Source organism: Streptomyces sp. NPDC059256, assembly GCF_042753785.1.
Classification (GTDB): domain Bacteria; phylum Actinomycetota; class Actinomycetes; order Streptomycetales; family Streptomycetaceae; genus Streptomyces.
In genome coordinates this window covers 1-115,343 of record NZ_JBHYZO010000017.1, presented here as the reverse complement: position 1 = coordinate 115,343, position 115,343 = coordinate 1, and the positions used below count along the sequence as shown (strand labels likewise).

47 protein-coding genes (1 of these 47 running past the window's edge) are annotated in these 115,343 nt (G+C 68.3%); 21 read left to right on the top strand and 26 right to left on the bottom strand.

Annotated features, from left to right (window positions below; genetic code table 11):
* From ACFXJL_RS27100 to ACFXJL_RS27080, 5 genes are all read left to right on the top strand, one after another.
* Window positions 1-8,788, top strand: the 3' portion of a protein-coding gene (locus tag ACFXJL_RS27100) for an amino acid adenylation domain-containing protein (protein ID WP_384696611.1). The gene continues 800 nt to the left of window position 1, outside the view; only the last 8,788 of its 9,588 coding nucleotides appear in the window; its start codon lies beyond the left edge, outside the window; it ends in the stop codon at window positions 8,786-8,788.
* Window positions 8,778-10,481 (top strand): phytoene desaturase family protein, encoded by a 1,704-nt coding sequence (locus tag ACFXJL_RS27095; protein WP_384696608.1) that lies wholly within the window; start codon window positions 8,778-8,780, stop codon window positions 10,479-10,481. Before ACFXJL_RS27100 ends, ACFXJL_RS27095 begins: the two co-directional genes overlap by 11 nt.
* A gap of 71 nt (window positions 10,482-10,552) precedes the next feature.
* On the top strand, window positions 10,553-12,280 hold the full coding sequence (locus ACFXJL_RS27090) for a phytoene desaturase family protein (protein WP_384641139.1): 1,728 nt from the start codon (window positions 10,553-10,555) through the stop codon (window positions 12,278-12,280).
* A gap of 22 nt (window positions 12,281-12,302) precedes the next feature.
* Window positions 12,303-13,358: an MDR family NADP-dependent oxidoreductase gene (locus ACFXJL_RS27085; protein ID WP_384696605.1), complete on the top strand. Its 1,056-nt coding sequence runs from the start codon at window positions 12,303-12,305 to the stop codon at window positions 13,356-13,358.
* Between the two features lie 184 nt (window positions 13,359-13,542).
* On the top strand, window positions 13,543-14,748 hold the full coding sequence (locus ACFXJL_RS27080; protein WP_384696602.1) for a cytochrome P450: 1,206 nt from the start codon (window positions 13,543-13,545) through the stop codon (window positions 14,746-14,748).
* Window positions 14,749-14,843: 95 nt separating this feature from the next.
* On the opposite strand, the gene entS is transcribed toward ACFXJL_RS27080, so the two are convergent.
* Complete coding sequence (gene entS, locus ACFXJL_RS27075) at window positions 14,844-16,067, bottom strand: enterobactin transporter EntS (protein ID WP_384696599.1); 1,224 nt, start codon at window positions 16,065-16,067, stop codon at window positions 14,844-14,846.
* A 262-nt stretch (window positions 16,068-16,329) separates the two neighbouring features.
* Between entS and ACFXJL_RS27070 the strand changes: the two genes are divergently transcribed.
* Window positions 16,330-16,983, top strand: coding sequence for a hypothetical protein (locus ACFXJL_RS27070; RefSeq protein ID WP_384696596.1), 654 nt, complete (start codon window positions 16,330-16,332; stop codon window positions 16,981-16,983).
* Between the two features lie 101 nt (window positions 16,984-17,084).
* On the opposite strand, the gene ACFXJL_RS27065 is transcribed toward ACFXJL_RS27070, so the two are convergent.
* The 9 genes from ACFXJL_RS27065 to ACFXJL_RS27025 are packed head-to-tail and all read right to left on the bottom strand — an operon-like array spanning window position 17,085 to window position 34,714.
* Window positions 17,085-18,266 (bottom strand): acyl-CoA dehydrogenase family protein, encoded by a 1,182-nt coding sequence (locus ACFXJL_RS27065; RefSeq protein ID WP_358880411.1) that lies wholly within the window; start codon window positions 18,264-18,266, stop codon window positions 17,085-17,087.
* 25 nt (window positions 18,267-18,291) lie between these two features.
* Window positions 18,292-19,434, bottom strand: a complete 1,143-nt coding sequence (locus ACFXJL_RS27060; RefSeq protein ID WP_358880412.1) for an acyl-CoA dehydrogenase — start codon at window positions 19,432-19,434, stop codon at window positions 18,292-18,294.
* Window positions 19,431-19,742 (bottom strand): phosphopantetheine-binding protein, encoded by a 312-nt coding sequence (locus ACFXJL_RS27055; protein ID WP_329026692.1) that lies wholly within the window; start codon window positions 19,740-19,742, stop codon window positions 19,431-19,433. Before ACFXJL_RS27055 ends, ACFXJL_RS27060 begins: the two co-directional genes overlap by 4 nt.
* Window positions 19,743-19,764: 22 nt before the next feature.
* The gene (locus ACFXJL_RS27050) at window positions 19,765-21,339 is read right to left on the bottom strand and encodes an amino acid adenylation domain-containing protein (RefSeq protein ID WP_384696592.1); all 1,575 of its coding nucleotides are present in this window, start codon (window positions 21,337-21,339) and stop codon (window positions 19,765-19,767) included.
* Window positions 21,336-22,214, bottom strand: coding sequence for an alpha/beta fold hydrolase (locus ACFXJL_RS27045; protein ID WP_384696589.1), 879 nt, complete (start codon window positions 22,212-22,214; stop codon window positions 21,336-21,338). Before ACFXJL_RS27045 ends, ACFXJL_RS27050 begins: the two co-directional genes overlap by 4 nt.
* Complete coding sequence (locus tag ACFXJL_RS27040; RefSeq protein ID WP_384696586.1) at window positions 22,211-29,455, bottom strand: amino acid adenylation domain-containing protein; 7,245 nt, start codon at window positions 29,453-29,455, stop codon at window positions 22,211-22,213. Before ACFXJL_RS27040 ends, ACFXJL_RS27045 begins: the two co-directional genes overlap by 4 nt.
* Window positions 29,452-29,736, bottom strand: coding sequence for a hypothetical protein (locus ACFXJL_RS27035; protein ID WP_384696583.1), 285 nt, complete (start codon window positions 29,734-29,736; stop codon window positions 29,452-29,454). The genes ACFXJL_RS27040 and ACFXJL_RS27035 overlap by 4 nt, the downstream gene beginning before the upstream one ends.
* 44 nt (window positions 29,737-29,780) lie before the next feature.
* Complete coding sequence (locus ACFXJL_RS27030) at window positions 29,781-31,217, bottom strand: condensation domain-containing protein (protein ID WP_384641051.1); 1,437 nt, start codon at window positions 31,215-31,217, stop codon at window positions 29,781-29,783.
* Window positions 31,214-34,714: an amino acid adenylation domain-containing protein gene (locus ACFXJL_RS27025; protein ID WP_384696580.1), complete on the bottom strand. Its 3,501-nt coding sequence runs from the start codon at window positions 34,712-34,714 to the stop codon at window positions 31,214-31,216. The genes ACFXJL_RS27030 and ACFXJL_RS27025 overlap by 4 nt, the downstream gene beginning before the upstream one ends.
* Window positions 34,715-34,887: 173 nt before the next feature.
* Here ACFXJL_RS27025 and ACFXJL_RS27020 point away from each other — a divergent pair, with 173 nt between their 5' ends.
* Both ACFXJL_RS27020 and ACFXJL_RS27015 read left to right on the top strand, forming a co-directional pair.
* Window positions 34,888-36,645, top strand: a complete 1,758-nt coding sequence (locus ACFXJL_RS27020; RefSeq protein ID WP_384696577.1) for an ABC transporter ATP-binding protein — start codon at window positions 34,888-34,890, stop codon at window positions 36,643-36,645.
* A complete protein-coding gene (locus ACFXJL_RS27015; RefSeq protein WP_384696574.1) occupies window positions 36,645-38,402 on the top strand; it encodes an ABC transporter ATP-binding protein in 1,758 nt (585 codons plus the stop codon). The genes ACFXJL_RS27020 and ACFXJL_RS27015 overlap by 1 nt, the downstream gene beginning before the upstream one ends.
* 253 nt (window positions 38,403-38,655) lie before the next feature.
* On the opposite strand, the gene ACFXJL_RS27010 is transcribed toward ACFXJL_RS27015, so the two are convergent.
* The 4 genes from ACFXJL_RS27010 to ACFXJL_RS26995 are packed head-to-tail and all read right to left on the bottom strand — an operon-like array spanning window position 38,656 to window position 48,000.
* Window positions 38,656-42,951, bottom strand: a complete 4,296-nt coding sequence (locus ACFXJL_RS27010) for an amino acid adenylation domain-containing protein (protein WP_384696571.1) — start codon at window positions 42,949-42,951, stop codon at window positions 38,656-38,658.
* Window positions 42,948-43,706: a thioesterase II family protein gene (locus ACFXJL_RS27005; RefSeq protein WP_384696568.1), complete on the bottom strand. Its 759-nt coding sequence runs from the start codon at window positions 43,704-43,706 to the stop codon at window positions 42,948-42,950. Before ACFXJL_RS27005 ends, ACFXJL_RS27010 begins: the two co-directional genes overlap by 4 nt.
* Window positions 43,703-44,488 carry an alpha/beta fold hydrolase gene (locus tag ACFXJL_RS27000; protein WP_384696565.1) on the bottom strand — a complete coding sequence of 262 codons (786 nt, stop codon included), beginning with the start codon at window positions 44,486-44,488 and terminating at the stop codon, window positions 43,703-43,705. Before ACFXJL_RS27000 ends, ACFXJL_RS27005 begins: the two co-directional genes overlap by 4 nt.
* Window positions 44,488-48,000: an amino acid adenylation domain-containing protein gene (locus ACFXJL_RS26995; protein WP_384696562.1), complete on the bottom strand. Its 3,513-nt coding sequence runs from the start codon at window positions 47,998-48,000 to the stop codon at window positions 44,488-44,490. The genes ACFXJL_RS27000 and ACFXJL_RS26995 overlap by 1 nt, the downstream gene beginning before the upstream one ends.
* 126 nt (window positions 48,001-48,126) lie before the next feature.
* Between ACFXJL_RS26995 and ACFXJL_RS26990 the strand changes: the two genes are divergently transcribed.
* Together ACFXJL_RS26990 and ACFXJL_RS26985 are read left to right on the top strand one after the other, a co-directional pair.
* Window positions 48,127-49,749 (top strand): (2,3-dihydroxybenzoyl)adenylate synthase, encoded by a 1,623-nt coding sequence (locus tag ACFXJL_RS26990; RefSeq protein ID WP_384641030.1) that lies wholly within the window; start codon window positions 48,127-48,129, stop codon window positions 49,747-49,749.
* Window positions 49,750-50,085: 336 nt separating this feature from the next.
* Window positions 50,086-51,300, top strand: coding sequence for a hypothetical protein (locus ACFXJL_RS26985; protein WP_384696559.1), 1,215 nt, complete (start codon window positions 50,086-50,088; stop codon window positions 51,298-51,300).
* A gap of 60 nt (window positions 51,301-51,360) precedes the next feature.
* Here ACFXJL_RS26985 and ACFXJL_RS26980 read toward each other — a convergent pair whose 3' ends face one another.
* From ACFXJL_RS26980 to ACFXJL_RS26970, 3 genes are all read right to left on the bottom strand, one after another.
* Window positions 51,361-52,014 carry a class I SAM-dependent methyltransferase gene (locus tag ACFXJL_RS26980; RefSeq protein ID WP_384696556.1) on the bottom strand — a complete coding sequence of 218 codons (654 nt, stop codon included), beginning with the start codon at window positions 52,012-52,014 and terminating at the stop codon, window positions 51,361-51,363.
* 237 nt (window positions 52,015-52,251) lie between these two features.
* Complete coding sequence (locus ACFXJL_RS26975; RefSeq protein ID WP_384641021.1) at window positions 52,252-53,064, bottom strand: glycoprotein; 813 nt, start codon at window positions 53,062-53,064, stop codon at window positions 52,252-52,254.
* Window positions 53,061-53,624 carry a sigma-70 family RNA polymerase sigma factor gene (locus tag ACFXJL_RS26970; RefSeq protein WP_358880429.1) on the bottom strand — a complete coding sequence of 188 codons (564 nt, stop codon included), beginning with the start codon at window positions 53,622-53,624 and terminating at the stop codon, window positions 53,061-53,063. The genes ACFXJL_RS26975 and ACFXJL_RS26970 overlap by 4 nt, the downstream gene beginning before the upstream one ends.
* Before the next feature lie 516 nt (window positions 53,625-54,140).
* Here ACFXJL_RS26970 and ACFXJL_RS26965 point away from each other — a divergent pair.
* The 7 genes from ACFXJL_RS26965 to ACFXJL_RS26935 all read left to right on the top strand — a co-directional run bounded on the left by ACFXJL_RS26965 (window position 54,141) and on the right by ACFXJL_RS26935 (window position 60,864).
* Complete coding sequence (locus ACFXJL_RS26965; RefSeq protein WP_384696551.1) at window positions 54,141-54,950, top strand: SAM-dependent methyltransferase; 810 nt, start codon at window positions 54,141-54,143, stop codon at window positions 54,948-54,950.
* 217 nt (window positions 54,951-55,167) lie between these two features.
* Window positions 55,168-55,971, top strand: a complete 804-nt coding sequence (locus ACFXJL_RS26960) for a nucleotidyltransferase domain-containing protein (protein WP_384696548.1) — start codon at window positions 55,168-55,170, stop codon at window positions 55,969-55,971.
* A gap of 154 nt (window positions 55,972-56,125) precedes the next feature.
* Window positions 56,126-56,617 (top strand): DUF5709 domain-containing protein, encoded by a 492-nt coding sequence (locus ACFXJL_RS26955; protein ID WP_384641134.1) that lies wholly within the window; start codon window positions 56,126-56,128, stop codon window positions 56,615-56,617.
* Between the two features lie 511 nt (window positions 56,618-57,128).
* Window positions 57,129-57,668 carry a hypothetical protein gene (locus tag ACFXJL_RS26950; RefSeq protein ID WP_384696545.1) on the top strand — a complete coding sequence of 180 codons (540 nt, stop codon included), beginning with the start codon at window positions 57,129-57,131 and terminating at the stop codon, window positions 57,666-57,668.
* Window positions 57,665-59,527, top strand: a complete 1,863-nt coding sequence (locus ACFXJL_RS26945) for a GMC family oxidoreductase (RefSeq protein WP_384696542.1) — start codon at window positions 57,665-57,667, stop codon at window positions 59,525-59,527. Before ACFXJL_RS26950 ends, ACFXJL_RS26945 begins: the two co-directional genes overlap by 4 nt.
* Window positions 59,524-60,393 (top strand): hypothetical protein, encoded by an 870-nt coding sequence (locus ACFXJL_RS26940; protein ID WP_384696539.1) that lies wholly within the window; start codon window positions 59,524-59,526, stop codon window positions 60,391-60,393. Before ACFXJL_RS26945 ends, ACFXJL_RS26940 begins: the two co-directional genes overlap by 4 nt.
* Before the next feature lie 141 nt (window positions 60,394-60,534).
* A complete protein-coding gene (locus ACFXJL_RS26935; protein WP_384641004.1) occupies window positions 60,535-60,864 on the top strand; it encodes a DUF427 domain-containing protein in 330 nt (109 codons plus the stop codon).
* 77 nt (window positions 60,865-60,941) lie between these two features.
* On the opposite strand, the gene ACFXJL_RS26930 is transcribed toward ACFXJL_RS26935, so the two are convergent.
* From ACFXJL_RS26930 to ACFXJL_RS26915, 4 genes are all read right to left on the bottom strand, one after another.
* Window positions 60,942-62,789 carry a PhoX family protein gene (locus tag ACFXJL_RS26930; protein WP_384696536.1) on the bottom strand — a complete coding sequence of 616 codons (1,848 nt, stop codon included), beginning with the start codon at window positions 62,787-62,789 and terminating at the stop codon, window positions 60,942-60,944.
* Window positions 62,790-64,919 carry a peptidoglycan-binding protein gene (locus ACFXJL_RS26925; protein ID WP_384640998.1) on the bottom strand — a complete coding sequence of 710 codons (2,130 nt, stop codon included), beginning with the start codon at window positions 64,917-64,919 and terminating at the stop codon, window positions 62,790-62,792. It lies immediately after the preceding gene.
* Window positions 64,920-65,820: 901 nt separating this feature from the next.
* Window positions 65,821-66,996, bottom strand: a complete 1,176-nt coding sequence (locus tag ACFXJL_RS26920) for a DUF418 domain-containing protein (RefSeq protein ID WP_384696533.1) — start codon at window positions 66,994-66,996, stop codon at window positions 65,821-65,823.
* A 214-nt stretch (window positions 66,997-67,210) separates the two neighbouring features.
* Complete coding sequence (locus tag ACFXJL_RS26915; protein ID WP_384696530.1) at window positions 67,211-68,002, bottom strand: SAM-dependent methyltransferase; 792 nt, start codon at window positions 68,000-68,002, stop codon at window positions 67,211-67,213.
* 275 nt (window positions 68,003-68,277) lie between these two features.
* Between ACFXJL_RS26915 and ligA the strand changes: the two genes are divergently transcribed.
* The 4 genes from ligA (at window position 68,278) to ACFXJL_RS26895 (ending at window position 72,907) form a co-directional block, all read left to right on the top strand.
* Window positions 68,278-70,338: an NAD-dependent DNA ligase LigA gene (ligA, locus tag ACFXJL_RS26910; RefSeq protein ID WP_384696527.1), complete on the top strand. Its 2,061-nt coding sequence runs from the start codon at window positions 68,278-68,280 to the stop codon at window positions 70,336-70,338.
* A gap of 144 nt (window positions 70,339-70,482) precedes the next feature.
* The gene (locus ACFXJL_RS26905) at window positions 70,483-71,292 is read left to right on the top strand and encodes an alpha/beta hydrolase (protein ID WP_358880441.1); all 810 of its coding nucleotides are present in this window, start codon (window positions 70,483-70,485) and stop codon (window positions 71,290-71,292) included.
* Window positions 71,292-72,554 carry a SpoIIE family protein phosphatase gene (locus ACFXJL_RS26900; RefSeq protein WP_358880442.1) on the top strand — a complete coding sequence of 421 codons (1,263 nt, stop codon included), beginning with the start codon at window positions 71,292-71,294 and terminating at the stop codon, window positions 72,552-72,554. The genes ACFXJL_RS26905 and ACFXJL_RS26900 overlap by 1 nt, the downstream gene beginning before the upstream one ends.
* Entirely contained in the window at window positions 72,551-72,907 is a 357-nt protein-coding gene (locus tag ACFXJL_RS26895; protein ID WP_384696523.1) for an STAS domain-containing protein, read from the top strand. The genes ACFXJL_RS26900 and ACFXJL_RS26895 overlap by 4 nt, the downstream gene beginning before the upstream one ends.
* 137 nt (window positions 72,908-73,044) lie before the next feature.
* Here the strand turns inward: ACFXJL_RS26895 and ACFXJL_RS26890 are convergent, their stop codons facing one another.
* The 5 genes from ACFXJL_RS26890 to ACFXJL_RS26870 form a co-directional block, all read right to left on the bottom strand.
* Window positions 73,045-73,821, bottom strand: a complete 777-nt coding sequence (locus tag ACFXJL_RS26890; protein ID WP_384640980.1) for a thioesterase II family protein — start codon at window positions 73,819-73,821, stop codon at window positions 73,045-73,047.
* Window positions 73,822-73,954: 133 nt separating this feature from the next.
* Complete coding sequence (locus ACFXJL_RS26885; protein ID WP_384696520.1) at window positions 73,955-84,052, bottom strand: type I polyketide synthase; 10,098 nt, start codon at window positions 84,050-84,052, stop codon at window positions 73,955-73,957.
* 83 nt (window positions 84,053-84,135) lie between these two features.
* Window positions 84,136-95,484, bottom strand: coding sequence for a type I polyketide synthase (locus ACFXJL_RS26880; RefSeq protein WP_384696517.1), 11,349 nt, complete (start codon window positions 95,482-95,484; stop codon window positions 84,136-84,138).
* Between the two features lie 25 nt (window positions 95,485-95,509).
* Window positions 95,510-110,728 carry a type I polyketide synthase gene (locus tag ACFXJL_RS26875; RefSeq protein WP_384696514.1) on the bottom strand — a complete coding sequence of 5,073 codons (15,219 nt, stop codon included), beginning with the start codon at window positions 110,726-110,728 and terminating at the stop codon, window positions 95,510-95,512.
* Between the two features lie 43 nt (window positions 110,729-110,771).
* The gene (locus ACFXJL_RS26870) at window positions 110,772-115,316 is read right to left on the bottom strand and encodes an SDR family NAD(P)-dependent oxidoreductase (protein WP_384696636.1); all 4,545 of its coding nucleotides are present in this window, start codon (window positions 115,314-115,316) and stop codon (window positions 110,772-110,774) included.
* Between the last annotated feature and the right edge of the window lie 27 nt (window positions 115,317-115,343).

Here is a 115,343-nt window from a genome sequence, read left to right as displayed (position 1 = left end):
CCCCATCCACGCGGTGATCGTCGGCAGCGGGGTCAACCAGGACGGCCGTACCAACGGCATCACCGTGCCCAATCCTGATGCGCAGGTCTCCCTCATCGAACGCGTCTGCGCCGAAGCAGGCGTCACCCCGGGCGACTTGCAGTACATGGAGGCCCACGGCACCTCCACCCCCCTCGGCGACCCGATCGAGGCCAATGCGTTGGGTCGGGCACTGTCCATCGGACGGGCACCGGACGCGAAGTGCTACGTCGGATCGGTCAAGACCAACATCGGCCACACCGAGTCCGCCGCCGGTATCGCCGGACTGATCAAGACCGCACTGTGCGTGCGCCACCGGCGCATCCCCCCGCACATCAATCTGGAACACCTCAACCCGGCGATCGACCTGGCCTCCCTGCCCTATGAGATCCCCACGTCAGCCGTCGACTGGCCCGAACACCGCGGCCCCGCACGAGCAGGTGTCAACTCCTTCGGCTTCGGCGGCACCAACGCCCATGTCGTACTGGAGGAACCACCGCCGCGACAGGAGGACCAGACCTCGATCGCACCATCGCAGCGCACCTGGAACATCCTCCCGTTGACCGCTCGCAGCGCCGATGCACTCCCCCAGGTCGCCGCGGGCCTCCAGGGCGAACTCGCCGGGGTCCACGGCCCCGCCGCATCGCTGACCGACATCGGTCACACCCTGGCCCACCGCCGCCAGCACCTGGAGTCGCGCCTCTCGCTCGTCCACTCCTCCCGGGCATCGCTGGACGAGGCCCTCGCGGCGTACCTACGAGGCGAACCCCACCCGGGCGTGGTGCAGGGCCGGCTGCTCGACGAGGCGGATCGACGCCTGGTGTGGGTCTTCACGGGGATGGGACCCCAGTGGTGGGGCATGGGCCGCGAACTCCTCGCGACCGAGCCGGCCTTCCGCCAGGCGCTCCTGCGCTGCGACCACGAGATCCGCGCACTCACCGACTGGTCGCTGATCGAGGAGATGACCGCGGACGAGGCCGAGTCCCGCATGGGTGAGACCTGGCTCGCCCAACCCGCCAACTTCGCTCTCCAGATCGGGCTCGCGGCGCTCTGGCGTGCACACGGGGTGCAGCCGGATGCCATCGTGGGTCACAGCACCGGCGAGATCGCCGCCTTCTACGAGGCCGGGGTGTACAGCCTGCGGGACGCGGTGCGCATCGCCGTGCACCGAAGCCGCCTCCAGCAGAAACTGTCGGGCTCCGGCACCATGCTCGCCGTCAGCCTCTGTGAGGAGGAGGCCGACCGTCGTGTCCTGCCCTACGGGGACCGGGTGTCGATCGCGGCGGTCAACAGCCCCACAGCCGTCACCCTCGCAGGTGAGGAGGACGCACTCGCCGAGCTCGCGGACACACTCCACAACGAGCAGGTCTTCACCAAGTTCCTCGCCGTGCGCGTGCCCTACCACAGCGCCGGCATGGAGTTGATCAAGGACGAGCTGCTGACCTCGCTGGCCGGGCTCGAACCCCGATCCGCCCGGGTGCCGCTCTACACCACGGCCTATGAAGGCGTCGCCGAAGGGCCGGAGTTGGATGCGCGGTACTGGTGGCGCAATGTACGAGAGCGGGTCCGCTTCCGTGCCGCCGTCGACCGACTCGCGGACGACGGACACCGACTGTTCCTGGAGATCGGCCCCCATCCGGTGCTGGGCCACTCCATCCGCGAGTCCCTCGAACAGCGGGATCTGACCGGTTACGTCGTGCCGTCGATCCGCCGCCAGGAGCAGGAAGTCGACCGCTTCGCCGCGTCCCTGGCCACGCTCCACAACGCCGGCGTCCCCATCGCCTGGGACGTCCTCCACCCCACGGGCTCACCCGTGCCCCTGCCGCGCTACCCCTGGAAGCGCGACCGGCACTGGACGGAACCGGCGCCGGTCGCACAGGTGCGACTCGGCCAGAACGACCACCCGCTCCTCGGTCGCCGCGCCGACCATCCCGATCCGACCTGGCAGGCCGAGATCGACAGCGAGGCGCTCCCCTACCTCGCCGACCACCGGATGCAGGACGCCGTCGTCTTCCCCGCGGCGGGCTATCTGGCGATGGCCGCTGAGGCCGTCCGTACGCTCACGGACGGCCAACACGTGGTCCTCGCGGACATCGAGTTGCGCAGAGCGCTCTTCCTGCCCGAAGGGGAACGGAGGGCCGTGACGCTCTGCCTCTCAGCCGAGAGCGCAGCATTCACCGTCGCCTCAACACCCGGTGGTGGAGGGCGCACGAGCGACGAACCGACCGTTCACACCACCGGTGTGGTCCGTACGGGACAGCGCCGGTCCTTCGGTGCCGCCCTTGCGCCGGCCGCCGTCCGCGCCCGGAGTCTGCGCAGGCTCGACGGCGACGAGTGTTACCGCGCCCTCGCAGCACTGGGTTACCACTACGGTCCGGCCTTCCAGGCCATCGAGGAAGTGTGGATCGGCCCGGGTGAGGCCCTGGCACGCCTGCGCGCACCCGCACAGATCGACGGGGACACCGCCCGCCACCACATCCATCCCGTCCTGCTGGACGCCTGCTTCCAAACGCTCCTCGCCCCACAACTGCTGCCCTCGGCGGCCCCGGCTTCGGACAGTGGAATCCGACTGCCGCTCTCCATCGACGAGGTGGGCATCGCTCCCATCGGGGACCAGCCCCTGTGGGTGCACGCCACCGTGAGCCGCACGGACGGGATCGAACTCGTGGGCGACCTCGCCCTCCATGCCGAGGACGGTACGGCGCTCGGCCTGATCACGGGGTTCCGGGTGGCCGATGTGGAGGCGGCCTCCACCACGGTCGGTCTGGGGACGATCGACTCCTGGCTCACCGAGACGGTGTGGATCGAACGACCCCTCACCCCCGCCACGGAAGAGGCGAGCGCCGGCGCACAGGCTTTCGGCGTCGAGGCGATCACTCCCGTCGCGGCTGCCGACCGGGGCGACTGGCTCGTGTTCGCCGACTCCGGGGGCGTCGGTGCGGCACTGGCCGCGCTGGCCGCCGAACGGGGGGTGCGCTGCCATCTCGTACGTCCGGGCGCCTCCTACCGGGCCGACGTCGAGCCTCTGGGGCGACCCCGTTCCGCAGGCGGCGACTTCACGGTCGTTCCCGGGTCGACCGAGCAGTTGGAACGGCTCTTCTGCGAGCTCAGGATGGGCGGTGAGAGCGCCTTCGGCGCGGTGGTCCATCTGTGGAATCTGGATCTTCCGGCACTCGGCACGGCCACGGACCTGACGCTGCACGGCAACACCGGCAGCTACTCGCTCGTCGCACTGGCCCGTGCCCTGCTGTCCTCCGGCGTCAGCGGTCGGCTGCACATCGTCACCCAGGGCGCGCAGTCCGTGCTGCCCGGCGAGCCGGTCGAACCGTTGGGCGCTCCCGCGTGGGGGGTCGGGCGGGTGTTGTGGCAGCAGGAACTGACCGGGCACCGCGGCAAGCTGATCGATCTCGACCCCGCCGATCTCCACGACGTCCTCGGTGGGGACGGTGACCCCCGGCGGACGGAGATCGCCGACCGACGGGCACGCGCCCTGCTGCATGAGATCACCACCCCGGACGAGCAGGAGATCGCGCTCCGCGGCGCACACCGCCTCACCAGCAGGATTCGCCAGGCGACCGATCTGACCCAGCCGCTCCCGCTGCGGTTGCGACCGGACGGCAGCTATCTGGTGACCGGGGCGTTCGGGGCGTTGGGACGGCTGTTGTGCCGCACCCTCGTCAAACGCGGTGCCCGTCGGCTGATCCTGCTCGGACGCACCCGGTTGCCCGACCGCGACCGCTGGCGTCTCATCGATCCGACCACTCCCGAAGGTCGGGCGATCGCCTTCCTCAAGGAGTTGGAGGCGCTGGGGGCGCAGCCGATCACCGCCAGGGTCGACATCACCGACGAACAGGCCCTCACCACGTGGCTCGACGAGCACCGGCGCGGCGATCCACCTCCGATCCGGGGAGTGTTCCATCTGGCAGCCCAGGTGCGGGACGCTCTCGTACCGGAGATGGACCGGGAGACCTTCGATGCGGTGCACGGCCCCAAGGCCATCGGGGCGCACCTCCTCCATCGCCATCTGCGGGACGAGCCGCTGGAGCACTTCGTGCTCTTCTCCTCGATCGCCTCCCTGTTGACGACGGCGGGGCAGACCAACTACGCATCGGCCAACGCCTTCCTGGACGCGCTCGCACAGCATCGCAGGGCGCAGGGTCTGCCGGCCCTCAGCATCAACTGGGGCCCGTGGGCCACCGGGATGATCGAGGAACTGGGCCTGGTCGACCACTACCTCAACAACCGGGGCATGAGCTCGCTGGCACCGGACGTGGGCATGGCCGTGCTGGAACGCATCATCGGTCAGGACCGGGCACAACTGCTCGTGGCGACCGTGGTCGACTGGCCGGTGTTCATCTCCTGGTACGGCACGGCTCCTGATCTGGTGGCCGAATTGGCTGCCGCGGCACCTTCGAGCCGGCTGAGCGCCGGACACGACCTGATCGACTCGTTCCGGGCCGCCGATACGGAGGAGGAGCGCCGTTCGCTGGTGTCCGAACGCTTCACGGCTTTGGCGGCGTCCGTGCTGCGCACCGCGCCCGAGCAGATCGAGGCGGCGGCAGGGCTCGGGGTACTCGGTCTGGACTCGCTGTTGGCGATGGAGTTGCGGGGCCGCATCCAGGCCGACTTCGGGATCGCGCTGCCGGTGGTCGCGCTGCTCAGCGGCACACCGGTGGCGGACCTCACCGCCCAGGTGCACGAAGCGCTGGTGGCTCTGGTGGCGAGCGAGAGCGAGTCGAGGGCCCCGGTCGCGTGGGAGGTCTTCGAGAACGAGCACGAGTACCCCCTGACGCAGAACCAGCAGGCGTTGTGGTTCCTGAAGCAGCTCAATCCCGACGGCTACGCCTACAACATCGGCGGGGCCGTGGAGATCGGGGTGGAACTCGATCCGGATCTGATGTTCGAAGCAGTGCGGCGTACGGTCGCCAGGCATCCGGCGCTGCGGACCAACTTCCTCCTCGTCGACGGGCAGGCCGTCCAGCGGGTCCACGAGGACGCAACCGCGGACGTGCGGCTGTTCGACGTACAGGGCCAGGCGTGGGAGGACGTCCACCGCACGATCGTCAGCGAGTACCGCAAGCCGTATGACCTCGCTCATGACCCGCTGTTTCGTTTTCGACTGTTCAAACGGGCTCCGGACCGCTGGGTGATGATGAAGGCGGTCCACCACATCGTCTCGGACGCCATCTCGACCTTCACCTTCATCGAGGAACTGCTCGCCGTCTACGAGGGCCTGCGGCGCGACGCCGAACCGCAGCTACCGGCTGTGTCCGCCCGCTACCTCGACTTCCTCAACGACCAGAACCGTTTCCTGGCCGGCCCGGAGGCCGGTCGGATGCTCGACTACTGGCGTTCGCACCTGCCGGAGAGGGTGCCGCTCCTCGACCTTCCCGTCGACAAGCCCCGGCCCGCCGTGCAGACCCACAACGGTGCATCGGAGTTCTTCGTCCTGGACACCGAGCTCAGTGCACGCGTGCATGAGTTGGCGCGTGCCCACCAGGTGACGCCGTTCGTGGTGCTGCTGAGCGCCTACTACGTCCTGTTGCACCGGTACTCGGGACAGGACCACCTCATCGTCGGCAGTCCGGTGACCGGCCGCACCCGGCAGGAGTTCTCCTCCGTGTACGGCTACTTCGTCAATCCGCTCCCCCTCCATGCGGATCTGTCGGGGGAACCGTCGGTCGCAGCACTCCTGGAACAGGTCCGGCGCACCGTGCTGGGCGGGCTGGACAACCAGGAGTACCCGTTCGTCCTGCTGGTCGACAAGCTCGGCCTCCAGCACGACCCCAGCCGGTCCGCGGTCTTCCAGGCCATGTTCATCCTGCTCACCCACAAGGTGGCGACGGAGAAGTACGGATACCGTCTGAAGTACATCGAACTCCCCGAGGAGGAGGGCCAGTTCGATCTGACGCTCTCCGTCTACGAGGACGAGGCGGAACACCGCTTCCACTGTGTGTTCAAGTACAACACCGATCTCTTCCTGCCGGAGACGATGGAGCGGATGGCGTCGCACTATGTCCATCTCCTCGACCAGTTGACCCGGGCTGCCACCGATGTGCCCGTCACCGAGTTGGAGATGCTGGGGAGCGCGGAACACCATCGGCTGGCACATGAGTGGAGTGGTGCACAACGCCTCGCCCTCACGACGGGCGGTGCCGCGAAATCCGAGCCCTGGGTGGCCGTGCACGAGCGCATCCGGGAACGGGCGGCGGAGCGCCCCGACACGATCGCCGTACGCGTCCCCGCGGCACCCGGAAGCGACGGCAGGCAGCTGACGTACGCCGAACTGGACCATCGGTCCGACCTGCTGGCCGTGCGGCTGGCCGCCCTGGGGGTCGCCCCGGGCGAGGTGGTCGCCCTCTGCCTCGACAAGTCACCGGAGCTGATCGTCGCCCTGGTGGGGGTGTTGAAGGCGGGTGGAGCCTATCTGCCGATCCAGCCCGACCATCCGGTGGAACGGATCACCCAGATGGTGCACGCATCGAACGCCGTGTTGCTGGTCGTGGGAGACATCACGGGCCGGGCCGGGCTGCCGGGCCTGCCCGTCGAGACGCTCACACTGGCCGAGCTGGGGTTGCCCGCACCTGGTCAGTCCGGTCCGCTCATCCCATCGCCGGACACCCCCCTCTCCACCCCGGTGGTCCCCGCGCACAGCGCCGAGGACCTCTCGGGCCCGGTCGGATCCGTGGCTCCGGACTCGCCCGCGTACCTCATCCACACCTCGGGTTCCACCGGCCGCCCCAAAGCGGTGCAGGTCAGCCACCGCAACCTCGCCTCCGCGTACAGCGCCTGGCACGACGAGTACGGGCTGGCCGACCTCGGTGTCCACCTGCAGATGGCGGCTCCCTCCTTTGACGTGTTCACGGGGGATGTGGTGCGGGCGCTGTGTTCCGGCGGCCGTTTGGTGTTGGTCGACCGTGATCTCCTCTTCGACACCGCGCGGCTGTACCGCACGATGCGGGAGGAGGGCGTCGACTGCGCCGAGTTCGTCCCGGCGGTGGTGCGCGGTCTGATGGACCACTGTGAGGCCGATGCGGTGGGACTGGACTTCATGCGGCTGCTGATCGTGGGTTCCGACGCCTGGAAGGTGGAGGAGTACCAGCGGTTGCGGGCCCTGGCCGGTCCGCTCACCCGGGTGGTCAACTCCTACGGCGTCACCGAGGCCACCATCGACAGTGCCTACTTCGAGGGTCCGGTCGACGATCTGGAGCCCGGCCGGATGGTGCCGGTCGGCGAGCCACTCGCCAACAGCACCCTCCACATCCTCGACCGGCACGGCGAGCCGGTACCGCCCGGAGTCCCCGGTGAGCTGTGGATCGGTGGCGCGGGAGTGGCGACCGGGTACGTCGGCGACCCGGACCAGACGGCGGAGCGGTTCGTCACCCGGCGGCTGAGCCGCCGGCCCGACGCCGAACCCGTCCGGCTGTACCGAAGCGGCGACCTCGCCCGCTGGGACGCGCGGGGGCGCATCCACCTGCTGGGCAGGGCCGACACCCAGATCAAGCTGCACGGACATCGGATGGAGATCGAGGAGATCGAATCCCGACTGGCCCAGTGGCCAGGGTTGGCACGCACGGTGGTCGTGGTGCGCCCGGACGCCCGGGGCGAAGCAGCGCTCTGCGCCTACTGCGTCCCCGAGGTGGGGGCCACCGTGGACCCGCGCGCACTGCGCCGCCATCTCGCCGGCTTCCTCCCCACGTACATGATCCCCTCCTACTTCATCGAACTGCCCGCGCTACCGCTGACCGCGCACGGCAAGGTGGACACCGCCGCACTTCCCGCGCCGCCGACCGCGCACGGAGTCGACACCGAAGCGGAGTCGGAGTACGAGGCGCCCGCCACCCCGTACGAGGAGAGGGTCGCGCACCACTGGAGGGCCCTGCTGGGCCGGGAGTCGATCGGGCTGGAGCACGACTTCTTCGAATGTGGCGGCAGTTCGATCAAGCTGATCGAACTGATCCACCACCTCCAGGGCGAGTTCGGCATCACCATCCCCGTCAGCAGGTTGTACCGGGTCACCACCCTGCACGGCATGGCCGCAGCGGTGGAGGAGCTCGTCGAACGGGGACCCGCAGACCACACTCCCTACATCGGTTTCAACACCGGCCCGGGTGAGCGCGTCTTCTGCTTCCCGCCGGCGGGCGGCCACGGTCTCGTCTACCGGGGGTTCGCCGGGCATCTGCCGCAGTACCGGTTCGTCGCCTTCAACTACCTACCGGGCGGCGACAAGGTCACCCGGTACGCCGATCTGGTCGAGAACGTCCAACCCCGGGGCCGCTGCCTCCTGCTCGGCTACTCACTCGGCGGCAACCTCGCCTTCGAGACCGCCAAGGAGTTGGAGCGCAGGGGGCGTGAGGTGGCGCATGTGATCATCCTTGACTCCCATCGCATCCAGGAGCCGTACATCGCAGGTCAAGAGCACATCGACGCCTTCGAAGGCGAGCTCCGAGAACATCTGCGCAAACACACGGGATCGGACATCGTCGCCCGGGAGACGCTGGAGCACGCCGCGGAGTACCTGGCCTTCTGCGGTCGCACCCCCAACCTCGGAGAGGTCGCGGCCACGGTCAGCGTCATCACGGACGAGGAGAAGGCGGAGCTCTACGCAGCCGGCGCTTACGGCACCTGGGAGGGCAGTTCCACCACCGCACACACCGTGCTCCGCGGCTCGGGCATCCATGCCGACATGCTCGATCCGGGGCATCTCGCCCGCAACACCGAACTCGTGCACCGGGTGTTGTCGACGCAAGGAACCGCCCATGCCCGATGAAGGCGCGTCCGACTGGACCATCCGCCGGCCCACCACACCCGTGCGGAAGCGCACGCCCACCACCAAACCCCGGGTGATCGTCATCGGTGCCGGTGTGGCGGGGATGTCGACCGGCTGCTACGCCCAGATGAGTGGCATGCAGACCCTGATCCTGGAGAAGCACGTCCTTCCCGGAGGCTGCTGCACGGCCTGGGCCCGTGACGGATACGTCTTCGACTACTGCATCGAGTGGCTGATCGGCACGGCGCCCGGGAACGAGGCGCACCAGGTGTGGCGTGAACTCGGGGCACTCGACGGGAAGTCGATCACCCACTTCGACATGTTCAACCGGGTCGTCGACGAGGACGGCCGCTCGGTCACGTTCTACAACGATCCCCGGCGCCTTGAACAGCATCTGCTGGAGCTGTCACCGGCCGACGCACGACTGATCGAGTCCTTCTGCCGGGACCTGCGCAGATTCTGCTCCATCGAGCTCTACCCCTTCCTGACCGCACCGGCGCTACGGACCGTCCGGGAGCGGGCGGCGATCCTCAGGACCGTGCTCCCCGCGTTCCGGCTGTTCTGGCGGACCGCGGCGACACCGATGCACGACTTCGCGGACCGATTCCAGGACCCGCTGTTGCGCAGGGCCTTCCGCAACATCTTCTTCCAGGACCCCGAGGGCTTCCCCCTGCTGCCCTACCTGTTCAACATGGCGGGCGCCCATCACCGCAACGCCGGATTTCCGCAGGGCGGATCGCTCGGTCTGGCCCGGTCGATCGAGGAGCGCTACACCTCGCTGGGCGGCTCGATCAGCTATCGGGCCCGTGTCGCCCGGGTCCTGGTGGAGGACGACCGCGCGGTGGGAGTGCAGCTGACCAACGGCAAGCGGTACTACGCCGACCATGTCGTCTCGGCCTGCGACGGCCACACCACCATCTATTCACTCCTCGGCGGACGGTACACCGGACCGCGGATCGAGAAGCTCTACGACGAGTTGTTGAACGCCCCCGGCACCCTCTTCCCCGCCGTGGTCTCCGCCTTCGTCGGTGTGGAAGGAGACCTCGGCGACGACCGGACGCACAGCACCACCTACCTCCTCTCACCCGAAGACGCCGAACGGCTGCCCGGCGCCCTGCAACAGAGCCTCGTGGTGCAACTGCGCTCCCGCTACTCCGACGGGTTCGCACCACCGGGGAAGTCGGTGATCCACTGCACCTACTTCAGCGACTACACCTACTGGAAGAAGCTGCGTTCCAGCGACCGCAAGGAGTACTGGGCGCAGAAGCGCCGTGTGGCGGCGTTCGTCCGTGAGTTCCTTGAGCGGCACCGCCCCGGCATCGCCGACCGGATCGAACTGGTCGACGTGGCATCACCGGCCACCACCAAGCGGTACACCGGGAACTTCGACGGCAGCATCCTGGCCTGGAAGGCGTTCTCGGAAGCGGACGACGTGGCCGCAAAACTCGTCGGCAAGGACCGCATGCGGTTGCCGGGGCTGCGTGACTTCTCCATGGCTGGCCAGTGGGTCGGCCTCGGCGGGCTGATCCGCGCCGCATCGACCGGCCGATTCGTCACCCAGTACCTCTGCGAGGAGTGGGGGCTGCCCTTCACCGCGTGGGAGAGCACACCGACCGAGCCTTGGCATCGCGACAAGCTCGGGCACCTGCCGCAGTTGGATCGACGGCCTGGTCGGGACGGTTCCGGTTCATGACGACGAGTCCCCGGGCGTCCGGCACGGGAGAAGGGGAATCCGTGGCGCAATCGACGCGCGAGCGAGAAACGATGATCGTCATCGGAGCGGGGCTCGGTGGACTGTCCACCGGGTGCTACGCCCAGATGAACGGCTATCGGACTCACATCCTGGAGATGCACGAGATCCCGGGAGGTTGTTGTACCTCCTGGGAGCGCGGCGACTTCACCCTGGACTGCTGCATCAGCTGGCTGTTGGGGAGCGGTCCTGGCAATGAGATGCACCAGATCTGGTTGGAGTTGGGTGCCCTCCAGGGCAAGGAGATACGCCACTTCGACGTGTTCAACATCGTCCGTGACCGCGAGGGCCGGTCCGTGCATTTCTACTCGGACCCCGACCGGCTCCAGGCCCACCTCATCGAGATCTCCCCCGCCGACGCCCCCTTGATCCGGAAGTTCTGCAACCAACTGCGGGCGTTTCGCCGGTGCCTCGCGGTCTACCCCTTCCTCAAACCGGTCGGTCTCATGGGCAGGGCCGAACGCTGGCGCATGCTGGCCTCGTTCCTGCCGTACTTCAACGTCATCCGCACCTCCATCACCGTACTGATGACCCAGTACTCCGCACGGTTCAAGGACCCGCTGCTGCGCGAGGCATTCAACTTCATCCTCTACGAGAAGCACTCCGCGTTCCCGGTGCTGCCGTTCCACTTCCAGTTGGCATCGCACGCCAATCTCAGCGCGGGCGTTCCCGAGGGCGGATCGTTGGGTCTTGCCACCTCCATCGAGCAGCGCTTTCGCCGGCTCGGTGGTGAGGTGACGTACAACGCGAAGGTGGACGAGGTACTCGTCGAGGGCGACCGCGCGGTGGGCGTCCGGCTGACCGACGGTCGGGTGTACCGGGCGGACATCGTGGTCTCCGCCTGTGATGGTCACACCACCATGATGAAGCTGCTCAAGGGCCGCTACCTCAACGATGCCTACCGTCGGTTGTACACGGAGACGATCCTCGAACCGGGCATGGTCTTCCCCGGCTACTTCACCCTGTTCCTCGGTCTCAGACGTCCGTTTCCCGAAGGGGAGCCGTGCACGACGCACCTCCTGGACGACTCCTTGGCGGCGCAACTCACCGGTATCCGCCATCCGAGCATCAATGTGCAGTTCCGCAGCCTGCACTACCCGGAGCTGTCCCCCCATGACACCACGGTCGTCTACGCCACCTACTTCAGTGACATCGAGCCGTGGCGGGCCCTCGACGAAGGCCCCGAGCAGGCCAGTCGGCGGCGCGGCGGCCAGGAGTTGCACACCCTGCCGGTACGGCACGGACGGGGGTACTACGCGGCCAAACGACAGGCGCGCAACGCGATCGTGGGGTTCCTGGAGGACCTCTACCCGGGCATCGAGGACGCGATTGCGGTGCGCGACGTGTCGAGTCCGCTCACCCAGGTCCGCTACACGGGCAACTACGACGGAACGGTCCTCGGCTGGCAACCCTTCGTGGAGAGCGGGGAGACCCTGGAGGAGTTGGTCAAGAAGCACGGGCCCGGGGTGCCGGGGTTGGCGAACTTCTACCAGTCCGGGGTGTGGGCCACCACGGGTGGACTCATCAGGGCCGCGGCGGCAGGACGTCACGTCATGCAGTTCGTCTGCCGCGACGATCAGCGTCCTTTCACCGCGTCGGTGGACGAGAGCGGCCCCCCTCCGACCCATGTCGTCATCCCCGTGGGAATCCGCAGCGCCGCGCAGAACGGCGCCTCGGGTCCCCACGAAGCGTCGGGGCGGACGGAGCACACACGGGAGGCAGTGCCGAGGGGTGCGGAATGAGCCATGCGATCGAGGAGCCGCAATGAAGACCCAGAAATGGGTGGTCCGGGAACACATGGAGGGCGTTCCCGATGTGGAGCGTGTCTACGAGAAGGTGGTCGAGGACCTGGTGGTGGATCTCGCCCCCGATGAGATGCTGCTGCGGACGCTGTACGTCTCGGTCGACCCCTATCTCCAGGGCATCGCTCTGGACACTCCGCTCGGGGACCACATGGGGGCGGACTCCATCATGGAAGTGGTGGAAGCCGGCCCACGGGCCGCGCACGGGGTCGGTGACCTGGTGCAGGGCTTCGGCGGCTGGCGTACGCATCTGATCAGCACCGGAGCGGCCTCCCCCTGGCAGACGGGTCGCTTCCCGATGGTGTTTCCCGCGTACCGCAGGCTGGATCCGCGGTGGTACGACGATGCCCTGCCGCTGGCCACAGCGTTGAGCGCCCTGGGCGGACCGGGCATGACAGCCTGGGGGACACTGACCAAGTTCATGACGGTGAGACCCGGTGAGACGGTGGTGGTCAGCGGGGCATCGGGACAGGTCGGCTCGCTGGTGGGGCAACTGGCGAAGCGTGCGGGCGCACGGGTGGTGGGGTCCACCGGATCCGCTTGGAAGGCGGAGCGGCTTCTTGAGTTGGGTTTCGACGACGTCATCGAGTACCGCAGCGGCGACAGTGCCGACCGGGTGGCCGCGGCGCTGCGCCGCACCGCGCGGGACGGTGTGGACAAGTACTTCGACAATCTGGGCGGTGCCTTCACTGATGCCGTGTTCGCCCGGCTCAATGTCGGCAGTCAGGTCGCCGTCTGTTGGCAGTGGGCGACCCAGGTGGGGCGGGAGGACACGGGTCCGCGTCTGCTGCCCTACATCATGTTCCCTCGTGCGACGATCCGCGGGATCTTCTCGCTCGAATGGTTCACCGCCGCGAACTGGCAGGCGCTCCACACCGATCTGGGCAACAGGATCAGACGCGGTGAGGTGCGGTGCGACCACACCTTCCACCACGGTTTCGAGAGCATCCCGGGTGCGTACGCCAGCCTCTACCAGGACCAGCGCAAGCGGATGGGAAAGGTGCTGGTGGAGCTCTGACGGCACCTCCCCGCAACCGCTGCGGAGCAGGGCGGGTCCCTTCCAGACCGCGCGTCCATGCCGCTGCCCCGTCAGCCCGGGGCCACTCGCCCCTTCGCCTCCATCCGCCCGGGTGGTTCGCCGCCGTCCGCGCTGTGCAGACCGACCGCTGTTGCCCACCTCATCGTTGGGGCCAGGAGGAACCATGTCCACCGTTTCGAACGCCGACTCATGTCCCCACCGCTCCACCAAGCCGCCGATGCACCGCATCGACTTCGGTGAGGTGGGACCGCCCCGGCCCACCCGGCTTCCCGACGGCACACCGGCGTGGCTGGCCAGCCGGTATCCGGACGTACGCCAGGTGCTTTCCGACGCCCGGTTCACCCGTTCTCCCCTGTACGCGGCGGACGCACCGGCCCTGGCCGCCGCACCCGATCTCGTGAGCAACCCCGATCTGATGTTCAATCAGGACGGTGAGGACCATCTGCGACTGCGGGCCATCCTGCGCTGTGCGTTCACCCCGAGGGCGGTCGCCCGCTGGCAGCCCTGGATCGCGGCGATGGTCGAGGGCTGCCTCGATGCGCTGGCCGAGAAGCGACCACCGGTGGACGTGGTGGCCGAGTACGCCCTTCCCCTGCCCGTGATGGTGATCAGTAGGTTGATGGGACTCGATGACTCGGTGCGTCCCCAGTTGCGCCACTGGGCCGAGCACGCCTTCTCGGACGGCTCGCACGACGAGAAGGAAGTGTCGGACGTGTTGGCGGAGTTCTCCGCTTTCGGTGCCGAGTTGCTCGACCGTCGACGTCATCAGCCCGGGGACGATCTGGTGAGCAGTCTGGTCACCGCCGCCGACCAGGAGGGCGGCATCCCGGAGGTGCAACTGGTCCAGTTGGTGTGCGGACTGGTGGTCGGAGGTCACGACAGCACCATGACCATGCTGAGCAACACCCTGCTGTATCTGTTGGGAGAACGCCCGGAGGTCTGGCGGAGACTGGGGTCCGACGAAGGGGCGGCGGAGGTGCTGGCGGACCGGCTCCTGCATCTGGTGCCGCTCGGCGACGACCGGGGCAGTGCCCGTCACGCCACGGAGGACGTCGAGGTCGGAGGTGTCCTGATTCCCGCCGGATCCGTGGTGCTGGCCGACTGCTCCCTGGCCAATCGGGACCCGGACGTCTATCCACCCCGTCCCTTCGACGATCTCTTCGCACCACTGGAGCGGCCCACGCTCGCCTTCGGTGCCGGTCCGCACTACTGCCTGGGGGCGTGGCTCGCACGGCTGGAACTCCGGCTGGGTCTGCATCGCATCGCCGCCCGCTTCCCGACCCTACGGCTCGACGAGCCGGCCGACGCGGTGGAGTGGCGGCTGGGCTCCACCTCGCGCGGCCCCCGCAGTCTTCAGGTGAGCTGGTAGCACATCGATCGGCTTCCATCACCGGGACGGGTGGGCGCCGATGCCCCAACTCGGCTCAGCCCAGCTCAGAGCGACACCGCTCAGCTCAGCGCAACTCACAACGATCGCACCAACCTGCGCAGGGTGGGCAGGGTCATGGCCGCAACCAGGGTGCTCACCACTCCGATCGCCGCGTAGAGCACAAAGGTGTCACGGGGGGAGGCGACGGTGGAGATGCCACCGGCGACCGCGGCTCCCAGGGCGATCCCGGTGGTCACCTGTGCGGTCCACAGACCGGCGACCCTGCCGCGGAACTGGTCAGGCGTGTTCTCCTGCACGATCGTGAACCGCAGGACATCACCGGCGAGCCGGCCGATGCCGAACACGGCGAGCCCGACCAGGGCCCAGATGAGCCCTCCCCCGAGCCCCGTGGTGGCGAGTCCCACGGCCGACACCAGCACCGCGCCGATCGCCAGGGCTCCGGTTCGACGTACTGTGCCGGTCCAACCGCTGGTCAGGGAGCCGATCAGGGCACCGATAGCGGGGGCCGCGTAGAGCAGTCCCAGTCCTTCGGGCCCGACCTTGAGGACGTGCTCCCCGTACTCCGGCAGCAGAACGCTCCAACCCGACAGCACCATGGCGATCACACCGACGAGCAGCGCGGGACCCACGATGCGGTCGCGGGAGACGAAACGGATGCCCGCCCCGAGTGACTGGAGCACGGTTTCGCTCCGGGCGGCCTCGGTCGCAGGCATCGACGGCAGCCGGGTGAGACAGCTCACGGTGATCACCCCGGCGCCGGCGCAGACCGCGTAGTTCACCCAGAAGTCCGTGGCGGTGACGAGCAGTCCACCGAGGGCGGGGGCCGTTGCGGAGCCGAGGTCGGCCATGAGCGCGAGCAGGGCACCGGCTGCGGGGAGTTTGTCATGGGCCACCAGACCGGGCGTCGCGGCCATCAACGCCGTGCCCGACACACCGTCGGCGATGCCCTCGACCATCCCGCAGAGGTAGATCACCCACAGGTGCTGCTCGGGGAGGGCGGCGTTCACCGCGAGTACGGCGAAGGCCAGGCCGGCCGCGGAACGTGCGACGAGGATGACCCGCCGACGGTCCGCCCGGTCGGCCAACACCCCGCCGAGCAGGGTGCCCACGAAGGCTGCGACGCCCACTGCCACGCTGACCGACGCCACACCGACCGTGGAACCGGTGAGGGAATAGACCTGAAGCGGTACGGCGACCATGGCGAACCCCAGGCCGAACACGGCGACGGTACGGGCGATGAACACGTACCGGAACGCACGGCCCCGAAGCGGTGTCACATCCAGAACGAGACGTCCCACGTCAACGCACCGTCCGTCGGGGGCATGCGAGCGGCAGGGGCCGGTCCTCTGTCGCAGCGCCCGGTGTGTGTGCGCCCGTGCGGGTGCCGTGTTCGGCCGTGGGCACGGCGGCGCCGGCATCGAACGGCATTCTCTGCATGCCACCCCTCCTCGATGAAGTCAGAAGCACCCTACTTAATTGCGAATCCGATTCGCAATTATCGGGCGAGGTCAGAGCCCTGGTGAGAACCGGCCAGGCAGCGTGGACCACTACGCTGTCCCCGTGGTTCCCAAGACAAATCCCGTATCCCGCCGGCGCCCCGGACCGAAGCCCCGACTGAGCCGCGAAAGGATCGTCGACGCCGCTCTGGGGCTGGGCATCGAGCAGGTCTCGATCAACGCCGTCGCCAGCGCCCTGGGTGCGGCCCCTGCCAGCCTGTACCGCTATATCGACAGCCTCGACGACCTCCTGCTCTCAGCGTTGGAGAAAGCCTTCGCCAACGCCCCTCTCCCCGGTGGTGAGCAGGGGTGGCGGAACTATCTGGAGACCGAGGCCAGGACCCGTTTCGAGCTGCTCACCCGCTATGCCGGATTGCTGACGGACGGTGCAGCGGGGCTGGAAACGGCCGCTGTCAGACGGTTCGAGCAGTTGGTCCAGGGGCTGGTGCCGTTGGGGTTCGGCATCGATGACGCGGTGCTGGCCGTCGATGCCGTCCTCGATCTGATCCATGACGGGGCCGCGCAGATCGCGCATCTGCGCGCCCGTGGTCATCAGGAACCGGACGCCCAGCCCTTCGAAGCTCCTGAGGTCCGCGCGGCATTCCGACGTGTCCAGGACGCGCCGCACGAGCACCTCTGGCGCAAGCTGACGATCGTCCTCGACGGACTGGCGGTCCGGCAGGCGGGCGGGAACCCCTTGGCGCTCCCATCTCCCTGAGCCCACAACATGGCTCCGAGCGGCCCCGGGTCGTGTTGTCAGTGTCCCGCCTGTCTGTCCTGCGCGGAGGGGGCGCCGCCCCTCCCGGGGCGGCTGCTGGATCACCACTCAACGGTGTGCGCGTGGAACATGTTGAATCCGAGGGTCGCCTTGCCGATGTATTCGAGACACTCGTTCGGCTTCGCCGGCATCACCGCGCAGAAGGCGGATTCACGCAACAGTCGGCCCAGCGGCGCGCCCTGGCGCATGCCCGCGGATCCACAGATGCGCGCGGCACTGACCGCGAGCCGGGGGGCCACCTCTCCGAGCAGGTACTTGGCGGCGTGCACGGCGGTGTTGGCAGCCAAGGTGCCCCGTTGCTCGTCGACGAGCCCGGCAGCCGTGTAGGTCAGGGACCGCACGGCTGCCAGTTGGACCACCAGCTCGGCCAGCTCGGCCCGGACGACCGCGGAGTCGCGCCGTCCGGGCGCAGCCGCGACGAACTCGGTGGTGTAGCGGACAATGGCGCCGGCGATTCCGAGATAGGCGCCGAGATATCCGGCCACCATCCAGTGCGGCTCGCGCACGAGTTTGAACAGGGACACGCCGTCCACTCCGAGGAAGAGCCGTTCCTCCCCGAGGGCCACCTTGTTGAGGGTCATCGAGGCCGTCTCGGTACCGCGCAGGGCTATCCCGTCCCAGACGTCCCCGAAGGTGACGCCCGGGTCGTCCTTGGCCACCACGAAGTGGGACACCTCGTCGTGTCCGTCGGCGCCCTCCGGCACCGCGGCGACCACGTAGTAGTCGGCCACCCCCGCGAGCGAGACGAAGGACTTCCGTCCGTGCAGGACATAGCCGTCGCCGACCCGCTCGTACGTCGTGCTCAATCCGCGCAGTTTGGCACCCGAACCCGGCTCCGACGTGGCCGATGCGAACATCCTGCCGTTGCGGGCGACCTCCTCGAAGGTCCAGTCGCGAAAGCGCCGTGCCGGTTTCGGCAGATCCGCGTCGGCCGCCTCGCACAGCGAGCCGATGGCCACGTTGTGCATGTTGAACCCGAGCGCTGCCGCGCCGTCGCCGAGAGCCAACTCCTCCAGCACCTTGGTGTACTGGGTGAAGGACAGTGCGTTGCCGCCCGCCGATCGGGGCAGCAGCACGCTCAGCAGCCCGGAATCCTTGATGATCTGGTAGCTGGGGCGGGGGTCCGCGCCCGTGTCCACCGCGGCGGCGTGTTCTGCCAGCTGTTCGGCCGTGCGCCGGGCGAGGTCCAGGACCGAGGGCTCGGACGTCGTGCTGGTGTTCATGGCTCTCCCTGCTCGAAGGGGAAGGTCAGTTCAGGACGGGCAGGCCCAGGTCCCGAGCGACACCGATGCGCAGCAGGTCGTTGGGGCCGGCGTAGGTGGCGCTCGCCATCGGACCGAAGAGATCGGCGGTCAGACCGGTTTCCTCGACGAAGGACCGGACACCGCCCAACGCGGTGGCGTGCCGGGTGAATTCGGCGTAGTCCTGCGAGATGGAGATCTTGGTGAGTGCGGCATCGGTGGCCAGTCGTCTGGGCCTTTCGCCCGCGTCGAGCCGTCGAGCCATGCCGTAGAGGAGTTGACGGGACCGGAACAGGGCCAGGGCCATGTCCGAGATCCGTGCGGCGACCAGATGGCTGGCGCCCATCGGCCGGCCGAAGTGCACCCGGCCACGGGCCCAGTCGATCGTGCGGTCGAGGACGCGCTGCATGGGGCCGAGCGCGTACGCGAGGAGGAGGGCCCGCTCCCATGCCGTGGTGGTGGCGAGCAGCGCAAGGCCCGAGCCCTCTTCGCCGACCCGCTGGTCGCCGGGGACCAGGACGTCGTCGAAGTCGATCGCGCCCATGGGCACGTCGGGAAGGGGCAGCTTGGCGAACGGGGCGCTGCGCGTGACTCCCTCGGCGTGGAGGTCCACCAGGAAGGGGGTGAGTGCGAAGGGGTGTCGGCCCTCGTCGGTGCGCGCGAAGATCAGGGCCCGGTCGGCGACGGGTGCGGCAGTGATGAACGCCTTGCGGCCGGTGATGCGGTAGTCGCCGCCGGCTTCGCGCACGGCGCGCGTGGTCATCGACAGCGGATCGCTGCCCCCGCCGTCCTCGGTCAGCGCATGGCACAGCACCACATCGCCGGTGAGTGCGCCGCCGAGCCGCTTCCAGGCCGCTTCGTCGAGTACGGCGCGCAGGGGGAGTTGGATGCCGAAGATCTGTGAGGTGACCGCGTAGCAGATGCCCGGGGCGACCCCTGCCCTGCCGAGCCCTTCGATGTCGGCCACGGTGGCGGCCATGGGGTCGCTGGCGGCGGTGTCCATGGGGGTGGCGAGGAGCCCGAGGTCGGCCAGGGTCTTCCACTGGGTGCGGAAGTCGGCGCCCTGGAGGGCGTCCGTGACCCCTTCGACCCGTCGTTGTGTCGACTGCACCCGCTCGGCCCAGTCTCCGTCGAGTCCCAGGGCGCTCATCCGCGCACTCCGATGGAGCCGTCCTGGGTGTGCGCTTCGGCCTGGATCGCTCGCCACAGTGTCTGGGGGGTGCGGAAGTTGGCCGCGACGATCGCCCGTTCGGCGAGGGCTATGCCGTAGGCGCTCTCGACCACGGTGACGATCTTCATGATGGTGAGTGAGTCGAGCAGGCCGGACAGGAGGAGTTCCGTCTCGGGAGTGGTGTCGGGCGGTGCTTCACCGGTCGCCTCCCGCAGGACGTGGTCGACCAGTGCGCATACGCCTTCGACGCTGTCGGCGTACGCCTCTTCGGCAGTGGCGTCGTTCATGGGTTTCTCCTCGCTCGTTCGTTCAGGGCCGGGCGGCGAGTGCTGTCCGGTCCACTTTTCCGCGGTTGTTGAGCGGTAGTTCGGGGACGACCCTCACCTCGTGCGGCATCATGCGGCGTGGCAGCGCCAACGTCAGTGCGGCTCTGAGGCGTTGGTCGTCGAGGTCGTCGGTGACGGCGTACAGCAGAAGACGCGCGCCGTCCGCGTCCTCGGGGCCCAGGACTGCGGCGCAGGCTCGTACGGCGGGTACGGCCGCCGCCGCGCTCTCCACGTCGCCCAGGTCGATGCGATTGCCGCGCACCTTGACCTGGTGGTCGCGTCGGCCGTGCAGCCACAGTCGACCCTGATCGTCGCGGTGGGCGAGGTCGCCCGTGCGGTAGGCGCGTCGGGTCACGCCGTCGGCGAAGGAGAACGGCTCGGTCGGATCGTGCAATTCGCCGTCGATGAGGTACCCGCGGAACACGGTGGGGCCGGCCACGACGATCTCGCCCTCCTGTCCGGGCGTACCGGCGTCGGTGGCGAGGTCCACGTGGACCCCGTCGATGGCCCGGCCGATGGAGGTGCCGTCCGCCGCGCTCCAGTCCGCCTCGATGGAGGTGTAGGTGCAGACGTTGGTCTCGGTGGGTCCGTAGAGGTTCCACCAGGTGGAGTTCGCGAACTCGGTGAGGTATTCGCTCAGTGTCTTGGGCGGGAAGGGTTCGCCGGCGAAGGCGAGCACCCGGAGCCCGGGAACGGCGGCAGCGCTGATGCCGCCCCGCTCCCACAGGGCGCGGTAGAGCGTGGGGACGGCGTAGAGCACGGTGATGCGCTCGTCGACCAACCAGCGCATCACGTCCCGGGGGAACGCCTTGAGTTCTTCGGGGAGGATCACCGCGCACGCTCCGACCAGTGCGGCTCCGAAGAGGTCGAAGGTGGAGAGGTCGAAGGTGAGCGACGCCTGGGAGCCGATGCGGTCCTGCGGTTCGATCTGAAGGGTGTCGGTGGCCCAGCGAACGAAGTGCAGCACGTTGTCGTGGGTCAGCAGAACGCCTTTGGGCCAACCGGTGCTGCCGGAGGTGAACAGGATGTAGGCGTCGTCCGTCGCCTCGCGGTCCTGTGGGGCGAGGGGGTGGAGGGTGAGCCCTCCGGACAGTTCGAGGTGGCGGGTTCCGGGTCTGTCGATGAGGTGCTCGGCGGCCCGTGCGCCTGCTCCTGGCACGGTGATCAGGAAGTCGAGCCCGGCGTTGTGGGCCGCTCGGGTGATGCGTTCCGCAGGGTCGGAGCAGTCCAGCGGTGCGGCCACCGCCTGGGCGCGCAGCACGGCGTAGAGGGCGGTGACGGCGCTGTTCGACTTGGGTACGAGGACGCCCACCCGGTGTCCCGGGCGTACCCCCAGCTCGTGTAATCGGGCGGCCAGGGCGTTGACCTCGGCGTTGAGCTCTGCGTAGCTCGCCGTTGTGTCGATGTCGCCGATGGCCTGTGCGTCGGGGGTGCGGCGGGCGCTCTCGGCGAGCAGTCCGTCGATGCGGGTCAGCGCGATGGGCACAGACGGCGCAATCGGCTCGGTGTGCGCGGTGGATCGTTCCTGGGCGTCGTCGCGCGGTTGGTTGCGGTTCACCGGGTTCCCACCCGTCCTCCTTCGGTGGCTTCCGGGGCCGGTGTCTTCTGGTGTTCTGCGAGGAACCGCAGGATGCTCGCGTTGACCGCGTCGGGGCGCTCCAGATATCCGAAGTGCCCGCAGTCGGCGATCTCGGCGTACTGCGCACCGGGTACGGCGTCGGCGACTTCCCGGCTCAACCAGGGGGGAATCATCAGGTCGTCCGCGAATCCGATCACCAGAGTGGGAACGGTGATTCGTTCGTAGGCGTGGCGTCGGTCCTGTGAGTCGGCGAGTTGGACGGCGTACTGGGCTCGCACGCCGTCGGTGATCGGGGAGCCCGACGCTTCGAACACATCGAGCCAGTCCCGTACGGCGACGGCGTCGCGCAGTGTCCTGGGCGACAGGTTCTGGAGTGCGGTGATCGCCGCGTGGAAGGCGGGTGGCAGTACCGTCTTCTGGTCGTGGAGGGCGCACTGGCCCGCCGTGAGCAGGTCCTGGACGGGCTCGGGCCTGGCGTAGGCGCCCATGGCGACGAGCTGCGTGACCAGGTCAGGTCGGGCGAGGGCGACTTCCTGGGCGATCCGGGCGCCCAGGGAGGTGCCGATCACCACGGCGGGGCCGTCGTGGACGTGGGTGATGAGCCCGGCCACGTCCTGGACCATGTCGGTGAGGGTGAAGCGGTGCGATGCGGCGGTGGGCGGCGGTCCGTCGTCGGGGTCGATCCCGCGGTTGTCGAAGGTGATCACCCGGTAGCCGGCCTTGACGAGTGCCGGGACCTGGTGCAGTTGCCAGACCCGTCCGGGGCTGCCGGTGCCCATGACCAGCACGGCGGGGCGGCCCGAGCCGTGTTCGGTGTACGTCAGTCGCCGGCCGTTGATGATCGCAGTGGTCACGAGAGCCGTCCTTCGCCGCCGTCGATCCGATCCGTGGCGCCGTCGATCCGGTCCGTGGCGCCTTCGGTCTGTTCCATGGCGCCTTCGGTCTGTGCCGTGGCGGTCCCGGGCGGTGGGGGGAAGAAGCCTGCCGCCATGAAGTGCCGCACATAGCGCGCGAGCACCTCGGGGGTCACGGGCGGGCAGCTGAATCCCGAGGGTGCGAGGTGGGCCAGGGCCCGGTCCTGCCCGACGCGTGATTCGGTGTGGTCGCCGTCGTACTTGGCGTGGTGTTCGGCCAGCAGCACGGCCTGGGCGAGCGAGTCGTCTCCCCGCTCCGCCCCTTCGATGGCCTCGCGGTCGAGCCTGTCCCGCCATTGGGGGAAGGGTACGACGGGCAGTTCGTACCCCTCCGTGCGCAGGGCGTCGAGGATGTCGACGATGGCGATCGACTGGTCGTTGACCAGGTGGTAGGTGCTGCCGGGGGCGTCCTCGACGGTGGCCAGTCGGACGATCGCGCCGGCCACGTAGTCCACGGGCGCCATGGTGATGCGGTCGCGTTCCAACTGGGGCGCCTGCCGGAGCAGCACCATGGCGCGGATGAAGTACCAGAAACCGTTGCCGGTGCTGCACATTCCGGTGGCGCTGTGACCGCTGATCCGGCCCGGGCGGTGGATGGTCGTCGGGATGGATCGTTCCGCTGCGGCCCGCATGAACTCCTCGGCCACCCACTTGCTGCTCACATAGCCGTTGGTCAGCACCTCGTCGGCGCGCAGCCTGGTGTCTTCGGCGATGACGGGCGGATTGGCACCGGCACGGACCGCGACGGAGACGGTGGAGACGAAGTGGACGTGTTTGACCGTGCCGGTCGTGGCGATCCGGAGTATCTCCCGCGCGCCGTGCACATTGGTCTGCTTGACCATGTCGTACGGTTCGACGTCGTTGACGGCCGCGCCGTTATGCAGGATCGTCCGGGTCTCGGCGCAGATGCGTTCGTACCACTGGGGGGTGACGCCCAGTCGGGGCTTGGCTATGTCGCCGGGTATCGCGACGATCCGTTCGGCGAAGCGGTCCTCCCAGATGTGGTAGCTCTCCATCGCGCTGCGGATGCGTCGGGCTGCTGCCGCCTCGTTCTCGGCCCGCACCAGGCACAGGACCTGGGCCGAGGTCTCCTTCAGGAGTTCGGCGATGAGGAAGGAGCCGAGGAATCCGGATGCGCCGGTCAGCAGTACGGTGCCCCAGCCCTTGGCCGCGGACGGGAGACCTACCCCGGTGATTGATTCGTCCAGCACGGCATCGGCGACCAGTACGGAGGCCGTGTGCTCCACCCGGGGTGCTCGATCGTCGGTGTCGTCGGGTTCGTCGGGGTCGTCGCCGCCGATGAGTGCCGCGAGGAGTGCGGGAGTCGGCCCGTCGTAGACCTGGCGCACCGACATCGGTGTGTCCAGGGCTTCGCGCAGTCGGCCCACCAGGCGGACCACGAGGAGGGAGTGTCCACCGAGTGCGAAGAAGTCGTCGTCGCGGCCGACGGTGTCGATGGCCAGCAGGTCCGCGAAGACCTCGGCCACGGCCGTTTCGGTGGGCGTCCTCGGGAGGTTGCGTTCGACGGGGGCGGCGGCGGCCGGTTCGGGCAGCGCGGCCACATCCAGCTTGCCGTTAATCGTCAGCGGCAGCCGCTCCACCGGTGTGAGGGTCGCGGGGACCATGTACGGGGGCAGTAGGTCCGCGAGGTGCTCCCGCAGTTCGGCGACGTCGATCACCTCCGGCGTTCCGGTGACCGTCGGGACGACGTATCCGGCGAGCCGTTCCGTCGTTCGGCCGTCGGGCCCACGGGTCGGGACGACGGCGGCCTGGGCGACGGTGGGATGGGCGACCAGGGCGTTCTCGATCTCCGAGAGTTCCACCCGGTAGCCGCGGATCTTCAACTGGTTGTCCGAACGGCCGAGGAAGTCAATGCCTCCGTCGGGTCGCCAGCGCGCCAGGTCCCCGGTGCGGTACATCCGTTCTCCGGGGCCGCCGAAGGGGTCGGCGACGAACCGTTCGGCGGTGAGCGCGGTCCGGCCCACATAGCCGCGGGCCAGGCCCACTCCGGCGAGGTAGAGCTCACCGACCACTCCGACGGGAGCGGGCAACAGGCCGTCGCCCAGGATGTACGCCCGGGTGTTGGAGATGGGACGTCCGACGCTCGGGGTGGTGCTGTCGGTGACGTCCGCGCCCAGGGCGTTGATGGTGTACTCGGTGGGTCCGTACAGGTTGTAGCCACCGACCCCGGGGGCTTCCCGCAGGCTGGTCCACAGCGCGTCGCCGACCGCTTCCCCACCGAGCGAGACGAACACCACCCCGGCGCCGTCGCCCTGCCCGCGCGGCCGTGGGCGTTCCAGCAGACCGTGGTCCACGAGGTACTGACCGTAGGTGGGGGTGACGTCGAACGCATCGATGAGATGGCGGTCGAAGTAGTCGATGAGGCCGTCGGGATCGCGCCGGAGATCGTCGTCGAGCACGTGCACCTCATGGCCGGCCAGCAGCCACAGGAGCTGTTCCCACGAGGCGTCGAAGGAGAAGGACGTCGTGTGGGCGATGCGCAGTCGGCGTCCGCCCTGTGTCTCAAGGACCGGGCGGAAGATCTTGTCCTGGTGGTTGTGGAACATATTGGTCAGACCCCGGTAGGGCACCGCGACACCCTTGGGCGCACCGGTCGAGCCCGAGGTGAAGATGATGTACGCAAGGTGGTCGAGGCCGTAGGGCCTGGCGGGTAGCGGTGGGGTCGCCGGGTGCGCGGCCAGTTCGGCGCGGACGTCGGGGTCGTCGACGGCGATGACCTGGAAGTCGACCGCGCACTCCTTGGGCAGCGACTCGGCCAGGGAGCGGGTGGTGAGGACGGCTGAGGGTTTGGCCTGTTCCAACATGGAGCGCATCCGCCCGGTCGGGGTGTCCCCGTCGATCGGAACATAGGCGGCATGGGCCGCAAAGACGCCGAAGAGGGCTTCGACCATCGACTCGGCGCGCGGCAGCAGCAGCGCCACCCGGTGTTCGGGGCCGACCCCGTGGGAGAGGAGGAGGTGGCCTATGCGGTGCGCTGCCGCGGCGAGTTCCGCGAAGGACAGGGTGGTCTCGCCCGCGACGAGGGCACGGGCCTGCGGTGTGCGTTCGGCCTGCCGGGTCAGCAGATCGCTCACCGAGAGGTCCGAGATTTCGGCCCGGGTGGCGTTGTTGGTTTCGAGCAACTGCCGCCGATCGGCGTACGAGAGCAGATCGAGCCGGTGGAGCGGCAGGTCCGGAGCGGTGGTGAGCAGCTCCAGACAACGGACGTACCGGTCGAACAGTGTGCTGGCCGCGGTGTCGTCGTATGCATCGGTCCGGTACATCAGCCGCAGGGCGATCGAGTCGGACTCGGGTGTGACGGCCATGCTCAGCGGGTAGTGCGTGGCATCCCGTACCGAGGCGCCGGTGCGCCGCAGGTCGCCGTCCGGGCCGAAGCGCTCGTCGGGTGACTGCCGCGGCAGGTTCTGCACCACGAAGAGGGTGTCGAACAGCGGGTTGTGCCCGGCGAGTTGTTGCAGTCGCGACAGGCCGGGGTGCGAGTGGCGCAGTTGGAGGGACTTTTGGCGGTGGAGCCCGGCCAGTGCGTCGCGCACGGATGTGCCGGGCCTGGCGGCGACCCGGGTCGGTACGGTGTTGAACAGGAGCCCGACCATGGTTTCGATGCCGTCGAGCTCGGGCGGGCGGCCCGAGACGACACTGCCGAACACCACGTCGGACGAGCCGCTCATCCGCATCAGCAACCCGGCCCAGGCCAGCTCCAGGACCGTGCTGACGGTGGTTCCGGTGGCCCGGGCGAGTACGGCCACCTGTTCGATGAGGTGTGCGGGGAGTTGGCGGCTCTGCTCGCCTGTGTGGTCCGCGGTGGCGTCGACTCCTGGTGCGTCCCTGGCCAACAGGGTCGGCTGGGCGTGTTCCAGCAGTTCGCGCCAGGCGTTCTCAGCGGCGTCGGGATCCTGCTCGCTGAGCCAGGCGAGGAAGTCGCGGAACGGACGCGGGCGGGCGACGTCGGCGGGGTTGGTGTAGAGCCTGAGCACCAGATTGAGCAGCAGACGGATGGACCAGCCGTCGACGAGGACGTGGTGTGCGGTGAACAGCAGTCGGTGTTGATCGGGCGTGAACGACAGCAGGGCGAACCGGGCCATGGGTGGGCGGGCCGGGTCGAAGTCGGCGTGGTACTCCTCGTCGGCGAAGCGCTGTGCCGCCTCGTCGGTGGCGGAGCGGGCCGCGTCGGAGAGGTCGAGGTGGCGCCAGGGGATGTCGATCCGTTCCGGGATGACTTGAACCAGCCGCCCGCCCAGGTCGGCGTAGCCCGCGCCGATGGTGGGGCAGAGTTCGAGGGCCGCGGCGACGGCCTGGTGCAGCCGTTCGACATCGAGCGGACCGGTGAGCTCCAGGGACGTCTGGGAGGTGTAGACGTCATCGGCCTTGTCCTGTGCGCTCAGCAGGTGGAAGAGCAGGCCCTCCTGGAGCGGGGACAGGGGGAGGACGTCGCGCAGCGGGCCGAACGTGCCCTCCAGGGTGCGGTGTTCGGCCGCCGTGAGGGGCACCAGTCGGGAGGGTTGGTCGGGCGTGGACGGGGTGGGAGTGGCGAGGACGCATGCGTGCAGCGCGCCGGCCCAGCGGTCGAGGAGCTCGGTGCCGGAGTCTTCGCTCTCGGCGGCGACGGTGATCACCGCGCGGCGTACTCCCCCGCCGAACTCCCATCGGACCGCCAGATCGGGTCCTTCGGGTGGGAGCGCCACGGCCGTGGGAGTGCCAGCCTCGTCGCCGGGATCGGTGATGGTGATGGTGAGGCGCAGCTCTGGTTCCGGTGCTTCGTCCAGTGCGCCTGCGGTGTGCGGGCTCACCTCGCGGATCAACTGGTAGCTGGTGGCGTACACGGAGTCGATGGGCGTGAGCGCCGCGAGGAGTCGTTCTCCGTCCGGTGTCCGCTCGCCCTCGGCGTACTCCGGCAGGAGTACGGGGAAGACCCGTCGGCACCGTCCGGCGCCGACGGCGGGATGACCGTCCCGATCCGGCTCGTCGACCCCGATGAGGACGGCGGCTTCCGGGCGCAGGGCGGGGCGAAGGGCTGCGAGGGCTGCGTCGCGGAGCGCGCTGGTGCCGAACCGGCCGGCCGAGGGCGGTAGCTCCACGGTGCGCGCCATGGGTGTCCGCCCGGGCGGAGCGGGTGGCGGGGGGTTCGTGGCGGCTGCTTCGAGCAGGTCGAGCCAGGCTTCGGCCCGGTCGGCGAGTCCGATGTCCTCGGCGAGTGCTGCGGTGCGCTCCAGGTAGTCGAGATAGCTGGCCGCGGGTCGCTCGACGTTCGGCCGGCCGGCCGATGCGGAGCCGGCGTCAGCGTCGAAGCCGGAGCCGGTCTCGTTGTGTTCCGTGCCTGCGGCGGCCAGTGGTTCACGGATCGTGTCGAAGGCCGCCAGGAGCGCGCGCCACGACTCCTCGTCCACCCAGGTGGTGGGTGCGGTGAGGGTGAGGGTGGGGGCGGGGCCGCCCGCTCCCTGGAGTTGGGCGCTGAACCGCCGGTCATCGAGGGTATCGCTGAGGACCGGGCGCTCCAGTGCTTCTGCCGCGTCACGGATCCGCCACTGCCCGGCCTCGCCGGTGAGCCGTAGGGCGTCATGTCCGGCCAGCAGGGCGTACACGGCTGCGGCCACCGGTTCGGCCGGTGTGCCGGGCAGGAGCCGTACGGTGCGTGATGTGGTGGCCGTGGACGAACGGGTCGGCCCGTCGACGGACTGGGACACCACCGCGGCGATCTCGGACCCGCGGGGGGTGAGCTCGCAGGGGGTGAAGTGCGCCAGTTGGGAGAGGCGGAGCCTGGGGTGGAAGGCGACCTGGCCCAGTACGCCGATGACCGCTTCCAACAGTCCGCGTGCCGTGTCGCTCTCGAAGAGATCGAGGGAGTAGAGGACGGAGACACCCAGCGGGCCGCCTTCGGGGCGCTCGTGAATGGCGAAGGTCAGATCGAGCTTGGCCTGGGTGTGCGTGGGTTCGACCACATCGACGCCGACATCGCCCAGTTGGAGGCGGGGCCAGGGGCGGGTGGCGGCGATCATCACCTGGAACAGCGGGTTGCGCGCGGGCGAGCGCGGCGGATTGACTCGCTCGACCACCCGTTCGAAGGGGATGTCACGGTGTTCCAGTGCGCCGACCATGGTGCGTTGGGCGCGCTGGAGGAGTTCATTGAAGTCGGGGTCGTCGCCGAGGTCGGTCCGCAGGACGACGGTGTTGCTGAAGAATCCGACGACGTCGGAGAGTGCGGAGTCCGCCCGTAGGTCCACCGGTGTGCCCAGGGGGATGTCGGAACCGCAGCCGCTCTGGCTGAGGGCCACCGAGACGGCGGCCTGAAGCAGGATCAGAGGGCTGATCTGATGCCGGCGGGCCAACCCCACCAGGGCAGCGGAGAGTTCCGGGGCCAGCCACCTTCGGTGTTGTGCTCCCGCGAAAGTGGCCTTCCTTCCCCGCGGACGGTCCAGAGGAAGGGGCAATTCGGCTTCGAGTCCGGATAATTCCCTTTCCCAGTAGTCGAGTTGGGCTGTGTGCAGGCTCCCGGGGTCGTCCGGCTCGCCCAGGTGTCCGGTCTGCCAACGCACATAGTCGATGTACCGGATGGCCGGTGCCGTCCCGGGTGGTGCGGTGTCGCCACGGAAGCTGTGTTCGATCTCGGTCAGGACGGTGGGCAGGGAGCCGCCGTCGCCCGCGATGTGCGGCAGGGTCAGGACCACGGCCACCAGTTCCCCGGCCTGCTGCACCAGGAGCACCCGCAAGGGGCTATCGACCGCCAGGTCGAAGGGCTGGGCCTGGACCCGGCGGGCCAGTACGTCGATCTCGGCCGCGAGGTCCTCCACCGAAGCGTCGAGTTCGGTCGAGATGATCTGCGCGGGGTGCTCGTCGTGGATCACCTGGTAGGGCTCGCCGTCTTCACCCATGTGGTACGTGGTGCGGAGGATCGCGTGCCGGTCCACCGCTTGGGCGAGCGCCTTGGTGAGCTCTCCCGCCGAGAGGGTCCCCTCGGGGTGAAGTTTCAGACAGATGTTGTACGCCGTGCTGTTCTCGTCGAGTTGCTGGTGGTACCACATGCGTGCTTGCGAGGGCGACAGGGGAGCCGGGCCGTTGTCCGTGCCCGCCCGGACCCGCCCGAGGGCGAGTGATTCCGGCGAGTCGAGCAAGCCGGCCCGGGAGAGCATCTGCTGCAAACGTCGCTGCTGTTCACGAGCGGTCACGAAATCTCCTGCTCCTGCGCCATCGGGGTGATCTCCTCGTCCCGGTGATACGGGGCGAAGGGCTTCGCCCCTGCGTACGGGGACTCTCCTGCGTCGGCGGAGCGCCATTGCCCCTGGGTGAGTGGCCGGGCGTCCCGCGGCAGCGCCGTCCGCACGGGTCGGTGCGCCGCCGTGGGGTGGGTCGTGCCCGATCGCCCGGGTCGGGCGACGACCTCGGGGGGAGCGCCACCAGGCTGCTCCCTGCCCGGCATCCACGGACCGTGGACAGCTCCTGTTCGCATGTTCGTCTTCCTCCTGTTCGCGAGCGGTGTGCCGTGGCCCGGAGCTAGCTCCGGGTGCCGCTCGCGCGGCGCAGTGCGCTGTCGAGGTCGTCCAGGAGCGTGCGTACCGTCTCCCGGTCGAACATGTCCGTGCTGTAGGTGAACTGGACGTCGATGCCGGCTTCGCGGACGAAGACCTCCAGGCCCAGCGGGACGAGCGGGAACTGCGCGGCGCCGTTGTCGGCGCGTTCCCACGTCGTCCTCACACCGGGTAGGTCCGGGCCCTCGATGTCCTGGGCGACAAAGACGACCAGGGAGTCGAAGAACGGCACCCGGCCGGTGCCGTCGTGTCCGGCGAGTTCGTTGGCGAGGGGCAGGAACGGATAGCCGCGGTGGACGAAGCCCGGCTCGTAGCCGTCCTGGACGCGGCGCACCAGATCAGCGAAGTCCGTCGCTCCGGCGAGGTCGAACCGGAGGACCACCGGGTTGCTGAAGTTCCCGACGAGCCGATCGGTGCCCGGGTGGTCCCGGTCCACCGCGAGGGTGCCCAAGGAGATGTCGGTGGCCTGCGCTCGATCGCGGAGCACCTCGGCGTAGCAGGCGAGGAAGACGACGAAGGGTGTCGTCGCCCAGGTACGGGCCAGTTCACGCAATTGGGAGGGGGTGGTTCCGGTGAGCCTGCGGTCCTCGCGGGCGCCCTGGTCGCTCGGGACGGCCGGCGCCCCTTCGCGGTACGGCAGTGCCAGTGGCGCGGCTGGCGGTGTCAGCCGTTGCCGCCAGTAGGCGTGGTCCTCGGCGGTCGACGGTCGCTCGCGCCAGGTGCGTTGCTCCCATTCCGCGTAGTCGGCGTACTGGGGGTGCACGACGGCGGTGTCGGGATCCTTGCCGAGCAGTACGAGTTCGTAGGCGTTCCGCAGGTCCTTGGAGATGGCGGCCAGCGTCATGCCGTCCCACACGATGTGCTGGATGAGCAGCACGATCGTGTGGGAGTCCCGGGAGTGCCGGAGGAACCGCAGCCGCAGCGGGCCTTCCTTGGCCAGGTCGAACGGCTCCGTCACGGCTTCCTCGACGAGGGCGTCGACCTGCTGTTGCCTGGCCGGTGCCGAGAGGGTGCCGAGGTCGACCCGGATGATGGGCGGCGGCAGCGTCGGGTGGATGTACTGGTACGGCTCGCCTTCGGGGTCGGCGTGGTATGTGGTGCGCAACACCTCGTGGCGGTCGACCACGGCCGCGAACGCGGTTCCGAGGGCGTCGAGGTCCAGGGTTCCGGTGGCGGTCAGGACGAGGCAGAGGTTGTTGGCGACGCTGTCGGGGTGGGCCTGCTGGTAGGACCAGGCGTGTTGTTGGGCGAAGGACAGCGGTGCCCTCCTGGGGTCGCTACGGCGCGGAATCGCGGTGTCCGGTTTGGCCCGGGCATCGCTGATCCCGGCCGCTCGCAGTCTGCGGGCAACGAGTTCCCTGCGTCGCTGCGCGCTCGATTCATGTGGTGCGGGGGAGGTCATCCGTGGTCCCGTCCGGCGCTGGTGCCGTCGTCGGCCAGCAGGTCCAGATAGAGCGTGGCCACCTTTTCCAGGCGGCCCGGTGTGCGCTGTCGGTCGGCGAGCCGAACGGCGAGTCCGCGCACATTGCGGCCGGCGTAGAGGTCGGCGACGGACACGTCGGAGGTGTCGAGCCACTCCCTGATGCGGGCGACAGCGACCGTGGCGAGGACCGAGTCGCCGCCGAGGGTGAAGAAGTCGGATTCGACGCCGATCCGCTCGGTGGAGAGGACGTCGGCGATGATGCGTGCGAGCGCGTCTTCGAGGTCGTCCCCCGGTGGGGTGTACTGCCGTTCTTCGCCGCCCACGGCGAGACGGGCGCGCAGGGCCCGGCGGTCGATCTTCCCGCTACCGGTCAGCGGGAGCGCGTCGAGCAACTCGATCCGCTCGGGCACCATGTAGGGCGCGAGCAGGGTGCCGACCTCGGTGCGCAGTCGGTCGGGGTCGAGGGCGGGATCGCCGACCACGGCCGCGGCCAGTGCCCGGGTGTGCGTACCGACTGCTTCAACCACGGCACGTTGGACACCGGGCAGGGACCGCAGTGCGGCTTCGACCTCTCCCAGCTCGATCCGATACCCGCGGATCTTCACCTGGAGGTCGCGGCGGCCGAGGAACTCGATGGTGCCGTCGGGCCGGTAGCGGGCCGAGTCACCCGTGCGGTACCAGCGTTCGCCGGCGTGGTCGACGAACCGTTCGGCCGTACGGTCGGGGTCGCCGCGATAGCCGCGGGCCAGTCCGCTGCCGCCGATCCAGAGCTCTCCGGCCACCCAGTCCGGACAGTCCAGGCCGCGTTCGTTGACCACGCGGCAGCGGACGTTGTCCAGGGGGACACCGAACGGAACAGCGGTGCAGTCCTCGGGCAGCGGGCCGGTGACCTCGCACACCGTGTGGTGGATCGCCGTCTCGGTCGCGCCGCCCAGCCCTGCGAAGCGGCAGCCGGGGACCAGTTCGCGGAGCCGGCGCGGCAGGTCGACCCCGACCCAGTCGCCGCCGACGAGCACCGTACGCAGTCGGTCGCCCAGTCCATCGGCGGCAGCGGCGCTGAGGATCATGTCCAGCAGTGCCGGTACGCAGTAGAGCTGGGTGACGCGATGGCCCCGGACGAGCTCGGCTGCCCGGTGTCCGTCGCGGCGGGTCGCCTCATCGGCCACCACCACACTGCCCCCCACGGAGAGCAGTCCGAAGACGTCCTGGACCGAGAGGTCGAACTCCAGGGGCGACAGAGCGAGGCTGCGGTCGTCACGGGTGACGTCGAACATCTCGATGCAGCGCTCGATGGTGTTCACCGCGGCGGAGTGCGGCACCTCCACGCCCTTGGGCTCGCCGGTGGAACCCGAGGTGAAGAGCACGTACGCGATGGTGTCGTCGTCCACGGGTACGGGAGCCGACAGCGGCTCGGGGAACGCGGCTGCGGCGTCCAGGCTCAGCACGGGCACGGAGGGTGCGGATCGGTCGTCGGCCGCGGAGGGCGGCACGATCCCGAGGACGACTTCGCCGATCTGCTGGATGCGGTCGCGCCGCGCCGGGGGCTGGTCGTATCCGATGGGGACGTAGGTGGCGCCGGCGGCCAACACACCGATCGCCGCGATGACCTGGTCCACGCCCTTGGGCAGTTGGATGGAGACGGCCTGCCCCGGACCGATGCCGCGGTCCCGTAGCGCTGCGGCGACGCGCAGTGTCCGCTCGCGCAGGGCGCCGTAGTCGAGCGACTGTCCCTCTCCCCACAACAGTGCAGTCCGCTCGGGGGTGTCGAGCGCCGCGGTGAAGAACGCGTCGTGGAGGCACCGTCCGGACCGCGGTGCGGTGCCACCGTTGAGTCGGCGCCGCACCTCCTGTTGTGCAGGGGGCAGTTGGGAGCCGAGCGGACGCGTCCAGTCCGCGTCGTCGGCGAGGAGCTCTTCGATGATCTCGCGGTGGCGCCCGAACATCTCAGCCATCAGCCCGGTCGGGAAGGCGTGTTCGCGCACGTCCCAGTTGAGCAGGAGTCCACCGCGCAACTCGACGACCTGCGCGTCGAGTACGACCTGCGGCCCTTGGGAGACGATCCACACGGGCTCACCGAAGGTGTCTCGCACCTCGTCGCGGAAGAGTTCGCCCAGATTCAGCCCGCTGGTGTACACGACGGGTGCGAGCAGTGGTTCCCCTCGGTAACGTCCGAGGTCGCGCAGTACGTCGAGGCCGGGGTACGCGGCGTGGGAGACCCCGTCGTGGAGTCGTCCTTGCAGGTCACGGGTGCGGTCCAGGATGCTGGCGTCGTTCGAGCACTCCATGGCGAGCATCACGGAGTTGCTGAAGTCGCCGACGACCCGTTCGACGTCCGGATGGGTGGGTTCCCGATTGAACAGGGGCAGGTTGAGGAGGAAGTGCTGCTCGCTCGACCAGCGCCCCACGACTTCGGCGAAGACCGCGGCCAGTACGGTCGCGGGCGTGATGCCGGCCCGACGCGAGCGGTCGATCAGCCGTTCTTTGCTCGCCGCGTCGATCCAGTGGTCGTACCGCACGGTCAGATGTGGATCGGGGCGGTCGGCTTCGGGGACCAGCGGCAGCCGCGGTGGATCTGGGAGCTCGGGGAACTTCGTGTGCCACCAGGCCCGCTCGCGCTCGGCGGGCCGGGTCCGGGATGGCTCGGCGAGGTACTCGCGGTAGGTGTAGTCGAGGGCGTCGATCGATCCGTCGCCGTCGGTGTAGAACTCGGCCAGGTCCGCCATCAGCAGTCGATAGCTGAGCGCGTCGGCGGCGAGCATGTCGACGTCGACGTGGAGCCGGGTGTGACCGCCGGGGAGTTCGGTGAGGACGACGTCGAAGACCTTGCCGTCCGCCGCGGGCATCCGCTGGTGGGTCATGGTGTGGCGCATCTCGGCGAGCCGCTCCGCCACTTCGGTGTCGGACAGCGACTTCAGGTCGACGTACCGGAAGACGGGTAACTTGGCCCGGTCGAGGACCTGTTGCCGACCGTGGTCCAGGAACTGGCAGCGCAGCATGGGATGCCGGCGCACCAGGGCGTCCACGGCACGTGACAGCCGTTCGGGTTCCACATTCCGCCCGTCGAACTCGGCGTAGAGGTGGGCGGCGACACCGCCGAGCGCCTGTTCGTCCGACCGGCCGACCCAGTAGGCGTGTTGCATGGTGGCCAGGCCGAAGGTGTCATCGGCCGAGAGGGTCTGCGAGGGTGTAGGGCGGGCGGTGTGACGTGCCCCCGGTTCCGCGGGGGGTGGCGTTGCGGTGGATCGTTCGGCGAGGAGCTCTCCCCAACGCCTGACGGTCGGATCCAGCGCCAGATCGCCGAAGTTGACGTCATGGCCGGCGCGCCGCCAGGCAGCCGCCAGCTTGATCATGCCCAGCGAATGCATGCCCAGTTCAACCAGGTTGTCGTCGATGTCCACTTCAGCGCTGGACATGCCCAGTTGCTCGGCGACCATCGCGTGGATCTCCGACTGGCGCAGAAGACGCTCGTTCCCCACAGCCACAGCTCCCTAAAAAGTTAGGTAAGGCTTACCTATTCAAAGGAATGAGCGATTGAACCGTCAACCCCCCAAAGCCGCAAGGAGTTAGGTTTGGCTTGCCTAATGACTGGATAGGGTCGGGAGGGTATTCGCCACCCGACCATCGCTTTCCCTGCCAAGGAGCAATTCGCGTGACCGACCGCCAAAAAAGTTCGAAGCCATCACGGGTCGATCCACGCGTTTTTCATGAACTCACCGCCGACGCACGAGGGTTACTCCGCGGCGCCCTGTCCCTCCAGGCGCTCTCCGCCGTCCTGACCCTGCTGCCCTATGTCGGGCTGTGGCTGATCGCGGATGAAGCGCTGGGATCGGGCCGCACCGAACCCATCGTCTACGGAGTGCTCCTCATCGCGGCCTCCGCCGTGGCGGCACTCCTGCTCCGACTCAGCGCCTACGCCCTGAGCCACCGGGCCGACCTACGGGTACAGCGCTCGGTCCGCAACCGGGTGGCATCGCATCTGGCCCGCCTGCCGTTGGGCTGGTTCACCGCTGGATCGGGCGGACGCACGCTGGAGACCCTCCAAGGCGATGTGGAAGAACTGCACGCAGCCGTGGCACACGGTCGGATGGAGGTCGTCGCCGCCGTGGTGACCCCCTCGATCGCCGTGGGCTGGCTGGTCACCGTCGACTGGCGGCTGACACTGCTCGTGGTCCTTCCCAGCACCGTGGTCCACTTCCAGCAGCGCCGCCTCCTGGCCGGCGCCGGCGAACGTCAGCGCGGAGTGATGGTCGCCCTGTCCTCGCTGGTGGACGCGATCACCCAACTCGTCCGCGACCTGCCCACCCTGCGCGTGGTGCGCAGGGGTGACGGCGCCGGCACCATGGTCGCGGCGAGCGATCGGTTCCGGGCCGCACAGACCTCGGCGTACGTACGCGAGAACCGACGCACCGTACGCAACGGAGCCCTGGTGGACCCGGTCACCACCATGGCCCTCGTGCTCGGCGTCGGCGGCGCCATGGTCACGGCGGGATGGCTCTCGGCACCGGACCTGCTGCCCTTCGCCCTGGTCGCGGTGGCCGTCTCCAGCCCCCTCCAGGACATCGCGACGGCCCGCGCCGGAATGCGCACGGCACACCTCGCGGCCGAGCGCATCGGTCGGCTGCTCGGCACCCCGGCGCTGCCGGAACCCGAGATCGATCGACACCCCGCCGGCCGGGACGTGGTGCTCCGCGACGTCACCTTCGGCTACCAGCCCGACGAGCCCGTGCTCCACCAGGTCAACCTGGAACTGCGCCCCGGCACGATCACCGCGCTCGTGGGGCCTTCCGGCTCCGGCAAGTCCACGGTCGCCGCGCTGCTCGCCCGGTTCTACGACACCGATGAGGGCCAGGTCCTGATCGGCGGTGTGGACGTACGTGAGATGACGACCGGCACCCTCTACCGACACGTGGGCTTCGTGCTCCAGGACGCCCAGCTGATCCGCACCTCGCTCCGGGACAACATCCGGCTGGCGAAGCCCGACGCCACCGACTCCGAGGTCATCGCCGCGGCCAAGGCCGCCCGCATCCACGACAGGATCGAGGCACTCCCCCAGGGCTACGACGCCGTCGCCGGACAGGACGCCACGCTCTCCGGTGGGGAGCGGCAGCGCATCGCCATCGCCCGTGTGCTCCTGGCCGACCCGGATGTCCTCGTCCTCGACGAGGCGACCGCCGGTATCGATCCGGAGACCGAGGCGGAGGTGCAGTCGGCCCTCGCCGTCCTGGCCGAGGGCCGGACCGTGTTGGTGATCGCACACCGACCGGCCACGGTGACCGAGGTGGACCAGATCGTCGTGCTCGACCAGGGACGTGTCGCACAGATCGGACGGCACGAGGAACTCATCGCGGTCGCGGGCGTGTACCGACAGCTGTGGAACGCGTACCGGAGCAAGGAGCAGGTGGCCTGATGTTGCGCACACTTCTGGGCCTGTTCGACCCCGAGACCGCACGCGCCTACCGACGCCAACTGTGGCTCGCGGCCAGCTATGCCCTACTGGAAGGGGTCGCGTTCGGCCTGACCCTGCCGGCGCTCACATCCGTACTCGACGACGGACCGCACACCTGGGCCTGGTTCTCGGCGCTGGCCGTGGCCGTGGTGGCGACCTTGGTGCTGCGTGCCTGGCAGACCGACATCGCCCTCCAGACGACCATCGCCGCCATCAACGCACTCCACCGTCGCATCGCCCACCACCTGTCCACCCTGCCCGTGGGGTGGTTCTCCCCCGCCCACACCGGCAGTCTGATCCGGGCGATCTGGCCGGGGGCCGTCGATGTGACGAAGACCGTGCTGCTGGCCATGGCCCCGATGCTGCGGGGCGTGATCACACCGGCGGTCATCGTCGTCGTCACCGCGACCGTTGACTGGCGACCCGCCCTGGTCATGGTGGCGGCAGCACCGCTGCTGTGGCTGGTGCACCGACGCAGCAGCGCCGTGATCGACCGCAGCGAGGAGCGCACCCATCGGGCGCAGTCCGAGGCGACCGCTCGGATCATCGAGTTCGCCGAGGCCCAGTCGACCCTGCGGGCCAGCGGCCAGTTGGGGTTGGGGCATCGCCTCCTCGCCGACGCGCTCGACGAACGGGAGCAGGTGATGCGGACCGGCGTGGGACGGGAGTTGTTGGCGCGTGCCGGCTTCGGCACCACGATCCATCTGGCGGTGGCGGCGCTGGCCGCGGTCGTCGGTTGGCTGCTCCTCCACGACGACGCGCACATCGCGTTGCTCATCGCCCTGCTCGTCCTGGTCCTCAGGTTCACCGAACCGATCGGGGCGGTCGCCGAACTCGCCCGCGGGATGCGGTTGTGCGCCGCTTCGATTCGCAGGGCCGCCGATATCCTCGCCGCTGAGCCCCTGACCATGGCGTCCGACCCCACACCGGTTCCCCAGCCGGGCGTTGACGGAGGGCTCCGACTCACCCTGCGACAAGTACGCCTTTCGTACCCGGAATCCGACTGGGCGCTGGACGGGATCGAGTTGGATCTGCCCCCGGGCAGTACGACGGCGCTGGTGGGTGCGTCCGGTGCGGGCAAGAGTTCGTTGCTGCGCCTTGCGGCCCGCTTCATCGACCCCGATCAGGGTCAGGTGTTGCTCGGTGGGGTCGATGTGCGCGAACTGTCGGCCGACGACCTCTATCGCAGCCTCGGGGTCGTCCTCCAGGACGTTGTGCTCCTGGAGGGCACGATCCGCGAGAACGTACTCCTCGGACGCCCGGGAGCCAGCGAAGAGGAGCTGCTGGCCGCGGCTCGTGTCGCCGGCGTGGACGAGATCGTCGACCGGCTGCCCTGGGGCTGGGAGACACCGGTCGGCTCGGGCAGTTCCGGCCTCTCCGGTGGCGAACGGCAGCGGGTGTCCCTCGCCCGCGTCGCTCTCCAGGACGCACCGGTGGTCCTGCTCGACGAGGCGACGGCCGCGCTGGACCCCATGAACGAGTTGGTGGTGCGCCGCTGGATGCGCGCCCTCGCCGGTCGGCGCACCCTGTTGATGGTCGCCCACCGGCTGCACACCGTCGTCGGGGCGGACCAGATCGTCGTGCTGGACGCCGGCCGTGTGCTCGACCGTGGCACCCACCATGAACTGCTGGCCCGGTGCGGGAAGTACCAGGACTTGTGGCGCAGCCACGAGGAGGCGGCCGGTTGGCGGTTGAGCAGCGGGGCGAGCAGCCGCTGACGGCTCCCTTCCGACCGTCGCGAGGGCGGATCTCGCCCTCGTTCGGCACCCACTGACGCGACCGCGTCCGGCCCGTACGGCGCCGAACGCGGTCGCGTCAGTGGGTGGTGCGTCGTGGCCCCTGCGTCGTGCGTCACGCTCGTGCGCACTCGCCCGACGCATCGGGGCCGGACGCCTCGTCCGGCCCCGATGCGAGCTTTCGCACTCGCTCGTAACCCGCGGTGCGAACCCGGCGAGCATCCCGGGACAGCCCTCAGCCTTCCAGAGCGGTCACCCAGTCGTGGAGCAGGCCGTCGGCGGCCGAGAGTGCGGCGGGGTCCGCTGCCAGACCCACACCGCCGCGGCCGTCGAAGCACGCGACAAACGAGTAGAAGCGCTCCAGACCGCGCACGGTGTCGGTGAACCGTTCACCCTCGGTGGGTTTGACTCCTGGTCTGATCAGCGTGTTTGCCTCCGGCAGTCCGGTGAAGGCGCGCCGTCCCGCCGTGGTGGTGTAGCGGTAGGGCTCGTATCCCCCTGCGGTCGCCGCCAGGGCACGGTCCCGATCCGCGAGGGTCGCCACGGTGTCACCCGCCGTGGCGTGCACGGGATGTCGCCAGGAGTGGGGCCCGATCGCATCCGTCGGTGCGGGACGCAGCAGACGGTCGGTCACCGCGACCTCGGTGTCCAGCCATCGACGCAGGGCGTACAGCCAGGCGCCCACCGTCTCGTGTTCGCTGCACGACGACCGGGTGCGCACCCAGAGATGGGTGCGGGTGGTGCCCGGCTCCCCGGGTTGGGGCCACAGGGCGGTCGCCTGGCGCAGGGGCTCGGCCCACGGGCCGGGGGTCGCCTCGGGCGGGCGGGGCCAGTGCGTGCCCTCCCCCTTCGGTTCCTCCCCCGCCAGGAAGGCGCTGATCTCCAACCGCAGCAGATCGAGTGAGGTGTCGTCGACGGCCAGCGCATGGGCCGCCAGGACGATGGTGGGGCCGGGGGCGAGCACGGCGTGCAGCACCTGTCCACGGGCCACGGCCACCTGGGCACGCGCCACGGCCACCGCTTCGTCGAGGGAGCCCGAAGCGATGGACGCCAGCGGTCCCTCACCCGGCGCGGACCGGATCGACGCCCGCCACAAGGTCTTGCGTCGGGTGTCGAGGACCAGCCGCAGTGCCTCGTGTCGACTGGCCGCGCTCCGCAGGGCACGTTCCAGATCGGGCAGGGTCACCGCGGTTCCGGGTCGCCACCACGAGGATGTGACGTACTCGCCCGCCGTGGCTCCGGAGCGTCGCAACCGGTGTGCGGCGATCGGCAGCGCAACCGGTGTGGTGACGGACCCGGTACCGGAGTGCCCGACGTCGAGCAGGCCGGCCACCGTCCGATGCTCGAAGACGTCCGGTACGGAGAAGGGGAAGCCCGCCCGAGTGGCCTTGGCGACGAACGAGATGGCGGTGATGCTGTCGCCGCCCAGCGCGAAGAAGTCGTCATCGGGTCCACAGGTCGAACCGTCCCGTTCCAGCACCTGGTCGACCACGGCGCACAGGGCACGTTCCGCCGGGGTGCTCGGGGCCCGGTGGGTGGCGGGGACGTCAGCAGCCGGGACAGGAAGCGCGAGGCGGTTCACCTTGCCGTTGGGCAGGAGTGGCAGGACGGGGAGCGGGACGATCGCCGACGGCAGCAGGGCCGCGGGCAGGGCGCGCTCCAGATGGGCCCGCAGGGCGCGGGAGTCGTGGGAGGGAGGGGCTTCCTGCCCCGCGGACCGCGGGGTGACGTAGAGGACGAGTTGGAGCGAGTCCCCGGGCCCCGGTCGGGTGATCACGACCGCGTCGCCCACCCCGGGCGCGGCACGGGCGACGGCAGCCAGTTCACCGAGTTCCACCCGCTGCCCGCGGATCTTGACCTGATCGTCCCGGCGGCCGAGGAGTTCCAACTCGGTTCCGTGCCAGCGGGCCAGGTCGCCGGTTCGATAGAGGCGCTCGCCCCTGGCGAAGGGGTGGGCGACGAAGCGTTCGGCGGTCAGGACGGGTTGGCCGCGATAGCCACGGGCCAGTTGCGCTCCGCCGATGTACAACTCGCCGATCACCCCGTCGGGGGCGAGGCGCAGCCGGTCGTCGAGGACGTAGGCGGAGGTGTTCGGCACGGGTCGACCGATGGGGACGGCGGTGTTCGCCGTGCCGGGCACCGCGCCCGCCACCACATCTCCGGCCAGTTCCGAGCAGCCGTAGGAGTTGGCGAGCGCCCCCGGGGGAACCGCTGCGCTCAACTCCGCCGCGAGCTTCGCGGACAGCGGCTCACCGGTGGAGACCACCCGGGTCATCCCGTCGAAGGCGCCCGGGGTGGCGGCGATGCCGCGCAGCAGGCTGGGGACGGCCATCATGTGCCGCACGCCGTGGGCGGCGATCAGCTGGGTGAGGGCCTGTCCGTCGCGGCTCTCCGTGTCGTCGGCCAGCAGCAGGATGCCGCCAGCGGACAGGGTCTCCAGGATCTCCGTGGTGCCGTCGATGAAGGTGAGCGAGCTCTTGGCGAGGCGTGCCTCTCCCTCGTCGAGGGGCCAGAGGTGCCCGGCCCACTGGATTCGGCTCGCCAGCGCACCGCGGGAGTTGACGACCGCCTTGGGGCGCCCGGTCGAGCCGGAGGTGTATCCGATCCAGGCCGCGGCCTCCGGCGGGCTCGGCCGTGGCCAGGTCTCATCCGACGCGGTGGCCGTGACCGTGCCCGTGGCGTCCAGATCGTCGAGGAGCAGCAGCGGAGCAGTACCGTCCGGCAGGTCAGCGGCGAGCGACGCCGTGGTGAGCACCGCCGTGGGTGCGCTGTCGGTCAGCATGAACCGCACCCGGTCGGCCGGATAGGCGGGGTCGACCGGTACATAGGCCGCCCCTGCGCCCAGCACTGCGAGGACCGCCGCGACCAGGTCCGGTGAGCGCGGCAGCACCAGGGCGACCGTGCTCTCCGGCGCGGCGCCCAGTGCCTTCAGTCGGGCGGTCAGCGCACGGGCCCGGTCCCTGAGCCAACGGTAGCTGTACTGCTGGCCACCGCAGATGAGTGCGGTGGCTTCGGGGTGCAGGACCGTGCGCTGTGTGAAGTCGTCCAGCAGTGCGGGGGGTGCATCCGTCCGTTCCCCGGCCCCACGCGCCAGGAGGGGCGCGCGTTCTGACTCGGTGGGGTCGATGAGCTTGCTCACCCGGGCACGGGGCTGCCTGGCGGCCCTGGTGATCGTCTCGCCCACGAGGTCGACCATGTCGGAGACGGTCCGCTGGTCGAACAGGGCGGCGGCGTAGGTCGCCTCGATGTCGAGACCCTCGTCGGTCAGGAATCCCTGGATCGCCAAGGGGAACGCGGTCGCGCCCGTGAAGACCGTCTGCCAGCGGGCCTTGGTACCGGGCAGTCGGGGCCCGCTCACCTCTTGGGAGAGGAAGAGGGCGAGGGAGTCGAAGAGTACGGGCCGGTCGGGCTCGCCCGATGGTCGCAGCCGCTCCACCAGGAGGTCGTACGGGTACCCCTGGTGCTGGTAGGCGGTTTCGCAGGTGCCTCGCACCCGGGTGAGCAGTTCGCCGAAGTCCGGGTCACCGTCGAGGTTGAACCGCAACGCGAGGGTGTTGCCGAAGTTTCCGACGAGACCTTCCACGCCGGAGGTGTCCCGGTTCATCGCCGTGGTGCCCAGGGTGAGATCGGTGGCACCGGTGTAGCGGTGCAGGACCAGCAGTTGGCAGGCGAGGTAGACCGTGAAGACGGTGGTGGCGTGCTCACTGGCGAGTTTGCGCAGGCCCTGGGCGGCGGCGTCGGGCATGCGGCGGTCCACCCGTCCGGCCCGTTCCCCGTCTCCGGCCTCGCCCGGCCGTGCCGTCAGCAGGGGTGGTCGTGCCGGGAGGGGGGTGAAGCGGCGGCGCCAGTGGTCGAGCGTCTCCTGGTGTGCGGCCTCCGACCAGTTGCGCTGCTCCCAGACGGCGAAGTCGGCGTACTGCACCGGTAGGGGGCGCAGCGTGGGTTCGCTGCCGTGGAGCGCCTGCTCGTACAGTGCGGTGAGGTCGGCGCTCAGGGCCGCGAACGAGAGTCCGTCCCAGATGATGTGGTGCACGGTCACCACGAGGAAGAACAGTTCGTCCGACGCCTTCGCCAGCAGGAACCTGATGGGGCCACCGCGGGCGAGGTCGAAGGGGGCGGCGGCTTCTGCGGCGGCCGGTTCGTCGATCTCCTCGCCTGTGGTCTCCAGCCACCGTACGGGTGGTGGGAGTGAGGTGTGGATCTGCTGGTAGGGGTGACCTTCGTCGTCGGTGTGATAGGTGGTCCTGAGCAGTTCCTGGCGTTGTGCGACACCCGCGAGTGCGCTCTCCAGTGCGCGGCGGTCGACTGACCCTTCGAAGGTGAGTTGGATGCTGACGTTGTAGGCGCTGCTGTCTGGATTGACCTGCTGGTGCAGCCACATGCGCCGCTGGGCGAAGGACAGGGGCGCCCGGTGTGGATCGTCGCGAGGGCGGATCGCCCTGCTCGACGAGGTGTCATCGGCGAGTTTCAGGGCTTGCAGGCGGCGGCGCAGGAGTTCCTGTCGGGCCGTGTCCTGTCGTGAGGTGCTCACCGCGGGTCACCCGCCTTCGCCGCTCGGCCCTCGCCGAGGAGGCTTTCGATCGCCGCCGCGACGGTGTGCGTCTCGTGGAAGAGCGCGAAGTGGCCGCCCGGCAGGCGTAACCGTTGGCGCACGTCCACTAGCTCGGACCAGGCGAGCACGTCGGCAGGGGGGATGGCCGGGTCGTCGTCGGAGTACACCAGCAGGACGGGTGCCTTGACCTGGGGGACGGTGCGCGGTGGCTCCAGTGCGTCCCCCAGGGCCAGGTCCGCCCGTAGCGGCGGGAGCAGGTAGTCGATCACATCGGACTCCTCCAGGTCATCGGTCCCGGGACTGTCGAGCAGACGGACGAAGTCCACGAGCTCCGACGGGGTTCGACCGGGGCGGTGCGCTCCCCGGTCGGTGGCGGGCCACGCGGACAGGACCAGCAGATCCGGGTCGATCCGGGCGGCGAGGGCATGTGCCATCGCCGCCCCCATGCTGTGTCCCAACAGCGCCAACGGACCGTCGACGGTCGGCAGCCCGGCCAGGGCCCGAAGCACGCCGGCGAGCGCCTGGCCGGGTGCGAGGACCGGCTCCTCGGCCATTCGGACACCTCGGCCCGGGAGTTGAACGGCTCTCACGTCCACACCGGGGAGGGCCCCGGCCAGGGAGTGGAAGGCTGCGGCCGAGCCGCCCGCGTGCGGCCAGCACACGAGCCGCGCACGGTGCTCGGTCGCATCGACGCCCGGGGCGCGCAAGGGTTGCAACCAGGAGTCGTCCGTCATCGATCGACTCCCCCGTGGAGTTGCGCGGATCCCCATGACGGCAGCATCTCGACGATCGCCGCGAGCACCTCGGTGGCGCGCTCCCGGTGCGGTTCGTGCCCGCAGTCCGGTAAGTCGAGGCGCCGCACGGGACCGCTCACCCCCTCGACCACCGTGTCGAGCTGGTGTCGGGTGCCGTACGGGTCGTCCTCGCCCTGCACCAGGAGGACGGGGCAGTCCACCAGGGGGAGCAGCTCGGTGACGGACCAGTCGCGGAACCCTTCGGACAGCCACACCGTGCTCCACCGCTCGAAGACGGTGGCCGGGTCGTCGTGGAAGACCGCGAGGCGGGCCGCGAGGCCCCCCGTGGCGAATTCCTCGGCGGTGGCGCGGATGCCTTCCAGCGTCCTCGGCTCCACGATGACGTGCGGCGCCATCAGGACCAGTCCGGAGACGGGTTGTTCGGCGGCGTGCACGAGGGCGATCGAAGCGCCGTCGCTGTGGCCCACCAGTACGGGCGAGGTGAGGCCGAGCGCGTCCAGGAACTCCAGGAGCGGGCCGCGGGCCTGGTCGTGGAGGTAGCTCACCGGGAACGGGCCGTCGAAGGGCCAGGACCCGCCGTAGCCGTGACGGGAGAAGGTGACGACGGTACGACCGGTCGTCCGGGCGAGTTGCGCGGGGAACCTGCGCCAGCGCGCGGCGCATCCGAGCCCCTCGTGGAGCAGCACCAGCGCCGGCAGATCGGGATCCCCCTCGATCCTCAGGTATTCGACGGGGCCGCCCTTCAGCAGGACTTCCGGCATCAGTTCGCCACCTCGTCGGTGACCTCGTCGTCGGTGAGGGCCGCGACGTCGAGATAGACCTCGGCCACCTGCTCCAGTCTGCCCGGCGTCGATTGCCGTTCGGCCAGCCGGATCGCCAGTGCTTCCACGGTGCGGGCGGCCATCAGGTCGGAGACCGCGGCCTCGGTGGTGTCCAGCCACTCGCGGACCCTGGCGATCGCCCCGGTCGCCAGTACCGAGTCACCGCCGCTGGCGAAGAAGTCGTCATCGATGCCGAGCCGGTCGAGCCGGAGGACTTCGGCGAGGATGTGGGCGAGGGCACCTTCCAGGGGGTTCTGCGGAGCGCGGTAGACGTTCTTGGGGGTGGCTCCGCCCGTCAGCAGTCGACGTACCGCCCGGCGGTCGATCTTGCCGTTGGGTGTCAGGGGGATCGCGTCGAGGATGTCGATCCGGTCCGGCACCATGTAGGGCGGCAGTCGCTCGGCCAGAGCGGCACGGATGGCGCTGTCCCACTCCGCGGATGCCCCGGACGCCTCCTCCTCCTGTTCCTGCGTGCCGATCGGTTCGTCGAGGCTCACCACCGCGGCGAGGCTGGGCACGGTGGCGTCGATACGCTCGACGATCGCCTGGCGCACCCCGTCGACCGATCGCAGGGCCGACTCGACCTCGCCCAGTTCGATCCGATAGCCGCGGATCTTCACCTGTTCGTCGCGCCGGCCGAGGAATTCCAGGCTGCCGTCGGGCAGATAGCGGGCGAGGTCTCCGGTGCGGTACCAGCGCCCGCCCTGGTGGTCGACGAATCGATCGGCCGTGCGTGCCGGGTCCCCCCGGTAACCCTGGGCGACACCGCGCCCGCCGATCCACAGCTCACCGCCCACCCAGTCCGGGCAGTCGAGGCCGCGTTCATTGACGACTCGACAGGCGACGTTGGCCAGGGGCACGCCGTAGGGCACGCTCCGCCAATGGGCAGGTGCCGGCCCCTCCACCTCGCAGACGGTGGAGTGGATGGCGGTCTCGGTGGTGCCGCCGAGCGCCGCGAACCTCGCCCCCGGGAGCTGTGCCTTGAGCCTGCCGGGCAGATCCGCGCCGACCCAGTCGCCGCCGAGCAGCACCACCCTGAGCCCGTCGGAGAGGCCCTCCGGGCCGGTACCGGCTTCCAGGAGCATGTCGAGGAGCGAGGGTACGCAGTTGAGCACCGTCGGACGGTGGGTACGGACCAGCGCCGCGGTGGCATCGGCGTCACGACGGGTCGCGTCGTCGACCGCGATCACACTGCCGCCTTCCGAGAGCAGCCCGAAGACGTCGTAGACGGAGAGGTCGAACTCCAGGGCGGACAGCCCGAGCGAACGGTCCTGCGGACCGATGCCGAACCGCTCGTTGAGAGCGTCGATGGTGTTCATCGCTGCCGCGTGGGAGACCTCCACGCCCTTGGGCTCGCCGGTGGAACCGGAGGTGAAGAGCACATAGGCGATCTGTTCGGGTTGGACGGGCACGGGCCCGTCGAGGGGGTTCGCGCGCTCGGCCTCGACGAGGGCCAGTGAGCGCGGACCGGATTGTGTGGTCGGCTCCGCGGTCAGCGCGAAGTCGACTGCTCCGATGTCCTGGATGCGCTCGCGGCGCGCGTCGGGTTGGTCGGCGCCGATGGGTACGTACGCGGCCCCCGCCGCCAGGACTCCGAGGGCGGCGACGATCTGGTCCGGGCCCTTGGGCAGTTGGACCGACACCGTGTCCCCGGCTCGTACCCCGGCCGCGGCGAGCGCTGCGGCCACCCGTAGGGAGCGATCGCGCAACACTGCATAGCTGAGGCTCTCCTGGCCGCTGCCGAGTACCGCGGTGGCCTCGGGAGCGGTCGCGGCATGGGCGAAGAAGCCTTCGTGCAGGGTGCGCCCGGACACGGGACGCACGGTGTCGTTGGCCTTGCGGCGCGCTTCCGCCTGTCCGGCCGGCAGGGAGTCGATGACCGGTCGGTCCCAGCTCGCTTCGTCGGCCAACAGCGCTTCGATGGTGTCGCGGTGCCAGGCGAACATCGCGTCCATCATGCCGTCGGGGAACGCCTCGGCACGTACGTCCCAGTTGAGCAGGAGACCGCCCCGCAGCTCCACGATCTGGGCGTCGAGGACCACCTGAGGACCCTGGGAAATGATCCACACCGGCTCACCCAGGGTGGTGAGGACCTCGTCCGCGAACAGTTCGCCGAGGTTGAGGCCGCTGGTGTAGACGACCGAGGCCAGCACGGGCTCCCCGCGGTACCGCCCGAGGTCGCGGAGGACGTCAAGCCCCGGATAGGCGGCGTGCGAGGCACTGGTGTGCAGACTCTGCTGGAGGGACCGGGCACGTTCGGTCAGGGTGGCGGGGGCGGTCAGGTCGACATCGAGGAGGACCGAGCTACTGAAGTCCCCGACCATGTGTTCGACATCGCCGTGGGTCGGTTCGCGGTTGAACAGCGGCAGGTTGAGGAGGAAGCGCTGCCGGCTCGACCAGTGCCCGACGATCTCGGCGAAGACGGAGGCGAGGACCATGGCCGGGGTCACCCCGTGCGCATGGGACCGGTCGATGAGCCGCTTCTTCTGCTCGGGGTCCAACCAGTGCTCGTAGCGGACGGTGCGCAGCGGGTCCGCACGCTCCGATTCCGGTACGAGGGGTAGCGCGGGTGCGTCGGGGAGCGTGGGTACGCGCTCCTCCCACCAGGAGCGCTCGCGCTCCACCGCACTCGCGTTCAGGGCCGCGTAGTCGCTGAGGTAGTGCTGATAGGCGTAGGTGAGCGGGGAGCTGTCCTCCGCGTCGCTCTGGTAGAAGCGCGCGAGGTCGGCCAGGAAGATGCGGTAACTCAGGGCATCTGCCGCGAGCATGTCCACATCGACGTGGAGTCGGGTGCGCCCCTCGGGGAGGAGGGTCAGCGATATGTCGAGTATCTTGCCGAGTTCGGCGGGCATTCGCTGGTGCGTCTTGTGTTCTCGGATCTCGGCGAGCCGGTCGGCCACCAGGCTCGCGTCAGCCGTGCGCAGATCGGTCAGTTCCCACACCGGCAGACCCGGCCGGTCGAGGATGCGTTGGGTGCCGTCGCCGAGGAACTGGCTGCGCAGCATTCCGTGACGGCGTACGAGTCGGTCGACCGCGCGCTCCATGCGGTCGGGGTCGATGTCGTGCCCGTCGAACTCGGCGTAGAGATGGGCGGCGACACCCCCGAGCGCCTGGTCGTCGCCGCGTCCGATCCAGTAGCCGTGTTGCATGACCGCGAGCCCGAATGGTTCTGTGTCGTCCGCCCTGGGTTGCGCGGCGGTGTCCGGCCGTGGCGAGGCGGTGCCCGCGGCCAGCAGTGCGTACCAGGACCGCACGGTTGGTTTCAGTGCGAGGTCGGCGAAAGTGACATCGGCACCGGTGCGTCGCCAGCGCGCCGCCAATTTGATCATCCGGATCGAATCAAGTCCGCGTTCGACCAGGTTGTCATCGAAGGCCACCGACTGCGGATCGAGCCGCAGTGCCTGAGCGGCTAATCCTCGGATCTCTTCAAGGCTGGGGCATGAACTGTCCACAAGCTCTCCATCAAGACCTCGACTACATGCATGTGAGAGCACCGTAAGTTAGGTTAGCCTTACCTTTCAAGAGCCCATCCGGACTGCCGCGGCGTCAAATCCGCGGTGAGATGAGGAGCCTTGACGATGCCGATCGACCTGACCGAGTGGCCTTCCGAAGCCGCGAATTCCTATCGCACGGAAGGCTTATGGCAGGGCACTACCTACCCCGAACTACTGGCGTCCCTCGTACGGGACTTCGGCTCCCGCACGGCAGTGATCGACGATCGCACCCGACTCACCTACACCGAACTCGCCGACCGGTCCCATGCCGTGGCACGGGGATTGCGCAGGCTCGGCATAGCCGACGGCGACCGAGTACTGCTCCAACTCCCCAACCGCGTCGAGTTCGTGATCACCTGGTTCGCGCTGATCACCCTGGGCGCGGTCCCCGTGCACACCCAGCCCGGCCACCGTCGTAGCGAAATGACCCATCTGGCCGCCCTCTCCGAGGCGACCGCCTACGTCATACCGGATGAACACGCCCAGTTCGACCACCGGGAGCTCGCTGCCGCGGTACGCGCCGAGTCTCCGCGACTCCAGCACGTCATCGTGGTCGGCGACCCCGGAAAACATAGCGACTTCGTCCGCTTCGCCGACCTGGAGGACTCTCCTTCTGACGAAGTACCCGTCACCTCATCGGCGGTCCCGGGGGACATCGCCGTCCTCCTGCTGTCGGGAGGCACCACGGGACTTCCCAAGCTCATCCCCCGGACCCACGACGACTACCAGTACAACGCTCGGGCAGCCGCCGAGGTGTGTCATCTCGGGCCGGACACGGTCTATCTGGCCGCCCTGCCCATCGCCTTCAACTACACCTGGAACTGCCCGGGCGTCCTGGGCGCGCTGAGCGTGGGCGGAACCGTTGTCATGGCGAGCAATCCTGACCCCTCGTACTGCTTCGGACTGATCGAGCGCCACGGGGTGACGATCACCGCGATCAACCCTCAACTCGCGCCGGTCTGGCTGGACGAGGCCGAAGCCACCTCAGTGGACCTGTCCGGTCTGCGCATCCTCCAGATCGGAAGCGCCCGACTCGCGGACGACACCGCCCGGCAGGTCATCGACGGTTTCGGCGCCACGCTCCAGCAGGTGTTCGGCATGGCCGAAGGACTGCTCTGCCTCACCCGCCTCGACGACCCGCCCACCGTCCTCGCCACCACACAGGGAAAACCGATCTCATCCGCCGATGAGGTGCGGATCGTCTCGGGCACCGACGAGGAGGTGCCCGAAGGGGAGGCAGGCGAACTCCTCACCCGCGGCCCGTACACCCTGCGCGGCTACTACCGCGCGGACGAGCACAACACCAAGAGCTTCACCGGCGACGGCTTCTACCGCACCGGCGATCTGGTGCGCCGAACCCCGAGCGGCCATCTCATCGTGGTCGGCCGGGTCAAGGACCAGATCAACCGGGGCGGCGAGAAGATCGCCGCAACGGAGGTCGAGGGCCATCTCCTCGCCCACCCGGCCATCCGTTCCGTCGCCCTGGTCGCCTGCCCCGACGAGGACCTCGGCGAGTCGTCCGTCGCCTTCGTGGTGGTCTCGCAGGGCAGTCAGGCTCCCACTCGCGCCGACTTGGCGGCCTTCCTGAAGGAACGGGGGATCGCTGCCTACAAGACTCCTGACCGGGTGACGGTCCTGGACACGATGCCGCTCACCCCGCTGGGGAAGATGGACAAGAAGGCGCTCAGCGCGCTGCTGCCCCGCTGATCGAAAGTTCCACCCTTCCGTTCGGGGTGCCTCCCTCGGCCGAGGCACCCCGAACGGAGCAGCCGACCCCCGGTGATCTTCGCGCAGACCGCACGAGCATCCGGAATTGGCCGAAATCCGCCGTGGACCTGCGCGTATCCATCGCACTTCCCGGTCCGCAACCCCCGGATGGACCGGCCGTCGGGGATGTGTCGACCGCCCATTGCCGACGGGCGCGGTTGCGGCGCGACAGGCACGATGTGAGGGCCTGTAGTACACGAGAACCGGTACGAAGGGGAGTGGCCGGCGCAGGTCGGGAATCCACGGACACCCCGGCGTCGGCAGCCCGGAGGACTCATGCGACGACACGTTCGCGCGCTCATCGGCAACCTACTCACATCCGTCGTCCTCGCATCGGTCAGCTTGATGAACGCGGGGCCCGCCCATGCGGGCGCACCCCCCGTGGCGGGGGCGATCCGGACGGAGCAGCGGGCGGCGGCACTGCCCGTGAGCGTCGACGGCGGCACCTGGCAGTCGGGGCACCTCCAGGGCATGGCCATCGACCACGCCCGGGGATTCATGTACTTCTCCTTCACCGACCTCCTGGTCCGAACCGATATGAGCGGCAATCCGATCGGTTCGGTGACCGGATTCACCGGCCACCTTGGGGATCTGGACTTCAACCCGGACGACGGCCGGGTCTACGGCTCGCTGGAGTACAAGGACGCGCCCGCCTTCTACATCGCCGTCTTCGACGGCGAGAGCATCACTCGGATGAACATGGACGCCCAGTCCACGGGAGTCGTCTCCACGGTCCACCTCAAGGAAGTGGCCGAGGACTACACGGCCGACCTCGACCACAACGGTGTCTTCGACGGCGACACCGCCGACACCGCGGACCACCGCTACGGTTGCAGCGGCATCGACGGCATCGCTTTTGGTCCCTCCATGGAGCGCAAGGACCGGGTGAAGCTCACCGTCGCGTACGGGGTCTACTCCCACACCGGCCGCACCGACAACGACCACCAGGTGCTGTTGCAGTACGACGTGCGGTCGTGGCGGAAGTACGAGAAGCCCCTGTTGGAGAGTGCGCCCCACACCAGTGGGCCCGTCGCGCCCGAGGGCAAGTTCTTCGTCCACACCGGCAACACGACGTACGGCGTGCAGAACCTCGAATACGACGCCCACAGCGGCAACTGGATCATGGCCGTGTACCGGGGCAAGAAGGCGGCGTATCCCAACTACTCCCTCTTCGTCATCGACGGGTCCAAGGCGCCGTCCTGGTCGGTGGTCCAGGGCCAGGCCCGCCCCGAGGTGGGTCGGGTCCTCTCCCTCCTCCCCCAGGGCCTCCACGACGAGATGACCGGGCAGTACGGGTATCGAGCACGCGGGCAGTACGGGTTGGTCTCACTGGACGACGGCCGCTTCTACATCGCGCGGGCGGGCACCGTCGGTACGGGCGAGACGAGCCGTCAGACCGGACGCGCGGAGCTCTACCGCTGGAGCGGCAGCACTCCGGATCCGTTCTCCCCTGCCACCACGCCTTCCGCAGCGGGCAACGGTTCCAGCTGAGGCCCCACGCCCTCGATGACCACGCCACCCTGCGCGCCGGTGCTGAAGGGCGTCATGGGTTCATACCTTGGCGATCACCGCGTGACGCTCGTCTGTCACCGATCGCCCCCAGAGGGCCGCATGGTGACTGAGCGGTTCGATCCGCACCGCGGTGGCGAGGGGCCGTACCGCATCGGCCAGATCCTCGGCGCCGATGCCGCCGTTCCAGGGCAGCGGTTCCGCATCCGTGCCGTAGGGCGTTGCGCTCGGTTCTGACTCGCGCCAACGACCCTCGATCAGGACGAGCAGGCCGCCGGGTCGTAGCCGGCCGGTCCAGTCGCTCAGGGCGGCCTGTGGATCGGGCAGGGTCCACATCAGATGGCGGGCGAGGAGGACATCGAACCGCTGGTCCCCCGTGGGCGGGGCAGCCGCGTCACCCACGAGGAAGCGGCCGGTCAGACCCGCGCTCGCCAGCTTGCCCCGGGCCTGTTCGACCATCCGCGGTGACAGGTCCACCCCGGTGACCCGGTGACCGGCTTCCGCGAGCAACTGGGACAAGGATCCCGTACCGCAGCCGACGTCCAACACGTCGAGCGGGGCGGACGGCAGCCAGGAGTTGAGGAGGCCCGACCATGCGTCGCGGGTCTCCGGGGCTCGTAGGCCGTGGTCCGGTTCTTCGTCGAAACGGGATGCAGCAGCGTCCCAGTACTGGGTGATGGCAGCGGAGAGCGTCATCCGACCATCGTGGCAGTCGGTACTGACATCGCCCTGCCACCGGAGGGGAGCACTGTTCCTCTCCTGGTGGCAGGGCGGTACTCGGCAGGGCGTCACGCCGCCGGGCGGCCGGTCAGGTCGGAGCGTGAGGCGTGAGGGACGATCAGCCGTTCCCCCGCCCTTCTTGACGGGCGGGCCGGCCTCCTTCCATCCATAGGGCCCGGTCTCCGACCTTGACCGCGGCCCTGCCGGGCGCGCTCAGAACGCTCGCGGGCTGAATTCCATGATGAGAGCCCCTCCTCGGGCGGGCTGGGTCGTTTCGGTTCGGCATGCGGACTGGTGCTGTTCCAGCGAGGCGAGGCGATCGTCCGGCCGGGGGATCTCCCCGAAGACCTCGTCGTCGCACTCGACGGGGAGGCTGTGGATGAGTGCCCTCACTCTCGGGGGCAACAGGGGTCGATCGCCCTGGTGACAACGGATGATGAGGTCGGAGCGGATGCTCTCGGGCAACAGCCCGGGCGGCACGGAACGCCTGGGCTGTCGACGACCCCGGACCCAGCGCCACAAGCGCCACGACCGTCGGGGCTCACGGGAAGCCCCGGGCCCTCGCACCAGGTCCTTGCCCTGGTCGCGCCAGTACCGTGCATCACGGAACTCGGCCTGTTGCTCATGCAGGAGGAATAGACAGAAGGCGGCTGTGGCATCACCGGAGCCCGCCGCGAACTGCCACCAGAACTGGGCGCCCTCCACGTATCCCGCGAGGTAGAGGAGCGTCGCGAAGACGAGCGCTCCGGCCGGGTCGATGCGCTCGTGGTCGAGGAAGCGCTTCAAGCTGGTGGCGGCCTGTGGCGCAGCGACGATCAGCGCGGCAGCCAGATCGAGGTCGTGGGCTGCCTGTTCGGTGCGGCTGAGTGGTTGGCGTGCCTCCTGAGAATCAGGCGAGGATCGTGGGGCGGGGGTGCCGAGGCGACCGAGCGCGGCTTCGGTGTCGTAGTCGTCGTACTCGTGGGTGAGGACCTGCGCATCGCGCAGGGCGTCATCGACGCGGATGGGGTCGGCGGGCTCGATCAATCGCTGTCCTCGTGTCGCATGTGCAAGGCGGTGGCGATCCTGCGGCGTGCGTGACGGATATGGGACCGGACGGTGCCCGTCCGGATACCGAGGAAGTCGGCGGTCTCCTCCTCCGTGCAGTTGAGGACGAACCGCAGGACGATCACGTCCTGCTGGCGTTCCGGCAGCTCCGAAATGGCCGTGTAGAGGCCGATCTCCTCGCTGAGCACCGCGAATTCATCGCAGAGTTCCTGAAAGCGCGCCCGCTGGATGGCTTGGTAGAAGGCGGCGGTTCCCACCAGTTGGGGTTGACGGTCACGTGCCGCGAGCCAAGTGTCGACCTCGTCCTTGAGCAGGGTCCAGGCGTACCGCGGTACGGACTCCTGTTGCAGGGCGTGGTCCCAGTTCTGTTGTAGCCGTGCGAAGGCGGCCTGTACGACCGCCTCCACCGCTCGACCGCCGACCTGGGTGTGTGCGTAGCGCATCCACATCTTGCGGTGGAAGGTGTGGAACGCCTGGAAGGTGACTGATCGCGACTGCACGACGGCGGCACTGGCGACGGGAAGGCGCGGATCGCTCACGAGCGGGCTCCATCGGGAGGAGCCATCGGCTTGCCGAGGCCCGACGGAGCCGGGGCCGTTGGGTTCGCTCCACCGGATACGGCGGCGACTCCTTGCACGAGGAGGGCCGCTACGGGGGATTCGACGCCAACGCCGCTACGCCCCGAGGGAGTTGCGATGGGAACGATGAACACTTGCACTGAGTTCCTTCGAGGGTGTCAGGACACCGGACCGGCCCTCGCAGGAGGGCGGTGACCGGTTGGGAAGTTCTCCCACCTTCAGCCAACCGGAAGCACCGCCCGTTCGTGCAAGACGACCCTCGAACTTTTTCTCGGGAGGTGAATATATGATGGCATGTACGGCGATGACGATCCGTCACATGGCTTTCGACAAGCCTCTCTTGGGTCAACAGCGGCGCGCCACACCTCTTGCCCAGGGCGCGTCACGGCGGGTGCACTGGGTACGAGCGGGCCGGCCGGGCGCGTATGTACCACACACCGAATGCGGATGGGCAACAACCGACACGTGGGAGACGACATGAGTGATGACGCGTTGGATCTGGCGATGGATCGCGCCCATTCAGCCCGGATGTACGACTTCTACCTCGGTGGCATCACCAACTTTCCCGCGGACCGCGAGGCGGCGGCCAAGGCCCTCGCAGCCTTCCCCTCGGCCCCCATCGCGGCCCGCCTCAACCGTCGCTTCATGCACCGCTCCACCCGCTATCTGGCTGCGGAGCTGGGCATCCGACAGTTCCTCGACATCGGCACCGGCATACCCACCTCGCCCAATCTCCATGAGATCGCCCAGGAGGTCGTTCCGTCCGCCCGGGTGGTCTACATCGACAACGACCCGATCGTCCTGGCGCACGCCCGTGCCCTGCTGCGCAGCCACCCCGACGGCACCACCACCTATGTGGAGGCCGACGCCCGGGATCCACAGCGAATCCTCGACCACCCGACACTGCGCACGACCCTGGACTTCGCCGAACCCATCGGTGTCAGCCTCATCGCCCTCCTGCACTTCCTCCCTGACGAGGAGGCCGCCCACACCGTCGTGGACGAAGTGAAGAAGGCGCTGCCGTCAGGCAGCACCCTGGCCATCAGCCACGCCACCCCGGACTTCGCTCCCGAGGCCATCGCCCAGGTGACCCGCGCGTATGCGGCGGTGGGGACCCATGTGCGCCCCCGCACCAGGGACGAAGTCCACCGCCTCTTCACCGGCTGGGACCTGCTGTCCCCCGGTCTGGTCCCCACCCACCGTTGGCACCCCGATCCGGATGACCCCATGTTGACCATCACCGATGCGGACGCCTCCTGCTACGCCGCGGTTGCCCGCAAGCCCTGACGCGCCACCCGGGCCGGAGCGCATCCAACGCGCTCCGGCCTGCCATGACTCTCCTCCGCTCACACCTCGCCTATGATGCCGATCGTGGGCGCTTCCTGAGCAGCTGACTTCGGTCCGAGATCATCGCCCGGCAGGCCGCCGGGCCTCGTTGCCATGTCTTCATGGCGAGCTCAGAAGAGAGAGAGCCCCCGTGCCCCGTCGTTCATCTGCCCATGCCTTGGACACCCGTATCAGCCTGCTGCGCGACATCGCCCACGCCGACCCACGGCTGGAGGGAGTGTTGCTCTATGGATCGTGGACGCTGGGCGAGGCGGACGCCCATTCGGATCTCGACGCGTACCTCTTCGTCAATGACGCTGATGCCGACGCCTTCGACGGACGGGCGTTCGTGGAGCAACTCGCCCCGCTCAAGTTGGCCTACACCAACATGTACGGCATCCTCGCCGTGGTCTTCGACGACCTGATGCGGGGGGAGTTCCATGTGGAGGCGGCGGGCTCGGGGGTGGCCGAGATGACGTCCTGGCGTGGAGTCGTGCACTTTCCCGACCCTGACGGCGCGGTCCTGCTCGATCGCACCGGACGACTCACCACAGCGACCCGAGCCCTCGCCGAGTACGAACCGCCCGAGCCGGTCGCCACGGCACAGCAGTTGACCGACGAGCTCGCCAACTGGACCCTGATGCTGGCCCATGTACTGGCACGCGGCGAAATCGCACGGGCGCACGCCCTCCTCCACACCGTCATCGCTCCGCAACAACTCCAGCTGTGTCGGCTGCTGAGGGGCTCCACGCCCCATTGGCTCACCCCCAGCCGGGCGCTGGAAGAGGACCTGCCCGCCGGGGACCGGGAGCGGTACACGGCCACCACGTGCCGCGCGGTGGAGGCGGACGTACGCGTCACCGCCCGGAAGAGTTGGCAGTGGAGCCGGGACCTGGCCACCGAGGCGGCCCAGCGGTGGCGCATCGTGCTTCCGCTACGGCTGCACGAGGACATCGGCGCCCAGCTGGCGGCCGAACTGTAGGCCAGGCGTTCCTGGCCCTGTCGGGCCCGATGCCGGTGGGGCCTGGTGAGCGGGGCGTCGGGTGCGCTCCGCCTCCATCCAGTGGACGATGGGAACAGAGCCCCGTCCGCCCCGGCCCCATATCTCCGGGGCACTCCTGAAGGAAGGCGTAACCATGGTCGGCAAGGACGTGCCCGACGACGCCGCGGGCGACGAGGTCTACCAGCCGGCGTCACCGGATGACAACGAGGTGCCCGAGGACGAGGGTCTGCTCGACCCGGAGGACACCCTGCTCGACCGTGGTGTGGACCCCTACGACGAGGGCTGGTCCCCTCCCGAACGCCCGCTCGGCGTCGGGCGCAGCGGAACCACCGCGCGCGAGCAGCACGAGGGCGAGACACTGGACGAGAGGCTTGCGGAGGAAGTACCCGACGCCGGAGCCGACGCCTGGCAGGGTGACGGGATCGGCGATGCGTCCGACACCGACGGCGAGGCACTCGACGACGAGGTGGGAGACCGCCGCGCCGGCCGCCTCGTGGCCCCGGACGAGGGCGCGCACGAGGACACAGAGAAGGATCTCCTAGCGTGGGACGTGGGCATCGACGGGGCCGCGGCTTCGGCCGAGGAAGCGGCGGTGCACGTCATCCCGGACGACGAATCGCTCTGAGCGACGGCGCGGGTGCGTGCCGCACTCGGCGCCCGATCGATCATCCTGTGCAACGCGTCGCCCTCGCACCTGCTGTCGCCCTGACCCGTCACGCACTGTCCCCTTCCGTCCACACTGACTCCCGGTTCCGTCCACATTGGCTCCCGGGTGGGGCTTGCGCGGCGTGGATACACCACCCCCATCGTGCGCCCCGGCGCTCGTACGCACCTCGCACTGCTTCTGGGTCCGGCTCCGGCTTCTCCTTCTCGCCGCGGGGCATGTAGCGGGCCGTACGCGGTGATTGCGCTCTCGCCATCGCGCGTGCCGTCCGAGTACCACTGACCGAGAAACCCACTCCGAACACCGAGGGTGTTCGAACACTCACCATCAGCCAGATTTCCCCGCATGAATCCCCGACTCCTGAGGTAGGGATGTCGGCTGATGCATCAGGGGTGGGATGCACTGGCGGGGAGAGGGGTTTCCAGACGATGTCGTCGAGAGTCCGGCGCCGACGCCATGAGCGAGGTGCGGGGTGAGCCTTCCCGACGCCGAGGGCCCGTCTTCGACCGCGACCCCCGAAGTCGAGCAGTCCAACGACGTTGAGCAGTCCACCGAAGCCGAGCGATTCGTCGACATCGAGCAGTTCGTCGACGTCGAGCAACTCGTCGACGTCGAGCAGTTCATCGAACTCTCCGTCACCCTCACCGGATTCAACGCAGCCGAACTCATCGGCACCACCATGGCGGGGGTCTACCACTCATGGGTCTGCCAACAGGTGGACCCGGGGCTCTATACCGAGTTGACCGCTGCCTCGGCCGATGGATGCGCCGAACTCGACGAAGGCCCCGTACGGGAACTCGCCCGCTCGATCTGCCATCTCTGGTACCTGGGAGTGTGGCCGTGCCCAGACGGACACGAGCACCAGACGGCCCCCACGGTGATCTCCGGTCGGGCCTACGCACAGGGGTTGGTGTGGCGCAGCTTCGGCGCTCACGCACCGGGTGCCGGCGCTCCCGGATACGGGTCGTGGGGCGAGCCACCGGCCGGAACCACCGGAGGTGAGGAACGTTGACCGCGTCAGAGCACTTCGATGTGATCGTGGTGGGGGCGGGTGTTGCGGGCTCCCTCATCGCCCGGAGCCTGGGCGACCGGGGCTGGCGGGTCCTGGTGCTCGAAGCAGGGCGTGGCGATGGGTCCGATGCGCCCGCCGTGGACGTGGAGCGATTCCGTTCGGCGCTGGTCAAGGTGCCGAGCGCGGCCATCGCTCCCAACCCCCTGGCACCCTCGCCCGATGTGCTGGACCTCCGCGGTGATCCGGGCGGCGGATACCGCACCGACGGATACTTCCTCCAAAACGGCCGGCTTCCCTATGCGAGCGGATATCTGAGGGTCAATGGCGGTACCGGTACGGCGTGGACCGGTCTCACTCCTCGTATGCACCCGGAGGACTTCGACACCGAAATCTTCGGCTACGGGCGCAACTGGCCCATCGACTATGCGGCGTTGGAGCCCCACTACCGGGCCGCCGAGCTGGAGTTGGGCGTGGCCGCCGATGTGGAGGAGCAGCGGGATCTCGTCGGCCTGCCCCTGCCCGACGAGTATGGCTTTCCCCACTCCCCCGTGCCCGCCAGCCACCTCGACCGGGTGGTGGCCGTTGGATTGGACGGGCACTGTGTGCAGGACCCGTTCGCGACCCGTTCCACGGAACTCCGCGTGGTGGGTACCCCACAGGCGCGCAACACCACGAGCACCGAAGCGCACGGCCCGGTGTGCGAGGGCAGCGCGAGTTGCATTCCGGTCTGCCCCACCGGAGCGAAGTACACACCGGGGCGCACCCAGGCCCGGTGGAGCCCCTCGGTCGCCCTGGTGACCCGGGCGGTGGTGGGACAGCTCATCCCGGATGCCGTGGGGCGAATCCGCGGTGTCGAGTACCAGCGGTACGGCGACCCGGCTTCACCGACCGGCGCCACCCGGTGCACGGCTCGCGCGGACATCGTCGTACTGGCCGCCCATGCCATCGAGAACGCCCGACTCCTCCTCGCCTCCGGCCTCGCCAACTCCAGTGATCAGGTGGGCCGCAATCTGATGGACCATCCGGTCCTGCTGACCTGGGGATTGCTGCCTGAGCCGATCGGCCCGTACCGGGGACCGGGTTCGACTTCCGGGCTGGAGGGGTTCCGGTTCGGTCCGGTCCGGGGTGTGCGTGCGCCCTTCCGTATCGAGATCGGCAACTGGGGTTGGAACTGGGCCGTCGGGGCGCCGGACGTCGAGGTCAGGGCCCTGCTGCGGGACGCAGGACCGACCTTCCCTGGCGGTGGCGACCGGCGCGGGCTGCTCGGCACCGCGCTGCGGCACGCCGTGGGGAATCGGATCGGTCGACAGTTCGCGTTGCAGTTCGAGATGGAGCAGTGCGCCGACCCCATGAACCGGGTGACCCTCGCACCGGGGCAGTTCGACCCGCTGGGCAATCCCCGCCCACTGTTGACGTACGACCTGTCCGACCATGTGAAGGCGGGGATCGTCGCCGCCAAGTCCGTCTCCGACCAGATCTTCGCCCTGCTGGGCGCGGAGGACCACAGCAGGTACGAGCCCGGTCCCTTCCAGCCGGGGTGGTTCGAGTTCGAGGGCCGGCCCTACGCCTACCGTGGCGCAGGGCATGGAGCAGGCACCCACATCATGGGGACCTCGCCCGCCACGTCCGTCGTCGACTCGTGGCAGCGCTGCTGGGACCATCCCAACCTCTTCGCCGTGGGGTGCGGCAGCATGCCTTCGCTGGGCACATCGAATCCCACCCTCACGATGGCTGCGATCACCCTGCGCAGTGCCGAACGGATCCACCGCGACCTCACCGCACTCAACGGGCCGATTCGCCTCTCGGCTCGTGGTCCGTACCGAAACCCCCGTATCGGCAAGGAGAACGACAACGCATGAGCGAGCTGGATCTGCCACCCGTCGCGGCGCCCTATCTGCTGCCCTTCCACTACGGTGCACTGCACAACATCGGAGTGGACTTCCTGGTCGACCCTGCTCCGGTGCGCTCGGTACTGGCCGAACGCCATCCCGATCTGAGCGTGGCCGAGTTCGACGGCCATGCCTGTGCGACGCTCAACTATCAGCTGTACTTCGCCCAGTATCCGAACGGCGGCGGCATCACCCAGGAGATCGAGTACAGCGTGATCGCCTACCCGACGGCGAGCGCGGATCGTCTCGCCCGGTTGTCGTACGACCAGTTCGCGCGGGGGTACGACCAGACCAAGCTGTTGGGGATCGCCCGGCTCCATGTGCTGTGTGACAACCCCTTGGCCATCGCGGCGGGCACCGCGCTCTACGGAGAGCCGAAGTATCCGGGCGATTTCGAGGTGACCCTGCCGTCGCCGAACGGCCCGGTGGCGGACCTCTGGCACATCGTCTGTCGGCAGGCCGCGCCTTCCGTCGCGGAGGAGGGATCCACGGGCGAACCGCCTGCGCTGCTGTCGTTGTGGGCCGATCTCACCGGAGTTCCCAGGACTGCGGTGAACAACACGCCCATCACCGGCTACGGCACCGATGGTGCCGGTCGACCGTTGGCCGGTCCGATGAACGTCTATCAGCCCTACCAGTACACGTCCTTGACCGAAGCCGACGCCGAACGGGTGCGATTGACCGTCCTTGCCCCCCGTTCGCCCGTCGGTACCGACATCATCACGCTGATCGGTGCTGCCCCGGCCCGGGGGGTGTGGACCCATCAGTCGCCTCCGGTAGCGGCCCACAACCGTCCGTACTACGTGCCGCGGAGCAGCACTCGGCGGAGCGTCTGATGCGGAACGCCACGGACGGACCGGCCCGCGCGCACTCGCCCCCGCTGGCCCGGGGTGTCAGCAACGACTTCCGGCCGTTCATGCGCCGATCGGATGACCCGGCATGTGCGGGGGAACAAGCCCGTACGGTCGGGCGCTGACATGGATATGACTTCTGGACACCGCATCAGCATCGAGCAGGGCAGTCAGCGCGTACGGGTCGTCAAGGACGGACAACTGCTCGCCGAGAGCAGCAGGCCCGTCGTGCTGCGCGAGACGGGTTGCCCGGTCCGCTACTATCTGCCGCCCGAGGACGTACGCGTCGAGCTCCTGACCCGCTCGCAGACCAGCACCCACTGTCCGTTCAAGGGCGACGCGGCCTACTGGTCGGTCGCGGGCGCCGCCGATCTGGTCTGGGCCTATCCCGACCCCAAGCCCGAGGTGGCGGAGATCAAGGATCATTTCTGCTTCTACGACACCGAGCTCGGCTGACCCGGATCGCGCCGACCCACCCGTCGCAGGTCACGTGGAGGTCCTGCGACGGGTGGGCTCACCACAGTGGTGTCACCTCATCGGGTGCGACTTCCGATGGGATGGATCGCTACGGTCGCCGAGCGGGGGTAGGAGCCACGGCCGTGCTCCGGCCAGGTGCTGACCGCTCCCGGGGCATCCGTGTCGGGGGCTCCCCAGGCGGTCGTGCGCTGCCCGGGATGCTGGATGTTGACGAACATCGTCCTGCCGTCGGAGGTCGCCGTGACACCGGCGACCTCGGCGCCGCGCGGCGCCGTGAGGAACCGACGAGCCGTGCCGGAGTCCGGGTCCACGACGAGCAGGGCGTTGTTGCCCAGCCGTGGGAACGGGCCTTGGGAGCTGTTCAGCGAGTGCCCCGGGATCCCGGTGGAGATCCACAGCCGACCGGCCGCATCGCACCACACTCCCTTGGGATGGGCGAACGCCCCGTCGGCCGTCGCCGTCGGGTCCCCTCCCAGGAGGAAGTGCTCCCAGTGGAAGGCCGTCGAGGTCGCGTCCTCGCCCGCCTCGCGCCACCGGATGATGCTTCCGTACGGTCCACCGCCGGGCCCGCAGTCGGCAGCTCCCCCACCGCACCCGGTGGTGCCCGTCCCACCCGCGAGGGCGAGATAGACATCGGCGTTCCGGCTCACCGCCACCCGCTCGGGCCGGGCCAGGGGGGTAGCCCCGAGCGCGTCCGCCGCGAGCCGTGCCCGGACGAGTACGTCCGCCTGGTCCTTCCAGCCGTTCTCGTTGGTCAACGGGCCCTGTCCATGGGTCAGCGGCAGCCAGCAGCCAGTGCCGTCCGCGGAGATGCGGGCCACGTGGAGGGTGCCGTGGTCCAGCGGGTCCCTGCCCCGGGCCCGCAATTCGCGCCAGGGTGCGGACCCGATGAACTTGTACAGGTACTCACCGTCCTCGGCATCCGTGGTGTGGATGACCACACGGCCTTCGGCTTCGGACACGGTCACACTGCCGTGGGCGAACCGACCGAGCGCAGTGCGCTTGACGGGTTCCGCTGCGGGGTCACGGGCATCGATCTCCACGATCCAGCCGAAGTCCTCGGGACGTGCGCGCCGATCGGACAGGTCGAACCGCGGGTCCTCCCGGTGCCAGGCATGGCCGAAGCCCGCGGCCGAGTACCGGTAGCGAATGTGGCTCTCGGAACGACGCCAGGAGGGATCATCGGTGCCGAAGAAGGCATTGACGTTCTCCTCGGCGACGAGCACCGTTCCCCACGGGGTGACGCTCACCGCGCTGGGGGCCAGTACACCCGTTGAGGTGCCCTTGCCGGCAGCCGGACCCGTGAGGCGGGCGGGAGTCCGGGCGGTGATGCGCCGGTTGAACCGGGAGTCCACCGTGCGCCAGGTGCCGTCTGCGGTCTTCGCGGCGGCCACCGCCACCACGGTCACACCCTGAGCGGCCATGGCCGTCCGCGCCGCGCCCTCCGTAAGCGCGGCGTCGACGGACTCATGGGCCAGGACCAACAGCCCGTACGGTCTGCTGGCGTTGCCCTGGTCGAACGGCAGGAACTGCACACCGTGGTGGTGGCTGCCGATCTGGAGTTCCTGTTCGACCGCCGTGGCGACGCGGCCGGGCCGCCACTGCGGCGCGGCAGGGGTCAGTGGGTCGCCCCAGCGCGCGATGGTCTCGGCGCGAAAGCCATCAGGGACCACGAGCGCATCGCTCCCATCAGCAGGAACGGCGGCGAATGCGGGAATCCCGCCGGCGCTGTCGACCCGGCCGAGCAGAGCTTCGGCCGCCGAGGCGCCCGGAGCGCTCGCGGCGACGAGGCCCGCCGCCACCAACGCTCCGGAGACCAGAACGGCCCTACGGGAGGCTTCGGCCGGCTGGTTCGCCAGGGATCGGGGAGAACCGTCCCCGGGCAGGTCCGTTTGCTGTCCCATTCAGAACTTCTCCAGGTTGAGTGCGGTCTGCAAGGCGCGATTGGTACCCGGTCCCCAGGACCCATCGACGGTGAGCCCGGCGCCGATCATCTTGTTGAGGTGGCGTTGAAGGGCTTGGACGGTTCCGATGCCGGTGACACCGTCGACCACCAGTCCGGCGTCCGACCAGGTGTTGAGATGGCGTTGGAGCGCACGCTTCGACGCAGGGCCCCAACTGCCGTCCGGTACGACACCGATGGCGCGCTGGGTGGCGGCGATGGTGATCGGGCCGAAGCTGCCGTCGATGACCAGCCGTTCACCGTCGGTGTAGCTGCCGTACGCCGCCTCGGTGGCCGGGCCCCAGTTGCCGTCCGCAGCCACACCGATCTTCGTCTGCAACCACCGCACACCCGCGGCGGTCAACGGACCGAAGGAGCCGTCCACCTCCAGGGGCGGGGTGTGTCCCAGGCCGTTGACCGCGTTCTGTTGGGCGGCGATGGAGCGGATCGTGGAGATCCCGCCGATGCCGTTGACGTTCCCGCCGGTGTAGGTGCGATACGCCTTCTCGGTGGCCGGGCCCCAGTTGCCGTCTGCCACCACACCGATCTTCGTCTGCAACCACCGCACACCCGCGGCGGTCAACGGACCGAAGCTGGCGTCCTGTACCAGGGGAGGCGTGTACCCGAGCGAGTTCACCGCGTACTGCTGGGCCATGACGGTCCGGTAGAGCGTGACTCCGCCACCACCACCGCCTTCGCTGATGTAGGCGATGTAAGCGGCCTCAGTAAGCGGACCCCAGTTGGCGTCGGCCGTCACGCCGACCTTGGTCTGCAACCACCGCACACCCGCAGCGGTCAACGGACCGAAGGAGCCGTCCACGGAGAGCATCGGTCGATGTCCGAGGAGGTTCACGGCCTGCTGCTGGGCGGACACGGAACGGACCGTGATGATGCCCGAGTTGGAGCCCGGGACACCGCCGCCTTCGATCGGGACATCGTCGCCTCCCAGTCCGGCGATCACCCAGTTGCGCAGGTCAGCACCCGGGCAGGAGGTCGATCCGATGGCCCCGTGGTAGGTGGCCGTGAGCACCCGTCCGACGTTCTTGTTGGCCGCGTAGTAGAGGGCACGAATGGCGTTCTTGGCCGCCGGGGTGGCGTCTCCGTCGCTACCGATGAAGCAGACACCGATGTGGGTGGTGTTGTAGCCGGTGGCATGGGCTCCGATGCTGAGCCAGCCGCGGCCCTCGTAGATGCGCCCGTTGCGGTCGACCAGGAAGTTGTACCCGATGTCGGGCCAGTTCCGCCCGTCCATGTGGAAGTTCTGGATGGAACGCAGCGACTGGGTGGGCGGGCCCGCCGAGTAGTGCACGGCGAATCCGGTGCGCTGCGAGAGCGGGACGGGGTACTCGGCGCGCGGCGGGCGGGCTCCCCAGGCGACGCGGGGGATGACCGGTGCGTGCGGCCGTACCGTCGGCCGACCGGGGTCGATGGACGAACCCAACTGTGCGTACGGGGTGAGGTTTCCGGGGCATTCGGTGTTGTCCCCATGGGAATGGGGGAAGATGTTGTCCCCCGCCCTCACCTCTGATCTGACATCGTTTTGGAGGTGTCGGATCAGATTCTTGATCGAGCCCAGCATGGCCGCTGTCGGTTGATTCGCCGATCGGATCAGACCGAGGATGGAGTAGAAGCCGGCATTGCGGCCGACCGCCCCCACTCCGGTCACCCAGACTTCGCCGCGCTTGGTGAGTGCGGTGGGCGGCGCGTCACCGCCGTTGGCTTCACCACGCACCAATCCACGTCCGGTGTAGATGTTTCCGTGCGGGCACACCAGGAAGTTGTAGGCGATGTCGCCGTACTTGGGTTGGTGATCGTGCCAGATATCGGCGATGTGCTGAATGCAGTCCGCCTCGGAATCGGGTGAGAAGCTCCGCGGTCCGGCGTGGTGGATGAACACTCCGCCCTTCCAGGGGGCCCACTCGCGCCCCTGGGTGGGATCGGGGGTGGCGCCGATCTGGTCGCGCACCACCTCCAGCGCGGTACGGGCGTCCCAGCCCAACGTCCAGGTCAGCTCAGCCGCCATGATCTGTCCGCGACCTGTGTACGTGGCGCGCTCCGCCCATGCAGAGCGCGGTTTTATGTCTATCGCCATCGAGAGCGAGCCTCCTGTCGGCCGGCGGCCGTCAGGCGGGGACAGTAAAGGTCTGGACCATTAAAAAGCAAGCAAAGTCCAGCCACTGAAGCGGAGTTGTCGAGGTGAGGGACCGCGCGGGCTCCACCGCGACGACCTGCCCGCCTTCCCCGCGAGGCGGAAAAATGTGTGGAGTGCCGGGATTGGAATCAAGTGACCACTCGACCGAGCGGGAGAATTGTCCTGTACGTGCGGTCCAGGCAACGAGGGAGCGACGAGGAGGCCCCTCGGCCGGAATGTCTGGTCCGCCTCTTGACATGGCCATCATCGTGCACTCTGTCGCTCGCGGACGGGGCTCCTCCCAAGAGTGCGACCCGGGCCGGGAGGCCGGCGGACGCCCAGCGGTCAAACCTGCCGGAGGAGAACATGTCTGACGGACCCATGGGAGGAGTGGCGATCCCGACTGCGAACTCCCGGGGCGATTAGATCGCCGACCGTCTGCCCAGCGCTTTCTGCGGACCGGCTTCCCATGAGCCCGGTACCCTCGTACCAACCATCGAGTATCGAGTGTCGAAATCATCGTCTCTCCGGATCGCCCCGGAACTGTCGCACGCGAGGTATCCATGGTCAGCACAGGCACACTCCTCCGCTGAATTCTGCAAACCCTTCGCCATTCTCTCCATCGAGAATGGCGAAGGGGATGACCCTTACTCCGCCATGGCGGCGCGATGGTCAGAACTCCCCTTGGTCTACGGTGAATCCGAAACCCGGGTAGGGCCGTTCAACGGATTCGCTCTTCCGAGGGGTCACGCGTCCGATCACGCCCGCAGTGAACGTGATCGGACCAGATGAATTCTGCCGGGGCTGCCAACCATTCGATACGCGACGTCCATGCGCACTCTTGCCCGGTGCCGCACCCGTGTCAGCGGCGAAGGGCGCGCTTTTGCAGGGCCTCCAACGGTCCGGTGTCGAAACGTCGCAACCACAGGGCGGAGCCCACCATCAGCACGAGGCAGATCCCCGCCCACAGACCGATCACCCACCACGGCCGCCAGGTCTCCCCCAACCGGTGTGCCAACCCGAGGCCGATGCCGTACGCCAAGAACATGCACAACACGTTCTGGAGGACATAGCCGGTCAGCGCCGTTCTACCCACGCAGATGAGGCTGTGGAGCACCGGGCCCGTACGTCGGACTCGATCGGTCAGCAGGCCGATCAGTCCGATGTATCCCAGCGCCGACAGCGGTCCTGCGACATAGCGATCCAGCAGGAAGTAGTCGCCTCCCGCCAGTGAGGCGACCACACTCAAAGGGACGCCGAGCCCCAGGCCCCACAGCAGGAGGCGGGCACGGATGCGACGACCGGTGTCGTCCGCGCCGAAAGCACCGGCCCGGAAGAGTCGTACGCCCAGGAGGAACAGGAAGACCAGCAGACAGAACGACAGTACGGGTTCCAGCCTCAGAGCCAGCATGTTGTCCAACCGGAACTTCACCTGATCCAGATAGTCACCGTGCGCATAGAGATCACGCACCTCGCGGGAGACCGGCTCACCACCCCCGGACTCCGCGGCCACGAGAGCCGCCGTCAGCAAGACCATCAAGGAGACGTGGATGCCCGCCGCCCACCACATCACGCGGCTCTGAGCGGTGGCGGAGCGGGTGAGCAGCCATGCCACCAACAACGCGGTGACGGCGTACCCCATCAGCACGTCCCAGGCGAAGACGAAGACGAAGTGAATCGTGCCCTCGGCGAAGAGGAAGAGGGCACGCCATCGATAGCGTCCCGGCCACGGTTGATCGCGCCGCTTCGCCGAGCGGTACTGGATGGCCAGCCCGACTCCGAAGAGGATCGTCAGGAGGGCCAGGAACCGTCCGTTCGCCAGGAGGCGCAGAAGGTTCTCCACCGCAGCCGGAAAGGAGTTCAGGGAGAACTCCGCCGTGCCCTGGGTGAAGACGCCCCACTCGGCCCCCGGAGCCGTGAAGATCCACACATTGGTCAACAACGTGCCGAGGATCGCCACTCCCCGCAGTACGTCGAGCAGGGCGAGACGGCTGCTCGTGGCCGAGGTGGCGACCGGGGAGGTCCTTAAGTTCGTCATGCCTCCATCGTCTCGACGCTGGGATCAGACACCTCATGACCAGGGACGAAGACGGCCTACACCGAAAGTCGTACCGGTTGCGCGATGGCGCTCGGGTTCTGACTCGACCGCCTCGGCGCTGGCAGGCACAACCGGTCGGAGGAGGGTCCCTCGGGGGCGTCGGCCGGTCCGTGTGCCGTCCTCATCCGGATGGACGGCACACGGACCGTGGCAGCTAGGGAATGCGCGCGACGGCGCCCCAACCGGCTCGTTCGGTGGCCTTGCCGGTGGTGGCGTCGGGCCGCCAGTTCGGCCAGGAGACCAACCCCGGCTCCACCAGATCGAGAGCGTCGAAGAAGCGCGCGATCTGCTCCGGAGTGCGGAAGACATAGGGAATGGCGCCGCTGGAGTTGTAGGCGTCCTGGGCCGCGGCCTGCGCGGGACTGTCCGCATTGGCATGGCTCAGGGCGAGGTGACTTCCGGACGGCAACGCGGCGACGAGCCGGGCGACCAGGGCCAACGCCTCTTCGAAATCGACGATGTGACCCAGCACATCGGAGATGACGAGGGCCACCGGCTCGCTCAGATCCAGTGTCTCGGCCGCTCCGGCGAGCACCTTCGGGGTGTCCCGCATATCCACCTCGATGTAGGAGGTGGCCCCCTCGGGGGCACTGGACAGGAGCGCCTGGACGTGGAGCAGGACCAAGGGATCGTGGTCCACGTAGACGACTCGGGCATCCGGTGCGATGCGTTGGGCGACCTCATGGGTGTTGTCCGTCGTCGGTAACCCTGCCCCCAGGTCCAGGAACTGTCGCATTCCGGCTTCGGCCGCCAGATAGGTGACGGTACGTCGCAGGAACGCACGGGACTCCTTCGCCATGACCTCGATCAGGGGGAAGGCTTCCCGGTAGGCGTCGCCGGCGATTCGGTCGGCCGGATAGTGCTCCTTCCCTCCCAACCAGTAGTTCCAGACCCTGGCGGAGTGCGCCACCGAGGTGTCGATGCGCGGTTGGGGATCTTCGCTCACGGTGCTTCCCTTTCGGTCGTCTGTGTACGAGTCGTCCGTCTGTGTACGAGTCGTCCGGAGCATGGCCCGCCTGGTGGGCGGCTCACCCAGCGGGTGCACCGGCATGTGCTCCTCCCGGTGATCCGCACAGGCTGCTCCACCGCCATCTCAACATGGCGATCGCCCGTGGTGGAGCCCTTCCCGCAAGTCGTTCGATGGCCGGCCTGGGCGTTCGGGCTGCGGTGACGGGGCCGCGCTTCCGGCCGATGTCAGACCCGTGGTGCAGGATCGCCCCCATGACGATCACCACCGCCACTGCGTTCGACAGCCGCGAGGAGTACCACCACGCGGTCGACTCGGCCCTTGCCGCCTCCGCCGCGTACTACGGCGACGGCAGCAGCCCGCTCGACGATGCGACGTTCGACCTGCTCGCCCGCAGAATCGTCGCGCATGAGGCTGAGCATCCGGAGCACCTGCGCTCCGATTCGCCCACGGGCAAGGTCGCGGGCGGTGCGGCTCCGGTCGGGGATGTGGCCCACACCGTCCCGATGCTCTCCCTCGACAATGTCTTCGACGCCGAATCGCTGACGAAGTGGGGCGCTTCGGTGTTGCGGCGGCTGGGTGCACCGGTGGCCGGTGGATTCGCCGTCGAGCCGAAGTTGGACGGTGCGGCGATCGCCGCGCGGTACCGAAACGGCCGGCTGGTCCAGTTGGTCACCCGTGGTGATGGCGTCCACGGCGAAGACGTCTCCCATGCGATCGGCAGCATCGTCGGCCTTCCCGAAAGACTCGAAACGGACCTCACCCTTGAGTTGCGTGGTGAGGTGCTGATGACCCACGAGCAGTTCGAGAAGGCGAACGAAATCCGTCAGGCGCACGGCGCCAAGGTGTTCTCCAACCCGCGCAACGGCACGGCGGGCACCCTACGGGCCAAGGACCGCCCGTACACGATCGAGACCACCTTCTTCGCCTACGGCGTGGCCGGGGTGGACGCTGAGGCTCCCGGCCTGCCCGGGGACACCCACGAGGCCGTGATGAACCTGATCGCCGCGGCCGGGGTCCAGACCACCACCACGGCGGGGGTGGGGATGCGCATCCATGCGACATTGGAGGAGGTTCAGGCCCGGGTCGAGGAAATCGCCGGGCTCAGGGCCGAGTTGCCGTTCGGCATCGACGGCGCCGTGATCAAGGTCAATGACTTCGGGGAGCAGAAGACGGCCGGAGTCGCCACGCGTCACCCTCACTGGGCCGTCGCGTACAAACTGCCCGCGGTCGAACGACGAACCACCCTGGTGGCCGTGGAGTGGAATGTGGGACGGACCGGCATCATCGCCCCGCGGGCCGTATTGGAGCCGGTCGAGGTCGACGGCAGCATCGTGCGGTACGCCACCCTGCACAACCCGGCCTTCATCCAGGCCAGCGGGATGATGGTCGGCGACACCGTGACGGTGTGGAAGGCCGGGGACATCATTCCCCGTATCGAGGCGCCCGTCGTCGACCTGCGTACGGGTGCGGAGACGCCGATCGTCTTTCCCGATGTGTGCCCCAAGTGCGGCGGTGCCATCGACACATCCGGGGAGCGTTGGGAATGCGCGGGCGGGACCGGTGGAGGCTGCGGTCTCCTCGCCTCCTTGAGATACGCCGTCGGTCGGGACCAACTCGACATCGACGGTCTGGGCACGACCTACATCGAGGCGCTGGTGGATGAGGGGGCGGTGGTCGACGTGGCCGACCTGTTCACCCTCGGCAGGGATCAGCTGGTGTCCGCCACGCGCAGCGAAAGGCGCGCTGACACGCTGTTGGCGAATATCGCAGCGGCCAGGAACAAGCCTCTGAACAGGGTGTTCTGCGCCTTGGGGATCGTCCGGACGGGTCGTACGCTGTCACGGCAGATCGCCCGGCACTTCGGCACGATGGATGCGATCCGGGCTGCGGACGCCGACGCACTGTCCGCGGTGCCGAAGCTGCCCGGTGCGAATGCTCCGAAGATCGCCGCGCACATCGCCGCAATGGGTCCGGTCATCGACAAGCTCGTCGCCGCCGGCGTGAACATGACGGAGCCGGGAGGCCCCACCGAGACCGAGGTGGCCGTCGAAGCGACGGAGCTGCCGTTGTCGGGGCAGGTCGTCGTGGTGACCGGTGGGATGAACGGACCGTTGGCGGGGCGCAACCGCACGGAGATGAATGAACTCATCGAGCGGGCGGGCGGGGTCTCCTCGGGCAGTGTGTCGAAGAAGACCACGATCGTGGTCGCGGGTGAGAGTGCCGGATCCAAGCTGGCCAAGGCCAGGGCACTGGGGACGAAGGTCCTCACGGAGCAGGAGTTCGCGAACCTCTTGGGGGACCATCTCGGCTGATCCTTACCGGCCAGCTGTGCCGCCCCCACCCATGTGCCTCCACCGCCTGCTCGGCCCCGCCCCCGTGACCGAGCGGGGAGCACAGCGGGCCTGGAGATCCGGGCCGCGGCAGGCCCCGGCGGTTCGTCTGCAAGGATGAGACGCATGGATGTACGAAGCAGGCACCATGTGACGGTCAGTGGTCGCGAGGGCGGTCGGGTCGTGGTGCTGTCGCACGGGTTCGGGTGCGATCAGAACATGTGGCGTCTGGTGGTCCCGGCGCTGGAGCGCGAATTCACCGTCGTCCTCTTCGACCACGTGGGATCGGGACGCTCGGATCTGTCGGCGTGGAGCGAGGAGCAGTACTCCACGCTGGACGGCTATGCGACGGACGTACTGGATCTCTGCCGTGGATTGGCACTGGGTCCGGTGACGTTCGTCGGGCACTCGGTGAGCGCGATGATGGGGGTTCTGGCGGCGGCGCGCGAACCGGAGGCGTTCGACGGTCTCGTTCTGCTCGCTCCCTCGCCCTGCTTCATCGACGACCCGGCGACCGGCTATCGCGGCGGGTTCAGCGCCGCGGACATCGAAGAGCTCCTGGAGTCCTTGGACGCGAACTATCTGGGATGGTCCGGGGCGATGGCGCCGGTGATCATGGGCAACCCCGAGCGTCCCGAGTTGGGCGAGGAGCTGACCAACAGCTTCTGCCGAACGGATCCGAAGATCGCCCGGTCGTTCGCCCGCGTGACGTTCCTCTCCGACAATCGCGACGACCTGTCCCGGGTCACCGTCCCCACCCTGGTGGCACAGTGTTCCCGGGACGCGATCGCTCCGCCCGAGGTGGGCGCCTTCCTCCAGGAGCAGATCGCGGGAAGCCAGCTGGTCACGCTGAACGCCACGGGGCACTGCCCCCAGCTCAGCGCCCCTGAAGAGACAGCTGCGGCAATTGCCGAATTCGCCGGCGCGCCACGGTGATGTGCACGACCAGCGGCGACCACGACCGCGATCCTCATCCGAGCGAGCAGCCGCAAGACGATCGGGCCCTCTTCTCCTCCCTGCTGGAAGACAGTGCCGAGGACCTCTATGAGCACGCGCCCTGTGGATATCTCTCCACTCTGCTCGACGGACAGATCGCCAAGATCAACACCACGCTGCTCCGCTGGCTGGGTTTCGAACGCGGTGAGGTGGTCGGCAAGAAGCAGTTCTCCGAGTTGTTGACGGTGGGCGGCAGGCTCTATCACGAGACCCACTACGCGCCGCTGCTACGGATGCAGGGGGAGGTCAGCGGAATCGCCTTGGAACTCAAGGCCGCGGATGGAACGCGCCTGCCCGTGTTGGTGACCTCGACGGTGAAGACCGGGGGCGACGGACAGCCCCTGCTGATCCGCACCACGATCTTCGACGCCCGTGACCGTCGCGCCTATGAGTCGGAGTTGTTGCGCGCACGACAGGAGGCGGAGCGGGAGCGAGAGCGCCTCCAGCGGCTGGCCACCACCCTTCAGCGGACCCTGCTGCCCCCGACCCTGGCCAATGTTCCCGGCCTCGATGTCGCCGCGCACTACCACATCGCCTCGGCCGACGAGGTCGGTGGTGACTTCTACGATCTATTCCCCCTCGGCTCCGGAACGTGGGGAATGTTCCTCGGGGACGTGTGCGGCAAAGGAGCCGCCGCCGCTGCCATCACCTCCCTGGCCCGCTACACGCTCCGGGCCGCCGCGGTCTACGACTCGGACCCGGCCGCGGTGCTGCGCAATCTCAACACCGTCCTGAACCATGAGTACAACGGCCAGGACCCGCGGTACTGCACCGTCATCTTCGGTCTGCTCACCCCGGAAGGCGAGCAGGGCGGCTTTCGGGTCACGCTGGCCAGCGGTGGGCACCCGCCTGCCCTCCTGATGCACAGCAACGGCCGGGCCGCCTTCGTGCCCACTCCCGGGGGGCAGCTCATCGGTGTGCTCCCCGATGCGCACATCGCCACCACCACGGTGCATCTGGCTCCCGGCGACACCCTGCTGTTGCACACCGACGGACTCACGGAGGCGCACAGCGCCCTGACCGGTGACCGGTACGGTGACGAGGCCCTGTTGGACTTCGCGCAGGGTCTGGCTCCCACCAGCGCACCGGTTGCCCTCGCGGCGATCCGCGAGCTGCTCGACACCCTCGGCAGCGGGGTGGACGACGACACAGCCGTGTTGGCCATCAGCATCCCCCCTCCCCCGAGCGAAGAGCCCCAGTGATTCAGCTGAGCATCCATGTCCGCAACACTCCCGCCGGGCCGGTCATCGAACTCGGCGGGGAGCTCGACCACCACAGCGCGCCGGAGGTGAGGGGCCGACTGCCCGGGCTGGATCTTCGGCCCGGTCAGCAGTTGGTGATCGATCTGGCCGGACTCACATTCTGCGACTCCAGCGGCATCACCGTACTGATCGCGGCCCGCAATCGCGCGTCCGCTGCGGGGGCCTCCATTGCGCTGGCCGCCGTACCGGACCAGGTCAGCCGGATCTTCCGCATCGTGGGACTGACACAGATCTTTCCCACGCATCCCAGCGCGGATGCGGCCGAAGCCGCCTGGACATCGACGGACGGTTGATCGCCCCCGGAACCGCGGCCTCCCCGTTGAACGCGGCGGTTCGCTCGGTGGCAAGGCGTTTCCACCGGAGCTCCCGGAAGATGAGCATGCATGCCCGCCCGCGGGAACCGGCGTGGCTCCCGCGGGCACGATCCTGCTCAGACGGAGGGTGATCCCGCCGCGCGGAGGTGTTCCGTCATGGTCTGGATCACCTCGTTCGCATGGTCCGTCAGATAGAAGTGACCGCCGGGGAAGACCTTCATCGTGAACGGTCCTGCGGTGTGCTCGGCCCAGGCTGCGGCTTCCGCCACGGTCACCTTGGGGTCGTCGTCGCCGACGAGTACATGCACCGGGCAGCGCAGCGGATCCCCGGGTTCCGGTAGATAGGTCTCAGCCGCACGGTAGTCGGCGCGGAGGGCCGGGAGGATCATCTTCTGCACCTCCTCGTCGCCGAGGAGTTCGGAGTCGGTGCCGCTCAGCGCGGCAACCTCTTCGAGCAGACCCCGATCGTCCCGTAGGTGGGCGGTCTCCCGACGCAGTGCCGAGGGAGCCCGACGGCCCGACGCGAAGAGCGCCGCGGCGATGATGCCCTTCTCGCGCTCGAATCGTCGCGCCACTTCGAAGGCGAGGGAAGCGCCCATGCTGTGTCCGAAGAACGCCAACGGTCGATCGGCCCAGGGCAGGAGCGCCGCAAAGACGTGGTCGGCGAGTTCGGGGATGTTGTCGATGAGGGGCTCGGTACGGCGGTCCTGACGGCCGGGGTACTGCACGCACAGCACATCGGCGAACTCCGGCATGGCACGTGCGACGGGTACGAAGTAGCTGGCGGAACCGCCCGCATGGGGGAGGCAGACCAGACGTACTGCGGCCCCCGAACGGGGCTGGAACCGGCGTATCCACAGGCTGTTCTCGTCTGAGCCGGGGCGGGTGGTCATCAAGCTGATCGAGTCCTTTCGGGAACTGCCGGGGGCGCGTTGTTCTCGTCCTTCTCACGACGGTGGTCGTGGTCTGCCTCATCGAGGCCGCTCGCGCCGGTGTCCCGGGGCGAACGGCCGTGGACGGTGGGTCTCACAGGGTATCGACCCATGCGCTGACAGCATCGGCCGTCGACGGGGCATGGCGCTCCATGAGCGTGTAGTGGTCGCCGGGTACTTCGACGACGGTGCTGGCGTGCTCCGGGAATGGCGGACGGTCATCGGAGGACGAGGCGTTCTGCGCCATCCAGTCGGCCGCACGCACCACGAGCGTGGGCGCTTTGACCTGCGGAGCCTCCCAGTCCTGGAAGAGGTTGAGATATCCGCCCATCGCGGCGAGTTGGTTGCCCGGCGCGGAGATGAAGTCGAAGCGCTCCGCCTGCCGTGTCACGATCGCCGACTGGAACCGGTCACCCATACCTCGTGCACGGGTGAAGCTGTCGAGCATCACGATGCCTTCGACGGGCCTGCCCAGCTCTTCCAGTCGGCAGGCCACCGCGTGCGCGACCCAGCCGCCGGAGGAGTAGCCGATGAGGACGAGCGGTGCGTCGCCCACCCGCCGGTCGATGGTTTCGATGTGTGCGGCAACGAGTGCGGCCACATCGCTCGGCAGGGACTCCCCCGGTGCGAAACCGGGCTCGGGCAGTGCCCAGATACCGCGTCTGCCGCCGAAGGAGGCCGCGAATCGCGCGTACTGGTGTACACCGGAGGGCGCCATGTAGGGCCCCAGGCAGACCAGTTGGGGGCCCGCGGCGGCGCGGGCGAGTTGGACGGGTTCGGGTCGGTGAGCCGCGGCGGACGCCTCGTCGAAGGAGGGGAGGAGTCGGGCGGTTGCCTTGACCATGTCGATGGCTTCGGCGAGGCGACCTTCTTCGGATGCCCGACGGTAGAGGGTGACGAGGAGATCATCGCCCTCGTCCACGGGTGCAGTGCGCGCGGATCCGGTGGTGTCCGGTAGCAGTTCGATCAGCCGGGTGGCGACCGCAGCCGGCGTGGGGTGGTCGAAGACCAAGGTGCCGGGGAGGGTGAGGCCGCTGGCCCGGCCGAGGGCCTTGCCCAGCCGCACGGCGGTGAGCGAGTCGAATCCCAACTCCAGGAAGACACTGTGTTCCTGGACGGCGTCGGCGGAGGGATGGCCGAGGACCGCGGCGGCTTCGGAGCGCACGAAGGCGATGACGGCCGAGCGGTGTTCGTCGGCCGGCAGGTCGCCGAGGGTGCGTTGCAGGAGCGGTGCGGTTCCGGAGGCGGAGGTCCGGTCGTCCTCCTCCTGCGCCAGGAGCCGGGCCACTTCGGGTAGTGCGCTGATCAGCGGGCTGGGGCGAGCGGAGGTGAACCCGGGCACGAACCGGCTCCAGTCCACATCCGCGACGATCACACAGGTGTCGTCCTGTTCGACGGCCCGGCGCAGGGCGAGCACCCCGAGGTCCGGGGGCATCACATCGAGGCCGCGCAGCCGTGACCGTTCTTCGGCCGCACGATCCACCATGCCTCCTCCGCCCCAGGCGCCCCAGGCGATGGAGGTGGCGGTCAGACCACGTTGACGACGGTCCTCGGCGAGGGTGTCCAGCAGGGCGTTCGCCGCGGCGTAGGCCCCCTGGGCTCCGCTCCCCCACGCTGCTGCCCCGGAGGAGAACAGGATGAAGGCGTCCAGATCGCGTGCCCCGATCAGTTCGTCGAGATGGGCCGCTCCGACGGCCTTGGCAGCGAGCACTGCGGCGAGATCGGCGGGTGTCGTATCGGTGAGCATTCCGGGCGTGCCCACCCCTGCGGCATGCACCACCGCGCTCAGCGGGGGGTGTTGTTCGAGGGAGTCGACGAGTGCGGAGACCGCTTCACGGTCCGCCAGATCGCATGCCGCCAGGGTCACGCCCACGCCCGCCGCGCTGAGTTCATCGCGCAGTGCGCTCGCTCCGGCGGCAGCCTCCCCGCGTCGCGACGCGAGCACCAGGTGCTCGGCTCCGCTCGCCGCCAGCCAGCGTGCGACCTGGCTGCCGATGTGCCCGGTCCCTCCCGTGATGAGGACCGTCCCGCGTGGTTGCCAGCCGGCCCCGGGGTCACGACCTGGGGCGTGGACCATGCGCCGGCCGTAGCAGCCGTCCGTACGCAGCGCGCTCTGGTCCTCACCGGTGACACCGGCCAGGACTGCGGCGAGTCGACGCCCGGCGCGCCCGTCAGCGACCCGCACGGATGTGGGCAGATCGATGAGTCCGCCCCAGCGTCCGGGGTGTTCCAATGCGGCCACCCGTCCCAGTCCCCAGACCGCGCCTTGGCGCACGGATGTGATGGGATCGGTGGCTGCCGTTGACACCGCTCCTCGGGTGGCACACCACAGGGGCGCATCCAGGTGCACATCGTCGAGCGCTTGGACGAGGAGCAGGGTCATGGCCAGACCGAGGGGCAGGCCGGGATGGCTCGGATGGTCGCGTTCGTCGAGTGCCAGCAGGGACAGCACCCCGTGCGCACCCTCGGTTGCCGCGCCGAGCAGAGCGCCCAACGCGCCACGGTCCACGTCGTCGCCCACCGTGAGCACGACCGGCTCGGCGCCGTGTGCGGAGAGTGCGTTGAGGACGAGTTCGGTGGAGGCGTCGTCGATGCTGGTGGTGGGGACGAGCACGAGCCAGCGGCCGTTGAGTGCGGGGCTTGCGATGTCGCTGACCGGTCGCCAGGTGATCCGATAGCGCCAGGTGTCGACGCTGGCATCCTCGCTGCGCCCCCGGTACCAGGAGGACAGTGCCGGGAGCGCCGACCGCAGGGTGGTGTCGACGTCCAGTTGGAGGGCGTCGGTGAGTGCCGTCAGATCCTGCCGTTCCACGGCTGTCCAGAAGGCCCCGTCCACGGTGGGACCGGCTGCCGTGGCACCGTCCGCGGTCGTGTCGACCACGTCGAGCCAGTACCGCTGGCGTTGGAAGGAGTAGGTGGGCAGGTCGGTACGGGGGGCGGGGCCGTCACCGAACACACTCCGCCAGTCGACCGGTACACCGTGACTGTGCGCCTCGCCGAGTGAGAAGAGGAAACGACGGACGCCTCCGTCGCCGCGCCGCAGCGTCGGCACGACGGCAGGGGACCGGGCCGTGTCAACGGCCGCGTCCGCCACGGTTTCCTGGAGTCCGTACGCAAGGATCGGATGGGGGCTCATCTCGATGAAGACCCGATGTCCATCGGCGAGCAGACGACGGGTCGCCTCCTCGAAGCGGACGGTCCGGCGCAGGTTGAGGTACCAGTACGCGGCGTCCGGAGCGGTGTCGAGTGGTTGACCGGTCACGGTAGAGACGAAGGGCACCTCGGGCGGTACGGGTGCGAGTGCGGCGAGTTCAGCGGCCAGATCGTCGCGTACCGCCTCGACCTGCGCGCAGTGCGATGCCAGATCGACGGTGATGCGTTTGGCCGGGATCGCATCGGCTGCGCAGGTTTCGAGGAATGCGGTGAGTGCCTCCGGTTCCCCGGAGACCACCGCGGTACGCGGCCCGTTGACGGCGGCCACGCTCAGCCGATCGCCCCAGGGGGTCAGTCGATCGGTGACCTCGGCCGCGGACAGGGGTACGGATGCCATGCCGCCTCGGCCTGACAGCCGACGCAGGAGGGCACTGCGGCGTGCGACGAGCCGCGCACCGTCGGAGAGCGTCAGCGCGCCGGCGATCACGGCCGCGGCGATCTCCCCCTGGGAGTGCCCGACGACGGCAGCGGGCCGTACGCCACAGGAGCGCCACAGCTCGGCCAGGGAGACCATCACAGCCCACAGCACGGGCTGGACGACATCCGGGCCCTCCAGAGGGGGAGCGTCTTCCGTCTGGCGCAACACGTCCCGCAGGCTCCAGTCCACGAAGGGCTCAAGTGCCTGTTCACATGCGGCGATGGAGGTCCGGAAGGCGGGCGAGGTGTCGAGGAGTTCGACGCTCATCCCCGCCCACTGGGAACCCTGGCCCGGGAAGACGAACACCGGCTGGGCATCGCCGGCGGCCGATCCGCGCACCAGGAGTTCATGGGAGCCGCCGGCAGCCAGTGCCTCCAGCGCGGTGACGAGTTCGTCCCGGTCGTTCCCGACGGCGACGGCTCGTTCGTCGAATCGGGTACGGGTGGTGGCGAGGGCGTGGCCCATCTTCGCGGGATCGGCGGCAGGGTCGCGGAGGAGTACGGCGAGGTCGCGGGCCTGCTCCTCCAAGGCGATCGGCGTTCGGGCCGACAGGATCAGGGGCACGGCTGTACTGTCGACGACCGCGGCCGTCGATTCCCCGGCCGCTCGATCCGGTGTGTGATCGAGGTCCCCGGCATCGGTGGGGTGGGCCGTGGGCCAGTCGTCGGACTGCGGTCGGGGTGCCTCCTCGATGATGAGGTGGGCGTTGGTGCCGCTCATGCCGAACGACGACACTCCCGCCCGGCGCGGACGTTCCCCCACGGGCCAGGGGACGGGAGCGTTGAGGAGTTGGACCGCGCCCGCGGTCCAGTCGACCTGGGAGGACGGGGTCTGGGCGTGCAGGGTCATGGGGATGGTGCCGTGCCGCAGGGCCTGCACCATCTTGATGACACCACCGGCTCCCGCAGCGGCTTGGGTGTGTCCGATGTTGGACTTGAGCGAGCCCAGCCACAGCGGACGGTCCGCGGGGCGGTCCTGACCGTAGGTGGCCAGGAGCGCCGACGCTTCGATGGGGTCACCGAGACGAGTGCCTGTGCCGTGGCCCTCGACCGCGTCAACGTCCGCTGTGGAGAGTCGAGCACTGGTGAGGGCTTGGCGGATGACCCGCTGCTGAGCACGGCCGCTCGGCGCGGTGAGGCCGTTGGAAGCACCGTCCTGGTTGACCGCGCTACCGCGTACGAGGGCGAGCACCTGGTGACCGTGGCGTCGGGCGTCGGAGAGTCGCTCGACGAGGAGCATCCCGGCGCCTTCGCCCCAGCCGGTTCCGTCGGCATCGGCGGAGTACGCCTTGCAACGGCCGTCCGCGGCGAGCGCGCGCTGGCGACTGAACTCGACGAACGCCCCCGAACTGGACATGACCGTCACCCCACCGGCCAGCGCCATGTCGCACTCGCCCTGGCGCAAGGACTGCACCGCCATGTGGAGGGCGACGAGCGAGGAGGAACAGGCGGTGTCGACGGTGACCGCAGGCCCTTCGAGTCCGAACGTGTAGGCGATGCGCCCGGAGACGACGCTCGCCGCGTTGCCGGTACCGAGGTGGCCTTCGACGTCCTCCGGTACGGCGATGTCGCGCCGGATGTAGTCCTGGTACCCGGAGCCGATGAAGACGCCGGTGCGACTGCCCCGTACGTCCGGGGCGGGGATGCCGGCCCGTTCGAACGCCTCCCAGGAGATCTCCAGCAGTAGCCGTTGCTGTGGGTCCATGGCGAGGGCTTCACGCGGTGAGATGCCGAAGAACGCCGCGTCGAAGTCGGCCATGTCGTACAGGAAGCCCCCGGCCCTCGCGTAGGTGGTCCCAGGGTGGTCGGGGTCCGGATGGTAGAGCGCTTCGAGGTCCCAACCGCGGTTCGACGGGAACACCGACATCGCGTCCGTACCCTCGTCGACCAACTGCCACAGCTCCTCCGGCGAACGCACTCCACCCGGATAACGGCAACTCATGGCGACGATCGCGATCGGCTCATCATCGGTGAGGGGGTTGTGCGGTCCGGAGTCGGAGGGTTCGTCGGAGCCGAGGAGCTCCACGAGGAGTCGACTGGCGAGGTCGATCGCCGAGGGATGGTCGAACACGACCGTGGTGGGCAACTGGATTCCGGTCGCCCTGGTCAGCCTGTTGCGCAGTTCGACGGCCGTCAACGAGTCGAAGCCCAGGTCCCGGAAGGCACGACCCGGTTCGACGGCTTCCGGACCAGGATGACCGAGTACGGCCGCGGCCTCGACGCGTACGAGGTTCACCAGGGTGCGGTCGCGCTCATCGGGAGTCCTGCGCGCCAACTCGCTCCGGAGCGCTGCTGCGGTGTCGGTGGTGTCATCACCCGTGAAGGAGGCGATGGGGGCGATGCCCTCCCGCACTTCGGGCAGCTCGCTCAGAAGCGGGCTGGGACGCCCGATGGTGAAGGTGGGAGCGAATCGCGCCCAGTCCACGTCGGCGACGGTTACCGCGGTCACGCCCCGGCCGACTGCTCGGTCCAGTGCCGCGACGGCGGTGGTGACGGCCAGCGGCTGGAGTCCCCGCCGCTGAAGCCCCTCGGCGACCTCGGGCGCGGCTGCCATGCCGAAATCGGCCCAGGGGCCCCAGGCGATGGCTGTCGCGGTCAGACCACGGGCACGCCGGGCCCAAGCGAGTGCGTCGAGGTGGGCATTGGCGGCGCCGTAGGCGGCCTGGCCCCCCGCTCCCCACACTCCAGCGATGGACGAGAACAGAACGAAGGCGTCCAACTCATGGTCGGCGAGGAGTGCATCGAGGTGCTCGGCGCCCGCACTCTTCGCGGCGAGGACCGCCGCGAATGCCTCCGGGTCCGTCGTGGCCAGTGCCGCGGGGGTGTCCACCCCGGCCGTGTGGACCACGGCGGTCAGGGGATGTTCGGCATCGACGAGGTCACCGATGAGCTGCGCCAGGGCCGCCCGGTCCGACACATCGCAGGCCGCGATCGTCACTCGGGAGCCGTGCGCCTCCAACTCGGCCCGCAGTTCGTCCGCGCCCTCCGCGGTGGAGCCCCGTCGGCTGGTGAGAACCAGGTGGTCGGCTCCGCGTTGGGCGAGCATCCGGGCCACCGTGCCGCCGAGGGCGCCCGTGCCTCCGGTGATGAGCACGGTGCCCCGGGGCTGCCAACGCGCATCGAGGTGAGGGGCGGTGTCGGCGGCACGCCCGAGCCTGCGGCCGAACACACCGCCGGAACGGACGGCGAGCTGGTCTTCCTCTCCGGCCGAGCCGAGGAGCCGAACGAAGCGCGCAAGGGCCGCTGCATCACCCTCCGCAGGTAGATCGACCACTCCACCCCAGCGTTGCGGGTGCTCCAGAGCAGCGGCGCGGCCAAAGCCCCAGAGCTGCGCCTGAGCAGGCGCGGTCACGGGGTCACCGTCCGGCAGGGCGGATACGGCCCCTCGTGTGACGCACCACAGCGGGGCTTGCACCTCGGCATCGCCGAGTGCCTGGAAGAGGTTCAGCGTGGCGGTCATTCCGACGGACAGCGGCCCCAGGATTTCCGCGGGCCGTTCATCAAGTGCCAGTACCGAAACCACCCCGCGGGGTGGGTCGCCAGCCAGTAGGTCCCGCAGCCTGACCGCGAGTACTTCCCGACCCGAGGTTTCGTCGACGGTCAGCTCTGTGACGCGTGCACCACCCGCGAGGAGGGCATCCCGTACGCCCTCCACAAGGTGCTCGACGCTGCTCGGGTCGTCGGTGGTTGAGATGAGAAGCCAGTGCCCCTCGACGTCGGTAGCGGCATCGGCATCGGCATCGAGGGGATCGGGTAACCGCTTCCAGTTCACTGTGTACTCAAGGTCTCGATCCGTGGACCGAGCCGACTGAGGACTCTTGGCCGTGAGCCAGTAGTGCTGGCGTTGGAAGGGGTAGGTGGGGAGGTCGATGAGCTGGGCGCCACGGCCGGTGTAGAAGGTGGGCCAGTCGATCGGGGTGCCGTGGACATGGAGGTGCGCGAGGGCGGTGGTGAGGGAGAGGTCTTCGGCGGTGTTCGGGCGGAGGGTGGGGATGGCGGTTGCGTGGTCGAGGTTGGTTTGGGTCAACCCGGTCAGGACGCCTCCGGGGCCCACCTCAAGGAAGACATTCACCCCCTGCTCAGCGAGCGCCTGGACCGCATCCGCGTAGCGGACGGGTTGGCGGATGTGCTGAACCCAGTACTCAGGGTTTGACATCTCGCCTACGGTGATCGGGCGTCCGGTGACGGTGGAGACGATCGGCAGCTTCGGCTCGTGGAAGGTGACACTCTCCGCGACCGTACGGAACGCTTCCAGCATCGGATCCATCAACGGTGAATGGAAAGCATGGGAGACGGTCAGCGCCTTCGAACGACGCTCCCCCAGCTGTTCCACGACCGTGGTGACTGCGTCGTGCGTGCCGGAGAGCACGATCGAAGTGGGGCTATTGACCGCCGCAATCCCGACCTGATCCTCCAGGCCGGCCAGGAGGGGGAGGACATCGGCTTCAGAGGCTTCGACCGCGACCATCACCCCACCCGACGGAAGATCCTCCATCAACCGGCCGCGGGCCGCCACCAACCGGCACGCATCCTCCAACGACACCACACCCGCCACATACGCCGCAGCAAACTCCCCCACCGAATGGCCCGCCACCACACCAGGCACCACACCCCATGACTCCAACAACCCACACAACGCCACCTCCACCACAAACAACGCAGGCTGCGTCAACCCCGTACCAGCCAACCCCGACCCATCACCCTCAAACAACACCTCCCGCAACGAACACCCCAACAACCCATCCAACTCAACACACGCCGCATCAAACACATCCGCGAACACCGGGAACAACTCATACAACCCACGCCCCATACCCCACCACTGACTCCCCTGCCCCGAAAACACAAACGCGGTCCTGCTCTCGCGCTCGGTGAGGCCGGTGATGACCTGCGTAGCGGAGGCGCCCGCGGCCAGTGCTTCGAGCCCGGCGAGGAGTCCCGGCTGATCATGACCGACCACGACCGCTCGGTGTTCCAGGACTGCTCGTGCCGTGGCGAGGGAGTGTGCGATGTCCACCGGACGCGACGGAGTACCGCTTTCGGCCAGGCTTGTCAGCAGACGTTGCGCCTGCTCCCGCAAAGCCGTTGTCGAACGCGCCGAGAGGGTCCAGGCGATGGGGAGAGAAGCGGAGAGGGAAGATGTGTCCGTCGAGTCCCCTGCCTTCTCGCCTTCGAGGCCCGGAGGTGCTTGCTCAATGATGGTGTGAGCATTGGTACCGCTCACTCCGAACGAGGAGACAGCAGCACGGCGGGGGCGCCCGGTCACGGGCCAATCGACGGGCTCGGTCACCAACCGCACCGCACCGGACGTCCAATCGACGTGTGGTGACGGCTCATCCACATGCAAAGTACGCGGCACCACACCATGCCGCATCGCCTCCACCATCTTGATCACACCACCCACACCCGCAGCCGCCTGCGTATGACCAATGTTCGACTTCAGTGAACCAAGCAGCAACGGACGATCCGCCGGCCGATCCTGACCATAGGTCGCCAGCAGCGCCTGCGCCTCGATCGGATCACCCAACGACGTACCCGTGCCATGGGCCTCCACCACATCCACATCGGCCATCGACAGACCGGCTGAGGCCAGGGCCTGTTCGATGACCCGCTGCTGTGCGGGCCCACTGGGCGCGGTGAGACCGTTGGACGCACCATCCTGGTTCACCGCACTCCCCCGCACCACAGCGAGGACCGGATGACCGAGCCGACGAGCGTCCGACAGCCGCTCCACCAGCAACATCCCCACACCCTCACCCCAGCCCGTACCATCCGCAGCCGCAGCAAATGACTTGCAGCGACCGTCGACGGCAAGGCCCTGCTGACGGCTGAACTCGGTGAACATCCCGGTGCTCGCCATGATCGCAGCCCCACCGGCGAGCGCCATGGAGCACTCGCCTTGACGCAGGGCCTGCACGGCCAGGTGAAGGGCGACCAGTGACGAGGAGCAGGCGGTGTCAACGGTGAGCGATGGGCCTTCCAGACCGAAGGCGTACGAGACACGACCGGACGCCACACTGGGTGCCGTACCGGTGAGGAGGAACCCCTCCAGTTCCTCCAGGGATGCGCCGCTACCGGCATATCCCTGGTAGGCGAGGCCGACGAACACACCGGTTCGGGTCCCCTTCACCGAGGACGGGTCCACACCGGCCCGTTCGAAGGTCTCCCAGACGGTTTCGAGGAGCAGCCTCTGTTGGGGATCCGTGGCGAGCGCTTCCCTGGGGGACATACCGAAGAACCCAGGGTCAAACTCGGCAGCATCGTGCAGGAATCCGCCCTCACGGGTGTAGCAGGTGCCCGACGAGGTCGGATCGGGGTCGTAGAGGGCCTCCAGGTCCCATCCGCGGTCGGTGGGAAAGTTGGTCACCGCGTCGGTGCCGCTCGCGACCAACCGCCACAACTCCTCGGGGCTGTTGGCCTGGCCAGGGTATCGGCAGCTCATCGCGACAATGGCGATGGGTTCCTGGTCCTTGGTCTCGGCCTCGTGCAGTCGGCGTCGGGTCTGCTGGAGATCTGCCGTCACACGCTTCAGGTAGTCGAGTAGCTTCTGCTCGTTCTGCATGTCTGGTCACCCGCCAAGATGTGTGAGTCGTACGTGGTGCGGTGGTGCGGGCCGCGTGGTGTGCACCGTGCCTGCTCGGGTGCTCAGGAGCCGTCGAGTTCCTGGTCGATAAGTGTGAAGATGTCGTCGATGGTCGCGGCCTGGAGCCGTTCGTCCGCGGTGCTGGCCTGCTCGCCGGCCGGCGATGCCGCGCCCGGGGCATCCGGGGTTCCGTCGGTGCCAGCGGGCAAAACGCCTGACGGGGTCGGCCGGCCCTGATGTGCAGGGCGGTCGTTGAAGTCGGTCAGTACGCTGCGCAGTCGGGTTCTGACCCGGGACCTGATCAGTTCGTCGTCCTCGCCCACCGCTGCGAGGGCGGCTTCCAACCGGTCGAGTTCGCCGAAGATCGCAAGGGCTGAGACCTTTGGCTTCTGAGCGGGCGCGAGGTCGGTGTGGATCCGTTGGGCGAGGGTGACCGGGGTGGGGCAGTCGAAGACGAGGGTGGCGGGCAGTCGGAGTCCAGTTGCGGCGTTGAGTCGGTTGCGGAGTTCCACCGAGGTCAGCGAATCAAAGCCGAGCAGCTTGAACTCGCGGTTTCGGTCGATGTCCTGAGGTGACCCGAGGCCGAGCACCCCGGCGACTTGTGTGCGTACCAGATCCAGCAGCATGGTCTCCTGCTCGGACTCCGACAGTCCACCCAGGCGGTCCCGCAGGGTGTCGACGGAGTCACTCACCGCGGCCGGCCGTGCGGTGCGCCGGGCCGCCGGGCGGACCAGAGCACGCAGGACGGCTGGCACCGCACTGTCCTGGGGAGCCGCTGCGGTGTCGAATCGCACCGGGACGGTGAACGCGTTCTCCCCGGCGAGGGCGGCGTCGAAGAGGGCGAGCCCCTCGGATGCCTTGAAGGGGACGAGTCCGGAACGGGCCATGCGGCTCTGCCCCGCTTCGTTCATCCCTGCGGCCATGCCGCCGTCGGCCCAGGGCCCCCAGGCCATGGCGACGGAGGGCAGCCCAGCAGCCGTGCGGGCGAGGGCGAGCGAATCGAGGAACGCGTTGGCCGCGGCGTAGTTGCCCTGACCGGCACTGCCGAGTGTCGCAGCGACGGAGGAGAAGAGAACGAAGGCCGCCAGGTCCATCGTCTTGGTCAGTTCGTGCAGATTGAGTGCCGCTTCGACTTTGGGGCGCAGTACCGACGCCAGCCTGTCCGGTGTGAGTGACTGGATCAGTGCATCGTCGAGCACTCCGGCAGCGTGTATGACACCGGTGAGGGGGCGTTCCGCGGGGACGTCTGCGAGCAGCTGTGCCAACGCGTCGCGGTCAGCGGCGTCACAGGCGGCCAGGGTGACTGTTTCGGCGCCTTCCGCGAGGAGTTCGGCCCGCAGTTCGACCGCTCCCGTGGCGGCGGGGCCACGCCTGCTGGTGAGGAGGAGATGCTTGGCCCCGTGTTCGCGCACCAGATGTCCGGCCACGAGCGCACCGAGCGCACCGGTGGCACCCGTGATCAACACGGTGCCGTGGGGGTCGAGCGCCGTGGGAATGGTCAGAACGAGCTTGCCGATGTGACGGGCCTGGCTGAGGTGTCGTAGTGCTTCGGGTGCGTGTCGTACATCCCAGCAGGTGAGAGGCAGTGGCCGCAGTGTTCCCGCTTCGAAGAGCGCCACCAGTTCGCTCAGCATCGCAGCAATGCGATCGGGGCCGGCTTCGATGGTGTCGAAGGCGGTGTATGCGGCGCCGCGGTGCTCGGCGGCGACCACTTGGGGATCCCGGACGTCCGTCTTGCCCATCTCCAGGAATCGTCCGCCGTCAGCGAGCGTACGCAGCGAAGCATCGACGTAGTCACCTGCGAGTGAGTTGAGTACGACGTCGACGCCCCGCCCTCCACTGGTGTCGAGGAACTTCTTCTCGAAGGCCAGGGACCGGGAGGAGGCGAGATGGTGTTCGTCCAGGCCGGCTGCCTCCAGTCGTGCCCATTTACCGGGGCTCGCGGTGCCGTAGACGTCGGCTCCGAGATGGTGGGCGAGTTGCGTTGCCGCCATGCCCACGCCACCTGCGGCCGAATGGACGAGGAGGGACTGACCTGCGCGTAGTCCGGCCAGATCGACGAGTGCGTAGTACGCGGTGAGGAAGACGATGGGCACCGACGCCGCTTCGGCGAAGGTCCAGCCCTCCGGTGTCCGTGCCACCATCCGTTGGTCGGTGACCGCCAACGGACCGAATGCCTCCGGCACCATGCCGAAGACCCTGTCCCCAGGTGCGAGCCGTGTGACCCCTGGACCGGTCTCCACCACGATCCCTGCGGCTTCGCTACCAAGGGCTGCCCCACCCGGGTACATGCCCACGGCGATCAGCGCATCGCGGAAGTTGGCACCCGCGGCACGGACTGCGATCCGGACCTGGCCTTCCTCCAGTGGGGCCGTGGCGGTGGGATTCTCGGTGAGTGCAAGGTCATCGAGAGTGCCCGCTCCCCCACTGGCGAGCCGCCAGGCGTGAGCGCCGGGAGCGGGGAGCAGCGCGTCGTGCGCCGTGCGTCGGGTGAGCCGGGGTACGTACGCGGCACCGGCCCGCAGAGCGAGCTGGGGCTCTCCGGTCGCTAGCGCGGCGGGCAAGGCGTGCTCTGACGCTTCCAGCCCATCAAGATCGACGAGGACGAGACGTGCGGGATTCTCCGACTGTGCGGATCGTACGAGTCCCCAGAGCGCGCTCTGGGCTAGGTCGCCGACGGTGGTGCCGGGCTCGGGTGCAACGGCCCCCCGAGTGAGAAGGACGAGTGTGGAGCCGGTGGTGCGGTCGTCGCCGAGCCAGGTTCGTAGGAGTTCAAGGCCGGCACGGGTCACCTCATGGACGCTGTCCGCCGTGGTCCCTCCCCCGCACCGGGGTGCGGGGACGAGCACGAGCGTCGGGGGCAGCTCTCCCGGGGCGAGCCCGGTCAGCAGGTCCACGAGTTCGCCATGGTTCTCCACCCTGACGGGGGTGTCGCCTCCGGTCGGCGCTGCCAGCTCAGTCGCACCCGTCCGCGATTCGTCCGCAGTGAGGGCGAGTGTGGGCCAGTCGAGTCGGAGCAGTGTCTCCTGGTGTTCGAGCTGCTGCCCGGTGGGCAACTGATCGGCCGATATCGGACGGAGAACGAGGGAATCGATCGTAGCGACCGGTCGGCCGGTCCCATCGGCAACGAAGAGGGTCACCGTGTCCGGAGCAGGTGTGGCCGTTATTTTGACTCGTAGTTGGGTGGCGCCGGTCGCGGTGAGCTGTACCCCGCTCCACGAGAAGGGAATGCGTCCCTGCCCGGTGTCCTCCAGCACTCCAGCCACCCCGAGGGCATGCAGAGCCGAGTCCAACAGCGCCGGATGCACACCAAACCCATCAACCACCGTCCCCTCAGGCAGTGCCACCTCAGCAAACACATCGGAACCCCGACGCCAAACCCCCCGCAACCCCTGGAACAACGGACCATAACCAAACCCAAGACCGGACAACCGCTCATACACACCGTCGACGGGAACCTGCTCGGCATCGGCCGGCGGCCAGACGACCAGGTCCACCGTGTCAGCGTCTGTCTTCGTGGCAGGAGGAGTGGTGCCCAGACTCTTGGCGGATGCGGAGGAGGCGTTCATGGCCAGGACGCCGGTGGCATGTGCGACCCAGGGCTGGTCGTCTTCTGCGCTGTCGAGCCTGGAATGCAGCTGAATGGCGCATCGGCCATCGTCCTCCGGGCGAGCGACGGTCACCTGAAGGTGAACGCCTCCCCGTGCCGGTACGACCAGCGGAGTCTGGAGGGTCAGTTCATCGACGATGGAACATCCCACCTGGTCAGCAGCACGGATCGCCAGATCGACCAGAGCGGTACCCGGAAGCAGCGTCGTCCCCATGACCTGGTGTTCGGCGAGCCAGGGCTGCGCGGAGACCGCGAGGCGTCCGGTGAGAACGACACCCGAGCCATCAGCCAACTGGACTGCGGCGCCGAGGAGGTTGTGATCGGTCGTGCGAAGTCCTGCCCCGGTGAGATCGCCGACATTGGCTGGAGTTTCGAGCCAGTAGCGGTCGCGTTGGAAGGGGTAGGTGGGGAGGTCGATGAGCTGGGCGCCGCGGCCGGTGTAGAGAGCGGGCCAGTCGATCGGGGTGCCGTGGACATGGAGGTGGGCGAGGGCTGTGGTGAGGGAGAGGTCTTCCGCGGTGTTCGGGCGGAGGGTGGGGATGGCGGTTGCGTGGTCGAGGTTGGTTTGGGTCAACCCGGTCAGGACTCCGCCGGGGCCGACTTCAAGGAAGACATTCACCCCCTGCTCAGCGAGAGCCTGGACCGCATCCGCGTAGCGGACGGGTTGGCGGATGTGCTGAACCCAGTACTCGGGGTTTGACATCTCGCCTGTGGTGATCGGGCGTCCGGTGACGGTGGAGACGATCGGTAGCTTCGGTTCGTGGAAGGTGATGCTCTCCGCGACGGTACGGAAGGCGTCGAGCATCGGATCCATCAACGGCGAGTGGAAGGCATGGGAGACGGTCAGTGCCTTCGAGCGCCGGTCCCCTAGCTGTTCCACGACTGTGGTGACCGCATCCTCCACGCCGGAGAGCACGATCGAGGTGGGGCTATTGATTGCGGCGAGCCCGACCTGATCCTCCAGGCCGGCCAGGAGGGGGAGGACGTCGGCTTCGGAGGCTTCGACCGCGACCATCACCCCACCCGACGGAAGATCCTCCATCAACCGGCCACGAGCCACCACCAAGCGGCACGCATCCTCCAACGACACCACCCCCGCCACATACGCCGCAGCAAACTCACCCACCGAATGACCCGCCACCACACCAGGCACCACACCCCACGACCCCAACAACCCACACAACGCCACCTCCACCACAAACAAGGCAGGCTGCGTCAACCCCGTACCAGCCAACCCCGACCCATCACCCTCAAACAACACCTCCCGCAACGAACACCCCAACAACCCATCCAACCCGGCACACACCGCATCAAACACATCCGCAAACACCGGGAACAACTCATACAACCCACGCCCCATACCCCACCACTGACTCCCCTGCCCCGAAAACACAAACGCAGTTGGCTGGTGTGATGGTGCAATGCCTCGAATGACGGATTCCAGGGGCTGCCCCCCGGCACCATCCGCCGCCAGTCGGCGAAGTCCTGGGAGGAAGCCGAGCAGGTCGGATCCGAGTACGACGGCGCGGTGCTCCAGTGCGGCGCGGCTCGTGCTCAACGAGAGTGCTACATCGTTCGGGTCAAGCTTCGGATGGCTGGCCAGATGCTCCAGGAGCCGGCTGGCCTGGTCCTGGAGAGCGTCAGCACTGGCGCCAGAGAGCGCCCATGGGATCGTGCCCTTGAAGGGCATGGCGGCGACTGCCGCACTTTCCATGCGGTCAGTGGGCACACTGTCCGTCGTGCAGGGTTCCAACGGAGGTTCCTCAACGATCACATGGGCGTTGGTGCCGCTCACTCCGAACGAAGACACCCCTGCCCGACGAGGCCGCCCTTCCGCTACCCATTCCACCGGCTCGGTAGCCAGCACGACGGCTCCTGCCGACCAGTCGATATGCGGAGACGGCTCATCCACATGCAACGTACGCGGCACCACACCATGCCGCATCGCCATCACCATCTTGATCACACCACCCACACCCGCAGCCGCCTGCGTATGACCGATGTTCGACTTGAGCGAGCCGAGAAGCAGTGGACGATCCGCCGGGCGATCCTGACCATAGGTCGCCAGCAACGCCTGCGCCTCGATCGGATCACCCAACGACGTACCTGTACCATGCGCCTCCACCACATCGACGTCGGCCGAGCTCAGGCGGGCGTTCGCCAGCGCTTGGCGAATCACCCGCTGCTGCGCAGGACCATTCGGCGCAGTAAGACCATTTGACGCACCATCCTGATTCACCGCCGAACCCCGCACCACCGCAAGTACCGGATGCCCGAGCCGACGAGCATCCGACAACCGCTCCACCAGGAGCATTCCGACGCCTTCACCCCAGCCCGTACCATCCGCAGCCGCAGCAAACGCCTTGCACCGACCGTCGACGGCCAGCCCACGCTGACGACTGAACTCCACAAAGGCAGTGGGGCTGGACATCACCGTGACACCACCCACGAGAGCCATGCCGCACTCGCCCCGACGCAATGCTTGGTTCGCCAGATGCAGGGCGACCAGCGACGAGGAGCAGGCCGTGTCCACCGTCAGTGTCGGCCCTTCGAGACCGAAGGTATAGGCGATCCGGCCCGAGACCACACTGCCCGAGCTGCCCGTCCCGATGTAGCCTTCCAGATCTGCCGGGACACTGAGCAGGCGTGCCGCATAGTCCTGGTAGCCGGAGCCGATGAAGACGCCCGTGCTGCTTCCGCGCATGGCGGTGGGATCGATTCCCGCCCGTTCGAACGCCTCCCACGACGTCTCCAGCAGCAAGCGCTGCTGCGGATCCATCGCCAGCGCCTCACGCGGCGAAATCCCGAAGAACAGTGGGTCGAAGTCGCCGACCTGGTGGAGAAAACCTCCGCGTCGGGTGTAGGTCGTACCCGACCGTGTGGGGTCTGGGTCGTAGAGCGCAGCCAGGTCCCAGCCCCGGTCCGTGGGGAAGTCACCGATCGCGTCCCGGCCGTCGGCGACGATCCTCCAAAGGTCTTGGGGGGTACTCACTCCGCCTGGGTAGCGACAGCTCATGGCCACGATGACCATCGGATCGTCGTCCCCGTCAGATAGGTCGGACGGCGTCGCCACCAATGAACTCGATGTGCCGCTATCGACCGTCGGTACGTTCGTCAGTGTGGTCGTGAGGTGAGCGGCCAGAACGTCTGGACTCGGGTAGTCGAAGACAAGGGTGGCCGGCAAGCTGAGACCGGTTGCCCTGGCAAGCCTGTCGCGCAGTTCAACAGCGGTCAACGAGTCGAAGCCCAGCTCCCGGAAGGCCCGGTCGGCGGCAACTGCCCCCTGGCTCTGATGCCCGAGGACCGCTGCCGCATCACTCCGTACAAGTTCGAGCACGGTGGTGGCTTGTTGCGATCGGGGCATGCCTGCGAGACGGCGTACCAACTCCGTGACCGGGGCACCGGTCGAAGCATCCCTCGTGGAGTCGGCGGATGCGGTCAGCACAGCGGCGGCTTCTGGTACCTCACCGAACAACCGGCTGGGGCGAAGGATCGTGAAGGAGGGTAGGAAGCGTTTCCATGACACATCGGCGACGACGAGCGTGGTTTCGTCCAGCTCGATGATTCCGCGCAGTGCGGCAATGGCCGACAGCGGGGCGATGGCAGGTAGCCCCAGCTTGCGGAGACGGCTCTCAGCGTCCCCATCGGCAACCATGCCTCCGTCCGCCCAGGGACCCCAGGCCACGGCCGTACCGACCAGTCCCCGTGCCCTGCGGCGCTCGGCGAGTGCGTCGAGTGAGGCATTCGCGACGGCATAGGCGGCCTGTCCTGCCGCACCCCAGACACCCGAGATCGACGAGAACATCACGAACGCATCGAGTTTCCGCTCACCGAGCAACTCGTCGAGATGCTCCGCGCCCACGGCTTTGGCCGTGAGGACATCGGAGAATGCACCGAGTGTCATGTCCGCGATCAGACCGGGATCACCGACGCCGGCCGCGTGTACGACTGCTGTCAACGGCCGGTCCGTGGGCAGATCATCGAGAAGTCGGGCGATCGCCTCACGGTCGGCCATGTCAAGGGCTGCGAAGGTGACGTGTGCGCCGAGCCCCTCCAACTCTGCCCGCAAGGCATCGGCGCCCGGAGCCAAGGCGCCACGACGGCTCGTCAACACCAAGTGTTCGGCGCCTGTGCCCGCAAGCCAGCGCGCCACATGTGCGCCGAGCGCCCCCGTTCCCCCGGTGACAAGAACGGTCCCCGTCGGCTGCCATGTCGCGCCATTGAGCTTCTGGGGGGCACGACTCAAACGCCGTACGAAGACTCCCGAGCCGCGGATCGCAAGCTGGTCCTCGCCGCCAACCCGAGCGAGTGCGGTCACGAAGCGGCGCCCGGTCCGCTCATCGACCACGTCCGGGAGGTCGACCAGACCACCCCATCGTGCGGAGTGCTCCAGTGCGGCGGTCCGTCCGAGCGCCCAGATCTGAGCCTGGTGGACACTGCGGAGCGGGTCAGCTGCACCAATCGAAACGGCGCCCCGGGTCACGCACCACAGTGGCGCGTTCAGATCGACATCGCCCAGGGCTTGCACCAGGCCCAGCGTGCTGCTGAGACCCTCGGTGACCTGATGGTGCGTCGAATTGGGTTGCTCGCTGATCGAGAGAAAGGAGAGAACCCCGATCAGGACTTCGTCATTGTCGGTGATGTTCTCGGTGACTGTGCGCAGTTGATGGGCAATCTCCTTTCGGCCCGATCCTGATGCGATCGGCAGGAATTGCACCTTTGCCCCGGCCTCGCGAAGCGACCTGAGTGCGGAGTCCACCCATGGATCCGCCGTAGCGCTCTCGGGAAGGACCACTAGCCATGGGCCGACCTGTGGCGCCTGTGTCCACGCGGTGGGCAGGGGCTTCCAGACGATCCGGTAGCGCCAGTTGTCAACGGTGGACCGCTCGTGCTGCTTGCTCCGCCACATCGAGAGCGCCGGCAGCACCGCACTGAGCGGGGCATCTCCTGGAACGTCTATGCGTTGCGCGAAGGCTTCGAGATCAGCTCGTTCTACGGAGTCCCAGAAACCGGCCTCCGCTGGGGTGGCGTTCGCCGCGGAGCTCCGTTGAGCTGAGAAGGCCGTCGATTCCAGCCAGTAGTGCTGGTGTTGGAAGGGGTAGGTGGGGAGGTCGATGAGTTGGGCGCCGTGGCCGGTGTAGAAGGTGGGCCAGTCGATCGGGGTGCCGTGGACATGGAGGTGGGCGAGGGCTGTGGTGAGGGAGAGGTCTTCCGCGGTGTTCGGACGGAGGGTCGGGATGGCGGTTGCCTGGTCGAGGTTGGTTTGGGTCAAGCCGCTCAACACTCCGCCAGGGCCGACTTCGAGGAAGACATTCACGCCCTGCTCGGCCAGAGCCTGGACAGCATCCGCGTAGCGGACGGGTTGGCGGATGTGCTGAACCCAGTACTCAGGGTTTGACATCTCGCCTACGGTGATCGGGCGTCCGGTGACGGTAGAGACGATCGGCAGCTTCGGCTCATGGAAGGTGACGCTCTCCGCGACCGAACGGAAGGCGTCCAGCATCGGATCCATCAACGGCGAATGGAAAGCATGGGAGACGGTCAGCGCCTTCGAACGACGCTCCCCCAGCTGTTCCACGACCGCGGTCACCGCATCCTCCACACCGGAGAGCACGATCGAGGTAGGGCTATTGACCGCCGCAATCCCGACCTGGTCCTCCAGGCCGGTGAGGAGAGGAAGGACGTCGGCTTCGGAGGCTTCAACGGCGACCATCACCCCACCCGGCGGAAGGTCCTCCATCAGCCGGCCACGAGCCACCACCAAGCGGCACGCATCCTCCAACGACACCACCCCCGCCACATAGGCGACAGCGAACTCACCCACCGAATGACCCGCCACCACACCCGGCACCACACCCCATGACTCCAACAACCCACACAACGCCACCTCCACCACAAACAACGCAGGCTGCGTCAACCCCGTACCAGCCAACCCCGACCCATCACCCTCAAACAACACCTCCCGCAACGAACACCCCAACAACCCATCCAACCCGACACACACAGCGTCAAACACATCCGCAAACACCGGGAACGACTCATACAACCCACGCCCCATACCCCACCACTGACTCCCCTGCCCCGAAAACACAAACGCAGGACGAGGCTTCTTCGAGGCGGCCGTTCCTTGGACGGCGTTCGGCGATGACACTCCGCTGACCAGCGCCGAGACACCCGTCAGAAGCTCTTCGAGATCACGTCCTACCGCCACAGCCCGGTGCGGGAGGAGCGCCCGGGTGGTCGCGAGGGCGTGTGCGAGGATCGCCGCCGAGAGTTGTGGGTTCTGCTGCGCGTAGCTGAGGAATCTTCTGGCCTGTTCGAGCAGGGCTTCGGGGCTGCGTGCGGAGAACTGCCACAGCAGGACCGGCATCGGTTCGGACGGCCCATTCGAATCAGCTTCACGTTCGCCTTTCGGCGGAGCCTGCTCCAGAATCACATGGGCGTTGGTGCCGCTCACACCGAAGGACGACACTCCCGCTCGCCGCAACTCATCGTCACGGCCGGGCCAAGGTGTGGTCTCAGTCAACAGGCGCACATTGCCGGTGGACCAGTCGGCGTGAGGCGTCGGCTCATCCACGTGGAGCGTGCCGGGCAGGGTCTGATGACGTAAGGCCATGACCATTTTGATGATGCCGGCGACTCCGGCCGCCGCCTGGGTGTGACCGATGTTGGACTTGAGTGCCCCGAGGAGCAGCGGACGGTCCTCGGATCGGCCTTGCCCATATGTGGCCAGCAGTGCCTGGGCCTCGATGGGGTCACCTAGTCGGGTTCCGGTGCCGTGTGCCTCCACGGCCTGCACGTCAGCGGCGGATAGACCCGCATTCGTGAGGGCCTGCTGAATGACCTTCTGTTGTGCGGGCCCGCTGGGCGCGGTGAGACCGTTGGACGCACCGTCCTGGTTCACCGCACTCCCCCGCACCACAGCGAGGACCGGATGACCGAGCCGACGGGCGTCCGACAGCCGCTCCACCAGGAGCATCCCCACGCCCTCGGCCCAACCCGTACCGTCCGCAGCCGCAGCAAACGGCTTGCAGCGGCCGTCCGGGGCAAGCCCGCGCTGGCGGCTGAACTCCATGAATGCCCCTGGAGTGGACATCACCGTCACCCCGCTCACCAGCGCGAAAGCGCACTCGCCCTTGCGTAGCGCCTGCGCGGCCAGGTGGAGGGCAACCAGCGACGAGGAGCACGCGGTGTCCACGGTCACCGCGGGCCCTTCCAGGCCGTAGGTGTAGGCGAGACGGCCGGATATGACTGCGGCTGCGTTCCCCGTACCCAGGTAGCCGTCGAAGTCCTCGGGGGAGTTGGAGAGGCGGGCGTAGTCCTGTCCGTTCGTCCCCGCGAAGACTCCGGTCCGGCTACCGCGCAGGGTCGCGGGATCGATCCCGGCCCGTTCGAAGGCTTCCCATGCCGTCTCCAGAAGGAGCCTCTGTTGGGGGTCCATCATCAGGGCCTCGCGCGGCGAGATGCCGAAGAACTCGGCGTCGAAACCACCGACGCCTTCGAGGAAGCCTCCATGACGGACGTAGCACGTGCCGGCGTTGTCGGGGTCGGGGTCATAGAGGGCATCCAGGTCCCAGCCCCGGTCCGTGGGGAAGTCACCGACCGCGTCCCGACCCTCGACCAGGAGCTGCCAGAGCTGCTCGGGCGATTCGACACCGCCGGGGAAGCGGCAGCTCATCGCCACGATGGCGATGGGCTCCCGGGATTCGGCTGTCAGCTTCTGGTTCTGCCGGCGCAGCTTCTCGGTCTCCTGAAGAGAGGCCCGCAGTGCTTGAACGATCTTCTCGTTCGATGTGGTCATCTTCCGCTCCGTACTCGGGCCACTGTCAGAGGTCGCTGTCGCCAAGGGCGAGTTCAATGAGGTGATCGACGTCCATCGTCGCGATCGACTGATCGGACTCCGGGCTGTCGTTGTGATCGTTTGTGTCATCCGCTGCCGTGCCCTGCTGGTCCGGGCCGGCGAGCTTCAACAGAACGTCCATCAGTTCCGCTTCTCGCAACCGTGCGAGCGGGATCGTTGCGAGCGCCCGCCGAATGGCCTCTTCCCCGCTGTCTGCGTCGACGGGCGAGTCCGGTGTGGCCGTGCCGGGGAAGAGTTCACTCCGCAGATGGTCGGTGAGTGCGTCCGGGGTGGGGTGGTCGAAGACCATGGTGGTGGGGAGCTTGAGGCCGGTGGCGGTACCCAGTCGGTTGCGGAGCTCGACTGCCGTGAGCGAGTCGAAGCCGAGCTCTCGAAATGCTCGCTCGGGTTCGATGGCGTCGGTGTGGGCGTAGCCCAGCACGGCGGCGGCCTCTCGCTGCACGATCTCCAACAAAAGGTCGTGCCGGTCCTGAACGGAGAGGTCGGATAGTTTCTGTACCAGTTCGACCGCGTCTCGCCCGGGCTGGGCGACGGTGCTCCCTCCGCTGTTGGCCCCGTCGCCGTCCAGCGCCGCGCGAGCTTCCGGAAGGTCTGCGAGCAGGGGGCTCGGGCGGCCGATGGTGAACGAAGGAGCAAACCGCTCCCAGTCCACATCGGCCACCACCACCGCGGTCTCGTCTCGGTCCATGGCAAGTTGTAGCGCCGATACGGCGAGGTCGGGCGAGAGCGACGGCAGTCCGCTGAGTCGAAGGTATTCCTCGGCGCCACCGTCGGCTGCCATTCCGCTCTCGGCCCATGGTCCCCAGGCGACGGCCGTAGCGGCGAGCCCTCTGGCACGACGGTCGTGGGCCAGCGCGTCGAGGAAGGCATTGCCCGCCGAGTACGCGGCCTGCTTGCCGCTGCCCCACACTCCGGACACGGACGAGAAGAGGATGAAGGCATCCAGTTCTCGATCTCCCAGCAACTCATCCAGGTGGGTCGCCCCCGCGACCTTCGCAGTCACCACTGCGGCCAGTTCCTCAAGGCTGGTGTCGGTGATCGAGTTCAGCTGGGGAAGCCCTGCCGCGTGTACGACCCCGGTGAGGGGGGCCGCGTCGTCTGCGAGGGAGGCAAGGAGCCGGGCAACCGCCGCCCTGTCAGCCACATCACCAGCCACGATGGTGACCCTGGTACCCATGTCCGCCAGCTCTGCTGCTAGTTCCGCTGCGCCTTCGGCCTGTGCCCCGCGGCGGCTGGTGAGGACCAGATGGTCAGCTCCGGCGCGGGCCAGCCATCTGGCGGCGTGCCCACCGAGTGCACCCGTACCCCCTGTGATCAGGACGGTTCCGCGGGGCTTCCACCCGTTGTGGGTGACGGGGCCGCTGGTCCGGGGTGAGCGGGTCAGTCTGCGTACCAGCACGGTCGCGCCACGTACGGCGAGCTGGTCCTCGGCATCGGCCGCGGCCAGGACATCCGCGAGCCGGGTGAGTGCCCGGTCATCCGGTGTGGCAGGCAGATCGACCAGCCCGCCCCAACGCTCCGGAGTTTCCAACGCAACCGCCCGCCCCAGGCCCCATAGGAGCCCCTGGAGCGGCCGTAGTGGCGGCTCAGAGGAACTGACGGAGACCGCAGCCCGTGTGACACACCACAGGGGAGCATTCATCGTCATGTCGGTCAGTGCCTGGATCAGCGCGACGGTGGACGTCAAACTGGACGGTAGACCCGGCTGGTCCGGGTGTACCCGGTCGTCGATCGCCAGCAGCGACAACACACCGGTGATGTCGTGCTCTTGGCCGCTGTGGAGAGATGCGTCGTGGCCGGCCATGGCTTTGCCGAGCAGCACGGCCAGTGATTCCCTATCGACTCCAGGGTCGGCGACCGTCACCAACAGAGGTTGCGCGCCTCTGCTCCGCAGCATGCGGATGTAGGGTCCGGCTTCTTCCTCTTCGGGTGTCACGACCACCCAGGTACCGGAGAGGGATGCGGATGAGAGATCGGTTTTCGGCTCCCACACGGTGTGGTAGCGCAAGCCGTCCAGAGCAGTGCGGGTGCGGTTCTCGCGCCGCCAGGTCGCGAGTGCGTCGAAGACCGAGTCGACCGATGCGCCTTGCTGTAGCCCAAGCCATTCGGGTACGGCATCGGGCCGTCCGTTCTCAACGGTGTCCCAGAACTCCGACTCGGCCGGATCTTCGGCGTTGAGGGGACCAACGGCGTTTGTGTTGCCTGCGTCGAGCCAGTAGTGGGCTCGCTGGAAGGAGTATGTGGGCAGGTCGATGCGCCGCATCCGGTGCGGTCCCAGGACTGCCGGCCAGTGGAGGTCCACCCCGCGCACATGGAGGCGGGCCGCCGCTGCGAGCAGCGCAGCGTCTTCGCTCCGGGCATCTGCTCGTAGGGTTGGGATGGCGGTTGCGTGGTCGAGGTTGGTTTGTATCAACCCGGTCAACACTCCGCCAGGGCCGACTTCAAGGAAGACATTCACCCCCTGCTCAGCGAGCGCCTGGACAGCATCCGCGTAGCGGACGGGTTGGCGAATGTGCTGAACCCAGTACTCGGGGTTCGAGATCTCGCCTGTGGTGATCGGGCGTCCGGTGACCGTGGAGACGATCGGCAGCTTCGGTTCGTGGAAGGTGACACTCTCCGCGACCGAACGGAAGGCGTCCAGCATCGGATCCATCAACGGCGAGTGGAAGGCATGGGAGACGGTCAGTGCCTTGGAGCGCCGCTCCCCTAGCTGTTCCACGACCGTGGTGACCGCATCCTCCACGCCGGAGAGCACGATCGAGGTGGGGCTGTTGATTGCGGCGATCCCCACCTGATCTTCCAGGCCGGCCAGGAGGGGGAGGACATCGGCCTCGGAAGCTTCAACGGCGACCATCACCCCACCCGACGCAAGATCCTCCATCAACCGGCCACGAGCCACCACCAACCGGCACGCATCCTCCAACGACACCACCCCTGCCACATAAGCGGCAGCGAACTCACCCACCGAATGACCCGCCACCACACCAGGCACCACACCCCACGACCCCAACAACCCACACAACGCCACCTCCACCACAAACAACGCAGGCTGCGTCAACCCCGTACCAGCCAACCCCGACCCATCACCCTCAAACAACACCTCCCGCAACGAACACCCCAACAACCCATCCAACTCAACACACACCGCATCAAACACATCCGCAAACACCGGAAACGACTCATACAACCCACGCCCCATACCCCACCACTGACTCCCCTGCCCCGAAAACACAAACGCCAGCCTGGCATCAGACGAAGCAAGACCGCTGACGGTCTCGGCGGAGTGCTCTCCTCTGCCCAGCCCATCAAGACCGGCGGTCAGTTCGGCTGTGGTCCGACCCAAGACAACAGCTCGGTGTGCCAGAGCCGTACGCGACTCAGCCAGGGAATGGGCGACATCCATCGGAGCAATCCCCTGAGCCTTCCGCGCGAAGGTGGCGAGATTGCGTGCGTTGTCACGCAATGCCACCTCGTCCCTACCGGAGACCACCCAGAGATGGTGGCGCTCACCGTCGCTGCTCTCCCGTTCGGCCGGTTCGTCGGCGGAGGCCGGTGCCTGCTCGATGATGGTGTGGGCGTTGGTGCCGCTCACCCCGAAGGAAGACACCGCTGCCCGGCGAGGCCGACCATTGTCCTCCCACGGAACCGACTCAGCGAGTAATTGCACCGTTCCTTCCGACCAGTCCACATGCGGTGACGGCTCGTCCACGTGCAGGGTCTTGGGAAGCAGGCCGTTCTGAAGCGCCAGGACGGTCTTGATGACGCCGGCGATGCCCGAGGCGGCTTGAGTGTGTCCGATGTTCGACTTGAGTGAGCCAAGAAGGAGGGGACGGTCTGCCGGCCGTTCCCGGCCGTACGTGGCCAGCAGAGCGCGAGCCTCGATCGGATCGCCCAGTGCGGTCCCCGTGCCATGGGCCTCCACCGCATCCACGTCGGAGGCTGACAGACCGGCTGAGGCCAGGGCCTGTTCGATGACCCGCTGTTGCGCGGGCCCACTGGGCGCGGTGAGACCGTTAGACGCACCATCCTGGTTCACCGCACTCCCCCGCACCACAGCGAGGACCGGATGACCGAGCCGACGAGCATCCGACAGCCGCTCCACCAGCAACATCCCCACACCCTCACCCCAACCCGTACCATCCGCAGCCGCAGCAAACGGCTTGCAGCGGCCATCGGCCGCAAGTCCCCGCTGGCGGCTGAACTCGATGAACGCGTTCGGGCTGGACATCACTGCAGCGCCGCCGACGAGTGCCAGTTCACACTCGCCCTGCCGTAGCGACTGAACGGCTAGGTGAAGGGCGACCAGCGATGACGAGCAGGCCGTGTCAACCGTGACGGCAGGCCCCTCAAGGCCAAGCGAATAGGCGATCCGACCTGACATGACGCTGCTGCTTGAGCCGGTGAGCAGATGTCCCTCAACACCTTCCGGCAGGTCGGCCAGGCCCGCGCCGTACCCCTGGTAGCCGGAGCCGATGAAGACTCCCGTTCGTGAGCCGCGCAGGGAGGATGGCGCGAGCCGTGCCCGCTCCAGGGCCTCCCAGGAGGTCTCCAGCAGCAGCCGCTGCTGGGGATCCATCGCCAACGCCTCGCGGGGGGAGATTCCGAAGAATCCGGAGTCGAATCGGCCTGCGTCGTAGAGGAAGGCTCCCTCGTCGACGTATGTGGTGCCGGCGTGCTCGGGGTCCGGGTGGTACAGAGCTTCGAGATTCCAGCCACGATCGGTGGGGAACCGAGATACGGCATCGACTCCGTTCGCGAGTAGCTGCCACAGCTCCTCGGGAGAGTTCGCGCCGCCAGGGAAGCGGCAGCTCATGGCCACGATCGCCATCGGCTCGCCGTTGCCGACCACCGATCCGGAGAAGGTGTGGCTAACTGCCGTCGATGTTTCTTCACTCGACCGGTCTCCGCTCCCGGCCGTGTCACCGCTGGCGAGCTCGGAGCTGAGGAAGGTGGCGAGTGCTTCCGCGTTGGGCTGGTCAAACACCAGTGTGGTCGACAGAGAGAGACCGGTGAGATGTTGCAGTCTGTTGCGGAGTTCGATGCCGGTCAGCGAATCGAAGCCCAGGTCCTTGAATGCACGGTCCGACGCCACGCCTTCGGGTCCGACGTGTCCCAGCGCTCGGGCCACCTCGGTGCGTACGAGTTCGAGGAGGGTTCGGCGTCGTTCGCTAGGCGAGAGTCGAGCGAGTTGCGATCCCCCTGTCTCTGCCCCGTTCTCCACCGCTCCGGCAGCAGAACCTTCCGACACGGTCAACGCACTTTGGGCCTCGGCCAGATCGGCGAGCAGCGCACTGGACCGGGTCACGGTGAAAGCGGGAGCGAATCGGTCCCAGTCGATGTCGGCCACCACGGTGGCGGTGTCGTTCAGTTGCAGGGTCCGCTGGAGGGCATGGAGTGCCAAGTCGGGCGACATCGAAGGCAGGCCGCGGCGCCGAAGATGAGCCTCCGCCTCGTCGTCGCCCGCCATGCCCGCGTCGGCCCACGGTCCCCATGCCACCGCCGTGGCGGTCAGCCCTCGGGACCGGCGCTGTTCCGCGAGCCCGTCAAGGAAACTGTTGGCGGCGGAGTACGCTGCCTGCCCACCACTGCCCCATACCCCGGCGACAGAAGAGAACAGGACGAAGGCATCCAGCTCTCGATCGCCCAGCAGCTCATCCAGATGGATCGCCCCAGCCACCTTGGCGGAGAGCACGGCCGCGAGATCGGCACAGCTCAAGGAATCGGTGGGACCGAACTGGGGAACGCCGGCCGCGTGCACCACCGCTGTCAGGGGATGGTGCTCGACGGGCAGTGACGCAAGTAGATCCGCTACGGCCTCACGGTTCGATACATCACAGGCCGCAATGGTCACCGTCGCGCCCAGGGCATCCAGTTCCGTGGCAAGTTCCACGGCCCCGGGAGCCTGCGCCCCGCGCCGTCCGGTGAGCACGATGTGTTCCGCTCCGGCCCGGGCCCAATGGCGTGCGACCTGTGCTCCCAGCGCACCGGTTCCGCCGGTGATGAGAACCGTGCCGCGCGGCTGCCACTCCGACTCGGCGGAGCCGCTTGCGACGACAGCCCGGCGTAGACGACGTACGAACACTCCAGAAGCCCGCACAGCGAACTGATCCTCGCCCCCCGGCGATGTGCCAAGGATCGACAGCAGTCGCTTTGCTGCACGGTCGTCCAGCTTCGCAGGCAGGTCGACCAGGCCGCCCCAGCGCAAGGGGTACTCCAACGCCGTGGCGCGCCCAAGCCCCCAGATCATGGATTGTCGGGCGCTGTTCACCGTCTCGGAGGAGCCAATCGCCACTGCGCCCTTGGTTGCGCACCACAGAGGTGCCGCCAGCTCTGCATCGCCCAGCGCCTGAATCAGTACGGTGGTGAGGGCGAGCCCTGCGGGTAGTTCGTGGTGGTCAGGGTGCGGTTCTTCGTCCAGCGCCAGCAAGGAGAGCACCCCCGTGGGGGCCTGGCCTTCGTCGAACAACTTCCGGATGCGGCCGGCGAGGGACTGCCGGTCTTCTTGAACAGCGACGGCGAGTCGTACGACGTCGACACCGTGGCCTTGTAGCGCTTGGGAGATTCCGTGGACGGTCGCGGTGACATGCTCGGCTTCCTCGGGCAGAACCAGGAGCCAAGACCCGCTTGGAGCTGTGGATTCCTGGCTGGTGAGTGCCCTCCAGAACACTTGGTATCGCCAGCCGTCGATGGTCGACTGATCACGCTGGTGCCGGCGCCACTGCGAGAGTGCTGGGAGTACGGTGCCGAACGGCGTGTCGGCGTCGACCTGGAGCTCAAGCCGTTCCGCCATCGCCGCAAGGTCCTGGCTCTCCACCGCATTCCAGAATTCCATATCTGACGGATGCATCCCGACTTCGGGTTCGCGAGCCCCTATCGGCGATACCCAGTAGTGCTGGTGTTGGAAGGGGTAGGTGGGGAGGTCGACGAGATGGGCGCCGCGGCCGGTGTAGAAGGCGGGCCAGTCGATCGGGGTGCCGTGGACATGGAGGTGCGCGAGGGCTGTGGTGAGCGAGAGGTCTTCCGCAGTGTTCGGGCGGAGGGTCGGGATGGCGATTGCCTGGTCGAGGTTGGTTTGGGTCAAGCCGCTCAACACTCCGCCAGGGCCGACTTCGAGGAAGACATTCACCCCCTGCTCAGCCAGAGCCTGGACCGCATCCGCGTAACGGACCGGCTGGCGAATGTGCTGAACCCAATAGTTCGGGTTCGATATCTCGCCTGCGGTGATCAGGCGCCCGGTGACCGTGGAGACGATCGGCAGCTTCGGCTCATGGAAGGTGACACTCTCCGCGACCATACGGAAGGCGTCCAGCATCGGAACCATCAACGGCGAATGGAAAGCATGGGAGACCGTCAGCGCCTTCGAACGACGATCACCCAACTGTTCCACGACCGCGGTGACTGCGTCGTGGGTGCCGGAGAGCACGATCGAAGTGGGGCTATTGACCGCCGCAATCCCCACCCGGTCCTCCAGGCCGGCCAGGAGCGGGAGGACATCGGCTTCGGAGGCTTCGACCGCGACCATCACCCCACCCGACGGAAGATCCTCCATCAACCGGCCGCGAGCCACCACCAACCGGCACGCATCCTCCAACGACACCACACCCGCCACATAAGCCGCAGCGAACTCACCCACCGAATGACCCGCCACCACACCAGGCACCACACCCCACGACCCCAACAACCCACACAACGCCACCTCCACCACAAACAACGCAGGCTGCGTCAACCCCGTACCAGCCAACCCCGACCCATCACCCTCAAACAACACCTCCCGCAACGAACACCCCAACAACCCATCCAACCCGACACACACCGCATCAAACACATCCGCAAACACCGGGAACAACTCATACAACCCACGCCCCATACCCCACCACTGACTCCCCTGCCCCGAAAACACAAACGCCGTCTTCAGGGTGGGCAGCACGATGCCGGAAACCAGGTCCTGGTGGGCTTCACGATCCGGCATGGTCAGGGCGGACAATCCGCGCAGCAATTCATCACGCCCGCTGCCGACGACTGCTGCCCGGTGGGGGAAGAAGGCGCGCGTGGTCGCCAGCGAGAGGGCGATGTCACCAAGATCAAGGTCCGGGGTGCTCTGGACATGGGCCAGGAGGAGTTCCGCCTGAGCTCGCAGTCCCTTCTCGTCCTTGGCTGATACCAGCCAGGGCTGAACGACCGGACCGGCGTCCGTCTGCGGATCCACATGCGTCGTGCGATTCTCGACCGGGGCTTGTTCGATGACGATGTGGGCGTTGGTGCCGCTCACCCCGAACGAGGAAACCCCTGCCCGACGAGGCCGCCCTTCCGCTGCCCATTCCACCGGCTCGGTAGCCAGCTCGACGGCTCCTGCCGACCAGTCGATATGCGGAGACGGCTCATCCACATGCAACGTACGCGGCACCACACCATGCCGCATCGCCATCACCATCTTGATCACACCACCCACACCCGCAGCCGCCTGCGTATGACCAATGTTCGACTTCAACGAACCAAGCAGCAACGGACGATCCGCCGGCCGATCCTGACCATAGGTCGCCAACAACGCCTGCGCCTCAATCGGATCACCCAACGACGTACCCGTACCATGCGCCTCCACCACATCCACATCAGCAGAACCCAAACCGGCATTCGCCAACGCTTGGCGAATCACCCGCTGCTGCGCAGGACCATTCGGCGCGGTAAGACCATTCGACGCACCATCCTGATTCACCGCCGAACCCCGCACCACCGCAAGTACCGGATGCCCCTGCCGACGAGCATCCGACAACCGCTCCACCAACAGCATCCCCACACCTTCGGACAGTCCCGTGCCGTCGGCCGAGGCGGCGAAGGCTCGGCAGCGGGCGTCCTTGGCTAGGCCACGCTGCCGGCTGAAGCCGATCAGTGCGCCAGGGGTGGACATGACGGTGACGCCACCGGCAAGCGCCAGATCGCATTCGCCCTGCCGCAACGACTGAACCGCGAGATGCAACGCCACCAACGACGAAGAACACGCCGTATCCACCGTCACCGCAGGCCCCTCAAGACCAAACGTGTACGACAACCGCCCCGAGACCACCGACGCCGAGTTGGCAGTCAAAAGATGGCCTTCTAGGGCGTCTTCCGATTGCTCGGTCAGCCCGGCCGCGTAGTCCTGTCCGTTGGTTCCCGCGAAGACACCTGTCCGGCTGCCCCGCAGTTGTGCAGGGTCGATGCCTGCCCGCTCGAAGGTCTCCCAGCTGACTTCGAGGAGTTGTCGCTGCTGAGGGTCCATGGCAAGGGCTTCACGAGGCGAGATCCCGAAGAAGTCGGGGTCGAACCGGGCAGCGCCGTGCAGGAATCCGCCTTCACGGACGTAGCTGGTGCCAGGGTTCGCCGGGTCCGGGTCGTAGAGGGCGTCCAGGTCCCATCCGCGGTCGGTCGGAAGGCCGGTGATGGCGTCGGTCTCCGTGACCAGCAGGTGCCAGAGGTCTTCAGGGCCGGACACATCACCGGGGAAGCGGCAGCCCATGCCCACGATCGCGATGGGCTCATCGGTACTGCGGTGGGAAGGCTCAGCAGCACGTGCGGCAGTGCCCGCCTTGGGGCCGGCCCCGGGGATCTCTCGAAGCAGGTGCTCTGCGAGCGAGGAAGGAGTTGGGTGGTCGAAGACGACAGTGGCCGGCAACCGGACGCCGACGACAGTGCCGAGCCGGTTGCGGAGTTCCATGGCGGCGAGGGAGTCGAAGCCGAGCTCTCGGAAAGCCCGCTCAGGGTCGATGGCGTCGGGGGCCGCGTGACCGAGGACAGCGGCTGCCTGAGCGCGTACGAGTGTGACCATGGCCGCTGTGCGTTCGCCGGGGGGCAGCTCGGCTAGTGCTGCCAGCTCTGCCGAGAGTGCGCCTTGGGCGCCGGTGAGTGCCGATGTGGTGGCGGAGCGCCGGGACGGTGTGCGGATCAAGCCGCGGAGGAGGGGAGGCACTGGACCTGATGTGGCTCGGGCGCGCAGTGCGGCCAGATCGAGGTGTACCGGTGCGAGGACCGGGTCGCCGAGGGCGAGTGCGGTGTCGAACAGGCGCAGGCCCTCGCTCGCGTCAAGCGGTACGAGTCCGGCTCGGGTCATGCGGTTCAGGTCGCTGGTCTTGAGTCGGGTCTGTTCGCCCCGCGCGTCCCAGACTCCCCAGGCGAGGGAGGTAGCAGGCAGTCCGTGTGCTTTTCGGTGTTCGGCGAGCGAGTCGAGGAAGGCGTTGCCCGCAGCGTAGGCGCCCTGTCCGGCGCCGCCGAGTGTGCCGGCGAAGGACGAGAAGAGGACGAAGGCCGCGAGTTCCATGTCTCGGGTGAGCTCATGGAGGTTGAGGGCGGCATCGACCTTGGGTCGCAAGACCAGGTTGAGATCGTCTCCGGTGAGGGAGGGGATGAGGCCGCCTGCGACGACAGCGGCGGCATGGACAACTGCGGTCAGGGGCCGGTCTTCGGGGAGGGCAGCGAGGAGGGCGGCGAGGGAGCGTCTGTCGGCTGCGTCGCAGGCCGCAATGGTGACGGTCACGGAGTCGTCGAGCGCGGACAGTTCGGCGAGGAGCTGGTCCATGCCTTCGGCGTCCGGACCTCGGCGGCTGGTCAGAACGATGTTGCGTATGTGGTGGTGGGTGATGAGGTGTGCCGCAAGCAGTCTGCCGAGGGCTCCTGTACCACCGGTGATCAGTGCAGTGCCGTGCGGATTGAGTTCACCGGGAGTGGTGGACGTCGAGGGCGCGCCGATCGTCACTGGTGCCAACCTCGGTACGGACATCGTTCCCGCGCGAAGGGCGAACTGGGGCTCGTCGGTTGCGATCGCATCGGGGAGGTGGCGAAGTGACGCCGACTGCCCATCGGTGTCCGCGAGGACGAAGCGGCCCGGCTGCTCAGACTGGGCCGAGCGGATCAGGCCCCAGATGGCAGCGTGCTCGGGGTGGGTGTCCGGTGTCTTGCCGTCCGGTCGGGGCACGGCGACTGCACCTTGGGTGAGCATGATCAACCGAGTGCCGGCGAATCGTCGGTCGCCGAGCCAGTCCTGGATGAAGGCGAGGGTGTCCTTCGTGGTCTCTCGTACGACTTCCGCATCGGTGCGCGTGTCGTTCCCGGCCATGTTGTCGAGCGGACGTGCGCAGCCCCCGTCGAGCATCGGCGCGATGGCGATGACCGTTTCAGGCACGAGTGCGCCGGCAGAGATGGAGTCGGCGAGGGTCGCGAGGTCTTGGTGGACGTCCGGGCTCGCCCCACTCCCGCGCAGTCCCTCGGCTACACGGTCGATCGGGCTGTTCGCCGCGACTCCGATGAGGGCACATGTCCCGATCGTGTTCACACCGGCGTCCGTGAATGGAGTGCCGTGCCAGTCCGTGCGGTAGAGGGCCCGATGTTGCTCGGCCAGTGCGGCGCGCAAGTGTTCTTCACGTGCTTCACGGAAGGTGAGGGTGTCGACGGCGGCGACCGTCCGACCCATGTCATCCGCAACGACCACGGCCACGGCATCGCTGCCCGCGGGGGTGATGCGCACTCGCAGTCGGGTTGCTCCGGTGGCGTACAGGCGTACGTTCTCCCAGGCGAAGGCGATCCGTCCGGCGCCCATGTCGCCGATGGGGCCGAACCCGACGCTGTGGAGCGCCGCGTCGAGGAGTGCCGGGTGGAGGCCGAACCTGGCCGCGTCGCTCTGGATGTCAGGGTCCGCCGGCAGGGACACATCGGCGAACACCTCGTTCCCCCGCTGCCAGGCGGCGCGGAGCCCTTGGAATGCGGAGCCGTAGCCGAAGGAGTGTTCGGCCAGACGGTCATAGAAGTCCGTGAGGTCGAGGGGGGTCGAACCGGTGGGTGGCCAGACGTCCGTTTCTGTGCCGTCCGGGGTGAGGGTCGCGGTGGTGGCGCCGGGGTTATCGGGCATCAGCACACCGGTGGCGTGGCAGGTCCAGGTGCCGTCGGGGTCCGTGTCCTCGGCGCGCGAGTGGATGGCGAGGGATCGTTCGCCGAAGCCGCCGGCTTGGCCGACCGAGACCTGTACGACGACACCGGCGTGTTCGGGGACGATCAGCGGCGCCTGGAGGGTCAGTTCGGTGAGGAGGTCGCAGCCGAGGTGGTCCCCTGCGCGGATCGCGAGTTCCACGAACGCCGCACCGGGCAGGATGACGGTACCCATCACGACATGGTCGGCGAGCCAGGGATGAGTTCGGGTGGCGAGCCGGCCGGTCAACAGGAGACCGTCGGCATCGGCGAGACCGACGACCGCGCCCAACAGTGGGTGGTCCAATGACGTCAGTCCCAGTCCGGCTGCGTCACCAGGGGTGCGCGGCGCGTCGAGCCAGTACCGCCGGCGCTGGAAGGCGTACGTGGGCAGCTGGACCCGGCGGGGTACGGCTTCGGCGAAGACCGCGGGCCAGTCGAGGGCAACGCCCTGGGCATGGGCCTCGGCCAACGACTGCACGATGCGGTCCATGCCGCCTTCGTTGCGGCGCAGGGTGCCGAGGGCGACGCCGGTGCTGTTGAGGTCGTCGAGGGTCTCTTGCATACCGATGGTGAGCACCGGGTGGGCACTGACCTCGATGAGTGCGGTGTGTCCGTCGTGGACCAGGGCACGGGTGACTTCGTCGAAGCGCACGGTCTGCCGCAGGCTGCGGTACCAGTACTCGGCGTCCAGTTCGTCCGTCGTCAGCAGCGTTCCGGTGACCGTGGAGTAGAAGGGCACATCACACCGTTGGGGAACGACGTCCGCGAGCGCGGTGAGCACTCGTTCGCGTACCTCTTCGACGTGTGCGGAGTGGGAGGCGTAGTCGACGGCGATCATTCGCGCCCGGATGTCTTCGGAGTGCAGGGCGTCCCTGAGTTCCGTCAGGGCGGTGGGGTCGCCCGACACGACGATGGACGTGGGGCTGTTGACGGCTGCGATTGAGATCCGCTCTCCCCAAGCCTCCATCCGTGGGGTGAGGTCCTCCAGCGACAGTCCGACGGACAGCATGCCGCCCTTGCCTGCGAGGGCGATCAGGGCTCGGCTGCGCAGGGCGACCACCTTCGCGGCGTCCTCGATCGAGAGGGCTCCCACGACACAGGCCGCTGCTATTTCTCCCTGACTGTGTCCGGCAACGGCTGAGGGACGGACACCGTACGAGCGCCACACCTCGGCCAGCGACACCATCACGGCGAAGAGCACCGGCTGAACGACATCGACCCGTTCGAGGCCCGGCGCCCCCGGTGCACCTCGTAACACCTCGGTGAGCGACCAGTCGACATGGGGAGCCAGGGCCTGCTCACACTCGGCGATCCTGTTTCGGAAGACCGACGAGGCATCCAGCAGCTGGAGCGCCATCAGCGGCCACTGGGAGCCTTGTCCGGGGAAGACGAACGCGACCTGTCGGGTGTCGTCGGCGATGCCGCGCACCACGTGGGTGCCCGTGGGCGCGGCCGTGCCGTCGGCGAGCGCGTCCAGGGCCGCCGCCAGGCCCGATCGGTCGTTGGCGAGCAGCACGGCGCGGTGGGCCAGGTCGGTGCGCGTCGTGGCGAGTGAGTACCCGATGTCGCTCGGGCGCGGCTGGCCTGATGCCGCCCCTTCCGCGCCTTCCTTGGCGAGATGGGAGCGGAGTCGGTCGGCTTGCTCCGCCAGCGCTGCCGCACTCTTGCCGGAGAGCGGCCAGGGGATGAGCGCCTGCTGACCGGCCTGGTCGGGCCCGCCCTCGGTCGTCTCCACGATGTGGCGCGATGGGGCGTCGGTGTGGACGGTCCCGCTCTCCTGCGCCCCGGCCGTGGTGCGGTCCTGGTCGTCGGAAGGCCGGGACGAGGGCTCGGCGGCGAGTTGGGGCTCGTGCTCTTCGATGACCTCGTGCTGTTCGATGACGACATGGGCGTTGGTGCCGCTGACACCGAACGCCGACACTGCCGCACGGCGTGGTCTGTCCTGCTCAGGCCAGGGAGTGTTGGCGGTGGCCAGGTGCACGGCGCCGGCCGACCAGTCGACGTGCGGAGTCGGGGAATCGATGTGCAGGGTCTTCGGCACTACTCCGTGGCGCAGTGCCTGCACCATCTTGATCACACCGGCCACGCCGGCCGCCGCCTGGGTGTGTCCGAGGTTGGACTTGACCGATCCGAGCCACAGCGGACGGTCGCTGTCGCGGTCCTTGCCGTAGGCGGCCAGCAGCGCCTGCGCTTCGATCGGGTCGCCCAACGACGTACCCGTACCGTGCGCTTCGACGGCGTCCACATCGGCGGGGGCCAGCCTGGCATTGGCAAGGGCCTGGTGGATGACCCGCACCTGGGAGGGGCCGTTGGGTGCGGTCAGCCCGTTGCTCGCGCCGTCCTGGTTGACGGCCGAGCCACGCACCACGGCCAGGACCGGGTGCCCGAGGCGGTGGGCGTCGGACAACCGCTCCACCAGGAGCATTCCGACGCCTTCGGACCAACCGGTGCCGTTCGCGGAGGCCGCGAACGCTCGGCACCGTCCATCGGGTGCCAACCCGCGCTGGCGGCTGAACTCGACGAACGTCGTGGGGCCCGCCATCACCGTCACGCCCCCCGCGAGTGCGAGGTCGCATTCGCCCTGCCGCAGTGCTTGGACGGCGAGATGGAGTGCGACGAGGGAGGAGGAGCAGGCAGTGTCGATCGTCACCGCCGGCCCTTCGAGACCGAGCGTGTAGGCGATGCGACCGGAGACGACACTGCCGGTGTTTCCGGTGCTCACATAGCCTTCGATGCCCTCGGGCATGACGGGCAGCCGGGAGACGTAGTCGTGGTACATGACTCCCGCGAAGACTCCGGTACGACTGCCCTTCAGAGCCGCGGGATCCAGCTCGGCCCTCTCGACCGCCTCCCAGGAGGCTTCCAGGATGAGGCGCTGCTGCGGGTCCATGGCGAGCGCCTCACGGGGGCCGATGCCGAAGAAGTCGGCGTCGAAGTCCGCGGCGTCATGGAGGAAGCCACCTTCTCGGGTGTAGCTGGTTCCCGGGTGTTCCGGGTCCGGGTGGAAGAGTGCGTCGAGGTCCCAGCCGCGGTCGGTGGGAAAGCCCGATATCGCGTCGCCGCCGGATTCGACCAGGCTCCACAGGTCCTCGGGCGACCGCACCCCGCCGGGGAACCGGCAGCTCATCCCGACGATGGCGATCGGTTCACGGTTCTTGCTCTCGGCCTCGCGGAGTCGCTGACGTGCATGGCGGAGATCGACAGTGGCACGCTTGAGGTAGTCCCGGAGCTTGTTCACATCAGTGGTCATCTGAATTCTGTTCCTCAACGCCAGGGGAATTCGTGCTTGTCGATCAGTGGGTGCCGAGCTCGTCGTCGAGCAGCTCGAAGAGTTCGTCGTCGGAGGCGGCTTGTACCTCTAGTACGGCATCGGCCTCTGCAGCCGTGCCGGTGGCGGCCTCGCCGTTCGCTCCCGTACTCCGGCCCGTGTCCTGCCACTTCGCGAGCAGGACTTCCAGCCGCATGGTGACGGTGGCGCGGGTTCCCTTGTCGTACGGAGAGAGGTCGAGTGCTGCCGCCAGCCGATCGATCTCGGCGAGCAGGGACGGAGTCGTGGCCTCCGGTGTGCCGCCGGCTGAGGTGCGCGGTAGTTCGGCACCGAGGTGTTCGGCAAGAGCATGGGGGTTGGGGTGGTCAAAGAGGAGGCTCGCCGGCAGGCGCAATCCGGTGGCAGTACCGAGCCTGTTGCGGAGTTCAACAGCGGTCAGTGAATCGAACCCGAGGTCCCTGAATGCCTGCGCGGCTCCGACGGCCTCGACCGATGCATGTCCCAGGACCGCCGCGACCTCGGCCCGCACGACGCTCAGCAGTGTGGATCTGCGCTGCTCGTCGGAGGCGCCTGCCAATCGCTCGGCGAGGTCCGCCGGCGCCGGGGCGCCGGCAATGCGCCGGCCACCGGGCAACTGGACCAGATCGCTCAGCAGCGCGGGGAGCGATCCATTGACCGCCCTGTTGCGGAGGGCGGTGAGGTTGAGTCGGGCCGGGATGTACACGCCCTCCGCCGCTACGGCGGGCAGGTCTGGTTCCGGCGCGGTCTTCAGTTCGCTCTGTGGTGCGCCCGTGTTGTCCGTGGCGACGACGACGGCGGCGGTCACCATGTCGAAGAGTGCGAGCCCCTCGTCCGCGGACAGCGGCGACACACCGGCTCGGGCCATGCGCGCGAGCGCCTGAGGATCGGCCTCACCCGCCATGCCCGAACCGTCGGCTGCGCCGCCTCCTGCCCAGGGTCCCCAGGCCAGTGATACGGCCGGAAGGCCCTGTGCCGCCCTGAGCTGTGCCAGGGCATCCATATAGGCGTTCGCGGCGGCGTAGTTCGCCTGTCCCGCATTGCCGAAAGTGGCGGCGAGCGACGAGAACAGGACGAAGGCCGACAGGTTGAGCTCTCGGGTGAGCTGGTGGAGGTGGAACGCGGCCTCGACCTTGGGGGCGAAGACGCTCTCCAATCGTTCGGCGGTCAGCGACCCCACCAATGCATCGTCGAGGACTCCCGCTGCATGGATCACCGCGGTCAGTGGGTGGTCGCTCGGAATGGCATCGATCAGCGCAGCGAGCGAGGCCCGGTCGGACACGTCACACGCCACGGTGGACACTTCGGCGCCCAGGCTCGCCAGTTCCTCCTCCAACGCAGCTGCCCCCGTTGCGGCTGCGCCTCTACGGCTGGTCAACACCAGGTGGCGTACACCGTGAGAAGTGACCAGATGACGGGTGATCAGCCGGCCGAGTGCCCCGGTCGCACCGGTCACCAGGACGGTTCCGGCAGGGGCGAGCCTCAGGTCCCCGGAGATGTGTGCAGGTCGCGCATCGGTCACTGCGCGAGTCAGTCGCGGTACGTAGGCGCGCTGTCCGCGCAGTGCGATCTGTGGCTCGTGGACCGGAACTGCGGCCAACAGCTCAAGAACTGCCTCGGGGTCCAACCCCGCGGTGTCATCGTCGTGCACATGACCGCTATCGGTCACCACCCCGGGCCCGTCGTCGGGCGTACCCTCCACGTCCACCAGGACGAAGCGCTCCGGATGTTCCGCCTGCACGGACCTGAGCAGGCCCCACACGGTGGCCTGTGCCACATCGAGCCCGCCAGCGTCACGAGCATCGACGGCAACGGCGTTCCTCGTCACCAGAACGAGCCGCCCTTGTTCCTCTCTTGCCGAAGACGATGGTTCCAACCACTCCTGTACGAGTTCCAGGGCACGACGGGCATGCGCTCCCGCCGCTTCAGGAGACGATGTCGAGCGAGCCGATTCGAATGTCACGACACGACTTGCGGCACGGGCGGCCCCACTCCCCGCCGTATCCACCCCTCCTGGGAGGGATAGTTCCGTCCACTCCAGCCGGAAGATCGAGTCCCGTGATCGACCACTGCGGGCAACAGCCAGCTGTTCGGTCGATATCGGACGCAGAACGAGGGATTCGACGGACACAATGGGTCGTCCGGACGCATCGGCAGCCAACAGCGACACGGAGTCCGGCCCGGTCGGAGCGATACGGACGCGTAGTGAGCGGCTGGTGGAGGGGTGCGCCAGGTGGGCGGTGACACCGCTCCATGAAAAGGGAACTCGGGCCGACCGCTCAGCAGGTGGGCTGACCGCCCCGAGCTGATCGCCGAGCGCCATCACATGCAGGGAGGCGTCCAGCAGTGCCGGGTGAACACCGAACCCCGAGACGTCGGCTCCGGCCGGCAACTCCACCTCGGCGTAGAGAACATCCGCTTGGCTCCATGCACTCTTCACCCCACGGAACAGGGGGCCGTAGTCCAGACCCAGATCCGTCAGTTGCCCATAGAGGAACTCGGTTGCGATGGGCTTCGCTTCATGTGGGGGCCAGGGGGTCAGATCACCAGCCGGGAGGGGTGTCGCGGCTGAGGTGGGGGGCAAGATCGTGCCACGGGCATGACTCGTCCAGGGTTCGTCACTCGTCGCAGGCAGGGCACGGGAGTGAATTCTCAAGGCCCGCTCGCCGTCTGCACCCGGTGCAGCCACCCGTAGTTGCAGTTGGACCGCCGAATCCTCGGGAATGACGATCGGTGATTCCAGGGTGAAGTCGTCCATCCGGTCACAGCCGATGCTCTGCTCACGTGCCGCATGCAGGGCGAGGTCGACCAGGGCAGTGCCGGGAAGGAGCACGGAGCCCATGACGGTGTGCTCCGCGAGCCAGGGGTGAGTGGCGAGCGATACTCGGCCCGTTAGCACAAGCCCTTCACCGTCGGCGAGGGAGACTGCGGCGCCGAGGAACGGGTGGCCTGCGTCCTCCACTCCAGCGACGGTGAGGTCCCCGGCCGTGGGAGAGGCTTCGAGCCAGTAGCGGTCGCGTTGGAAGGGGTAGGTGGGGAGGTCGACGAGTTGGGCGCCGCGGCCGGTGTAGAGAGCGGGCCAGTCGATCGGGGTGCCGTGGACATGGAGGTGGGCGAGGGCTGTGGTGAGGGAGAGGTCTTCCGCGGTGTTCGGGCGGAGGGTGGGGATGGCGGTTGCGTGGTCGAGGTTGGTTTGGGTCAACCCGGTCAGGACTCCGCCGGGGCCGACTTCGAGGAAGACGTTCACGCCCTGCTCGGCCAGAGCCTGGACCGCATCCGCGTAGCGGACGGGTTGGCGGATGTGCTGAACCCAGTACTCGGGGTTCGACATCTCACCTGCGGTGATCTGGCGTCCGGTGACCGTGGAGACGATCGGCAGCTTCGGCTCATGGAAGGTGATGCTCTCGGCGACCGTGCGGAAGGCGTCCAGCATCGGATCCATCAAGGGTGAGTGGAAGGCATGGGAGACGGTCAGTGCCTTCGAGCGACGCTCCCCTAGCTGTTCCACGACTGTGGTGACTGCGTCGTGGGTGCCGGAGAGCACGATCGAGGTGGGGCTATTGATTGCGGCGATCCCGACCTGGTCCTCCAGGCCGGTGAGGAGGGGGAGGACATCGGCTTCGGAGGCTTCGACGGCGACCATCACCCCACCCGACGGAAGGTCCTCCATCAACCGGCCACGGGCTACCACCAAGCGGCACGCATCCTCCAACGACACCACCCCTGCCACATAAGCCGCAGCGAACTCACCCACCGAATGACCCGCCACCACACCAGGAACCACACCCCATGACTCCAACAACCCACACAACGCCACCTCCACCACAAACAACGCAGGCTGAGTCAACCCCGTACCGGAGAGACCCGACCCATCACCCTCAAACAACACCTCCCGCAACGAACACCCCAACAGCCCATCCAACTCAACACACACCGCATCAAACACATCCGCAAACACCGGGAACGACTCATACAACCCACGCCCCATACCCCACCACTGACTCCCCTGCCCCGAAAACACAAACGCCAGCCTGGCATCAGACGAAGCAAGAGCGCTGACGGCAGAGGCAGAGGGCTCACCATGAGCGAGGGCAGTCAAGCCCTCCAGAACCTCTTGTATGCCAGTCCCACACACGGCGGCACGGTGACTCAGTGCGGCTCGGGTGGTAGCCAGCGAGTACGCAATGTCCTTGGCGATTCGAGGTCCGTCGGCTCCTTGCAGCTGACCCCGAGCGAACAACAAGGCACGATGTGCCTGTTCACGCAGCGCTTCCGGGGTCTTGGCCGAGAAGACCCAAGGGTATGTCAACTGTCCAGCGGGCTGCCCAGCATGCTGTTGTCGGGGAGGCACAGCCGACTGCGGCTCTTCGAGAATGACGTGTGCGTTGGTGCCGCTGAAGCCGAAGGACGAGATCGCTGCTCGGCGGGGCCTGGTTGGATCCTCGGCCCATTCCACCGGCTCGGTAGCCAGCTCGACGGCTCCTGCCGACCAGTCGATATGCGGAGACGGCTCATCCACATGCAACGTACGCGGCACCACACCATGCCGCATCGCCATCACCATCTTGATCACACCACC

Coding starts and splice junctions, on each gene's coding strand:
- ACFXJL_RS27015 (WP_384696574.1), top strand. CDS start 36,645: ATGTTGCGCACACTTCTGGGCCTGTTCGACCCCGAGACCGCACGCGCC.
- ACFXJL_RS26920 (WP_384696533.1), bottom strand. CDS start 66,996: ATGACGAACTTAAGGACCTCCCCGGTCGCCACCTCGGCCACGAGCAGC.
- ACFXJL_RS27065 (WP_358880411.1), bottom strand. CDS start 18,266: ATGAACACCAGCACGACGTCCGAGCCCTCGGTCCTGGACCTCGCCCGG.
- ACFXJL_RS27095 (WP_384696608.1), top strand. CDS start 8,778: ATGCCCGATGAAGGCGCGTCCGACTGGACCATCCGCCGGCCCACCACA.
- ACFXJL_RS26875 (WP_384696514.1), bottom strand. CDS start 110,728: ATGACCACTGATGTGAACAAGCTCCGGGACTACCTCAAGCGTGCCACT.
- ACFXJL_RS26880 (WP_384696517.1), bottom strand. CDS start 95,484: ATGACCACATCGAACGAGAAGATCGTTCAAGCACTGCGGGCCTCTCTT.
- ACFXJL_RS26885 (WP_384696520.1), bottom strand. CDS start 84,052: ATGCAGAACGAGCAGAAGCTACTCGACTACCTGAAGCGTGTGACGGCA.
- ACFXJL_RS27005 (WP_384696568.1), bottom strand. CDS start 43,706: ATGACGGACGACTCCTGGTTGCAACCCTTGCGCGCCCCGGGCGTCGAT.
- ACFXJL_RS26905 (WP_358880441.1), top strand. CDS start 70,483: ATGGATGTACGAAGCAGGCACCATGTGACGGTCAGTGGTCGCGAGGGC.
- ACFXJL_RS26955 (WP_384641134.1), top strand. CDS start 56,126: ATGGTCGGCAAGGACGTGCCCGACGACGCCGCGGGCGACGAGGTCTAC.
- ACFXJL_RS26935 (WP_384641004.1), top strand. CDS start 60,535: ATGGATATGACTTCTGGACACCGCATCAGCATCGAGCAGGGCAGTCAG.
- ligA (WP_384696527.1), top strand. CDS start 68,278: ATGACGATCACCACCGCCACTGCGTTCGACAGCCGCGAGGAGTACCAC.
- ACFXJL_RS26965 (WP_384696551.1), top strand. CDS start 54,141: ATGAGTGATGACGCGTTGGATCTGGCGATGGATCGCGCCCATTCAGCC.
- ACFXJL_RS26890 (WP_384640980.1), bottom strand. CDS start 73,821: ATGACCACCCGCCCCGGCTCAGACGAGAACAGCCTGTGGATACGCCGG.
- ACFXJL_RS27030 (WP_384641051.1), bottom strand. CDS start 31,217: ATGACCTCCCCCGCACCACATGAATCGAGCGCGCAGCGACGCAGGGAA.
- ACFXJL_RS26980 (WP_384696556.1), bottom strand. CDS start 52,014: ATGACGCTCTCCGCTGCCATCACCCAGTACTGGGACGCTGCTGCATCC.
- ACFXJL_RS26930 (WP_384696536.1), bottom strand. CDS start 62,789: ATGGGACAGCAAACGGACCTGCCCGGGGACGGTTCTCCCCGATCCCTG.
- ACFXJL_RS27035 (WP_384696583.1), bottom strand. CDS start 29,736: ATGCGAACAGGAGCTGTCCACGGTCCGTGGATGCCGGGCAGGGAGCAG.
- ACFXJL_RS27085 (WP_384696605.1), top strand. CDS start 12,303: ATGAAGACCCAGAAATGGGTGGTCCGGGAACACATGGAGGGCGTTCCC.
- ACFXJL_RS26985 (WP_384696559.1), top strand. CDS start 50,086: ATGCGACGACACGTTCGCGCGCTCATCGGCAACCTACTCACATCCGTC.
- ACFXJL_RS27055 (WP_329026692.1), bottom strand. CDS start 19,742: ATGAACGACGCCACTGCCGAAGAGGCGTACGCCGACAGCGTCGAAGGC.
- ACFXJL_RS27000 (WP_384696565.1), bottom strand. CDS start 44,488: ATGCCGGAAGTCCTGCTGAAGGGCGGCCCCGTCGAATACCTGAGGATC.
- ACFXJL_RS26870 (WP_384696636.1), bottom strand. CDS start 115,316: ATGCGGCATGGTGTGGTGCCGCGTACGTTGCATGTGGATGAGCCGTCT.
- ACFXJL_RS27090 (WP_384641139.1), top strand. CDS start 10,553: ATGATCGTCATCGGAGCGGGGCTCGGTGGACTGTCCACCGGGTGCTAC.
- ACFXJL_RS26940 (WP_384696539.1), top strand. CDS start 59,524: ATGAGCGAGCTGGATCTGCCACCCGTCGCGGCGCCCTATCTGCTGCCC.
- ACFXJL_RS26925 (WP_384640998.1), bottom strand. CDS start 64,919: ATGGCGATAGACATAAAACCGCGCTCTGCATGGGCGGAGCGCGCCACG.
- ACFXJL_RS26900 (WP_358880442.1), top strand. CDS start 71,292: ATGTGCACGACCAGCGGCGACCACGACCGCGATCCTCATCCGAGCGAG.
- ACFXJL_RS26990 (WP_384641030.1), top strand. CDS start 48,127: ATGCCGATCGACCTGACCGAGTGGCCTTCCGAAGCCGCGAATTCCTAT.
- ACFXJL_RS27080 (WP_384696602.1), top strand. CDS start 13,543: ATGTCCACCGTTTCGAACGCCGACTCATGTCCCCACCGCTCCACCAAG.
- ACFXJL_RS27060 (WP_358880412.1), bottom strand. CDS start 19,434: ATGAGCGCCCTGGGACTCGACGGAGACTGGGCCGAGCGGGTGCAGTCG.